Source organism: Paenibacillus selenitireducens, assembly GCF_002021565.1.
Taxonomy (GTDB): domain Bacteria; phylum Bacillota; class Bacilli; order Paenibacillales; family Paenibacillaceae; genus Paenibacillus_K; species Paenibacillus_K selenitireducens.
Map to the genome: position 1 here is coordinate 115,344 of NZ_MSZX01000003.1, position 115,343 is coordinate 230,686.

At 44.9% G+C, this 115,343-nt stretch carries 101 protein-coding genes and 1 riboswitch (2 of these 102 cut by a window edge); of the genes, 73 read left to right on the forward strand and 28 right to left on the reverse strand.

Annotated elements, in window-relative coordinates:
- Together BVG16_RS08330 and BVG16_RS08335 are read right to left on the reverse strand one after the other, a co-directional pair.
- Positions 1 to 1,530, reverse strand: partial view of a phosphodiester glycosidase family protein gene (locus BVG16_RS08330; RefSeq protein ID WP_078498096.1) — the 5' portion only. The gene continues 4,899 nt to the left of window position 1, outside the view; only the first 1,530 of its 6,429 coding nucleotides appear in the window; it begins with the start codon at positions 1,528 to 1,530; its stop codon lies beyond the left edge, outside the window.
- A gap of 139 nt (positions 1,531 to 1,669) precedes the next feature.
- Entirely contained in the window at positions 1,670 to 2,674 is a 1,005-nt protein-coding gene (locus BVG16_RS08335) for a response regulator transcription factor (RefSeq protein WP_078498097.1), read from the reverse strand.
- Positions 2,675 to 2,951: 277 nt separating this feature from the next.
- On the opposite strand from BVG16_RS08335, the gene BVG16_RS33080 reads away from it, so the two are divergent.
- Both BVG16_RS33080 and BVG16_RS33085 read left to right on the forward strand, forming a co-directional pair.
- Positions 2,952 to 3,320, forward strand: coding sequence for a MerR family transcriptional regulator (locus BVG16_RS33080; protein WP_198957438.1), 369 nt, complete (start codon positions 2,952 to 2,954; stop codon positions 3,318 to 3,320).
- A 77-nt stretch (positions 3,321 to 3,397) separates the two neighbouring features.
- Positions 3,398 to 3,607 (forward strand): hypothetical protein, encoded by a 210-nt coding sequence (locus BVG16_RS33085; protein WP_198957439.1) that lies wholly within the window; start codon positions 3,398 to 3,400, stop codon positions 3,605 to 3,607.
- Positions 3,608 to 3,704: 97 nt separating this feature from the next.
- Here BVG16_RS33085 and BVG16_RS08345 read toward each other — a convergent pair whose 3' ends face one another.
- On the reverse strand, positions 3,705 to 4,283 hold the full coding sequence (locus tag BVG16_RS08345; protein WP_078498098.1) for a TetR/AcrR family transcriptional regulator: 579 nt from the start codon (positions 4,281 to 4,283) through the stop codon (positions 3,705 to 3,707).
- 279 nt (positions 4,284 to 4,562) lie between these two features.
- Between BVG16_RS08345 and BVG16_RS08350 the strand changes: the two genes are divergently transcribed.
- Positions 4,563 to 5,756 (forward strand): MFS transporter, encoded by a 1,194-nt coding sequence (locus BVG16_RS08350; RefSeq protein ID WP_078498099.1) that lies wholly within the window; start codon positions 4,563 to 4,565, stop codon positions 5,754 to 5,756.
- A 12-nt stretch (positions 5,757 to 5,768) separates the two neighbouring features.
- Here BVG16_RS08350 and BVG16_RS08355 read toward each other — a convergent pair whose 3' ends face one another.
- Positions 5,769 to 6,857, reverse strand: a complete 1,089-nt coding sequence (locus BVG16_RS08355) for a low temperature requirement protein A (RefSeq protein ID WP_078498100.1) — start codon at positions 6,855 to 6,857, stop codon at positions 5,769 to 5,771.
- A gap of 244 nt (positions 6,858 to 7,101) precedes the next feature.
- On the opposite strand from BVG16_RS08355, the gene BVG16_RS08360 reads away from it, so the two are divergent.
- From BVG16_RS08360 to BVG16_RS08405, 10 genes are all read left to right on the forward strand, one after another.
- Positions 7,102 to 8,007 (forward strand): DMT family transporter, encoded by a 906-nt coding sequence (locus tag BVG16_RS08360; RefSeq protein ID WP_078498101.1) that lies wholly within the window; start codon positions 7,102 to 7,104, stop codon positions 8,005 to 8,007.
- A 124-nt stretch (positions 8,008 to 8,131) separates the two neighbouring features.
- A complete protein-coding gene (locus BVG16_RS08365) occupies positions 8,132 to 8,887 on the forward strand; it encodes a CPBP family intramembrane glutamic endopeptidase (protein WP_078498102.1) in 756 nt (251 codons plus the stop codon).
- Between the two features lie 221 nt (positions 8,888 to 9,108).
- The gene (locus tag BVG16_RS08370; protein ID WP_078498103.1) at positions 9,109 to 9,552 is read left to right on the forward strand and encodes an SRPBCC family protein; all 444 of its coding nucleotides are present in this window, start codon (positions 9,109 to 9,111) and stop codon (positions 9,550 to 9,552) included.
- A gap of 2 nt (positions 9,553 to 9,554) precedes the next feature.
- Positions 9,555 to 9,995, forward strand: coding sequence for an SRPBCC family protein (locus BVG16_RS08375; protein WP_078498104.1), 441 nt, complete (start codon positions 9,555 to 9,557; stop codon positions 9,993 to 9,995).
- A gap of 390 nt (positions 9,996 to 10,385) precedes the next feature.
- Complete coding sequence (locus tag BVG16_RS08380; protein ID WP_158081648.1) at positions 10,386 to 11,681, forward strand: GGDEF domain-containing response regulator; 1,296 nt, start codon at positions 10,386 to 10,388, stop codon at positions 11,679 to 11,681.
- Positions 11,678 to 12,751, forward strand: coding sequence for a HEAT repeat domain-containing protein (locus BVG16_RS08385; RefSeq protein WP_078498106.1), 1,074 nt, complete (start codon positions 11,678 to 11,680; stop codon positions 12,749 to 12,751). The genes BVG16_RS08380 and BVG16_RS08385 overlap by 4 nt, the downstream gene beginning before the upstream one ends.
- Positions 12,744 to 14,189, forward strand: coding sequence for a glycosyltransferase family 2 protein (locus tag BVG16_RS08390; RefSeq protein WP_078498107.1), 1,446 nt, complete (start codon positions 12,744 to 12,746; stop codon positions 14,187 to 14,189). Before BVG16_RS08385 ends, BVG16_RS08390 begins: the two co-directional genes overlap by 8 nt.
- A gap of 14 nt (positions 14,190 to 14,203) precedes the next feature.
- A complete protein-coding gene (locus tag BVG16_RS08395; RefSeq protein WP_078498108.1) occupies positions 14,204 to 17,557 on the forward strand; it encodes a hypothetical protein in 3,354 nt (1,117 codons plus the stop codon).
- A 488-nt stretch (positions 17,558 to 18,045) separates the two neighbouring features.
- Positions 18,046 to 19,542 (forward strand): malate:quinone oxidoreductase, encoded by a 1,497-nt coding sequence (locus BVG16_RS08400; protein ID WP_078498109.1) that lies wholly within the window; start codon positions 18,046 to 18,048, stop codon positions 19,540 to 19,542.
- A 167-nt stretch (positions 19,543 to 19,709) separates the two neighbouring features.
- Positions 19,710 to 20,294, forward strand: a complete 585-nt coding sequence (locus tag BVG16_RS08405; protein WP_078498110.1) for a Crp/Fnr family transcriptional regulator — start codon at positions 19,710 to 19,712, stop codon at positions 20,292 to 20,294.
- Positions 20,295 to 20,301: 7 nt separating this feature from the next.
- Here the strand turns inward: BVG16_RS08405 and BVG16_RS08410 are convergent, their stop codons facing one another.
- Positions 20,302 to 21,021 carry a DUF4386 domain-containing protein gene (locus tag BVG16_RS08410; RefSeq protein ID WP_078498111.1) on the reverse strand — a complete coding sequence of 240 codons (720 nt, stop codon included), beginning with the start codon at positions 21,019 to 21,021 and terminating at the stop codon, positions 20,302 to 20,304.
- Between the two features lie 106 nt (positions 21,022 to 21,127).
- On the opposite strand from BVG16_RS08410, the gene BVG16_RS08415 reads away from it, so the two are divergent.
- Complete coding sequence (locus BVG16_RS08415) at positions 21,128 to 22,207, forward strand: ankyrin repeat domain-containing protein (protein ID WP_078498112.1); 1,080 nt, start codon at positions 21,128 to 21,130, stop codon at positions 22,205 to 22,207.
- 17 nt (positions 22,208 to 22,224) lie between these two features.
- On the opposite strand, the gene BVG16_RS08420 is transcribed toward BVG16_RS08415, so the two are convergent.
- Positions 22,225 to 22,836 carry a TetR/AcrR family transcriptional regulator gene (locus BVG16_RS08420; protein WP_078498113.1) on the reverse strand — a complete coding sequence of 204 codons (612 nt, stop codon included), beginning with the start codon at positions 22,834 to 22,836 and terminating at the stop codon, positions 22,225 to 22,227.
- Between the two features lie 223 nt (positions 22,837 to 23,059).
- On the opposite strand from BVG16_RS08420, the gene BVG16_RS08425 reads away from it, so the two are divergent.
- Positions 23,060 to 24,556: a DHA2 family efflux MFS transporter permease subunit gene (locus tag BVG16_RS08425; RefSeq protein WP_078498489.1), complete on the forward strand. Its 1,497-nt coding sequence runs from the start codon at positions 23,060 to 23,062 to the stop codon at positions 24,554 to 24,556.
- Positions 24,557 to 24,622: 66 nt separating this feature from the next.
- On the opposite strand, the gene BVG16_RS08430 is transcribed toward BVG16_RS08425, so the two are convergent.
- Positions 24,623 to 24,997, reverse strand: a complete 375-nt coding sequence (locus BVG16_RS08430) for a MerR family transcriptional regulator (RefSeq protein ID WP_078498114.1) — start codon at positions 24,995 to 24,997, stop codon at positions 24,623 to 24,625.
- 95 nt (positions 24,998 to 25,092) lie between these two features.
- Here BVG16_RS08430 and BVG16_RS08435 point away from each other — a divergent pair, with 95 nt between their 5' ends.
- Together BVG16_RS08435 and BVG16_RS08440 are read left to right on the forward strand one after the other, a co-directional pair.
- Entirely contained in the window at positions 25,093 to 26,247 is a 1,155-nt protein-coding gene (locus BVG16_RS08435) for an MFS transporter (protein WP_078498115.1), read from the forward strand.
- Between the two features lie 89 nt (positions 26,248 to 26,336).
- A complete protein-coding gene (locus BVG16_RS08440; RefSeq protein ID WP_078498116.1) occupies positions 26,337 to 26,621 on the forward strand; it encodes an alpha/beta-type small acid-soluble spore protein in 285 nt (94 codons plus the stop codon).
- Between the two features lie 254 nt (positions 26,622 to 26,875).
- On the opposite strand, the gene BVG16_RS08445 is transcribed toward BVG16_RS08440, so the two are convergent.
- Positions 26,876 to 27,430, reverse strand: a complete 555-nt coding sequence (locus BVG16_RS08445) for an SMI1/KNR4 family protein (protein ID WP_408635311.1) — start codon at positions 27,428 to 27,430, stop codon at positions 26,876 to 26,878.
- A gap of 171 nt (positions 27,431 to 27,601) precedes the next feature.
- Here BVG16_RS08445 and BVG16_RS08450 point away from each other — a divergent pair, with 171 nt between their 5' ends.
- The 8 genes from BVG16_RS08450 to wsfD all read left to right on the forward strand — a co-directional run bounded on the left by BVG16_RS08450 (position 27,602) and on the right by wsfD (position 38,132).
- Positions 27,602 to 28,027 carry a DMT family transporter gene (locus BVG16_RS08450; RefSeq protein ID WP_078498117.1) on the forward strand — a complete coding sequence of 142 codons (426 nt, stop codon included), beginning with the start codon at positions 27,602 to 27,604 and terminating at the stop codon, positions 28,025 to 28,027.
- A 36-nt stretch (positions 28,028 to 28,063) separates the two neighbouring features.
- Positions 28,064 to 28,780 carry a Crp/Fnr family transcriptional regulator gene (locus tag BVG16_RS08455; protein WP_078498118.1) on the forward strand — a complete coding sequence of 239 codons (717 nt, stop codon included), beginning with the start codon at positions 28,064 to 28,066 and terminating at the stop codon, positions 28,778 to 28,780.
- Positions 28,777 to 29,244, forward strand: a complete 468-nt coding sequence (locus tag BVG16_RS08460) for a DMT family transporter (RefSeq protein ID WP_078498119.1) — start codon at positions 28,777 to 28,779, stop codon at positions 29,242 to 29,244. Before BVG16_RS08455 ends, BVG16_RS08460 begins: the two co-directional genes overlap by 4 nt.
- Before the next feature lie 145 nt (positions 29,245 to 29,389).
- Positions 29,390 to 33,484, forward strand: a complete 4,095-nt coding sequence (locus BVG16_RS08465; protein ID WP_233146936.1) for an S-layer homology domain-containing protein — start codon at positions 29,390 to 29,392, stop codon at positions 33,482 to 33,484.
- Between the two features lie 412 nt (positions 33,485 to 33,896).
- Positions 33,897 to 34,682, forward strand: a complete 786-nt coding sequence (locus tag BVG16_RS08470; RefSeq protein WP_198957440.1) for a hypothetical protein — start codon at positions 33,897 to 33,899, stop codon at positions 34,680 to 34,682.
- A 546-nt stretch (positions 34,683 to 35,228) separates the two neighbouring features.
- Positions 35,229 to 36,245: a glycosyltransferase family 2 protein gene (locus BVG16_RS08475; protein WP_078498121.1), complete on the forward strand. Its 1,017-nt coding sequence runs from the start codon at positions 35,229 to 35,231 to the stop codon at positions 36,243 to 36,245.
- On the forward strand, positions 36,235 to 36,696 hold the full coding sequence (locus BVG16_RS08480) for a GtrA family protein (RefSeq protein WP_158081650.1): 462 nt from the start codon (positions 36,235 to 36,237) through the stop codon (positions 36,694 to 36,696). Before BVG16_RS08475 ends, BVG16_RS08480 begins: the two co-directional genes overlap by 11 nt.
- Positions 36,693 to 38,132, forward strand: coding sequence for a glycan biosynthesis hexose transferase WsfD (gene wsfD, locus BVG16_RS08485; protein ID WP_078498123.1), 1,440 nt, complete (start codon positions 36,693 to 36,695; stop codon positions 38,130 to 38,132). Before BVG16_RS08480 ends, wsfD begins: the two co-directional genes overlap by 4 nt.
- Before the next feature lie 95 nt (positions 38,133 to 38,227).
- Here the strand turns inward: wsfD and BVG16_RS08490 are convergent, their stop codons facing one another.
- Together BVG16_RS08490 and BVG16_RS33675 are read right to left on the reverse strand one after the other, a co-directional pair.
- Complete coding sequence (locus tag BVG16_RS08490) at positions 38,228 to 39,529, reverse strand: MFS transporter (RefSeq protein ID WP_078498124.1); 1,302 nt, start codon at positions 39,527 to 39,529, stop codon at positions 38,228 to 38,230.
- Positions 39,530 to 39,614: 85 nt separating this feature from the next.
- Positions 39,615 to 40,772, reverse strand: coding sequence for a winged helix-turn-helix domain-containing protein (locus BVG16_RS33675; RefSeq protein ID WP_078498125.1), 1,158 nt, complete (start codon positions 40,770 to 40,772; stop codon positions 39,615 to 39,617).
- Between the two features lie 192 nt (positions 40,773 to 40,964).
- Between BVG16_RS33675 and BVG16_RS08500 the strand changes: the two genes are divergently transcribed.
- Complete coding sequence (locus BVG16_RS08500) at positions 40,965 to 42,440, forward strand: protein adenylyltransferase SelO (protein ID WP_078498126.1); 1,476 nt, start codon at positions 40,965 to 40,967, stop codon at positions 42,438 to 42,440.
- A gap of 162 nt (positions 42,441 to 42,602) precedes the next feature.
- Here BVG16_RS08500 and BVG16_RS08505 read toward each other — a convergent pair whose 3' ends face one another.
- A complete protein-coding gene (locus BVG16_RS08505) occupies positions 42,603 to 44,051 on the reverse strand; it encodes a DEAD/DEAH box helicase (protein WP_078498127.1) in 1,449 nt (482 codons plus the stop codon).
- A 177-nt stretch (positions 44,052 to 44,228) separates the two neighbouring features.
- The gene (locus tag BVG16_RS08510; protein ID WP_078498128.1) at positions 44,229 to 44,897 is read right to left on the reverse strand and encodes a DUF4097 family beta strand repeat-containing protein; all 669 of its coding nucleotides are present in this window, start codon (positions 44,895 to 44,897) and stop codon (positions 44,229 to 44,231) included.
- Positions 44,898 to 45,117: 220 nt separating this feature from the next.
- Here BVG16_RS08510 and BVG16_RS33090 point away from each other — a divergent pair, with 220 nt between their 5' ends.
- From BVG16_RS33090 to BVG16_RS08535, 6 genes are all read left to right on the forward strand, one after another.
- The gene (locus BVG16_RS33090) at positions 45,118 to 45,267 is read left to right on the forward strand and encodes a hypothetical protein (RefSeq protein ID WP_198957441.1); all 150 of its coding nucleotides are present in this window, start codon (positions 45,118 to 45,120) and stop codon (positions 45,265 to 45,267) included.
- Between the two features lie 30 nt (positions 45,268 to 45,297).
- Entirely contained in the window at positions 45,298 to 46,071 is a 774-nt protein-coding gene (locus BVG16_RS08515) for a MerR family transcriptional regulator (RefSeq protein ID WP_078498129.1), read from the forward strand.
- The gene (locus BVG16_RS08520) at positions 46,065 to 46,724 is read left to right on the forward strand and encodes a GAP family protein (RefSeq protein WP_408635322.1); all 660 of its coding nucleotides are present in this window, start codon (positions 46,065 to 46,067) and stop codon (positions 46,722 to 46,724) included. The genes BVG16_RS08515 and BVG16_RS08520 overlap by 7 nt, the downstream gene beginning before the upstream one ends.
- Before the next feature lie 90 nt (positions 46,725 to 46,814).
- Positions 46,815 to 47,528, forward strand: coding sequence for an ABC transporter ATP-binding protein (locus tag BVG16_RS08525; protein WP_078498130.1), 714 nt, complete (start codon positions 46,815 to 46,817; stop codon positions 47,526 to 47,528).
- Entirely contained in the window at positions 47,521 to 49,119 is a 1,599-nt protein-coding gene (locus tag BVG16_RS08530) for an ABC transporter permease (protein ID WP_078498131.1), read from the forward strand. Before BVG16_RS08525 ends, BVG16_RS08530 begins: the two co-directional genes overlap by 8 nt.
- A 187-nt stretch (positions 49,120 to 49,306) precedes the next feature.
- A complete protein-coding gene (locus BVG16_RS08535) occupies positions 49,307 to 49,750 on the forward strand; it encodes a hypothetical protein (RefSeq protein WP_144027330.1) in 444 nt (147 codons plus the stop codon).
- A gap of 207 nt (positions 49,751 to 49,957) precedes the next feature.
- Here BVG16_RS08535 and BVG16_RS08540 read toward each other — a convergent pair whose 3' ends face one another.
- Positions 49,958 to 51,322 (reverse strand): TrkH family potassium uptake protein, encoded by a 1,365-nt coding sequence (locus BVG16_RS08540; protein WP_078498493.1) that lies wholly within the window; start codon positions 51,320 to 51,322, stop codon positions 49,958 to 49,960.
- A gap of 145 nt (positions 51,323 to 51,467) precedes the next feature.
- Positions 51,468 to 51,617: riboswitch (cyclic di-AMP (ydaO/yuaA leader) on the reverse strand.
- A 403-nt stretch (positions 51,618 to 52,020) separates the two neighbouring features.
- Between BVG16_RS08540 and BVG16_RS08545 the strand changes: the two genes are divergently transcribed.
- From BVG16_RS08545 to BVG16_RS08565, 5 genes are all read left to right on the forward strand, one after another.
- Positions 52,021 to 53,028, forward strand: a complete 1,008-nt coding sequence (locus BVG16_RS08545; protein WP_078498133.1) for a LacI family DNA-binding transcriptional regulator — start codon at positions 52,021 to 52,023, stop codon at positions 53,026 to 53,028.
- A gap of 137 nt (positions 53,029 to 53,165) precedes the next feature.
- Positions 53,166 to 54,149 (forward strand): ABC transporter permease, encoded by a 984-nt coding sequence (locus BVG16_RS08550; RefSeq protein ID WP_408635312.1) that lies wholly within the window; start codon positions 53,166 to 53,168, stop codon positions 54,147 to 54,149.
- 14 nt (positions 54,150 to 54,163) lie between these two features.
- Positions 54,164 to 55,051: a carbohydrate ABC transporter permease gene (locus BVG16_RS08555; RefSeq protein WP_078498134.1), complete on the forward strand. Its 888-nt coding sequence runs from the start codon at positions 54,164 to 54,166 to the stop codon at positions 55,049 to 55,051.
- A gap of 120 nt (positions 55,052 to 55,171) precedes the next feature.
- Positions 55,172 to 56,809, forward strand: coding sequence for a type 2 periplasmic-binding domain-containing protein (locus BVG16_RS08560; RefSeq protein WP_078498135.1), 1,638 nt, complete (start codon positions 55,172 to 55,174; stop codon positions 56,807 to 56,809).
- A gap of 111 nt (positions 56,810 to 56,920) precedes the next feature.
- Complete coding sequence (locus tag BVG16_RS08565) at positions 56,921 to 58,264, forward strand: glycoside hydrolase family 30 protein (RefSeq protein ID WP_078498136.1); 1,344 nt, start codon at positions 56,921 to 56,923, stop codon at positions 58,262 to 58,264.
- A gap of 163 nt (positions 58,265 to 58,427) precedes the next feature.
- Here the strand turns inward: BVG16_RS08565 and BVG16_RS08570 are convergent, their stop codons facing one another.
- Complete coding sequence (locus BVG16_RS08570; RefSeq protein WP_233146937.1) at positions 58,428 to 61,595, reverse strand: hybrid sensor histidine kinase/response regulator; 3,168 nt, start codon at positions 61,593 to 61,595, stop codon at positions 58,428 to 58,430.
- Between the two features lie 87 nt (positions 61,596 to 61,682).
- Between BVG16_RS08570 and BVG16_RS08575 the strand changes: the two genes are divergently transcribed.
- From BVG16_RS08575 to BVG16_RS08585, 3 genes are all read left to right on the forward strand, one after another.
- On the forward strand, positions 61,683 to 62,273 hold the full coding sequence (locus BVG16_RS08575) for a TetR/AcrR family transcriptional regulator (protein WP_078498137.1): 591 nt from the start codon (positions 61,683 to 61,685) through the stop codon (positions 62,271 to 62,273).
- Between the two features lie 78 nt (positions 62,274 to 62,351).
- Positions 62,352 to 62,969, forward strand: a complete 618-nt coding sequence (locus tag BVG16_RS08580) for a DUF2306 domain-containing protein (protein ID WP_078498138.1) — start codon at positions 62,352 to 62,354, stop codon at positions 62,967 to 62,969.
- 91 nt (positions 62,970 to 63,060) lie between these two features.
- Positions 63,061 to 63,417, forward strand: a complete 357-nt coding sequence (locus tag BVG16_RS08585; protein WP_078498139.1) for a nucleotide excision repair endonuclease — start codon at positions 63,061 to 63,063, stop codon at positions 63,415 to 63,417.
- A gap of 111 nt (positions 63,418 to 63,528) precedes the next feature.
- On the opposite strand, the gene BVG16_RS08590 is transcribed toward BVG16_RS08585, so the two are convergent.
- A complete protein-coding gene (locus BVG16_RS08590; RefSeq protein WP_078498140.1) occupies positions 63,529 to 63,777 on the reverse strand; it encodes a hypothetical protein in 249 nt (82 codons plus the stop codon).
- A gap of 648 nt (positions 63,778 to 64,425) precedes the next feature.
- On the opposite strand from BVG16_RS08590, the gene BVG16_RS08595 reads away from it, so the two are divergent.
- The 11 genes from BVG16_RS08595 (at position 64,426) to BVG16_RS08645 (ending at position 76,739) form a co-directional block, all read left to right on the forward strand.
- On the forward strand, positions 64,426 to 65,070 hold the full coding sequence (locus BVG16_RS08595) for a TetR/AcrR family transcriptional regulator (protein ID WP_078498141.1): 645 nt from the start codon (positions 64,426 to 64,428) through the stop codon (positions 65,068 to 65,070).
- Between the two features lie 30 nt (positions 65,071 to 65,100).
- The gene (locus tag BVG16_RS08600) at positions 65,101 to 66,111 is read left to right on the forward strand and encodes an ABC transporter permease (RefSeq protein ID WP_078498142.1); all 1,011 of its coding nucleotides are present in this window, start codon (positions 65,101 to 65,103) and stop codon (positions 66,109 to 66,111) included.
- Positions 66,104 to 66,970 carry an ABC transporter permease gene (locus BVG16_RS08605; protein ID WP_078498143.1) on the forward strand — a complete coding sequence of 289 codons (867 nt, stop codon included), beginning with the start codon at positions 66,104 to 66,106 and terminating at the stop codon, positions 66,968 to 66,970. The genes BVG16_RS08600 and BVG16_RS08605 overlap by 8 nt, the downstream gene beginning before the upstream one ends.
- 35 nt (positions 66,971 to 67,005) lie before the next feature.
- Positions 67,006 to 68,619 carry an ABC transporter substrate-binding protein gene (locus BVG16_RS08610; RefSeq protein WP_078498144.1) on the forward strand — a complete coding sequence of 538 codons (1,614 nt, stop codon included), beginning with the start codon at positions 67,006 to 67,008 and terminating at the stop codon, positions 68,617 to 68,619.
- A 63-nt stretch (positions 68,620 to 68,682) separates the two neighbouring features.
- Entirely contained in the window at positions 68,683 to 69,672 is a 990-nt protein-coding gene (locus BVG16_RS08615; RefSeq protein WP_078498145.1) for an ABC transporter ATP-binding protein, read from the forward strand.
- A complete protein-coding gene (locus BVG16_RS08620) occupies positions 69,656 to 70,624 on the forward strand; it encodes an ABC transporter ATP-binding protein (protein WP_078498146.1) in 969 nt (322 codons plus the stop codon). The genes BVG16_RS08615 and BVG16_RS08620 overlap by 17 nt, the downstream gene beginning before the upstream one ends.
- Before the next feature lie 23 nt (positions 70,625 to 70,647).
- Positions 70,648 to 71,070: an OsmC family protein gene (locus BVG16_RS08625; protein WP_078498147.1), complete on the forward strand. Its 423-nt coding sequence runs from the start codon at positions 70,648 to 70,650 to the stop codon at positions 71,068 to 71,070.
- A 241-nt stretch (positions 71,071 to 71,311) separates the two neighbouring features.
- Positions 71,312 to 72,301, forward strand: a complete 990-nt coding sequence (locus tag BVG16_RS08630) for a sugar-binding protein (protein ID WP_078498148.1) — start codon at positions 71,312 to 71,314, stop codon at positions 72,299 to 72,301.
- Entirely contained in the window at positions 72,298 to 73,758 is a 1,461-nt protein-coding gene (locus tag BVG16_RS08635; RefSeq protein ID WP_078498149.1) for a sensor histidine kinase, read from the forward strand. Before BVG16_RS08630 ends, BVG16_RS08635 begins: the two co-directional genes overlap by 4 nt.
- Positions 73,733 to 75,100 carry a response regulator transcription factor gene (locus tag BVG16_RS08640; protein ID WP_198957442.1) on the forward strand — a complete coding sequence of 456 codons (1,368 nt, stop codon included), beginning with the start codon at positions 73,733 to 73,735 and terminating at the stop codon, positions 75,098 to 75,100. The genes BVG16_RS08635 and BVG16_RS08640 overlap by 26 nt, the downstream gene beginning before the upstream one ends.
- 295 nt (positions 75,101 to 75,395) lie before the next feature.
- Positions 75,396 to 76,739: a sugar porter family MFS transporter gene (locus BVG16_RS08645; RefSeq protein WP_233146990.1), complete on the forward strand. Its 1,344-nt coding sequence runs from the start codon at positions 75,396 to 75,398 to the stop codon at positions 76,737 to 76,739.
- Positions 76,740 to 76,791: 52 nt separating this feature from the next.
- Here BVG16_RS08645 and pgmB read toward each other — a convergent pair whose 3' ends face one another.
- Together pgmB and BVG16_RS08655 are read right to left on the reverse strand one after the other, a co-directional pair.
- On the reverse strand, positions 76,792 to 77,472 hold the full coding sequence (gene pgmB, locus BVG16_RS08650) for a beta-phosphoglucomutase (RefSeq protein WP_078498152.1): 681 nt from the start codon (positions 77,470 to 77,472) through the stop codon (positions 76,792 to 76,794).
- A gap of 24 nt (positions 77,473 to 77,496) precedes the next feature.
- A complete protein-coding gene (locus tag BVG16_RS08655; protein ID WP_078498153.1) occupies positions 77,497 to 79,785 on the reverse strand; it encodes a glycoside hydrolase family 65 protein in 2,289 nt (762 codons plus the stop codon).
- 112 nt (positions 79,786 to 79,897) lie between these two features.
- Here BVG16_RS08655 and BVG16_RS08660 point away from each other — a divergent pair, with 112 nt between their 5' ends.
- The 3 genes from BVG16_RS08660 (at position 79,898) to BVG16_RS08670 (ending at position 82,472) form a co-directional block, all read left to right on the forward strand.
- A complete protein-coding gene (locus tag BVG16_RS08660) occupies positions 79,898 to 80,635 on the forward strand; it encodes a helix-turn-helix transcriptional regulator (RefSeq protein ID WP_078498154.1) in 738 nt (245 codons plus the stop codon).
- A 159-nt stretch (positions 80,636 to 80,794) separates the two neighbouring features.
- A complete protein-coding gene (locus tag BVG16_RS08665; protein WP_078498155.1) occupies positions 80,795 to 81,418 on the forward strand; it encodes an RNA polymerase sigma factor in 624 nt (207 codons plus the stop codon).
- Positions 81,354 to 82,472 (forward strand): DUF4179 domain-containing protein, encoded by a 1,119-nt coding sequence (locus BVG16_RS08670; protein ID WP_078498156.1) that lies wholly within the window; start codon positions 81,354 to 81,356, stop codon positions 82,470 to 82,472. The genes BVG16_RS08665 and BVG16_RS08670 overlap by 65 nt, the downstream gene beginning before the upstream one ends.
- An 86-nt stretch (positions 82,473 to 82,558) precedes the next feature.
- Here the strand turns inward: BVG16_RS08670 and BVG16_RS08675 are convergent, their stop codons facing one another.
- Entirely contained in the window at positions 82,559 to 83,431 is an 873-nt protein-coding gene (locus BVG16_RS08675) for an AraC family transcriptional regulator (RefSeq protein ID WP_078498157.1), read from the reverse strand.
- A 527-nt stretch (positions 83,432 to 83,958) separates the two neighbouring features.
- Between BVG16_RS08675 and BVG16_RS08680 the strand changes: the two genes are divergently transcribed.
- From BVG16_RS08680 to BVG16_RS08705, 6 genes are all read left to right on the forward strand, one after another.
- A complete protein-coding gene (locus BVG16_RS08680; protein ID WP_078498158.1) occupies positions 83,959 to 84,849 on the forward strand; it encodes a carbohydrate ABC transporter permease in 891 nt (296 codons plus the stop codon).
- Between the two features lie 20 nt (positions 84,850 to 84,869).
- A complete protein-coding gene (locus tag BVG16_RS08685; protein WP_198957443.1) occupies positions 84,870 to 85,703 on the forward strand; it encodes a carbohydrate ABC transporter permease in 834 nt (277 codons plus the stop codon).
- A 69-nt stretch (positions 85,704 to 85,772) separates the two neighbouring features.
- The gene (locus BVG16_RS08690; RefSeq protein ID WP_158081651.1) at positions 85,773 to 87,035 is read left to right on the forward strand and encodes an ABC transporter substrate-binding protein; all 1,263 of its coding nucleotides are present in this window, start codon (positions 85,773 to 85,775) and stop codon (positions 87,033 to 87,035) included.
- 115 nt (positions 87,036 to 87,150) lie between these two features.
- On the forward strand, positions 87,151 to 90,123 hold the full coding sequence (locus BVG16_RS08695) for a hypothetical protein (RefSeq protein ID WP_078498161.1): 2,973 nt from the start codon (positions 87,151 to 87,153) through the stop codon (positions 90,121 to 90,123).
- A gap of 38 nt (positions 90,124 to 90,161) precedes the next feature.
- Positions 90,162 to 91,805: a hypothetical protein gene (locus BVG16_RS08700; protein WP_078498162.1), complete on the forward strand. Its 1,644-nt coding sequence runs from the start codon at positions 90,162 to 90,164 to the stop codon at positions 91,803 to 91,805.
- Between the two features lie 117 nt (positions 91,806 to 91,922).
- Positions 91,923 to 92,933, forward strand: a complete 1,011-nt coding sequence (locus BVG16_RS08705; protein ID WP_233146938.1) for a LacI family DNA-binding transcriptional regulator — start codon at positions 91,923 to 91,925, stop codon at positions 92,931 to 92,933.
- 99 nt (positions 92,934 to 93,032) lie between these two features.
- On the opposite strand, the gene BVG16_RS08710 is transcribed toward BVG16_RS08705, so the two are convergent.
- A complete protein-coding gene (locus BVG16_RS08710) occupies positions 93,033 to 94,022 on the reverse strand; it encodes a DMT family transporter (protein ID WP_078498164.1) in 990 nt (329 codons plus the stop codon).
- A 166-nt stretch (positions 94,023 to 94,188) separates the two neighbouring features.
- Here BVG16_RS08710 and BVG16_RS08715 point away from each other — a divergent pair, with 166 nt between their 5' ends.
- Together BVG16_RS08715 and BVG16_RS08720 are read left to right on the forward strand one after the other, a co-directional pair.
- Entirely contained in the window at positions 94,189 to 95,073 is an 885-nt protein-coding gene (locus tag BVG16_RS08715) for a LysR family transcriptional regulator (RefSeq protein WP_078498165.1), read from the forward strand.
- 179 nt (positions 95,074 to 95,252) lie between these two features.
- Positions 95,253 to 96,227, forward strand: a complete 975-nt coding sequence (locus BVG16_RS08720; RefSeq protein ID WP_078498166.1) for a MerR family transcriptional regulator — start codon at positions 95,253 to 95,255, stop codon at positions 96,225 to 96,227.
- Here the strand turns inward: BVG16_RS08720 and BVG16_RS08725 are convergent.
- The 3 genes from BVG16_RS08725 to BVG16_RS32750 all read right to left on the reverse strand — a co-directional run bounded on the left by BVG16_RS08725 (position 96,209) and on the right by BVG16_RS32750 (position 99,396).
- Positions 96,209 to 97,687: an alpha/beta hydrolase family protein gene (locus tag BVG16_RS08725; RefSeq protein ID WP_078498167.1), complete on the reverse strand. Its 1,479-nt coding sequence runs from the start codon at positions 97,685 to 97,687 to the stop codon at positions 96,209 to 96,211. The genes BVG16_RS08720 and BVG16_RS08725 overlap by 19 nt on opposite strands.
- 437 nt (positions 97,688 to 98,124) lie before the next feature.
- The gene (locus BVG16_RS08730) at positions 98,125 to 98,982 is read right to left on the reverse strand and encodes a class II fructose-bisphosphate aldolase (protein WP_078498168.1); all 858 of its coding nucleotides are present in this window, start codon (positions 98,980 to 98,982) and stop codon (positions 98,125 to 98,127) included.
- A gap of 258 nt (positions 98,983 to 99,240) precedes the next feature.
- Positions 99,241 to 99,396 carry a hypothetical protein gene (locus BVG16_RS32750; protein ID WP_158081652.1) on the reverse strand — a complete coding sequence of 52 codons (156 nt, stop codon included), beginning with the start codon at positions 99,394 to 99,396 and terminating at the stop codon, positions 99,241 to 99,243.
- A gap of 319 nt (positions 99,397 to 99,715) precedes the next feature.
- Between BVG16_RS32750 and BVG16_RS08735 the strand changes: the two genes are divergently transcribed.
- The 4 genes from BVG16_RS08735 to BVG16_RS08750 are packed head-to-tail and all read left to right on the forward strand — an operon-like array spanning position 99,716 to position 103,907.
- Positions 99,716 to 100,846 (forward strand): ROK family protein, encoded by a 1,131-nt coding sequence (locus BVG16_RS08735; protein ID WP_078498169.1) that lies wholly within the window; start codon positions 99,716 to 99,718, stop codon positions 100,844 to 100,846.
- Between the two features lie 20 nt (positions 100,847 to 100,866).
- A complete protein-coding gene (locus BVG16_RS08740; RefSeq protein ID WP_078498170.1) occupies positions 100,867 to 101,580 on the forward strand; it encodes a 6-phosphogluconolactonase in 714 nt (237 codons plus the stop codon).
- Positions 101,581 to 101,603: 23 nt separating this feature from the next.
- Positions 101,604 to 102,515, forward strand: coding sequence for an ROK family protein (locus BVG16_RS08745; protein ID WP_078498171.1), 912 nt, complete (start codon positions 101,604 to 101,606; stop codon positions 102,513 to 102,515).
- A 6-nt stretch (positions 102,516 to 102,521) separates the two neighbouring features.
- Positions 102,522 to 103,907 (forward strand): family 4 glycosyl hydrolase, encoded by a 1,386-nt coding sequence (locus BVG16_RS08750; RefSeq protein WP_078498172.1) that lies wholly within the window; start codon positions 102,522 to 102,524, stop codon positions 103,905 to 103,907.
- A gap of 126 nt (positions 103,908 to 104,033) precedes the next feature.
- Here the strand turns inward: BVG16_RS08750 and BVG16_RS08755 are convergent, their stop codons facing one another.
- Together BVG16_RS08755 and BVG16_RS08760 are read right to left on the reverse strand one after the other, a co-directional pair.
- A complete protein-coding gene (locus tag BVG16_RS08755; RefSeq protein WP_233146939.1) occupies positions 104,034 to 104,528 on the reverse strand; it encodes a GNAT family N-acetyltransferase in 495 nt (164 codons plus the stop codon).
- A 140-nt stretch (positions 104,529 to 104,668) separates the two neighbouring features.
- Positions 104,669 to 105,232, reverse strand: coding sequence for a hypothetical protein (locus BVG16_RS08760; RefSeq protein WP_078498174.1), 564 nt, complete (start codon positions 105,230 to 105,232; stop codon positions 104,669 to 104,671).
- Between the two features lie 159 nt (positions 105,233 to 105,391).
- Here BVG16_RS08760 and BVG16_RS08765 point away from each other — a divergent pair, with 159 nt between their 5' ends.
- Positions 105,392 to 105,988 carry a TetR/AcrR family transcriptional regulator gene (locus BVG16_RS08765; RefSeq protein ID WP_078498175.1) on the forward strand — a complete coding sequence of 199 codons (597 nt, stop codon included), beginning with the start codon at positions 105,392 to 105,394 and terminating at the stop codon, positions 105,986 to 105,988.
- Positions 105,989 to 106,114: 126 nt separating this feature from the next.
- On the forward strand, positions 106,115 to 106,522 hold the full coding sequence (locus BVG16_RS08770; protein ID WP_269845587.1) for a DUF5050 domain-containing protein: 408 nt from the start codon (positions 106,115 to 106,117) through the stop codon (positions 106,520 to 106,522).
- A 67-nt stretch (positions 106,523 to 106,589) separates the two neighbouring features.
- Here BVG16_RS08770 and BVG16_RS08775 read toward each other — a convergent pair whose 3' ends face one another.
- The gene (locus BVG16_RS08775) at positions 106,590 to 107,786 is read right to left on the reverse strand and encodes an MFS transporter (protein WP_078498496.1); all 1,197 of its coding nucleotides are present in this window, start codon (positions 107,784 to 107,786) and stop codon (positions 106,590 to 106,592) included.
- A 222-nt stretch (positions 107,787 to 108,008) separates the two neighbouring features.
- Between BVG16_RS08775 and BVG16_RS08780 the strand changes: the two genes are divergently transcribed.
- Complete coding sequence (locus tag BVG16_RS08780; protein ID WP_078498177.1) at positions 108,009 to 108,590, forward strand: TetR/AcrR family transcriptional regulator; 582 nt, start codon at positions 108,009 to 108,011, stop codon at positions 108,588 to 108,590.
- 217 nt (positions 108,591 to 108,807) lie between these two features.
- On the opposite strand, the gene BVG16_RS08785 is transcribed toward BVG16_RS08780, so the two are convergent.
- The gene (locus tag BVG16_RS08785) at positions 108,808 to 109,242 is read right to left on the reverse strand and encodes a MarR family winged helix-turn-helix transcriptional regulator (RefSeq protein WP_078498178.1); all 435 of its coding nucleotides are present in this window, start codon (positions 109,240 to 109,242) and stop codon (positions 108,808 to 108,810) included.
- A gap of 120 nt (positions 109,243 to 109,362) precedes the next feature.
- On the opposite strand from BVG16_RS08785, the gene BVG16_RS08790 reads away from it, so the two are divergent.
- The gene (locus BVG16_RS08790) at positions 109,363 to 109,950 is read left to right on the forward strand and encodes an NAD(P)H-dependent oxidoreductase (RefSeq protein WP_078498179.1); all 588 of its coding nucleotides are present in this window, start codon (positions 109,363 to 109,365) and stop codon (positions 109,948 to 109,950) included.
- A 71-nt stretch (positions 109,951 to 110,021) separates the two neighbouring features.
- On the opposite strand, the gene BVG16_RS08795 is transcribed toward BVG16_RS08790, so the two are convergent.
- The gene (locus BVG16_RS08795; RefSeq protein WP_078498180.1) at positions 110,022 to 111,212 is read right to left on the reverse strand and encodes a coenzyme F420-0:L-glutamate ligase; all 1,191 of its coding nucleotides are present in this window, start codon (positions 111,210 to 111,212) and stop codon (positions 110,022 to 110,024) included.
- Between the two features lie 233 nt (positions 111,213 to 111,445).
- Here BVG16_RS08795 and BVG16_RS08800 point away from each other — a divergent pair, with 233 nt between their 5' ends.
- Positions 111,446 to 112,900 carry an alpha/beta hydrolase gene (locus tag BVG16_RS08800; RefSeq protein ID WP_078498181.1) on the forward strand — a complete coding sequence of 485 codons (1,455 nt, stop codon included), beginning with the start codon at positions 111,446 to 111,448 and terminating at the stop codon, positions 112,898 to 112,900.
- Positions 112,901 to 112,966: 66 nt separating this feature from the next.
- Here BVG16_RS08800 and BVG16_RS08805 read toward each other — a convergent pair whose 3' ends face one another.
- Positions 112,967 to 113,911 carry a MerR family transcriptional regulator gene (locus tag BVG16_RS08805; RefSeq protein ID WP_233146941.1) on the reverse strand — a complete coding sequence of 315 codons (945 nt, stop codon included), beginning with the start codon at positions 113,909 to 113,911 and terminating at the stop codon, positions 112,967 to 112,969.
- A 200-nt stretch (positions 113,912 to 114,111) separates the two neighbouring features.
- On the opposite strand from BVG16_RS08805, the gene BVG16_RS08810 reads away from it, so the two are divergent.
- Both BVG16_RS08810 and BVG16_RS08815 read left to right on the forward strand, forming a co-directional pair.
- On the forward strand, positions 114,112 to 115,128 hold the full coding sequence (locus BVG16_RS08810; protein WP_158081653.1) for a response regulator: 1,017 nt from the start codon (positions 114,112 to 114,114) through the stop codon (positions 115,126 to 115,128).
- A 1-nt stretch (position 115,129) separates the two neighbouring features.
- Positions 115,130 to 115,343 carry the beginning of a sensor histidine kinase gene (locus tag BVG16_RS08815; RefSeq protein ID WP_078498183.1) on the forward strand. Its footprint extends 1,646 nt past the window's final position, so only the first 214 of its 1,860 coding nucleotides appear in the window; its start codon is at positions 115,130 to 115,132; its stop codon lies off the right edge, out of view.

Below are 115,343 nucleotides of genomic sequence, written 5' to 3' on the forward strand. Positions count from 1 at the left end.
AACGGATATCATGAATTTTTCACCTGAGGTGAAGGTTTTTACGGCGTCAGGGAATTTCAGCTCCGTCAACTCATCCACCACTTCCACCTGCCCTATGCCGTTCAATCCGTCTGCGGTCGCCGTAATCTCGGCTATCGCCGCCCGATTGCCGGCCGTAAATTTCCCTGCGTTATCGATCGTCCCGATTGGGGTATTCAGACGCCATCCCGGCGATCCGGTGATCGAAGCGGGATGACCGTTCGCATCCACGGCAGCCGCCCTGAACGCAACGGAAGAGCCGACCAGCACGCGCTCCAAGTTCGGCTGCACGACCAGCTTGGATGCAGCGCCTTCCGGCGCTTTGTTCACGAGCAGGAGTCCGTTCGCCGTCTTCCGCTCCGAGCCGTCGGAAGGCCGGTTCAGAATTTGCCGTTTCGTATCGCCTGGCAGCTTGGCTACGAACGTCGCAGAACCGCCGCCGTCCAAGCACAGCGCGTTCACGGCGCCCATATCCTTCATGATCTTGCCCAGATCGTCGTAAGACACGCCTTCGCTAAAACCCGGTGCTCGGCCGTCGATTTCGACCATGATGATCGAACCGTCAGCTTTGGTGCCGATTCCAACCCGCGGATACAAGGCTTTGTCCTCGTGAGTCTGCGCCACGCCGTCCTTCACCAGCATGAAGACGCCGCCCATCGCCATCTTGACGTCTTTCCATTCATCTTCCAGCTCGAAGCTGGCTGTAACCTCGTCGCCAATGTTCAGTCCGGCCAGCTCGGCCCGGTATTTGCCCGATGCGGACAACACGACTTGACCTGCCTTCAGAGGTGTATTTCCTTTACCTTTATGTATCTCGGCCACTTTGAGCTTCAAGCTCTTGCCGCTCTTCACTTCGCCTTCCAGCACGTCGAGTACAACCTCGTCACCGAGATCGTTCGTCATCGTCGAGGTATGGAAGGAAGAGGTGTACAGCATGAGCTCTTCGCTATTTTCCCGCATTCGATTCATGTGGGTGATCGGTACCGTCTTGCCCCCGATCGTAAGCGTCCGGGTCAGCTCCGGGCTCAAGCCGTAAATTGTCGTGCCATCGTTCTTCAGCCCGAAGGCAAGCCAACTCCATTTCTCCGGCGGACTGGTCAGAATCTCGCCGTCTCCCATGAACAACCCGAGTGGAACGCCGGTCGCCATATCATAAAAGTCGCCGTTGATGGCCGCAATGACCCGGTTCCCTGGGGCGTCGGCGTCGTCGGCCATTTTGGTGACACCCTGCATCCCGTATACTTTGCCATTTGTTTTGCCCGGCTGTAGGTCGAGCATCTTATTCTTCGGATCAAATTCGACAGAATGAATTTTCTCCAAACCCTGCGGCAGCTTCATCTCCTGCCAGGTGTACTTCGCACCCGGACTGAGCTCCATCTGGCGCGAATCCAGAACTTGTCCGTATTCCGCCTGGAGACTATCCGCCGCTAGAGCTTGTCCCAAAGGAGAGACCAAAGAGAACATGATAATAAGGTTGAGACATAAAGCGATTTTGCGAGTCTTTCGTTTCATCTAGTTAATTTCCTCCTTGCTAGATTCTAGTCGCCTAAATGACGTGTCCTAGTATAATATGCAAGGTCGGAAAAGTAATGAATCAATCTTTTAGTTTCTGAGCCAATTTTCTTCTTAACGAAATCTTTAAAACACGACCTCAAATTCCTAGTCTACTCCGGTATTCCCCCGGCGTCATATGTACGGCTTGCTTGAATACTCTATTGAAATATTGCAGGGTGTCATACCCCACTTCGCCGGCTACTTCGTAAATCTTCAGGTTGGACTGCAGCAACAGCTCCTTGGCCTTCTCGATCCGGACGCGGTTCAAATAATTGACGAACGAATAGCCCGTATATTTCTTGAACTGCACGCTGAAATAAGAGACGCTCATGCCGAAACGCCCGCAGACCTCAGCCAGCGTATGATCGCTCTGGTAGTTCTCCCGGATATAGTCGCAGGCCCGTTTCACGTTCAGCTTCACGCTGCTATCCGCTGGCGAGGCAGACTGGGCGATCCAGAATTCACCTAGCCTCTGAAAATAGGAGATAGCCTCACCCTCGCCCTCCCATAAGAAAGGCTCGTCGTATACAAGACCACGTTGCTTGAGAAAGTGATGCCATTTGGCACTTAGCAGGCGGAACAAGCCCAACCTCTCTCCCGGCTGGCCTTCCTCGAAGCTCTGCATGCTTCGGATCATCTCGGCGTGTCTCTGGATGAACTCGGCCGGCTGAAGAAGGTCCAGTCTCTCGAAGAACTGCTGTGCCAGTACGAACTCGCGATGCGCGCCGTGGAAGTATACCACCCGCTCTTCCGCCCGCTGCAGCGCACGCCTCAGCTCTTCGTTCTTCACCGGCTTGAGCAAATAATCGATGGCGCCTGCTTGCATGGACTGCCGGACATCGTCAAAGCACGTGCTGTCGCTCAGGATGATCGTGACTACGGGTATACGCTGTTCGTGCACATGGCTCACCAAAGCCAGTCCTTCAAGCCGGGGAAGCATAAGATCGGTCAGGAGAAGCGTGGGCCAGCCCTGCTCCATCAATCGTAAAGCTTCTTCCCGGTCACACGCCTCCCCGACGACAATATGCCCCAACGCTTGCACCATCTCTTTGATTCTCGCTCGTTTATCCGTATGAGGTTCCACAATATGTACATGAAGCATCGCTGTTGCCCTCCCCGTCCTCCGATTTGGAGTCCACTTGCTCGTATCAAACGTTTCTTCGGCTGAATGGTTCCGGGAAGTAAGCACCTTTACAAAACTTTAAAAAGGAACAGTCGGACAAGTGGGCTAAAATCACGGACTTTTGCTAAAGTAAGAGTACCTTCTACTGTTTTGTGGAAAGGGTTCAGCAATCCGTCGAATAAGAATTCACATATTAAGAATCCAGTTGACTTTGACGTCGTGTCGCACTTTAAGCTGTTCATTGAAAGGAGGAGCTATGGAGCTACTGACAATAAGCGAGGTTACAAAAAACTATCAGATCTCAACAAGAACACTCAGATATTATGAGCAAATCGGATTGCTTCAGAGCATGAAGAAGGAAGGTTACGCTTATCGCACCTATGATGAATGTTCGTTGAAAAGACTGGAACAGATTTTGATCTTACGAAAGCTGAGAATTCCATTGAAAGAAATCCAGAGAGTTTTGCAAAGTGAAGAGTCAAAAGTAGCACTAAACGTTTTTCAAGGAAAAATCCAAGAGCTATCGAATGAAATACTGGCATTGTCTGCAATTAAAACGGTATTAAATCAAGTTGCCTCTATACACCTATGTAGGTGGGTCACCGGAATACGACACAGGGAATGAACTACGGAAATTTATGATTCAAACGAATCTTAAAGAAATGAAGCCTGATTTGCGGCACTTTGGTTTTAATCATCCCAATGGGGAATTTTGAGGAATGGGGCTGGCTTACGGATTGGGTAAAATACAGTAATGAGTATGAACCGAATTGGGGCGATCCAGATTGTATGAATGGTTCAATGGAAGAACATTTAAATTACATCAATCAATATCACTTGAGCAATGAAGAAATCAATAAATGTGTGCAGTTGGATCTGTTGCTTCCGATAAAACCAAAGGTGAAAGAATAGTCAAACAATTTCTAGAGATACCCTGAAGAGGTATCTCTTTTTTATCAAAAACTTGCCGTTACAAACAACATTAGTTGAATGTTGCGACAAATGCGACTCAGGTAGAACGGATTCCTTCAAATGCGTTTTGTACCAAATGCTGCACATAGGGTTCATCCAACGTTTCGCCTGTCACAAGCAAACGATAGAAAATTGGCCCGTAAATGAGATCAATGCATATACCAATATCGAGGCCTTTTTTCAGTTCCCCGAGTTGAATCCCCTTCTCCAATAGACTCCTTGCCTCAAGTCGGCGGGGACGGAAAAATCGAGTCCGATAGGCCTCCGCCAATCCAGAATCAAACTGTCCTTCGCCTAATAACTCCGTAATAATGGTCCCTTCCCGACTTGTCAAAAACCGGGTTAAATTCGTGGCGTGAATGAGAATATCATTACATGCCGATCCCGTATCAGGCACGGGCAATCTGGCCGAGGCGGCATACAGGAAACCATCCATTACCACGGCAGCCTTGTTAGGCCACCATTTATAAATCGTAGCCTTGCTAACTTGGGCACGATCGGCGATTTTATCAACTGTGACGGCTTGAAAGCCATTTTCCAACAATAACTCATAGGATGCGGAAAGGATAGAGTTTTGCGCTTTTACATTACGCGGTCTGCCTCTTTTACCATTCATCGTAATCGTCACCTTTCGTCAGTACATATCTTAACCGATAAAAATAAACTATACGTTCAGTATACCAATTATGGATAAAAAATAAAATTGAAATCACCCATTTACAAAACTATACGTTCAGTATATTATTTTGTTATAAATTAATAAACTATACGTTCAGTATTTAAAAAAGAAGGAGGAACTAATATGAGGAGAAGGCTGCATGGAATTGTGATTGCTGTGAAGTAATGAGGTTATTTACTGTAGAAGATTATATTTCTATATAAGGAGTTGCTTAAAATGACTGTATTAAAAAAACAAACTATCGAAAAAAATATCCCGACATGGTTAACCCTACTTCTGGCTACCGCATGCGGTATCATTGTAGCTAATCTTTACTATGCGCAGCCCTTGGTTGGGGTAATCAGTTCTTCAATCGGGCTGTCCGCTAATATTTCTGGCCTTATCGTGACGTTAACGCAGATTGGTTATGTAGTAGGCTTGTTGTTTATCGTACCTATGGGAGATATCGTTGAAAATCGAAGGCTGATTGTCGTATCTTTACTCCTCACAGCGGTTGCCCTTGCAATCACGGCAGTGTCGAAACAAGCTGTGCCATTCTTAGCCGCTTCGTTTGTCATTGGTATAGGGTCGGTTGCTGCGCAAGTACTCGTACCTTTTGCGTCATACCTTGCATCCGAATCTTCACGGGGCCGTGTTGTCGGCAATGTCATGAGTGGTTTGTTGCTTGGAATCATGCTCTCGCGTCCTTTGTCGAGCCTGGTAGCTGACTTCTTTGGCTGGCATGCCGTATTCGCTTTGTCTGCCATAGCTGTTTTTATTTTGGCAATCGTACTGTTGAAGGTGTTGCCTGCAAGAAATCCCTCGACAGACACACGCTATACAGCTCTACTCGGTTCGATGTGGCACTTGCTGCGAACAACCCCGATCTTACGCCGTCGGGCTGCATATCATGCATGCGTGTTTGCGACTTTTAGCTTATTTTGGACAACAGTTCCATTACTGTTATCTAGCCCGATCTTTCATTTCTCCCAGAAAGACATTGCGTTGTTCGCGCTTGTCGGAGTTGCAGGTGCAGTAGCTGCGCCTGTGGCTGGACGGTTGGCCGACCGCGGCTGGACTAGACCCGCTACAGGGATTGCACTCGCTACTGTCGTCATTTCTATGTTGTTGCCGCTTATGATCCGTACTGGTTCATCCATCGGAATAGCTATTCTCGTCGTTTCAGCCATATTATTGGACGCCGGTGTATCCGCAAATCTTGTGCTTGGACAACGCGCGCTCTTCTCGCTGAGTCCAGAAATTCGTAGTCGTCTGAATGGGCTTTTCATGGCTATTTTCTTTTTTGGTGGTGCCATCGGATCGGCAATTGGGGGGTGGATATACGCTACGGGGGGATGGAGTGCCACGCTATGGATTGGAATAGCTTTCCCGATCGTTGCCTTACTTTATTTTGCAACAGAGAAGAAGTAGTTCTATGCGTCATCAAGTTGTTAATTTCGCATACGCGATAAAGAACACCATGATCTCTCCAATGATTGCATAATTAGGTACATGATAAATCAAGTCAAACGTTATAAAGCAACCCAATATTCCCAATAATACCGCCAAATGAAAGGGTCTTAAACGTAGATGTTTGTGTCTATATAGGTGGAAAACCAAAGAGGTAGACAAAAAATAAAGAAGTACGGATCCAAATACAAAAATCAACATGAATGGATAATTTAGTTTTTCTTGGTATAACAACTGGATTGAAGCGGCGATCATGCTCATGGATAAGTATATAAATAAGTGTCCGTAAATAATCGTTTGGCCAGCAGTTTGTATTTCCTTACTCACTTTGGTTTCAATATTATCGAAGTATTGCCACCATATTGCAATGACTAACAGACTTGTAAATGCGACAAACAAAATCGATGGCAAATCCCAATTACTGAACTGCATCACGGACAGAATGCTGATCACGGACTCACCTAAAAGAATGAGTGTAAATAAGGCAAAACGTTCAAATAAGTGAGGGGTATGTATTGGTGTTTTTACCAAGTGTCTTCGCCCGACTAGGGGAAGTATAATATCTACGGCAATTCCCATATACAAAATGACATACCGGATCCATGAGTCAAAGAAAAGCGAACAAGCAGATATCAATATCCCAATCAAAAAGTAGGTTCCCAAATAGGAAGCGGTCGATTGTTGATGAGCGGCTTTAGATTTATGCACCATCAGATATTGAATGGCGGTCAGTGCTCTCGAACCTATATATCCTACAAAGAAGGGAATATAGTATTGATCAAAATTAGGGGATAAGCTCGCTGTCATGATTAGAACAAAAAGGAGTTGAAGGATGATTAATATTCTATGTATAAAGATATCTTGACCGAATCTGTTTATAAAGAGCGTTTGTCCTACCCATCCCCACCAGATAGGGATAAAGATTAAAACAAATTTAACTAAATATTCAATGGGAATGACTCCATGGTCTGCATGTAATAAGACATGAGTTGCTTTTGAGACTGCTGCGACAAAAAGAATATCATAAAAAAGCTCCAACCAGGTGACCTTTTTCTCAACCATACCCTTTAAAATCCTCCCATTTGACGCATGTTTTCTAAAGAATAAACTAAATGAAGGCGCTGCTTCATCTGAATGATCAATTTATCATATCATTAGAGAGGAATTTCTGAAAAGAGCGGAAGTGAGGATGTGTCTGCTTGATCATTGTAGGATGAATTTCGGCTTGCAAAGTAATTCGATGGTCATTGAAAGATTCTCATGCTAGCATAGAGACAACATAAGAAATAAGAAAGTAGGAATAGTTGTGCCTCGATTACTCTATGCCGCATTAGTGATGTTAAGTCTTATTTGGGGAGGTTCGTTTTTCTTTATTAAGCAGTTGCTGCACGATTTCGGCCCGTGGACGATCGCATTCCTAAGGTCCAGCTTTGGCTTGGTTACCATTACAATAATCATGCTCGTACTAAGGAAGCCATTCGAATTACGAAAAATCCAGTGGTTCCCGATGGCCGTCATGGCTCTCGTCAATACGGCTGTCCCATGGGCAATTATCGGTTTCAGCGAAACTAGATTGTCCAGCAGCATAGCCTCGATTTTGAATGCTACAACGCCGCTATGGACAATCGTCGTCGGTGCGCTGGTCTTCAAGGCGACTACGAACCGGATGCAATGGATTGGCATGGGGGTGGCTTTTGTCGGGCTGGTTATTTTATTGGACATTAACCCGCATTCCATTGTGTCGGTCGATTTGATCGGGTTTATTTGCATGCTGGCAGCTACGTTATGCTATGCGTTCGGCTCCCAGTTGTCCAAGCGGCTCAAGGGCGTGTCCATGTATCAGACGACATTCGGCACGCTGCTCTGCGCCATGTTGGGAAGCGGGACCATGGCTTTTTCGGTCGAACCGGTTAACCTGTCGCGGTTGGCTTCGTTAACGAATATCGGGATGGTCATCGGACTGGGTGTATTTGGTTCGGGCATCGCTTATATTTTGTTTTATTTCATGGTTCAACGAGGAAGTCCCGAGTTCGCGACGATGGTGACTTATCTTGTTCCTGCAACAGCAATCATATGGGGGAGTACGCTGCTGAACGAACCCGTCCATTGGAGCTTATTCGCTGGGCTGGCCTTTATTTTGGGCGGCGTATTCGTATCGAGCAGGACAAGGATAAGTTCGAAGCTTTCTAATCAAGGGAAAACGGTCGGCTGAAATCAGTCGACCGTTTTTCATCTATTCACTTTAAGCTGCTGAGCGAATCGTTACGAGGTTTCTGATTAAGAGGTCATTCATCTAATTATCCGTGCTATGATATGAAAAAAGGATAATTGGGCAGGTGAAAAAAATTAATAAAAACATCATTTACTTTTCAACACTATTCATTTATTTGCTTACATTACTTGTACATATCGTCTTGCACAACATCGACAATGGTCGCAATTATTTAGGGCTTACGATGGTTATTCCACTTTTAATTGTTGTTTTTTATCAAAAAATATATAAGAAACAAAACATAATTCATACATTTGGTATTTCACGCCCAACGATAAAAACACTAGTTTTCTCCATACTATTTCCACTACTTCTAGGGCTATGCTTACATTTTTATTTAAGTATTCTGGATATCCAGTTCTTATTTAATCATGGAAATGAATTAGGATTTCTGCTTCTCATTGGTCTAACGATCGCTTCTTTATCTGCATTATTGGAGGAAATCGTTTGGCGTGGGAATTTTCATTATTATTTAAGACAAAAATATTCATTAACGCAAACAGCAGTGATTACGGCAACGATTTGGTCTATGTGGCATTTACCCATTGCACTCTTCTATAAAACCTATGATTTATGGATTGTGGGAATATTTACTTATGTTGCTATATTATTTATATTATCGATGATTTTGACGTATACAAGAGAGTATGGTCGTTCTGTAGTGTCAGCTGCGATTTTACATGGTATGTTTAATGTTTTTTATTTAACAGACGGGCTGCAAAATGAATGGGTTGTCGAGCGAATGGAATTGACTAAATTCATCTTATTGGCAATTGTGTTCGGCATGATGTGCCTTATTCATCGAAAAATTAAACGATAGGTGCATCATCGAAAAGAAGGCAGTCGAAGTAATCGCAAAATGCTTTTTACTATGCAAGTTCATAGTAGTAAGTAAATTACTACACCGAAAAAATTTCCGTGGCAGAGCGTCTCGATACGCTTGCACCTTACGTAACGTAAGGTTTTATAATAGAGCTACCGGTACATAGCTAGCCCGATGAAAATAGAGTTTGAGAAGCCGAAACCTAAGGAGGAAAATGAATGAACGAACGATTTGTTAAGCATGCGACCTTCGTCGTCGAGCGGACTTATGCCGCTTCGCCTGAGCGGGTTTACCAAGCCTGGGCTGATCCGATTGCCAAAGCCAAGTGGTTTTCGAAGCCGGAGATCTTCGACTTTCAGGTTGGCGGACGAGAGTACAGCAGCGGCGGACCGCCGGATGGGCCGATCTTTACCTTCGACGCCAACTACCAGGAGCTTGTTCCAGAGCAGCGCATTGTCTATACGTACACCCTGGATTCGAACAGCACACGTATCTCCGTCTCGATAACAACAGTCGAGCTGATCAAGGTGGAGGGCGGCACGAAACTGATTTTCACGGAGCAAGGCGCGTTCTTTGACGGACACGATACGCCGGAAGTACGGGAACACGGTACAAACGTCATGTTGGACGCACTGGGCAAGCTATTTGAAGGGGAGGTATGAACATGACAATAGGTGAAAACGAACTTATTGCTACGCGCGAGTACGATGTCCCGCGGGAGCTTGTGTTCCGGGCCTGGGCAACCCCCGATTTGTTAGCCCAATGGTGGGGGCCGCAAGGCTTCACGAATACATTTTACGAATGCGATTTGAGGCCGGGAGGCACGTGGAAGTTCACCATGCACGGACCGAATGGCGTGGATTATCCGAACCATAATGTCTTTGTTGAGATCGTGCCGCATGAGCGAATCGTGCTTGATCATCTATCCGGCCACAAATTTCGGGTAACGGCTACCTTCGATGACCTGGAAGGCCGCACCAAAGTTACTTTCCGTCAGACTTTCAAGGTAAAAGAGGCGTTTGAACAAGCTAAGCCGATCTGCATAGAAGCTAATGAACAGCAGCTAGACCGACTTGGCAAGGTGCTGGCGGAATTGGCCTACTAGCTTTGCAAAGTTATATATGCTTTTACCCGGAAGAACTGCCACTTATGTGATGAGTCTAAAATTGTCGCCGTTCACGATCCCTGTCGGGAATCGGACGGCGATTTTTATTGTCAATATTGATGCCCCGTTCTTTAGTGAATGAGTCCGTAGAGGTTTTCCTTCGTGTAAATGCCCTATTCCTCAATGCAAACAACCATTCTGATCGATAATAAATAAGTAGCTCGTAGGTTTAGTATTTCATTCACTATATATTTTATAATTATGTTGATCAGGTTTTGTGTAGATGAGTGTGTTAAAATACCATGTGGTCTACGAATCTAGGAATATAGACCTACCATGCGAATCGAATGTACCACAAATTATTGTAGAGATATGAAGGTGAACAAAATCATGAACGAAATGTTTACGGGAAAACGACCGCTTCTTTATTCGGTGAATGATATACAGGGAGAATTGATTCAAGAGCGACTGGGCATCGACTGCCACATATCTTATCTCAATTGGAATCCGATATCCGAGCTAGTTGCTCAGTTCGATCGAATGAATCCGGATTGTACGGTTATTTTCCTTGAACCGACAGCAAGTAGTAAAGCAAATCTGGCAGATTGGATGGATCTAAGGCAATATTGCGAAACCCGGTACATCCCCTTTGTTATCATAGGCGAAGCAGACCAAGAGCTCAAAAATGCATTGTTGGCCGATGCGGTTTTCTCCCACCCGGCAGATCCAACAGCACTACAATTGCATATCAAGAAACTCATTGAGAGAAGGCAGCGGATCCTAGATCAAATTTTCATCGATCCGGTAACCGGGGCGAATAATTATCGATATATGCAACGTGAAGTTCAACGACAGCTTCATGATATGAAACGATCCTATGAGACCTTTTCGATGGTCTATTTAGAGGTCGATCCAATACCATCGATAGACCATCATAGCAAAAGGGTTGTGACAAAAGGGTTTGTAGATTTTATTCAGGGCAACATTCGACCGATGGATTGTTTGGGACATCATGCTGAAGCAGGATTTGTCCTCATCTTGCCTAGAACCGTAAAAGAAGACGCTTTGAAATTAATGCGTCGGCTGACTGCGTTGTTCGCCAATGTGCCGATCGATACGCCGCAGGGGACGCAGTACGCTACTTTTTCGGCGAAAGTACGGGAATTTATCGATTCTAGTAACTCGTCGGATGCGTGCTTAGAGATCATGCCCTTCTCGAACGAGACGGACCCTACCGAACGAAAAGGGTTGGTACTGGACGGTAAGATGAACGACGAAAACGTTAAGACCCGCAAGCTGATGGTGGCGATTATTGATGATGACCGATTGATCCGCGAAATGTTAAAGCATCAATTAGCGGATATCGGGGAACACCTGTATGACGTCGAAGTGAAGGATTTTGCCGATGGAGAGGAATTTTTTAACGACCCATGGCATCGGCAAAATGAACGATATTTAGTTATTATCGATCGGATTATGCCGAAAATGGATGGACTGGAGATCTTGGGGAAAATTCGTACAGGTTACGACAGACGAAGATATGTATGCATCATGCTCACGAGTAAGGGAGCGGAAACAGACATCGCATTGGCTATTCAAAGGGGCGCCAACGATTATATAGTCAAGCCTTTTAGCTTAAAGGAGCTTCGTGCGCGAATTAATCGGCTTGTAGGTGGTCTGCAGTGACGTATGTTCTGGTCTTTCTTTTAACTGTCATCTCGCTGGGGTTGCTCCTGGCAGTTTACTTGTATTTGATATTCAGAAAATCGTTGAATCGATGGTACACGAATAAGAGAGAGCGCTGGCTGGAGACTCATTCCGATGACATAAAAACGTATATATATACCGGATCTGGATCTGAACACTTTGTTCCCGAGAAAAGGTATCAGTATGAAGCTTTGGAAGATATGTTTAGCGACCTCCTTAGCAGCGTCAAGTTCGAGAAAGACTTCGAACCGATCGGCGCTTTTGCGCAGCGATATTTTGTGCCGTGGTACCAAAAGCGGCTTCAATCGGGGTCATGGAGTGTCCGCATGAACACGTTGCATTTCATCAATCGCTTCAAAATCGAAGTGATGCAGCCCGACTTGATTCGCCACTTACGCAGTAAACGATGCACGCCGGAAGAAAAATTCGAAATTTTCCTCTTACTGGGGGAATTTGAATGCGATAATCTCATGGAGCTCATGAAGGGCGCAAAGGAACTTCCTGACTTTTGGTTGAACGAGCTGCTGTGCCGACTTGTCTCTCAGGATAACGTGGATACGTACGTGGATGACTTTTTCGATTATACCCCATCGTGGCAGGGAGCGATTCTCGAAGCTGTTCGGGACAAGCATCTGCGTTCGGAAAAGCTGCAACGGCTACTTGTGCAGCTCTTGGAATCGGAGCATGCCGAGCTTCGGGTCAAGGCGCTTAAGACGATTGCCTCGCTAGGCTATCTGTTCACCATTGATCCGTTTATCCAGTGGATGGATAACAATAGGGAGAACGGGATATGGGATCAACCGCAGACAGACGGGGAGAGGCTAATGGCCGCACGATTAATGGGAAGCATTCGTCACGATCGATTTATTCCTTATCTGAATGCGTTGATCGGAGATAGAGCATACGGGGTACGGAGGGAGGCAGCTAAATCGCTTCGAATATATCGACAGGGAAAGAGTATGTTAACCGTGCTGGCTTCCACCCATCCCGATGCTTTCGCCCGTTCCATTGCCCAAGAATGGATAGAAAGGAATCCTGAACATGAATGATCTTACGGAGATATTTCGAATGCTGCTCCTATTCCTTAATAAAGTTATTTTTGTTTATTTTATCGGTATTTGCGTCTTTTATTTGGTTATATTTCTTCTGTCGTACGGCCGGTTGAGAAGAGAGAAGGGACTGCATGGAATCGAGCCTTACAAAAGAATGAAGAGTTCTTCGTTCACTCCGCCGTTATCTATCATCGTACCGGCCTACAATGAAGAAGCGGGCGTTATCGGCACGATTTTGTCACTTATTACCGGCAGCGGAAAGCTGGATTACCCGCAGTTCGAAGTGATTGTCGTGAACGACGGATCGAAAGATCGGACGCTGGAAAAAGTGATCGAGCGGTTCCAGATGGTGCCGGTCAAAAATAAAGTACACCTAAAGCGCAATGGCATTGAGACCCGGCCGATTATTGAAATGTACCAATCGGAAGTTTATCCGCATTTGATCCTGATCGATAAGGAAAACGGCGGAAAGGCTGATGCCTTAAATGCCGGTATCAACCTGTCCCAATATCCTTACTTTGCATCCATTGATGGGGATACCGTCCTTGAACCGGATTCCTTCCTTAAAATTATGAAGCCAATTGTGGAGCATGCGGATGACGAAATCCTTGCTGCAGGAGGGAACGTGCTGATCGCGAATGGGAGCACTGTTGTGAAGGGGCGGGTGCAGGAGACGAAGCTTTCCCGGAAGCCTTTGGTCGTTATGCAGAGCATTGAGTATATGCGGGCTTTTTTAATGGGACGCATCGGATTAAGCCGGGGAAATATGCTGCTCGTTATTTCTGGCGCCTTCGGTGTTTTTAGAACGCAGCGAGTGATTCAAGCAGGCGGGTATAAGGTAGACACGGTCGGTGAAGATATGGAGTTGGTGGTACGGCTTCATCGGATGAATTTGGAGCAAAAGTGGGGAGCCAAAATTGAATACGTTGCCGATCCGATATGTTATACGGAGGCTCCCGAATCAATGAAATTTTTGTACAGACAGCGTACGCGTTGGCACCGGGGCTTATTTGAAAGCTTATGGACCCATCGTCGGATGATGTTTAATAGAAAGTATGGCCTCATCGGGATGGCTGCTATGCCGTTTTATTTTTTTGTCGAATTTCTCGGCCCATTTGTCGAATTTTTTGGCTATCTGACATTAATTATCGATCTAATGATGGATCGGGTTTTCATTCAATATGCACTGATGCTCTTCGCTTTAATGGTTGTGTACGGATCGTTTCTATCCATGGGGGCGGTGCTGTTTGAGGAGTGGCGGCTAGGTAAGTATCCGAAGATCTCGGAACTGAACAGGCTGTTATTCTTCGCTCTTTCGGAGGCTTTCTGGTATCGGCCGATGCTTACATTGTGGCGTGTGCGCGCCATGATGACCCTGCTGTTCGGACGAGCGCAAGGCTGGGGTGAGATGCAGCGCAAAGGGGTCTCAGACTAGAAGGAGGTGTAACGATGAAAAGATCCTGGATACACTGGGCGGTGCTGCTGTTCATAATCATCGCAGCGGCAGCCACGCCGATGGCGGTTTGGAAATGGAAGCCAAGCCAAGTCTTGAATGTGGCAGTATTGGATAAAACGGTTCCCGACGAGACGTTCCGGGAGCATAAGGGGCTGATGTGGCTTCTCAATTATTTCAAATATGTCAAAAATGATCGAACGGCTTATTCCGTCAGCAATGATTATTTCGGCTACGTTCCCGGGGCGGAAGGTTCCCATACCGTACGCGAGCTGAATCTATCCGATAATTATGATCTGCTCTACATAGCGGATACGTATGGCGTGTATAAAGATGATTTGAAGCATACGGCCATGCACGGCAACCGTTCAGATAAAATATACGGCGGATTGCAGACCTCTGATATCAAGCAGATCAAAAATGCGATCTATCAAGGAACCTCTTTGATCGCCGAATTTAACACCTTCGGCAGTCCGACCGATGCGGAAGCCAAAACCGCGCTGTATGAAATCATGGGGGTTCGCTGGTCGGGCTGGATCGGTCGATATTTCCCTGATTTAGCGGGGGGCGGGGAGCTGCCGGATTGGGCCAAGAGCAACTATGAGAAGCAAACCGGGCGAAAATGGACGTTTCAAGGCCCTGGATTTCTCTTCGTCAAGGATGATGACCAGGTAGCTGTACTGGAGGAAGGGAAAGATACCGGGAAGCAGGGCAATGTATTCACGTTGACAGAGAAGGGGAAAACCTTCGTCGGTACGTCGATCGAAACACGGTATAACTACTGGTTTGACATCATCGAGGCTGAGGATAACACAGATATTCTAGCTGATTACCATCTGGATTTGACGGAAGCGGGGGAGAAGAAGCTCAAGGCGCTGGGAATCCCTTCGGTATTTCCTGCGGTGATCAAGAATGCAACGAGCGTGTATACCTCGTATTACTTTGCCGGCGATTATGCAGATAGTAACGATGTACCTGCTTTCTACCAGGCATCCTGGCTGGACTTTGCGTTTCGCTTAATGGCATGGGATTCCGGCAAGAACCAGCAGGGCTTCTACTGGAAGGCGTACACGCCGCTCATGAAGCGGATTCTGGAGGATACGGCGCAGAAAAAGCAGCAGCCACAGGCCGCTCAAGACAATACCCATCCTATTACAGCGGGTGGTGTTACGATGCCAGCCAAAGTGGGCGGCGAATATTTGCAAATCTACCAAGACAACAGCTGGAAAGACGTGCTGATTAAAGGCGTCAACATGGGGATGGGGAAGCCCGGTAAATTCCCGGGGGAGACGGCCATTACGAGAGCGGAATATTTGCGTTGGTTCAAGTACATCGGCGAGATGAACGCGAATGCCATCCGTACGTATACCATCAATCCGCCTGCTTTTTATGAAGCACTTCTCGAGTACAACAGCAAAGCCTCGAAACCGCTCTATGTATTGCATGGAGTATGGATTAATGAAGAGAAGCTTGTCTCCTCCCAAGACGTGTACTCGAAAGAGCTTTGGGCGGAGTATGTCGAAGAAATGAAGCGGACCGTCGATATTATACACGGCCAGGCCGATCTGCCGGCCAAACCGGGACATGCTTCCGGGACGTATCGTGCCGATATTTCGAAGTACGTTCTAGGATGGATACTGGGCATCGAGTGGGATCCGGAGGTCGTTGTCGGGACGAATGACAAGCATCAGGGGATGCCGGATTTCAACGGGCGGTATTTCCGGACGGAGAACGCGTCTCCCTTCGAAGCATGGCTAGCCTCGACGATGGACGAGATCACCGTGTATGAAACGGAGCGTTATAAGTGGCAGCGGCCGATTAGCTTTACCAATTGGCCTACAACGGATATCATCAAGCACCCTTCCGAGCCGCATGAGAAAGAAGATATGGTGTCTGTGAATCCGAATGTGATTTGGGCCAAGCCTACGCTTCAGGCGGGGTATTTCGCCTCTTACCACGTGTATCCTTATTATCCGGATTTTATGAATTATGAGACGAAGTATACGGATTATGTCGATTTCCGCGGAGAAAAGAACAGCTACGCGGGTTACCTGCACGATCTGAAGAAGCTGCACCGCATGCCTGTGCTCATCGCCGAATTCGGCATCCCTGCATCGCGCGGCATGACGCATCGAAATGTACGGGGATGGAACCAGGGAGGGCACAACGAACAGGAGCAAGGGGAAAACAATGCGCACTTATTTACGGATATTACGAACGAGGGCATGGCAGGTGGCCTGATTTTCGCTTGGCAGGACGAATGGTTTAAGCGGACGTGGAATACGATGGATTTGGATAACCCCGACCGTCGGCCATTCTGGTCGAATATTCAGACGAGTGAGCAATATTTTGGGATCATGGCCTTTGAACCCGGGGAGCCAAAACAGGGACTGTATGTGGATGGGGATCCTAGCGATTGGACGAATGCGCACATTTCTCCGGTGCCGATGAAGGGTGCATCCGTTAAAGCTTTGGATAGCGATGATCCGCAGAGGGAAATCAAGCAAATATTCGTATCCCACGATGCGCGAAATGTATATTTCCGAATCGATTTCGGACAAGACGGCGGGCCGTTGGATTGGTCTAAGACAGGGGCAACCATATTGCTTGATACGATCCCGAATCAGGGACAGCACCGGATTCCCGGTGGCAGCGGCCTCACGACGGATGCCGGAATCGACTTTGCCATCGATTTAAAAGGCCCGAATCAATCGCGGATATGGGTCGATAGCTATTACGATTCAACGTATTACCAGTACGCCAATATGCTAAAGATGATGCCATGGCTGGATTATGCCAATCAGAAAGACAATGGAATTTTCCACAAAATGGAGCTTGTGTTGAACAGGGAGATGGATATTCCGAATGTTCGCGGTCGATCGCTGCATCTGCCTCTAGAAACCTATGAAACCGGGCAATTGCGCTATGGGAACGGGAATCCCGATAGCCAGAGCTTTGATTCTCTAACAGATGTGGCTTTTGATGAAAAAACGAACATCGTCGAGGTGCGGATTCCGTGGCAGCTGCTCAATGTGAAGGACCCGAGTACCCGCGAAATTATGAGTGATCTATGGCAAAAAGGTTTTCATGCAGCCGAGGAAACGCCAGGCATGAAGATTGCTGTGCTTACGTATCGCCCGGATTCGCAGCCAAACGAAGACGCTCCAGGGGGCAAGCATATTTCGTATGCGATGCCGGGCTTGACCGGTAAAGTGCTTCGATCCAAAGACATGTTCAACTATCAATGGGATAAATGGGAAACGATGGTGTATCATGAACGACTCAAACAGTCGTATTATATATTGCAGGATCTGTATGAGAGGATTGAAGTACCGAACCAAGAAAAGTGACAAGCTTTCTGGAATCTTGGTCAAGGGGCTATCATATCGCTTGTGGAAGATTTAATTAGAAGACCCTCCTCGAAAAATGATCGGGGAGGGCCTTGCTTATAAGTATTTTTACAGCAATATTCAAATTCAGTACTAACAATTGGATATTTTTATGATATGATATATGAATAGTCCTCACATTGAGGAAATCGTTTTTTGAATCTACAGTTCCTCCCCCTGAGGACATCTGTTTTTTACTCTCAGGTTGCTTTTTTGCTGTTAAGGCAAACCAAAGCCACTACCCTTGCAAGTACCTGGGTTAAGGCCTTGGTTTTTATGTATTCCTAGGATTTTATGTCATCACCTAAAATTTATCGGTTTTTAATAGCATGTAACTATCATATAATAGTAAGTAAATATCTTAATCAATTCATATATTAGTGAGAGCCTAAGCAGGTGAGAGCGCCTACATCATTTCTTTCAAATACTAGCGTGTAAGGACGGTAAACATGAGCGACAGACAAACCGAAACAGACGTTATTTTAATTGGTGCCGGAATCATGAGTGCGACTTTGGGAACTTTGCTGAAAGAATTAGTACCGGACTGGAAAATTACAGTGTTTGAGAAGTTGGCAAGTGCAGGAGAGGAAAGCTCTAACGAATGGAATAATGCAGGAACGGGGCATGCAGCACTGTGCGAGCTTAACTACTCAGACGAAAAACCGGACGGATCCATAGATATCAGCAAAGCTATAAATGTTAATGAACAGTTTCAAGTTTCAATGCAGTTTTGGTCTTATCTTGTAAACAGCAATCTGATTCGTAATCCGCAAGACTTTATTATGCCATTGCCTCATATGAGTATGGTACAAGGGGAACAAAATGTAACGTTTTTGAAAAAACGTTTTGAAGCGATGTCAGGCAATCCGCTGTTTCAAGGAATGGAATTTTCCGATGACCCGAAAAAACTGATGGAATGGATTCCGCTTATTATGAAAGACCGTACATCGAATGATCCTATTGCGGCCACAAAAATTGACTCTGGGACGGACGTCAACTTTGGCGCTTTAACGCGCATGTTGTTCGACCACTTAAAGAATAAAAACGTTGATATCCATTACAAGTATAGTGTTGATGATATTAAACGTACTAGCGATGGCTCGTGGGAATTGAAAGTATGGAATGATAGCGGTGAAGTCGAACGCCATACTGCAAAATTCGTCTTTATCGGCGGCGGGGGCGGAAGTCTTCCTTTACTTCAAAAATCCGGCATTCCTGAAGGAAAACATATTGGAGGATTCCCGATAAGTGGACTATTTATGGTGTGTAATAATCCGGAAGTTGTAGCACAGCATCATGCCAAAGTATACGGCAAGGCTAAGGTTGGTGCACCTCCAATGTCTGTTCCGCATCTTGACACCAGATTTATCGATAATAAAAAATCGCTGCTCTTTGGACCGTTTGCCGGTTTCTCACCAAAGTTCTTAAAAACCGGTTCCATGTTTGATTTGTTAGGTTCTGTAAAACCGAATAATGTGACAACGATGTTGGCGGCAGGTGCAAAAAATCTCTCATTGACGAAATACTTAATCCAGCAAGTGATGTTATCGAAAGAAAAGCGGATGGAAGAGTTGCGAGAGTTTATCCCGAGCGCCAAAAGCGAGGATTGGGGTTTGATGGTAGCAGGCCAGCGTGTGCAAATCATTAAAGATACGGCCGCCGGCAAAGGAACGCTTCAATTTGGTACAGAAGTGATCAGTGCCGAAGATGGCTCGATAGCTGCATTGCTAGGCGCATCTCCGGGTGCTTCTACCGCCGTACCCGTCATGCTTGAAGTCATAAAAAAATGCTTCCCTCAACATATCCAAGCGTGGGAGCCAAAAATAAAAGAAATGATTCCTACTTATGGCGTGTCCCTGTTGAAAAACCCGGAGCGTATCCGCGATATTCATGCTTCAACAGCGCAGACGCTTGGTCTAACCAATGAACTGCAACCCATCATGTAGAAAGTACAAAGAATACAAATGAGTTAAGCGGCCTTCATCCTAAATTTTATGGGACGGAGGCCTTTTCGCTTTGCCTGCAATCTTCGTAACAGCGTGGTGAACCTTATCATAAATCATGGTAAAGTGGAGAGTAGATAACGTGATCTACGCGATGAAAGGAACGAAACATGAAAGAAATATTGTTCAAGTACATGACGAGATTGACATCCCTGAACGAAGAAGAACAACAGGCTATTGTTGAAGATATCCTTATTGAGGAATACAAAAAAGGAACAGCTCTCCTTAGACAAGGGGATGTTCCTACGAAATGTTATTTCGTGTTGAAGGGATGCGTAAGGCAGTATTCGATTAATGAAGCGGGAAAAGAGGTCACATCCAATTTCTACACAGAAGAGCAAGCCATCACGATCTTCAATTCTCATAAACAAGATAAGTCATCCGAGTACACCTTTACGTGTCTTGAAGACTCGGTATTGGTCGTTGGCGATCTAGCGATCGAAGAGGACATGTATAACAAATATGATCAATTGGAATCCATGACACGCAAGATGATTGAGGAGAAGTTCGGTCAAGTACAAGATGAATATGCTGCTTTTATCGCTTCTACACCTAAAGAACGCTTCAGGTCACTATTACTGAACCGACCTCATTTAATCGATCGCGTCCCTCAACATCAATTGGCAAGTTATCTCGGAATTACCCCCGAGTCATTAAGCAGAATCAAGAAGCGAGTCCATACAGACAATCATTAAGCAGATGTCAGGCCGTTATAGGGACTTTCCCACCTTTGAACAGCAGCCATAACCCAAAACCCAATTCTCCTACAATCATTGGCACAGTAAATACAAATTTAAGTACGGTAATGACCCCATCGTATTGTGGGAGAAACGCGCTACATAGGTGATTGAGCATATAGCCTACACCAGCAATCACCAATAAGATACTAATGATTTTAGGTATGCCGTTTGATTTGATAGCCACATAGCCTACAATGAGCAAGTGCCCGCCGAAAACAATTAATCCAATCGACCATATAGATTCGAATGCTTCAAGAAATAGCATCATAAGTGATTGAGTTTGTTCGATTTTAAATGAGGATAAATCGTTTGTATGCCTCGAGAGAAGCAACACAAATATCAAGTTCAGTATGGCGATTCCCAATATAGCAGTATAGGTAAGACGGAACCACGCACCAAGCAATGAAAGGCTTTTATTAATTGGCTCGAGAAAAATATAGAAAGCCCACGCGACCACAATGTCACTAGTCAGGATGATGACCCAGCCCAAGATTTCAGCTTTGAAAAGCGTACTTGATGACATGATATGATGAAATGTGGCACTGGCATCTCCTTGTACCACAAGGCTTGCATGGACAAAGCCATACGAAAAAAATGAAGCAAGTGTCATGATGATAAGCGATATGCCCGCAATCAGAGCAGATTTTCGCTGATCCGTTCGTTGTATTCCTGTGTTAACCATCAAATAACCCCCTAGGTGTTTTGTGTTAATCTCATTGTAATAGGAGGGTAATAAAGGTTCATTGACTTAAATCAAGGGAAATTCGTATTTCAGGGGAGGGTAATGGATGATTATTCTAAAAGATATCGGGAGGTTCGAGACGCTCCCGGAAATCGCGATGCACATTTACAAGGGGAATATTCCGGCTTTGCAGGCTGCAATTGCAGCAGGCTGGGATATTGAAGAAGGCATCGTACTTAGCAGGCATACCACATTAAGCCCGTTGGATTTGGCATTAATATCGCAGAAGCTGGAGGTTGTTAAGCTGCTGGTAGAGCACGGCGTCAACCTGAATGTCCATCATAATCCGGCTTTTTTGCTAGCAGTACGTTATTGCAAGGAAGACACCGTTCGCTACATTACAGCGCAAGGTGCTAAGCTGGACAAGCTCAATCAAGTCGGGTCAGGCGCATATTCACAGGCCTACTATGGCAACAAAAACAATATCCCGCTCATTCATGAGCTGGGATTAGATATTAAGCTGCATGGTGGTGCTGTATTGCGCCAAGCCGTGTCGAATCATGACTTGAAGACGATCACTTATCTCCTCGAGCATGGGGTGGACATTAATTATAATAAACCGAATATGGTCTATCCTTATCAAGCGACTCCGTTAACCGTTGCAACGCGAATGGGTAATCTAGCTATGGTAAAATATTTGATTGAGCGCGGCGCGGACGCTACTTTAGCGGAAAAGGACGGCGAGCGGCCGTATACGATTGCGGTCAGCAATAAGGATACAGTCTTGGTTGACTATTTGAAATCGCTGGAGCCGGCCGAGTTTCATAATGTGGAGAACAAAAAGTATGAACTGAAAAAATATAAATTGACCGATGAACTGGTCCGCTTTCTTACTGGAGACAAGCTGCGCCTCGGGCTAGCGCAAAATGAATATGAAATCAGGTATATCGACTTTTTCACATTGACCGATACGATTGAGATGAAAGTCGGCCGGCAAAAGCTGCTGCGTCTGTCAGCCGATATCGATAATTACTCCGATCTGCAGCTCGTGTGGAATCCGAAGAAAAAAGGCCTGGTAGGCTGTTATGACATGGAGCATCAGGCTTATGCGGATTTATGCAGCTTTACAGAGTTCCTCGCGCAGCCTGAAATGTACCTCATTAAGTTCCTTGAGGGAGAGTTGTAAATGATTCCTGAATGAAATCATTCCGGGTCTACGAGCTGGTTCGTATTTTGATGTAAACGGAACAGCAGAGAAAGCTGCTTGGCGAGAAAAAGTGGCGTGTAAGGCATATCATTGCGAAGCCAGCAGACAATGGTACCGATGAAGGCGGAGGAACCGTACCAGATTGCAATATCTTTCGGAACGATCACAGCCGAAGAAGGTGAAGAATCGTCTCGGTTCTCGCTTCTGCTAGTGATAATATCAATGATCAGCTTCATAAGCCGATCTGTAAAGACCGGTATACGTTGTGAAGCGAGCAGCACCTTGTAAAATTTTGAATTTTCCGCGATATGCTCAAGTATTTTGACCAATATGGACCAATCCATATCTGTGGGATGAGGCTGACTCCGAATATCATTCAGGACAGCATGAATTTCATTAATCATGTCATCCGCCATCTTCTCAATCATGTCCGGAACATCCCGGTAATGGAGATAGAAGGTAACACGATTGATGGTAGCGCGTTCCGCAATGCGATTGACGGTTATTTTCTCAAGTTCAATCTCCTGAAGCAAATCGATAAATGCATCTCGAATCAATTGGCGCGTGCGAAGTACACGTCGATCTGTACGCGGTGATGTTGTTGACATGGGCCCTCATTTCCTTTCCCCTTCTTCATACGACAATTAAATCCTGTTTGTAGTATATTTTCAGAATAGACGACAGATTCTAATCATCTGTAAACTAATAGACATTTTTTGAAAATCTGTTGTTTGTGAAATATAAGAGAGATAACTATAATCTTTTACATTGAGTTTATTATACTACAAAGTGTTTATTAGGCTCACGATGAATTTGAAGGGATTGAGCATGATGAGTAATAATTTAGCCTTTGACAGCAGTTCCATTAAGAAAGGTCCCTTGCTGTTTGTTATGATTTTGGGGGCGTTCATCGCCGTTTTGAATCAGACTATTATGAGCGTCGCGCTGCCAGAGCTGATGGTCGACTTTAACATTGAAGCGTCTACCGCTCAATGGTTAACAACCGGATATATGTTGGTTAACGGGGTTCTTATTCCAATCACTGCATTTCTAATGCAACGGTTTACGACCCGTGAGCTTTTTCAGGCTTCCATGGTTATTTTTCTCGGTGGAACCATTGTTTCGGCAGTAGCACCTAACTTCGATATTTTGCTAACTGGCCGCCTATTTCAAGCCGCTGGTGCCGGTATTATCATGCCGCTGCTAATGAATGTCATTCTGACTATATTCCCTCCTAATAAGCGCGGAGCCGCTATGGGAATGGTTGGTTTTGCTATTATTTTTGCTCCTGCAATTGGGCCTACACTTGCCGGTTATATCATAGAGCATTTTTCCTGGCGTACGATGTTTTATGGGATGATTCCGATTGTCGTGATCGTTATTGTGGTTGCCTTTATTTTTCTGAAAAATGTGGCTGAACGATCCTATCCTAAAATTGATATTTTGGGTGTCATTCTCTCAACAATCGGATTCGGTACCCTTCTATACGGCTTCAGCAGTGCTGGAAGCAAAGGTTGGTCAAGCGCGGAAGTGGTTCTATCTCTTGTTACAGGTGTGGTCGCCTTGATTTTGTTTACATGGAGACAGCTGGTCTCGGAGAGCCCGCTTCTTGATCTAAGGGCGTTCAAATATAGCATGTTCTCCCTGACCACCGTTATTAATATTGCTGTAACAATGGTCATGTATGCGGATATGATGCTGCTTCCACTATATTTGCAGAATGCACGTGGATACACACCTCTGGAGTCTGGACTGCTGATGCTCCCTGGCGCGCTTCTTATGGGATTAATGATGCCGGTGACAGGAAAGCTGTTCGATCGGTTTGGAGCAAAGTGGTTGTCCATTATCGGGATGTCTATTACGGTCCTGACAACCATCGGTTTCGTCAATCTGACCGATTCCACCAGTTATACGTATTTAGTTCTGATGTCCACAGGACGACGCTTCGGGATGGCCATGTTCCTGATGCCAATCACTACGGCGGGTCTAAACCAATTGCCTGCAAGACTGAATGCGCATGGTACAGCCATTTCCAACACCATCAAGCAGGTGGCTGGTGCGATAGGCACTTCTTTGCTTGTCACGGTGATGACGAACCGTACCAAAACCCATCTTCAGGATATGGTCGCCGCAGGCGGCTTAGGGAATTCATCAAAGGAACATATCATGATGGAGGCGTCTATTCAAGGTATTAACGATGCGTATCTTGTCATTATTGGAATCGGAATTGTGGGTCTGTTGCTTTCTTTCTTCATTAAACGTACGGGGCAGGTCGAGGAAGCAGAAGAAGCCAAACTATTGAACCGAAAAATAGTTCGTGAAACATAGGAAGAGGACACCAACGACAAAGAGAAGGGCCCTTAGCAACCGGGCTCTTCTTTTTGTCATACATATTCAGTTGGTTTGTTCCTCCAATTTCGTATAGTGGGCGATTTTTTCATTAATCTTTGTTAGGTTATTCTCTAGTTCCCTGATTTGGTTAAGGACATTTTCTTGATGATTTTCTAATAACTCCCGTCGTAGAGTCACAGTAGAGTTTCCTTGGCGTCTTAGTTCTGAAAATTTCTTGATTTCACTTATGGGCATGTCCGTGTTACGCAACTTAATGAGAAAGTCGATACAAGAGATATCATCCATGGAATATTTACGGTAACCATTCGCATCTCTTTCAATCGCACTTAAGAGGCCGATTTTTTCATAATAACGTAGTGTATACGTGCTAAGACCTGTGATTGCGGATATATTTTGGATCGATAATGTTTTTTCCATAATTGAATTATAACATGCTTGCTTTAGAGTGCACTATAAGGAGTATGCTTGTTCCTACATTCGGTTTTATTAGATATTAGGAGGCAGGTAGTTCAATGAATATAGGGATTTTTGTATTAGCATTTGCAACATTTGTTGCGGGTACCGTGGAATTAATAATCGCAGGCATATTAAATATGATTGCTACAGATTTACAAGTTTCAGTAGGGACAGTCGGTCAGTTGGTTTCCGTTTTTTCATTTGTTTTCGCCTTTGGGGCTCCCATACTCATAGCTTTAACTTCCAAAGTGGAAAGACGTAGATTACTACTCATTGCTATGTTTACTTTCTTAGGGGGGAATATCTTATCTATAGTTAGCCCTAATTATACAACCTTATTAATTGCGAGGATTATTCTTGCAGCTAGTTGCTCGATTGTGGTTGTTGTTTCCGTTACAATGGCTGCTAAAACAGTTGCTGTTAAATTAAGAGGTCGTGCTATAGCCGTCATTTTTATGGGTTTAAGCGCTTCGTTAGTGTTAGGTGTCCCCTTAGGGACGATAATCGGTGGACATTTGGGTTGGAGGATGGCATTCGTATTGGTTTCCATTCTTAGTATCGTTGCTATTTTGGCCATTATGAAGTTTCTGCCTAACGTTCCACCACAACCATCCATCCCTTTACTTAAACAAATTGCTACATTAAAAAACAAAAAAATTGCATCTATCCAGCTTATATCTGCTTTGGAGTTAACAGGTCACTTTACAGTTTATACGTATTTCACTCCTTTTCTTAAAACTACAATGGATCTATCAACGAATATGATTAGCATGGTCTTACTGATATTTGGTATCGCTGGAATAATAGGAGGATGGATTGGTGGATGGGCATCAGATAAATTTGGAGGAGCTAAGGTTATACTCGTATTTCTCGTTTTATTTGCAACATCATTGTTCTTATTGCCTTATGCTACAGGATCAATGATAAGTTTATTGATTGTTGTCGCCCTTTATGGTGCGATGGTGTGGGCACTTAGTCCAGCAGTTCAGAATTATCTTGCAAAATCCGCCCCAGATTCGGCTGACATTCAATTAGGTTTAAACACTTCATTTTTACACCTTGGAGTAGCCTTGGGTTCTGGATTGGGTGGTTTACTTGTCGACCATTATCCTGTTACGACCAACACTTGGGTAGCTGGCATTATAGTTGTTCTAGCTCTTATTTCCGCCATTTATTCGGTAACGAATACTAAGGAACATAGTATGGCGTGACATGGATATAATCGGAATAAACCAATAAGGGTGGAAGTCCCCGTTTCTGGGCATGTTAGTTGGAAACAGGCCTAGGAGTGAGATAAGGAATGTCCAGAAGAAATAGGAAATACGCAGTGCCTGGTGTGAACCGAGGAATGCAGATGTTTAAAGCCGAAGTGATGAGACGTGAGGGTTATAACGTAAATCCAGATCGGCCAGATGATGTGAAATACGAAGTGGCCAAAGAACTCGGTGTGCCGCTGCAGCAGGGCGACAATGGCGATTTGAGCACGGGCTCAGCCGGTAAGGTTGGCGGTAAAATTGGCGGCTCCATGGTCCGTGAAATGATTCGTCTTGCTCAACAGCAGTTGGTAGACCGGGAGCGGGAGTAGCGGGCCGAATGTCTTTATTCGTGATAGCGATCTTCCCGCGGCTTGCTGAAAAAGTTAGGCTTTCCCGAAAATAGGGAAAGCCCCTTTTATTTGATCGAAATGATCTGTCCTTGTGTCATTGCAGCCAGTTCCTGCGGAGTTAATTCGAAGAGAGTCTGAATCGGTTCAACATGTCCTAGCGGGGCAACCCCACCGATGACAAACCCTGTGCGCTCGCGGACAAAATCGCCGTCCGCTTTGCCAAGCTTCGCCTCCTATTCGTTCAATTCATCGTCGATTGATGTCGTCCCCATGCATAGCTCTGCGAAAGAAGGAGCGACCTTCTTGCAGTCCTCATAGCCCAGATTACCGGAGTGGGTCGCTAGAATCGGGTATTCCCCATTTGTCATGTCATTCCGCATATCAAAGATATAATGATTCCCGCAGCCGTCCATGCCGAAAGAAACCGCTCCCTGCATATACTCCGGGAATTCGTAGGCTAGATTCATCGCCCTGATTTCAGACGAGCCGAAAAATTGAAAATACCGATCACCGTTACCGAACTCTCCACCATTCGAATACTGGAGGAATTGAATATAGCTGTCGGGCAGTTTCATCTGTGGCATAGCCCACCGAGAGGGATCGAAAGGCGTATATTGGCTATAGAGCGGATCGTTTACGGGAAAAGGATTCCGCTGCCGCTTCACGATTTCCGCGATCTCTTCCTCGGTTATCGGCATATTCCAGATGCTTAGGAAGCTCCGCAAGTCGTTTTGAGATAAGCCTTCCACTTTCATATATTGCTTGTCAAACACCGTATTCCATATCATAGAACTGATTCTCCTTTCACTAGAGCTATATAACCCACTATACCGTTCGTATCGGTTACCGTCCATGTGTATCTACTCTCGATATTATAAAAGAGGACATATGTCCTTTTCTGATTCTTCGACTCATTGTTAAATAAGAGAAAGCGTTGGAGATGAGGAGGGAAGCAGAAGATGAAGGGTTTTATATATGCATGTTTGGGAGGTGCTTTCCTGACATTGCAGGGTGTAGCCAATGCGGTCATTGGAGAGCATATCGGAACTTGGCAGGCTGCCACGATTACTCAGGGTACTGGCTTTGTAGCAGCAATACTGCTTGTTTGGCTGGTCGGCGACAGGTCATGGCGGAATCTCAAGCAGGTGAAGCTGGTATACCGGTTCGGCGGGGCTTTTGCAGCCTTCATCCTGTTCAGCAACATAACGGCGTTTCATCAGAATGGTGCGGCTTTGACCGTATCGGCTGTCTTAATTGCCCAAATCACTGTAACCTTAGTGATGGAGAAGATCGGCTGGTTCGGCTCAGCCCCGCTTCGTCTGCGGCCTTCTCAATGGACCGGCGTCGGGCTCATGGTTATTGGCATCCTATGTTTAACATTCTAAAGATTGTAATACCCAGCATGGGAGGAAACGTTTGTTATGAAAGAGATCATGGACATAGAAAAAATCAATCAATATCTCAACCAGTTTGGGTTGGAAGATGTATTCCCAGAACCATTAAGACAACGTCTGGCCTTATATCGTTTTGAACCGGAAGAAGCGCTTTGTTTGCAAGGCGAAGAACCTCAGTTTCTATTTTTGCTGGTACAAGGAAAGGTAAAAGTGTATACAACGTCAACGGAAGGAAAAACATTGCTGATCAGCTTTACAAATCCGCTCGGGATCATTGGGGAAATCGAATGTCTAAGGGATAGGGAGAATCTAAACACGGTGACGGCGGTGTCCCGGGTAGAGACGATCGGCGTCCATAAACGCTGGCTAACCCAGTATGGGTTGGAAGCATCGTTTTTGCGGTTTTTACTTGACATGGTGACTGAAAAATTTTACACGAAATCGATCTCGCTCAGTTCCAGTCTTCTATATCCGGTAGAGGTACGGCTCGCTAGTTATCTATTATCCGTCTCATATGGGGACGAGGGGGAGTCATTTTCAAGAGTAAGCATGTCGAATATGAAGGATACGGCGAACCTCATTGGAACGAGTTACCGGCATTTGAATCGGGTCCTTCAAAGCTTCTGTTCCGCAGGGTTGGTGGAGCGGAGAAAAGGGAAACTCGCTGTGATCGACAGGAAGGGGCTAACCGCTGTGGCTGGCCGGAATATTTACGAGCATGGCGAAAGGAGGAAGAAGATATGATCATGGGCATTGTGATGGCATTAGCAGCAGGTTCCCTGATAAGTGTTCAAACGATGTTTAATAACAAAGTTAACGAAGCTGTCAGCTCGCAGACGACGACAGCGCTGGTGTTGGGTATGGGATTCTTAGCCTCGTTCTGTATGGGATTGGTGTTCGAAGGAAAGGAATATTTTACTTTGGGGCCTATGAAACCATGGTTCTGGTTTAGCGGCTTGTTGGGGATTGGCGTCGTGACATGCGTGGTAAGGGGAGTGAAGCTGTTGGGACCCAGCAGCGCGATCTCAATCGTCATGGCATCTCAGCTGATCTGTGCTTTGTGGTGGGATTCCGTAGGCTGGTTCGGGTTGGAGAGAGTTCCTTTTACGCTTCAAAAAGCAATAGGGGCGATTGTTTTAATCGGTGGCCTGATTTTATTCAAGGCAAAGCCGAAAAGAGGACAAAAGTTTGAACGTGTTCCTCAATAAAGTAGTTGTTAAATCGAATTTACAACTTGGCTTAATACAAACCCCCTGTAACGATTGTAAATAAAATTTAATAAATTCCTTACAGGTATATCCTACCAACATATTGAATTAAATAATGCTATCAAATAAATGTTGGGGGATGAATATGTCCATTTTGTTTAAGAGATTGTTAAAAAGAAAACTGTTTTTTGTACTCACGCTTATATTGTTAAACCCGATTTTTGGATCATTAGCAATGGAGAGCTCTGTTGCACATGCAGAGGCAATTAATGATTCGGGTATTCAGCCGACGCAGACGGTGACGATGAGTTCTTCAGTGACGGATTGGGTTTACGATGCAAATGCAGGTTCGATCTATACCATTTCTAGTGCGGAGAATAAACTGATCTTTTTGAATGCACAGGATCTTTCGGTTGAAAAAGAGCTTTTTGTAGGTTCTAAGCCATTGGATATTGAGCAATACGATAATGAGTTGTATATCGCACTTTCAGGAGCATCCTTCATCCAAGTTGTCGACATACCCTCTGGATCTCTTGGCAGTATCTTCACAACGGTAGGTCAGCCGATAAGTCTTGCAGTAACGTTGGATTATATTTTCTATACTACTTCGGGGACTGGTTCGGAGTCTCTATACCAATTAGATCGTGCCACAGGCTTGAATACGAAAATCAATGCTGAGTATTTATCAGGTTCTGTACTCAGAGCAGATGAGAATAATCATTTATTATTCGTCGGCGAGACCGGTTCCTCAGGTTCCGATTTAATCGCAATTGATTATTTGACGAATCGAATCAGTAGCAAAAGCACCTACGCTGGCAATTACGGTTTCGGATTCCCATACCCGAAAATTATGTTCGATGGCACAGATGTTTTCTTCGGCGGGTCCAGAATGAATGGAAATAATCTTGCCGAAATTCACGGTGCGTACCCAAGGCTCGGAGATTATTCCTATTTAGATGCCAAATTACTAGATTTGAATGGACCTTATGTAGCAACCAGTCAAGGTATTTTCGACAAAGACCATTATCTCAAAATCGCTGATTTTCCGTATGAAGCGGGCAAAGCACTTATAGGAACGAATGGACGTGTATTCCTTCAGAAAGAATACGGAGAAGGCAATATAATTGAAGCTTATGATTTCGATTTGAGAGCATCGCTGCCTACTCTGATCTTTGAGCGCGGTATTGGGGACTCAATTACAAGCAACTACAAGATTGATAGCTGGACCACTAATGAAGCATCTCCTTTCATGTACTTGGTATCCTCTGAGACGAATGAACTGGCAGTCCTTCGCAAAGACGACCTTTCACTTGTCACCAAGCGTTATGTAGGATCCAAGCCGGTAAATTTGGTATTGAGAGATGGTAAGCTTTATATTGCACTAAGAGGTGAAACATATATTGGTGTTCTAGATACGAATGCAATAGAGTCTAGTATTCAGCGTATTCTAATCCCGTCGAACCCGAGTAAAGTCTTGCCTGCCGAAAAATATACATTTTATTGGGGACAGGATACTTTCTTTAACTTCCATGCTACAGATGGAACGACCGATCAACGTGTATTTCCATCTCATGCTGATACTCCAGGTCTTGGATCAGCGTACTACGATTCGTCTAACAATACACTGTATGCCGGAACGAATGGGGTCATCTATCAACTTAACGCTGATACGTTAAACGTAAATTCGAAGGAAACCGTACTGGATTTTTGGTCTTCTGGGAAGCTGGAGGTCGAAGGTGACAGCTTATACTTTAGTGGAAAGAGAATGTCTAAGAAAGCAGTGAGCATAATTTTGGGGACGTATCCAGAAGAGATTATTCATGCTTTTGATGATCTTGTATTTGGGCAAAAAACCATTTATGACAGGGACACATTTGTGAAGAAAGTAGATCTCCCATTTACAATAACGGATGCATATGTATCGAAAGATCAGACCATTTATCTTTCCACGGAAAAACAGATTCATAAATTTGCAGGCGTAGGCGCGATACGTGATTATTTTGACGCGCGTACGATGCCAAAGAACCTTGTTCTTGTTGATACAGGTTCGACTTCTGGTCAAATTTCGGGATATCTTCTGTTTGAACCAGCAGAGGATCGTGAACGTATTGTAAATTATTCTTTTAACTTCTTAGATGCAGATGGCAATAGATTAAGTACAGTCGCTGCTTCTTGGGATAAATATCTTGAAGATGGCCAAATGATGTATACTGTCCCTCAGACGGATATTCCGGCAAACGCGCAATACATCGCTGTCAATGCATTGTCGAGCGATCAATCTATACAGGGCTCGGCTAAAAGCTTGATTTGGGATGTACCAAAGTACTTTGCTAAAAACTTCATGTTTTCCGATCAAAGTACAGACCCTAAGTTTATTCAAGGAAAAGTGAGTTGGTCACCAGATGATGAGTATGCAGATGTAATCTACCAACTTTACTTTATAAATGAAGATGGTCTTGTAGGAGATTCAATCGCACAAGTTAATGGTGGAAAAACTTCGTATTCATACAATATTTCGAAAACTGCATTGCCGGACGGTGTGTTTGGCTTGGCACTGGTTCAAGAGAGAGAAAATTCACAAGCTCCAGTTTATCAGTATTTGATTTTTGACAATTTCATTACGCCTGATCTTCGTCTTAGCGATATAGTATTGGTTAAGAATTCATCGGATGATGCAATTACAATCAATAATATTCAAGCCGGTGATGTCATAAATGTTTATTCTAATAAGGGATTAATAGGATCCAGTGAAGTAAAGGCGGGGGCTACTTCGGTAACGATCAAGATTAAAAATTTAGGCAATCCTGGAGAACGGTTATTAATAACTAGAACCATGCCAGGTAAATTTGAAAGCGATGGAATAGCAGTGACGATTCCTCCGATTGTTGAAGGAGGAGGCAATAGCGGGGGTCCAGTGAATCCGGGACCGGTAGGCCCAGGACCTGTAAGCCCAGGACCAGGCCCTATATCGCCAGGGTCAGGTTCCGTAGCAGTACCGTCTAAAGGAAGCGACTCTTCCAGTTCGACAAAAGGACTTGAAGCAAAAATTGAAAAAGATAGCAGTGGTAAAGCAGTAGCGAAGATTGAGGTTCCAACCAATTATATTGAATCTGCGCTACAAAAAGAGGATTTCCAGAAAACAAAAACCATTTCGTTGGTTAGTGATAGCAAAGAATCAAGTATTGTTTTTCATGTATTGGTTGACGGTATTCAAAAAGTAATAAGTCAGTCGAGCGATGGAAAGATCGAAGTTTCTGTACCTTCAGGTTCTTGGATAATCAACGTACAATCGCTTCTTGATTCTATCGGTAAGGATAGTAGTAATCAGGCCATCGACATTACGCTTGAACAGGCAGATGATACATACACGAGCAATCTTGTGAAGAATCTGACGCAGGGCAGTCAACTTTTTGGAAAGCCAATGAGATTTGAAGTAACGGTTATGGGTGGTGGGAAAACAAAAGTACTTGATCATTTTTCACAATACGTGAATCATACGATCACGGTACAAACCGCAAACGTTCCGTTGGATGAATTAGCAGGGCTAATGTTTGATCCGATCTCAAACACATTTGTGCCTGTTCCGTCAAAATTTGAATATCGTAATGGCATGCTTGTTGCTTCTTTATACCATAAAGGAAATTCGGTATACGCTGTTGTAAGAAATAAGACGACATTTAAAGATATGCCATCCTCTTCTGCGTACTCAGAGAGTATACAGATGCTGGCGAACAGAACTATTATTAATGGCTTACCGGATGGTACTTTCAAACCAGACAGCAAGGTAACTCGAGCGGAGTTTGCTGCCATGTTGGGTAAAGCACTAGGCATAACAACGACTGCTTCTTCGAATGGGAAGACTATCTTTAAAGATGTACAGCAGAATAGCTGGTATTCGAATTACGTAAAAGCGGCTGTTGAAGCGGGCATTATTGCTGGGTATGAGGACGGCAGCTTCAAACCAAACCAAACAATCAGTCATCAAGAGATGGTGGCCATGCTTGTAAAGGCGGTGCATTATGCCGGCTATAATGCTCCAGCTTCAAGCGACCAAGGAAATAGCTTGCCCGGCTCCCCAGAGGTACCGGCGTGGGCTAAGTCTTATTACGATGAAGCGAAGAAGATAGATCTTATTGATCGTGCGAATGATCCGTTTCTTTTCAAGACGAATGCAGAAGCAACTAAGAAGGAATGTACCCTGCTTATTTACCGGGTAATAAACAATGTTCTGTTTCAGTAAGTGACTTACCTACCCTTATTTGACGGGGAATCGACTATATTAGGTTTGTTGCAATTTTTGATTCATAAGGCTCGAACAGCGCTTTTAAGAGGCTGTTACGAGCCTTTTTGATATTTATAAAAAGAAGAATGGTCACTTCTCAGGTAGTCCTAAACTGGAACTGTCCATGGAGTATAGAAACGAGCGAGGCTTGTAAAGGGATCTGCTGTTTCAGAAGCGTGGAAATGAACCCACGAATGCTTGCAATGGCTGACCGCCTGTAGCCGGACGTTTTTGAAGGGATCCTGTATGCTGTTTTGAGGCCATATAACGCAAACAAAATGTTAGGCTAACGCTTTTTTATCATAATCAAGTTAAGTGTCCAACCATTCATCACTATATCGACATATAGTTATTGAAAGGAGGGATTGACTTGTCTGATAAAGATAAAGAGTATTATAAAAAGATGTATCATTACTATAAAGAGAAATATAAGAGTTGCAAAGAAAGTCTTGAAGAATGTGAAGAATCGCACTGTAAACCCGGGCCTCCCGGCCCTCAGGGACCCCCAGGACCACAAGGACCTCCGGGGCAAAATGGACAGGATGGTCAGAATGGACAGAATGGACAGGCTGGTGAGCAAGGCCCACCGGGACCCGAAGGACCCCAAGGACCTCCAGGGCAAAATGGACAGGATGGTCAGAACGGACAGACTGGACAGACTGGCGAGCAAGGTCCACCGGGACCCGAAGGACCTCAAGGACCCTCAGGACCGACAATAACTCCAGCCTATGGATATGTCGTACGGAATAATACGGGTAATGTAGCGTACGTTGCGAACACGCCAGTTCAACTTGATGTATTTAATCCACTTGTTCTCAACGATGTAGTGATGGCGACTAATGGCTTGCAAGTACAAAGAACAGGGATATACCATGTGCAATTCGCGGTATCTACTGTACAATCTTCAAGTGGGAACAACCAATCTCTTGTTGATTTAAGGTTTTTCATAAATGGTAACGTTTCTTCCCAAACGCAATATCCAAGTAGAGTATCATTACAATTTACACAAAACGGCCAGAGTGTAAATCATACGATCACGCAACATTCCTCTGCACTCCTACAATTAAATACAGGAGACTTAGTTCAAATTGCACCGGTTTCCGCGGCAGCAAGTTCCTATACCACTGCGTATTTACAAGTAATCCAAATCATATAGTGGATCCAAAGGATCCGTTTCACCTTCAGGCATGTATACAATGAAAGAATAGTATATATGCCTTAAATTTTTTACATTTCCTGCTAACTCTTTCAATGAGTCGGACAAGGTTCTGCTCAATCTGGATGCCTTATATATAGAACATTTCGGGAGATCTATTTGAGACAATCAAATGGATCTCCTGTTTTTTCATGGACAGAGGCATGACCGCTTCCTCAAAATTGGGAAAAGTGCTATCAGTATTTAGCCAGTTATACGGAGAATATTTTCTTCTATCGTATAAACACTGTATTAATTTGCCGAAAAAGCGAAATGATGGGTACAAGGTATTCAGTTTATATAGTTGGCAACAGCAGCTTACTACCTCGCGCCAAAAATATGAGCGGGTAAAAAAGACTGAGACCGTTCTGGTCTCATCAAGTGGTGACGACGGAGGGCAAGGAATATGCCTACCGTTCTTTTAGAAGCACCTGAGGACTGGAGCCTTGGGTTTCTTGCAAACGTAGCTATTTTTTGAAAAGTTACAAAGATTAAGGTGGTTAGTTTATGGTACAACAAAGACCGACGCTGAGCATCGTCGTGCCATGTTATAATGAGGAACCTGTAATGGAAGAGACGATCCGTCAGCTTAGCGATGTGCTAAACGGATTAATCGGGGAGGAGCTGGTATCGGACAAAAGTTTTTTGCTCTTTGTCAATGACGGCAGCTCCGATCGTACCTGGGAAATGATCACCGAGCACCATGAACGGAATCCACTCGTGTACGGGCTTAAGCTAGCTGCGAATGTAGGCCATCAAAACGCCCTGCTAGGCGGTCTGATGCAGGCCAAGGAGCTGGCGGATTGCGTCATTTCAATCGATGCGGATCTGCAAGACGATGTGCGTGTTATTCGCGAATTTGTGCTGCGCTACTTGGAGGGAAATGAAATTGTATATGGCGTAAGGGAGTGCCGCAGTACGGATGCCTGGTTCAAGCGCAACTCGGCGCTAGCTTTCTATCGATTGATGAAATGGATGGGCCTTAGGGTGGTATATAACCATGCGGATTATCGCCTGATGAGCAAAAATGCCCTGGAGCAGCTGGCCAAGTTCAAGGAAGTGAATTTGTTCCTACGCGGGATGGTTCCACTGATCGGGCTTAAATCGACTACCGTAAAATATAACCGCTTGGAGCGCTTTGCTGGCGAATCCAAATATCCGCTGAAAAAGATGCTAGCTTTTGCCTTTGAAGGCATTACCTCGCTCAGCGTCGAACCGATCCGGCTGGTCACCGTATCCGGCTTTCTCTTCTTTGGTGTGAGCATACTTGCCGGAATTTATTCCGTGTTATCCAAATTGTCCGGAAATGTAGTTACTGGGTGGACTTCACTCATGCTCTCGCTCTGGTTTATCGGCGGAATGGTCCTGATTTCCCTCGGTCTGCTTGGCGAATATGTCGGCAAGATCTATAAGGAAGTAAAGCATAGACCCTTATACCTGATCGAGCAGGAGCTTTATTCCTTAACAGGCAGCCTCATGAAGGCTAAAGGTACGCCGCTGGAGAACGATGCACGTGAGCAATAGTGCGTTTCGGAGAGCTGCGGACAACGGCTTTGTCCGCTTTCTACTCGTAGGAATCGTCAATACGCTTATAGGTCTTACGGTCACATTTGTCTGCTTGAACGTCTTGGGGCTCCATTACTGGCTCTCTACGCTGCTCGGAAATGTTATTGGGGCCATGAACAGTTATTTGTTGAACAAAAGCTTTACTTTCCGATCCAAGGCGAGCGTGCGGGCCACACTCTGGAAGTTCATGACTGTTACGGCTGTATGCTATGTCATCGCCTATGGTTTGGCTTCTATCGTTGCTGAGCAGCTCCTCCCGCAGCTGATTCCCGCTGCAGGGATGCGCGTTCAAGATAACCTGGCGGCACTTGCAGGCAGCGGTCTGAATACGACCATGAACTACTTTGGACAGAAGTGGATTACATTCCGCCCTCAAACCGAAATAAGGGAAGTGTCGAACGAAAAATGAAAAGATTCCTTACCGCCGAATGGTTTGCTGTGCTGGCGGGCTTATGTATTGTCATCTATCTTTTGTTTGCCGGGCCGTTTATCGGCGTAGCGGACAACGGGGACTTTCTGCGGGTTATGGGAACCATTGGACTGAATTATGGAGTACCCGGAGAGTCTTATGAGGATCGTTTTTTCGGGTATGCTCATCAGTATTTTGCGTATGACCGGTTCTTTAGGGGCTTTTATGCGTCCACACAAATTATTCTGGTTGCAGTGGCACGCCTAATTGGACATGTTTTTCAACCGTCATTCTTTGATATTCGCGTGGTTGGGGCCTTGTTTTCTGTGCTTCTGCTCACGGCAACCTATATCATTGTTCGTCATAATAAATACAAATCGACGATCGTAGGCATCGTGCTTGCGATTTGCCTGCTGTTCGTATTCTACGACATCGGTTATGTCGTTTATTTTAATTCGCTGTTCGGCGAACCTGTCTCGCTTGTGTTCTTGCTGCTGTCAGTGGGCCTCGGCCTATGCTTGTTAAATCAGGCGGAGCCTTCCAAGAAGGTGTCCTGGCTCTACTTTATTTCGGTCTTTTTCCTGACCTGCTCCAAAATCCAGAACGCTCCGGTAGGCATCCTGTTCGCCATGCTTGGCTTTCGCTTCTTGACGCTCCGCCATGACCCCGACTGGCGCCGTTTAACGATCTGGCTGTCGGCGTCCATGGTTGTCATTTCGATTGGGATGTATATTGCAGCTCCAAAGGAACTGAAGAACATCAATATGTATCAGACCGTTTTCTACGGGGTTTTGGACGGCTCTCCCGATGTTAAGGAGGATCTTAAAGAACTCGGTTTACCTGAGCATCTGTCCGTGCTGGCCGGTTCTAACTATTTCCAGACGGATACGGTGATTAAGCAGAATGCGCTCTCCATGAAGGCGGATTTTTATGACCGGGTTTCGCACATGGATGTATTGCTGTTTTATTTTAAGCATCCGTCCCGGCTCATAGGCAAAATGGAATTTGCAGCGAACAACAGTATGAGTATTCGGCCATACTATCTGGGCAATTATTTGAAGCAGGAGAACAAACCGTCAGGTGCAGTGGCTTATAGCTACAGCGGCTGGAGTCAATTCAAAAATACGCATATGCCTAAATCATTGCTCTTTATAGCTCTGTTCTATGCCACCTATTATATTGTCGCTATGTTCGAATACATTCGCCGCCGGGACCGAGTCAGCCGGATTCGGACGGAATTGATGATGTTAATCGGCTTGGTTGGAATAGTTGGGTTTTTGTTGCCAATCTTGGGTGATGGTCAGGCGGACATAGGAAAACATCTATTCTTGTTTAATGTTTGCTTTGATATGATGCTTGTTGTATCCGTGATATGGTTGGTTTATCAGTTAGTACATCTGAAAATATTCCGATCTGGGGTAGTACCAGCGAAGTGAAGTGATACTTCGTCAGTACTGCCCTGCTTCAATCCGGAAGAAGCGCTTTGTTTGCAAGGCGAAGAACCTCAGTTTCTATTTTTGCTGGAAAGTGGCTAAAGGGATGCCTGCTTCAGAGAGCTATCACTATTCAACGCTTTCGACGCAGGCCACAGCACTTTCCCGAACAAAATACCCAGTAGACCGATCACGGCAATCACCATGCCGAAATTGAAGAAGGTACGCGCGGGACCTATACTTTGGACCAGAAGTCCCCCAAGCAGCGGAGCTCCAATCATTACGATTCCTAGGACCGTGTTCTGAATCCCGAATATACGGCCGGTCATATGCGGGGGTGTTTCTTTTTGCAGACAATAGTTGAATGTAACCATGAATATGCCGTTACCGATCCCCAGCACGAACCCCAGTATGAGCACAGGAAGCACGGAGACCCCAGCAGGGAGTAATCCCAATCCTCCAACGGATAGGCCGATCAGCGCATAACCACTTCCAAATTTCCAACCGTATCCCGTTGCACGGTTCATTTTGTTCATCGCGATAATGATGAGTATGGCACCTGCACCTGATGCTGCAACCATCCAGCCGAGCATAGATTCCTGATCCGGCGCAACGGCACGGAAGAGACTGGTGAACTGAAAGTCGATCATTTGGATGGCGAGCGCCCCGGTTAAACCGAACAGAAAGGTGACTAATAAGAGACGGCTGCGCAGGATGAAGCTCCAGCCCTCTTTCCACAGGGTACCTATCGGAACCCGCTGCTCTGGAGCGGCCACAGATGGAATCCCTCCTTCAACCGCACTTTTGCTGCCTCCTGCCTCCGTATTCTTGATGGTGAGCAGCAGCAGATAAGACCCAAACCTTAAGCAAGCGCATATTAAAATACACCACTGCGGCGATAGAAAGGATAGCGCGAATCCGCCTAATAAAGGACCGGCGATTTTGGAGCCTTGGTTCACGATTCCGTTGAGTGAGGTAGCCTGAAGCAGTTGATCCTCCCTGACGATTTTTCGTGTCAACGACTGCTGCGCGGGTACATTTAACGTAGAGATCGCTGCACGCAGCATAAGCAGAGGAAGCAGCCATAACATATTCGGAGCCAACAACACCAGCAAGGTCAAGACTGCTGTGAGCAGATCGCAAATACGCATCAGCTTCAGCTTGTTCAGCCGATCGGCTGCGACACCTGCAAATGAACCGAGCAGGATACTAGGCAGCGCGTTGGCGACTGGAATTAGGGCCAACATCAGCGGTCCGGCATGCCAGCGATACCCCACGATCACTTGGATGGCTAATGTGTCGAACCAGTCGCCAAAGGTTGCTGCGGCAAAGGCGCTATATACACGCATGTATACTTTATTACGAAGCAGGCTTGCTCCTGCTTGTTGTGAAGCTGTCATGAATCATTCCTCCAAATCACAGTAAGATCGTATAGAGCACGATATTACTGTAGCGGAGAAATGTCAGAGCATGATCAGAGCATGATCAGAAACGGTTCAACTCGTTCAGCATTGTAGCTTCTAACGTCCCTAATAGCTTTGTGATGCCAATCCGCTCCTGTTCTTCTTCAAAAATATCTGTGTATTTCTGCTGCAATTCTTTCTTCGGAGGGAACATGCCGCAGTAATGCGTAATCCGATGCAAGGCATACAGCCGTACCGGCACAAAGCCGGACCTTTCCAGCACTTGGAGCCCCTCGTCCAGCAGATTTTCTGCTTCACGCCATGCCTGACGCCGCAATACCCACAGTCCCTTGACCACCTTGTAACAGCCGATCTCACGCAGAAAAGGCTTGGTGGACAAAATCCCGGCTTCAATAGCTTCCGCCATCTTCTCCAGCTCGTGCTCCTCCGCCCCTGCAACAAGGTGCACAAACATCTCTATAATAGCTGTTTGCGGGATGAAATTCTCATAATCCGGTTCGGCGATCACCGTGTGAGTTAACTTCAAGCGTTCCAGTGCTTTATTAGGCTCTCCCGCCAACGCATAGAAATCAAGAATATTGAGAATCTCCATTTCTCTGTGCTGCGCGGGAGACAACAATCTCTTCTCAAGCACTTGCTCACAGAGTGCCAGCTTCTGTTTCGGGTCTCCCGCGAAAATATAGAACAGCAGCAGCCAATAGAAGCGTTCGTTCAGCGGAACCTCGTCCGTAGTCAGCAGCCATTCCAAATCTCCTTGTACAAAATGGACATAGACGGAGTAGAACGGATCCAGTTCAAATCCAAGCACATCCTGTTGGCGTGCAAGGGTCAACATTGAACGACCCTGGCCGTATGTGTGGTATTTCCCGAGTATATCCCGCATCGTCTCATGCAGCTCCGGATCCCGGGTGGTGGGGTTCGCTTCCCCTGCGGTTGTAGGACTCTGTACAGTCAGGCTATAGCCGAATCCTCGGACCGACTTCATCTCCAGATCTGCAAATGGTCGTAGCTTCTTACGCAGCCTATATATATGGTCATCCACCGTTCGCTCAACCGGATATTCCAGCGGCCACACGTTGTCGAGCAGCTGTTCCCGGCTGAATGTACGGCCTTTATTACGGTAGAGAAATTGTAAAAGAGCGAACTCCTTGGGCAGGAGCACGATCGTTATGCCTTCGGCAGACACTTTATATTCACTAGCGAGCAATTCCAGTTGCATTCAGGCAACCCTTCTTTCCCATGAATCAGCTTCATGATCTCAGTATACCAGCCAACCGGCCGATCTGAGGGAAGAATATGAAATCAAATTTCCGTCATTAATTTTCTCCGCAGGGCGCCATTCATAAACGGAAAGGGTATACTAAATTTGTGAGAAGCGGACATTAAAAGAAAGATAAGAAGGGGGATACGAATGGCAAAGGAAAAAGAAAGCATAGAAGCGGGATGGAATTTCGATAACAGTTATTCCCGTCTGCCCAAAATATTATATACCCACCTCAACCCAACTCCAGTAAGCGCGCCGAGTTTGATTGTTCTTAACGATCCGCTTGCGGCATCTCTAGGGCTGAACGTTCAGGCGCTGCAAAGCGAAGAGGGCGTATCTGTGTTTGCTGGGAACCGAGTTCCTGAGGGCGCTTCGCCGCTGGCACAAGCTTATGCTGGGCATCAATTCGGGCATTTCAACTTGCTGGGCGACGGTCGGGCACTGCTGATCAGCGAACAGATTACGCCTTCAGGCGAACGATATGATATCCAGCTCAAAGGTTCGGGTGCAACGCCGTATTCTCGTCGTGGTGACGGGCGAGCGGCACTTGGGCCGATGCTGCGCGAGTACATCATCAGCGAAGCTATGTACGCGCTTGGGATTCCGACGACCCGCAGCCTTGCGGTTGTGGCGACGGGTGAGACCATCATCCGCGAAACGCGTTTGCCGGGTGCCATTCTGACCCGTGTGGCTGCCAGTCATCTACGCGTAGGCACTTTTGAGTACGTTGCGCATTGGGGAACGGATGAGGACCTCCGAGATCTAGCGGATTATACCTTACAAAGACATTATCCGGGCGTGGACGATTCCGAGAATCGCTATCTTCGCCTGCTTCAGGAAGTGATCAAACGTCAAGCTGCGCTGATTGCCAAATGGCAGCTGGTGGGCTTTATTCACGGGGTGATGAATACCGACAATATGGCCATTAGCGGCGAGACGATTGATTATGGGCCTTGCGCTTTCATGAATGTGTACGACCCGGCAACGGTATTCAGTTCCATCGATAGGGAGGGCCGCTATGCCTATGGAAATCAGCCGAATATTGGCGCGTGGAATCTTGCGAGATTTGCCGAAACCCTATTGCCGCTCTTGCATGACGACGAAGAGCAGGCGATCCATCTAGCGCAGGATGAAATATCGAATTTTTCGGAGTTATATCGTCGTCAATGGCTGGAAGGAATGCGAGCGAAGCTAGGCATATTTAACGAAGAGCAGCAGGATGAATCCTTGATTGAAAGCCTCCTCGACATGATGCACAAGCATGGAGCCGATTATACCAACACATTCCTCGCATTAACGTTCGATCAGCAGGAGAAATCGGATCTGTACGGCAGCGATGAATTTGCCCAGTGGCATAAGAGATGGCGGGAGAGATTAAGCAGACAACAGGAGCCGAGATCTGCTTCGCATGCGTTGATGCGCAGCAGCAATCCTGCGGTGATTCCTCGGAATCATCGGGTCGAAGCCGCACTGGAAGCCGCGGTGAATCAAGAAGATTACAGCGTGATGGAGCAGCTGCTCGATGTGCTTAGAAATCCCTATGCGCACGCTCCCGAACAAGTCGAGTTCGCTGCCCTGCCTCCGCAATCCGATTGTACTTACCAGACCTTTTGCGGGACTTGATATCTCCAAAGGCTTTCCGAATAAGCCCGGCCGAGTGAACCGGGTGGCGATACATTTTGTTGTGATGAACGAATAAAGCATCTCCCGATATGCGAGAGATGCTTTATTTTTACGTATTCATTATTCGGTTAGGGGAATTTATAGTTAACACGTTACGTCATATCAACTTTTATTCCCTTTGCGCACCTTTAACAGCTTGCCTTTGACCGTCGTGTCTTTCATCATTTCAAGCACAAGCGGTCCTTTGCCATTCAGAATCTCCACATCTGTCACAAAATCGAGGATCGTAATAATCCCAATATCGTCTGCGGTTACCCCGTCAAGCTTCGCGATCGTCCCAACAAAGTCCACGGCTCTAAGCTTCTTCTTTTTGCCGCCATTGAAGTTAAGCTTCATAATCTGCTTGTTTAATTGCTCGCGTTTATCTTTTTTCAGTTCAGGCTTAATGTTTAGTTTCTGTTCGAAATCTTCTCGACGGCGATCAACTTCCTCTTCGGAGGGAGCTTGCATTTTCGGAATCGCAAATCCAATATATGCTTCAATATCGGCTAATCGCTTGCTATCCCTCGACGTGACGAGGGTAATCGCCTTCCCCGCATTGCCTGCACGTCCCGTACGCCCTGTACGATGAACATAGCTTTCCTTCTCAAGGGGAATATCGTAATTAATAACATGAGTAATGTTCGTGATATCGATACCCCTGGCAGCTACATCTGTCGCAATCAAGTAACGGAATTGTCCCCTTCGGAACGCATGCATGACCTCGAATCGCTCTTCCTGCTCCATCCCACCATGAATACGATCGCATGGGTAACCGAGATCAGCCATTGCTCTAAATAGTTTATCCACATGCTCCTGCGTACGACAGAACACAATACAGCTGTCAGGACTCTCAACAATGAGCAAATCTTGAAGCAGTGCCAGCTTGTCCGCCTCGGCTACTTGAATAAGAGCGTGTTCAATCGTGGCCGTCGTTATACCGCTCGCTTGAATCTCAATTTGGGCAGGATTGTCCATATATTTGTGTGCCAGATTAGCCACATCTTCAGGAAACGTAGCAGAGAATAACATGGTAACCCTGTCACGAGGCAGCGCTTGAATGATCGACTGAACTTGCTCAATAAAGCCCATATTCAGCATCTCATCCGCTTCATCAATAACGAGATAGGCCATCCGGTCTAGCGATAGCGTGCCGCGTTCAATATGGTCCAGTACACGCCCCGGTGTACCTACAACGATATGCGTTCTTTGCTTTAACTCGGCCTTTTGCATATGAAAAGGATGTTTCCCATACAGAGGCGTCGCCTTGATTCGCTTAAAGCGCCCAATATTCGTGATGTCTTCGTTGACCTGTAGTGCGAGTTCGCGGGTTGGCGTTAGGATTAATGCTTGCGGTTTATTCTCGTTCCAATCCACGAGCTCGCAGAGCGGGATCCCATACGCAGCTGTTTTGCCGCTGCCTGTTTGCGATTTGACAACAAGATCCTTTTTCTTAAGCGCAACTGGAATGACTTCCGTCTGAACCTCTGTTGGCGTCTCAAACCCCAAGCTATTCAGTGCTCTCATAATTTCTTCACTTAATTGATAATCTGTAAAATGCTTCTCGCTCATCTTTAACCTCTTCTACGCTATATTCGAAACCCTATATATACAGGCTTCCACTGTGCATCTATCGTATACTCATCTATTATACTTGAATCTCATTCGAATTATCGGCACTTTATACAAGGTTGCATGCCGAGGGTAGGTTTTTCGTCCAATCCGTAACTTAAAAAAGTGATCCATGTTTTATTTAATTGTTATATTTCCAGAAGTTGTTTGGAGTTGCACATGAAATGAGCCATCCCCCGTTTGTCCCTGTGTCTTTCTGTTACTTTGTTGATGATTATCCAAAGGAATAGCAACAGACCGTCTTCCACTACCCGATTTGAGAAGCCAGTTGATATCGGAGTCCTTGTCCTCTAGATTCAATAGAATGTTGCCACTCTTGGCTGAAACATTTATGTCACTATTTATTTTTAAATAGTCAAGCGCTACACTTCCGCTGGTCCCATTAATATCGAGTTTTTGTGTGTTCAAGTTTTTTATCTTCACGTTGCCGGAAGAACCGTTAATCGTTACTTTCCCCTCATAATGGGTCGGAATACGGATGGATAGCTGAGGCATTTTCCCGATATTTAATATGCGCCTGATATCACTCTTTAGCCGAATATTGATTTCTTGATTCCCCTCATCAATAACAATTCCCGGTCCATCATTATTCACGAGCAAGGAAGCTTCAAGATACTCGATATCTACTGATTCTACTTTTATTGTTGTGCTGCCATGGTCAATGTAGAGGTTATCTATTCCCTCAAGTGACACAGTTTGCCCATGATCATGATCATTTTCATGATAACTGCAAGCACTCAGAAAAAGCATACACACCAAAAGCAGACAAAAGTAATATTTATTCATTTCATCACCTCTTCGTTATTGTGGAAATGATTATATAAGATTACGTTGCGTCAATATCAAGTTGTTTTTTACCGACCTTTACGAAAAATAATATAACACTTGAAAGTGACGTTACGTCATTTTGTATAATAGAGCCAATGATAAGGCTCCTCATGAATATGGCCATTAGGTTGGTCAAATGGAGGGGGTGGAGAGATTTACGTCGAGGGGGGTGTTAGATATGAAACAAGGAGATATCATTATTTATGCATGTGTCATTATAGGAGCAGGGATTGGACTTATGCTGGATCAAGCATTTCCTGGTGTATTGGTCGGCCTAGGATTGGGTTATTTAATTAAACATGCTTTATATAAAAATAAAGAAAATTAATAGGATATCAATCGTTGGAGGTGCCTGTGCTTGATTCATATCAAAGAAATTGCAAAACAGACGAAGATCACGGTCAGAACACTACGGTACTATGATCAGATCGGATTATTGACAGCCTCTTCCAAAACAGAAGGGGGGCATCGCCTATATTCAGAAGAGGATTTGAAAAAACTTCAACAGATCCAATTTTTAAAAGGAATAGGTTACAGTTTGAAAGATATTGAAGATATGTTATCTGACCCTAAATGGAATTGGATGATAAGTATGAAAAGCCAGTTAGTTTATATCCTTGAAGAGCAAGAAAGACTAAAGAGCATAGAGTGTTCTCTGCGGGAATTGCTCAATGGCCTTACGGTCGAAGGTGGGGATAACTATCTTGCCATACAGAAGCTCATTCAGTTATCGAATCAGAATAAAAAAAGATTACTGACCTTCCGAGAGAACATGTTTAATGATAAGGAACTTGAGTTATGGGCAAAGCTTCCAAAAATGAGAGGAGAAGACCCTAATTCTCTGGAGTGGATTGCTCTGCTAGGTCAGATAAAACGACATATGAAGGGTGATCCTGCATCATCAAGAGTGCAAAACATAATACGGCGTATGATTGAAAAACAAATGGAAGATTTCGAAGATGGAGACGAGTTTATCAATAAGTTATGGGATTTAAGAAAGTCGCCAAGTCAATCTGAAAAGCTTGGACTTTATCCGATAGAAAAGGAAGTTCTTGATTTTATGGAGCGGGCATATGAAATTCACATTTCGTTCCTACAAGACTCTTCCATCGAGCAAGGAGGAAGATCGTGAGTCATGAATTACTTTTTATGGTAGGGGGATTAGCCTTATTAGATACACTTAGTCCTGCAACGTTAGGGGTAACGATATATTTGCTGTTAACTGAAAAAGAGCGATTAAGTTCACGCTTAATGATTTATTTAGTAACAGTTGCAGCATTTTATTTTGTAGTAGGTGTTGCTCTCATGCTAGGCCTGGATGTTCTACTGGCTGCTTTCTCTTCCATCTTTCAAAATCGGATCATGAGCTGGGTTATGTTGATTATTGGGGGGATTCTGTTTATAGCCAGCTTTTACTATCCTAAGAGTAAAAAATCGGATTTGCCAGGGCCGAAGTCACAAAGTAAGACATCCATGATTGCACTCGGTTTCACGACAGCATTGATTGAAGTGGGCACAGCATTTCCTTATTTTGCTGCGATTGGTCTTATGACTACCTCAAATTTAACAGTTTTTGAGTGGCTCCCGATTTTAGCTGGTTATAATTTTATTATGGTACTGCCGCCATTAATCTTGTTTACATTGCATCTATTATTAGGGCGAGTGATGCAAAGACCATTGGAAAGGCTGCGAATCAAACTTTCGAAGCATTCAGGATCGGCTATTTCGTGGATCATGTGTATCGTTGGGCTAATTTTGATTTTTAATAGTTTGGACTATTTGTAAAGCGTTGATACAGATTATACAAATGAACTTTCAGCATAGGCTATACGTACTATAGTTATTCTACTAGAAAAACGTATGGGGTGAAGGAAGATGCTCACAATAAAACATTTTTCCAAAAGCTATAAGGGTGGGAAAAAGGCAGTAAACGACTTGAATTTAGTGGTCGAGAAGGGTGATATTTACGGCTTTATCGGACATAACGGTGCAGGAAAAACAACGACGATCCGGTCCGTAGTTGGTGTCCTTGATTTTGAAGAAGGGGACATTGAAATTGACGGCATCTCGATTAAGAAAGACCCAGTTGCCTGCAAAACGGTTACTGCGTATATTCCTGATAATCCGGATCTATACGATCATCTTACTGGCATACAGTACCTGAATTTTATTGGCGATCTCTTTAGTGTATCCAAAGCAGATCGTGAGTCACTCATTAAAAAATACAGCGATGCTTTTCAGATTACAGCCAGTTTGGGTAATATGATTTCCTCGTATTCTCATGGCATGAAGCAGAAGCTCGCGATCATCTCTGCTCTCATTCATAAACCAAAGTTGTTAGTGCTGGACGAACCTTTTGTTGGGCTTGATCCCAAGGCTGCTCACGTGTTAAAGACGATCATGGCGGATCTGTGCAGCAATGGTAGTGCAATCTTCTTCTCAACCCATGTACTGGATGTGGCAGAAAAGCTCTGCAATAAGATTGCGATCATTAAAGCGGGCCAATTGATAACCCATGGCAAGACAGAAGAAGTAAAGGGTGACAAGAGTCTTGAAGATGTATTCCTGGGGTTGATAGACAATGATTAATATATGGAGATTAACGAAGATACAGTTGCTTTCTTCATTTGGCTTGAATAAAGCATTGCATACGCGCGATGTTAAGGAAAGACGCAAATTGCTTCTGCTGAGCATCGGTATTCTAATGGGTGTGGTCATGATTGCTGTGGCTTCTTTTGGATACAGCTTCATGGTGGCACAGACCTTTGAACAAATAGGCCGTATGGATCTGCTGCTTGCCATTATGATGGCTGCAGCTTCAATTATTGGGTTCTTTACGACGATCTATAAAGCAAGTGGCGTATTATTTGGCTTTAAAGACTACGATCTGGTCATGTCGCTGCCTATCAAAACAAGTCATGTTGTAGCGAGTCGTGTTCTTCAGCTCTATCTGCTGAATTTATTTTTTACGTTGATGGTGATGCTGCCAGCTGGTGCGGTTTATGCAATAAAAGTGAATCCGGAAGCGTTATATTATCTGTTTTTTCTTATGGCACTCTGGTTTATTCCGTTACTACCCATCATTGCTGCAAGCATTATTGGCGCACTGATTAGCTGGGTCTCCTCCCGTTTTAAAGCGAGTCGAATGATCAGCATCATATTAACCTTTGTCGTAATTATAGCAGTTATGATTGGTTCGTTTCGTATCAATGGAAACGAGCAGGTACTTACTGATATGAGTACACAACTGGCAGATATGATATTTAAGCTGTATCCTCTTGCGGCCATGTATGTAGATGCCGTTTGCTCGTATCAGATGGGTTCACTGCTATTATTCATCATGATTTCGGTGCTTACGTTTGTGCTGTTTGCCACTGTACTTGGCACAAGATATAAAGCGATTCATACAGGCTTAACGACCTCTCATGCAAGCAGCAAATATGTCATGAAGCCGCTGGCAGCATCATCGCCTTTTCGTGCACTGTATAAGAAAGAGCTGCGTCGATATATGAGTTCTTCCATCTATGTGCTGAATACGAGTGTTGGCATGGTTTTATTACTCGTGATGTCGATTGCTTTGTTGTTTATTAGCTCGGAGAAGCTTGGGCAGCTGATCGAAATCCCGCAATTGTCCAATTACCTGAGCAAACTGGCTCCATTGGTCGTTTCTTTGTTTATAACTTTAAGCTGCACAACGTCAAGTTCCATTTCTCTTGAAGGTAACAATGTATGGATACTAAAAAGCTCGCCCGTATCAAAACAAACCATACTGCTTAGCAAAGTTGCGGTGAATCTCACCATCACCATGCCAATCTCGATTGTCAGTTGTGTGATGCTCATGATATCGCTGCGCACGAGCTGGATGGAGAGCTTGCTGTTGCTTGTTATCCCATTGATATATGCCTGTTATTCAGCGTTGATGGGTGTTATTGTCAACATAAAACTTCCTAACCTAGAATGGACAAGCGAAGTTACGGTGGTCAAACAAAGTGCAGCAGTATTAGTGTCGATGCTCATAGGCTTCATCAGTCTAGTGATCCCATTTGGTATATCGCTTCTTCTATCCCATGTAAATGGCAATCTCATCTTATTAGGCATTGGAATAATTATAATGGCGGTATGCAGTGTGATGTATAGATACATCCAGACAAACGGGGAGCAGCTGTTTCGGGCTCTTTAACGAGTGGCGGCTGCTATACGATTAGTGATGAGAAACAATTTGACTTAACTTTTTTATGAGGGCACCCAATAGGCTAGATGTCAGATACTTGCAGAATTCTACCAAAATAATGTAGAAAAAACAATTAAAATATTGTTTAATAGAGTGTGTTGTTTAAAATACTAAATTTGGTAGGGAGAGCATGAAATTGGAAAGCAATAAAATGGTACTGCCTGTTCTAGGCGCATTGTTGACTGCGGTAGTTGGTGGAGCGGTGTGGGCGTTGATCGCAATACTGACGAATTACGAGATTGGTTTTGTGGCGTGGGGAATCGGCGGTTTGGCTGGTTATGCGGTTTATTATCTCACGAAAAAGAAAGTTAACGCAGCACATCAAGTTATAGCTGTAATAGCGAGCTTGATTGGAATATTACTCGGTAAATATTTCATATTCGGTTATTTCTATAATGATGGTCTCACTGGGATATTCGACAGCGAAGTTGTAACGTTGTTTCAAGAGAATTTCTCAGAGTTCTTCGGCGGCAAGGATATTATCTTTATCGTATTGGCAGTGGTAACAGCATGGCAGCTGCCAGCAAGGCTTGCTAGTAAAGCAGCTCCGACAGAGCCGACCATTAGCTCAGCTGAATAAATGATTCTCATATGGGCAATAAAGCTTAATTCGAGTCAAAAGGAAGAAAACATACTTAAGAATGACTAGCCATAAAGGCTATGAATATAACTTGAATTCTAAATAGGCTGAGAATCCGCATTTACAAGAATAGTCCCTACCTTGAAAAAGAGTAGGGACTATTTCTGATATGGGCATGCGGCGACTTATCGTCCTAATGTGACACAATTACCCCGTAATAACCCTCTCGACGGGATAATGGAACTTGGCATCCTTATTGTTGCCGCCAATGATATATAAGAAAGAAGTTAACCCGATTCTTCCGATGAACATCAAAACGATCAGAATACATTTCGCAAAAATGCTGAGTTCTGGGGTAATCCCCGTAGACAAGCCTACGGTACCGAAGGCAGAGCAAACCTCTAGGAAAATTTCAATCAGTTGAAGCTGCTTATCCGAAATACTGATCGCGACAACCGCCATACCACACATGATTACGGCCAATAGAGTAATGGCGAGTGATTTTATCACATCATCTTGATGCAGCTCACGTTTAAACACTTTGATCTCCCGTTTCCCTCTAGCAAAGTGAAAGATAAATAACATGTTCAATGCAAATGTTGTCGTCCGAATTCCCCCGCCTACCGAGTTCGGGGATCCTCCAATAAACATAAGTACCCCCATAACCAAGAGTGTCGGATGCGAGAATTCGGTAATATCCATGGTCGTAAGCCCGGCACTTCTCGTCGTTGCCGCTTGGAAGAACGCATAGAAAAAGCTCTCATGCCACGCCATACCCTTAAAATAATGCTGATATTCAAGTACAAAAATAAGAAAGGTTCCGATAAGAAGAAGAATTCCATACGTCAGCGTCGTTAATTTTGTAAATAAAGAGAAGCGGAAAGGGTGTTCCAGCTTCGCCTTTTTCCTGGACAAATACGCCTTCACTTCAATTAATACAGGGAACCCGATCGAGCCAAAAATGATTAGTAAAATGGTTAGCAGCTGCACGAAATAATCACCAGCAAAAGGCGTAAGAGACTTTCCGGTTATATCCATGCCAGCGTTGGTTGTCGCACTGACCGATGCAAACAGGCCTTGAAGGAACGCTTCCTGCCAAGTCGGGAAATACCTCAAGAAATGAAATCCGAAAATGATTCCCCCGATAAGCTCGGTCAAGAGGACAATCTTAAGAATTTCCTTTACTAATTGAACGAGTCCAGATAATGCGAACTGATTATTGTCCACCATAATCAGGCGGCGTTCACGCAATCCAATTTTCCGGCCCAATAGGATCCAGAAAAATGTGCTCATCGCCATAATGCCAATACCCCCGAATTGCAATACGAGCATAATGACAAAATACCCAAATACACTGAATGTTTCTGACACGTTAATTACACCCAAGCCTGTGTCACTTACGACACTGACAGCGGTGAAGACCGTATCAAAAAAAGACATGTTCACCCCAGGTTTATGCACTGCCGGGATACTAAATAATAAAATAGAAATGGTTACTGCGAGTAAATAATAGCCGGATATCACCTGGGCAGGCGACCTTTTCTCCAGCCAGTTTCGAGTTTTCTTAAACATAGATTTACATAGCCCTTTCATTCTGTTCATCATAAAACATAACGATAACCCATCCGTTGAAAAACAACAAAAAAAGCCTATGGAAGAGGTAACTTCCGTCGGCTTCGCAGGGATCATGAAATATACCCGTGTGCACACGAAATTTGTTGCCTCTCTCGATACGCTTACGAGGTTAGCTGACGGATTCGGGCGTGAGAGTCGCCCTACTCAGATTGAGATTCACCCCACGGAGCCATCATAGGCTGCGGTTGGTTCCCCCGTATCCCCATGTAGGGGATTTAAGCGATAAAGACGCATAGGTTAGCGTTTCAAGGTTCGATTTATCTTTTGCGATGGTTCAGAATAGAGTCTACCATACTCCTTGCTTTTTCTCTACAACCTTTCACGATTCAGAAGGGCTCAATCGATATCATTATCCTGCTTATTTCGATTGTTCGGAATCATAAAAGAAACGGTCGTTCCTTCCTTGGGCCTAATGATAATAGAAAGAGGACGTTTAACCCCTACATGGTGGCGATCAGATGTTAACCAATACGGATTGCTGAAGGTTCTGCGGATGAATGCAGGTGGAACATTTATGGATGGGCAGCAAATCCTCTGGTAAAATTTTATAAAAAAAACCATTGCAATGAAAACGCTTTTATGTTAATTTTATATCTATAAAAACGTTTTTATTCGTAAAGGAAGATTGAATCATTATGGAAAAAGTAACTATCAAAGACGTTGCCAGAGAGGCTGGAGTCTCCATTTCTACAGTTTCCAACGCGCTAAATGACGTAGATGTATTGAATCCGGAGACGAAATCACATGTTCTTAAGGTTGCAAAGCAATTAAATTATGTTCCAAACCTAAATGGTAAGCTCCTAAGGAACGGAAAAACCAAAATGCTGGGTTTTTTCACAACAAGTGTATCGGGTCCTTACTTCTATAAGCTGGTTGAGTCCATGTCTCGTGAATGTGATCGACTAGGGTACGGGCTAAATGTATTTGTTACAAAGGATAAACAAGTAATTATGAGCAATATTCTAGGTCGACGTGTAGATGGCGTCATTATATACGAAGAGCTGAGAGTAGATGAAGAAGAAATTGCAGCAATGGTGAAAGACAAGATCAAAGCTGTTTTTCTGGATCGGCCGCTTAAGAACGATACTATGGGAAGCGTTATCTTTGATTCCTTTGAAGCGGGTTACGAAGCAACCAAATATCTAATCAGTCTGGGACATAAGAAGATTGCATACATATCTGGTGTGGATGAGATGTATGACAGTGTTCAACGGAGAGAAGGATACTTGGCTGCCTTGCGTCAGTATCAGCTTCCGACGAAAGAAGAGTATATTATACAAGGGTATTTTGAGGAAGAGAGCACCTATAACGCTATAAAGTCCTTAGTTCACTTGAGTTCTGATAAAATGCCTGATGCTTTTTTAGCAGGGAATGATTTGAGCGCCATTGGGTGTATTCAAGCTTTGAAATCGCATGGATATGAAGTCCCGTTAGACATAAGCGTTATGGGGTTTGACGATATTGATATCGCGCAGTATTTCTCACCGCCATTAACGACGGTAAGAAATCAAATTGCCAGACAAGGCATTCTGGCCATTAATCACTTGGTTCGCATGATTCAGAAGAAGGAAAAGGGCGAAATGATGAAATTGGCGGGTGAACTGGTTGTAAGAGGTTCGAGTCAAGTAAAAATTGATCGGTAGGAGCAAACTCTAGGTTTGGAATCATGAATCTCCGATCATTTTTATAAAAAGCTGCTGTTTTGGGTGGTTTTTTTTTGCAAAAAATAAAAACGTTTTTATTGTTATGGGGATCATGATTTGGAGGGGAGAAGAAAAACGTGGATAAAACAGCCGTAGTGCCAGTAAACGGAAAGAGTCCAATGAGTACGAAGAAACCGATGGGACAGAGGGTCAAAGAGTTTGTGATTGATTACAAGAGACAATGGGAAATTCAGTCCATGGTCATCCCGGGAATTATTTTTATGATTATCTTCTGTTTTATTCCTATTTATGGATTGACGATTGCCTTTAAGAGCTACACCGTCATTGATACGCTCGATTCTGCACCTTGGGTGGGGCTTGAGAATTTCAGAATTATTTTATCGGACAAATATTTTTGGGACGCTGTAGTAAATACCTTGGGGATCAGCTTTCTGAAATTAGCCATAGGTTTTGTTATTCCGATTATTTTATCCATTATGATTTACGAATTAAGCGGTGGACGCTTTAAGAAGATTGTACAGACAATCTCTTATTTACCTCACTTTTTGTCCTGGATCGTTCTGGGCGGGATGTTGATCGCTTGGTTCTCCTCATCCGGTATGTTTAACGAGATTTTGCTCAGTTTGGGACTGATTTCGAAACCGGTAAATATTCTACTCGATGCGAACAAGTATTGGTGGATTGCTACGTTATCTGATATTTGGAAAGAAGCAGGTTGGGGAACGATTCTATACTTAGCCATCATGTCGAAGATTGATCCTACATATTATGAAGCTGCAAAAATAGATGGGGCCAGTCGGATGAGACAAATTTGGAATATTACACTACCTAACATGAAGCCAATTATCAGTTTAAATCTGATCCTGACTGTAAGCGGTTTATTGGGCTCGAATCTGGATCAAACCTTGGTATTGATGAATTCTCAGAACCGTGTCAAAGCAGAGGTTATTAACTCTTATGTGTATCGTATGGGTATGACGCAAGGTGACTTTTCTTACGCTACAGCAGTTGGTTTAGGTGTCTCCATCGTCTCAGTGATCTTACTGATTAGTGCCAACAAAGTATCCAGCAAATTAAATGATAATCAATCCGTTCTGTAGAAGGAGGCATTTCTGTGAATCGTACGGTAGCTAAAGAAGATCTGGATAGTCGGATTTTTAACGCTATAAATATTATCTTACTCTGTATCTGTACTGTAATTATTGTCGTTCCTTTATGGAATGTAGTCATATCCTCTTTAAGCTCGGGCAAGGCGCTTGCGGAAGGTGGATTCATCTTTTGGTCTCCTGAGTTCTCCTTGGAAAACTATCGTGCTGTATTTCAAGATGAGACCATCGGTCTAGCATTCGTAGTTTCGCTTGCCAAAACATTTATTGGGGTCATTACCCACGTATTCTTTTGTGCCATGATCGGTTATGGCTTGAGTAAGAAATACATACGTGGACGCAAGCTATATGTTGCCATGGGTGTAATCACCATGTTTTTCTCTGGTGGAATGATCCCTACGTATTTATTGATTAAATCACTCGGTCTATTAAACAGCTTCTGGGTTTATATTATTCCGGCCTTGTTCAGCTATTATGATGTAGTTATTCTAATGAACTTTTTCAGAAATGTACCGGATTCACTTGAAGAGTCAGCCAAAATCGATGGTGCAGGTGATTGGCGCATCTTCCTAAAAATATTTATCCCTCTTTCCATGCCTGCTATGGCCACCATTGCGTTGTTTAACGGGGTTGGGCAGTGGAACGACTTCATGACCACCAAATTATATATTACCGATCAATCGCTTTACCCGCTGCAGATGAAGCTCTATGAAATCATTGTTCAGTCGCAAACACAATCCATGCAAAATGTCGGTGGATCTGCGATTATCGAAACTACGACTAAAGGGGTTCAACTAGCAACAATTGTCATTACAACTCTGCCGATTGTTGTGATGTATCCAATATTACAGAGGTACTTTATTTCAGGCATGATGATGGGGGCGGTTAAAGAATAGAAAGATGGGAGGGTTCTTTATAGAAAGCGCTTGTGTACGAAGTAGTCATTCGGAAGTGTAGCTTGCACAATCAGATCTACACTTCCGTTACTTACAAAACTTTTTAGGGGGAAACAAGGGATGAACAAAGCATTTGGGAAAAAAGGACTCAAACTTTGTACTGCGCTTATGGCTGTAGTATTGGTGTTTACAGGTTGTGCATCAAAAAGTGGTTCTGATAACTCCAGTAAAGAATTAAGCTCCATTGAAGGCCGTTATACTATTGACCCAGAAACACCGGCTTGGAAGCTTGATAAAAAAGAAGAAACTACTGACCTCACATGGTATGTGAATGCGGATTGGTGGAACACAGATTTTGGTAAAGACCTTGTTACCAAAAAAATTAAAGAGGATTTAAACATCAACATTAAATTCATTACAGGGGACGACACGAAATTAAATACCATTTTTGCTGGTGGCGAAATGCCGGACTTGTTGACTATTTTTAATTCCAACTCTCCAGTGGTACAAAAAGCCGCTACATGGGCACTGCCTTTGAATGATCTGGCGGCTAAATATGATCCTTATTTCAATAAAGTTGCAGAAGAAGATACGATGAACTGGTTCCAGTTAGCAGACGGTAAGACTTATGGCTATCCTAACTATTCTAATACTCAGAACGATTTTGACAGCGGTAACATTCCTGCTAAAACGGCATTTGTTATCCGTAAGGATGTTTACGAAGCTATTGGAAAACCGACCATTGGAACTCCAGAAGAATTCAAGAACGTCATGCAACAAATCAAAAAGCAATTCCCAGGAATGATTCCTTTTGGTTTTAACTCTATTGGTGCAGGAACTGGTTCTTTGGGGGATGTACTACAGGACTTCATTGGAGTACCGATGGAAACCGAAAATGGTGAATTCTACAACCGTAACTTGGATGAGGATTACTTGACTTGGTTGAAAACGTTAAATGAAGTCTACAGAAATGGTGATATCAGTGATGACAGTTTTGCTGATGACGGTACGGCCTTTGAAGAAAAATTGAAATCCGGTAAATATGCAACCTTGCTGCTGGATGGAACACCTCAACAAAGTGGTAACCTGCAAATCTTTTTGACTGACAATCCAGGTAAGGAATATATCGCAATTGATGGACCACAAAGCACTGTTGGTCATGAGCCAAAGTTGAATCAATCAGGAATTACAGGCTGGATGATCAGCTACATTACTAAAAAGGCTAAGGACCCTGCTAAAGCCATTCAAATCTACACCTATTTGCTGAGTGAAGAAGGACAAAAGCTTATGAACTATGGTATTGAAGGAGAGACCTATAAAGTCAACGAAACTGGTAAAATTGAATTTTTGCCTGAAATCAAGGACCTTCAATTGAATAATGCCGATAAATTTAAAAAAGATTACCGGATGGGCGAATTTATGTTCTTCGGACATGACCGTGATAAAGCATTGAGTAATGACGCATTCGCTGAGTCTATTAAACAAATGCAAGAGTGGGGCAAAGGTAAGCTGAAACCACACTTTATTCTTGAAAACATCAACCCTGCTCAAGGAACGCCTGAAGCTCGTAGTCTAACCGCAATCGATACTACATGGAACACTACTCTTGTAAGTATGATTCGTTCCAAGGATGCAGCAACCTTCGATAGTAACTTAGCTGCTTACAAAGCATTCTTGAATGATAACAACTGGGATAAAATCGTAGAAGTTCGTACTGAAAAAATGAAAAATAACAAAGAAAAATTAGGTCTTAAATAAGTTAGATAATAGAATGCGGCCCCTTAAATGGGGCCTCTTCATAACCAATGAATATGAAGCTGCGCGAAGATCAATAGAGGATATAAATATAGAAACATGGAGGGAAACAACATGCCAGAACTGAAGATTTATAAGTCCACAGGAGAGAATGCATTGTTTATAGAGCAAACTCTAGAGCAATTGACTCCAATTGCTTCCGATGAGGCAATCACTACTGTAACCCTAGATGAGAGTCAAACCTTTCAGGAAATGGATGGCTTTGGGGCATCCTTTACGGACTCATCCGCTTATTTGATTAATCAAGTACTCGATAATGAACAGAAAGCGGAAGTTATGAGCAAGCTTTTTGATTCACAAGATGGAATTGGCCTATCTGTATTAAGAAATCCAATGGGAGCATCGGATTATGCTAGAGATATTTATAGCTATGACGATATGCCTGCAGAGGAAATCGATACGGAATTAACCCATTTCTCCATCGCACATGATGAAGCAGATATTATCCCTTTGTTACAAGAAGCTCTGGAAATTAATCCTCAGATCAAGCTGATGGCTTCACCTTGGAGTGCACCAGGTTGGATGAAGACTAGCGGATCGATGATTGCCGGAGAACTCAAACAAGAATATTACCAGGCCTATGCCGATTATTTTGTTCGATACATTCAAGCTTTTGAAAAACACGGTCTGCCAACGTATGCTGTAACACCGCAGAACGAGCCTCTTTTTGAACCAAAGCACTACCCTAGTATGTTAATGCTGCCTGAGGCGCAAAGAGATTTCATTAAAAATTATCTGAAGCCTAATTTCGTTAAGCACAATATCAATACAAAAATTCTCTGCTACGACCACAACTGGGATCGTCCGGATTATCCGCTAACGGTGCTCGATTATGCGAAAGATGAAGTAGACGGTGTAGCTTGGCACTGGTACGGCGGAAATGCGTCAGCACAATCGGAGGTTCTGAAGGCCTTTGCCGATAAAGAAGTGCATTTTACTGAAGGTTCTGGTGGAGAATGGATTCCGCCTTTTGAACAAGCCTTCTCGAATGTAATGAGAACAGGGATTGATATTCTCAGAAATCATAGTAAATCCTTTGTCTTATGGAATATGGCATTAGATGAGAAGAACGGTCCTACCGTACCGGGCTTTGGCAAAAGTACTTGTCGCGGAGTGGTGACGGTCAACCAAGAGACCAAAGAACTTACGTATACGTTGGACTACTATGCGCTGGCACATTTCAGCAAATTCATTCGTCCGAAGGCTGTGCGTATTGACGCGTCCACAAATCAAGAACTCATTCGTTCCGTAGCTTTTAAGAATACGGATAACTCCATTGCGGTAGTTTTGTTCAATGATAGTGAACAGGCTGAGAATGTGGCCGTAAACTTAAAAGGGAATGATCCTTTAACTTTCCGTCTAGAGTCTAAAAGTGCCTTATCTATTTTGAAAAAATAACTGAAATAAGTAGTGCCTGAAGTGCTCGAATCTTGATTCGAGCACTTTTTTTAACGATAACCCATCCGTTGAAAACAACAAAAAAAGCCTATGGAAGAGGTAACTTCCGTCGGCTTCGCAGGGATCATGAACTATACCCGTGTGCACACGAAATTTGAAGGGTTCAATCGATATCATTATCCTGCTTACTTCGATTGTTCGGAATCATAAAAGAAACGGTCGTTCCTTCATTGGGCCTACTGATAATAGATAAGCCTTGGCCGTACAATTGCGTTAATCGCCGATTCGTATTGGTCACCCCAATCCCGGTCTTGCCCTTCATGATCGGACTCAACAGCTGCATAACCTGTTCTTGTTCCATTCCCTTGCCGTCATCGCGCACTTCAATAAGCGTAAAGTTTCCCTGTCGAGCAATCCGAATATGAACGGTACCGCCTTTGAGCTGACGGAGCAGGCCGTGTTTGACAGCATTCTCGACCAGCGGCTGGATGGAGAGCGGAGGGAGGAGCAAGCGGATGCCAGGCTCCACTTCCCATTCGATCGATAACCTGTCCCCGAATCGTTCTTTCTCAATGTACAAGTAGGCTTCGACAAGCTCGAGTTCATGCGAAAGCTCGACGAGTTCCTCCGTATTGAGAAAGTCAAAGCTAATCCGTAGAAAGGATGCAAAAGCATCAACCAGTTTACGCATCTTTTCCGCGTCAATATCGCTTAGTGCCATAATGGAATTCAGCGCGTTGAATATAAAATGAGGATGAATCTGGGCCTGAAGATAGGCAGCTTCCATCCGCAAACGTTCATTGATGGATTTCTTCAGCGTGGTCAACGCCCGAATCCGGTATTGCAGCTCCAGCGCATCGACAGGCTTGGTGACATAATCGTTCGCTCCCGACAAGAATCCAGTGTAGATGTCAGCGGGCTGGCTGCGTGCGGTCAGCAGCAGAACCGGCAGCTCCGATACGGAATAATGCTCCCTTACTCTTTGCGTCAGCTCGTAGCCCGACATTTGCGGCATCATTACATCGGCGATCAGCAGATCCCACTGCCCGGTGCCCAGCAATTCCAACGCTTCGCGCGCTGAACGAGCTGTCGTGATGTTGTACGGCTCCGTCGAAAGAATGCCGACGAGTACATTCAAGTTGACGGGATCGTCATCGACCGCGAGAATGTTTACTTCCCCGCCATTCAACAGCGGCGCAGTAAGTACGGAGGCTGCCAATTCACCGGTGACGGTGTCAGGAAAAACCAATCCGGCAAGCCCAGCTTCGAAGTTGTCCGTCTGCACGTGGAGATCCGTTGGGTTTGGCGATAATGAGATATTCGACGAGTCAGCGAGCGGCAGCTCAAAGCTGAATACGGAGCCGTTGCCCTCTTCGGATCGAACAGTCAATGCACCGCCATGCAACTCTACCAACTGCTTGCATATGCTCAGCCCCAGTCCGATTCCTCTTCCATCGTGAATGCCATAAGACCCTTGCTCATAAGGGAGGAATATCCGCGCTTGCGTGTCCTCATTCATGCCGACTCCGGTGTCGGAGACATGGATGATGGCATATCCGCTCTGCGTCTCAGCGGATACGGAGATGGTTCCTTCTTCCGTGTATTTAAGGGCGTTATGCAATAAGTTATACAAAATTTGCACAAGTCTTTTCTCATCGGCCATGACCGACGGCATCGATTCCGCGATATCCATACGGAGTTGGACAGGCTTGCCTTCAACCATAAATTTAAGCATCGCGATGACGCCGGGAACGATCGATTGAATTTGTAGGCGTTCTTGCTGCAGCACGATGTGATGTTCCTGGAGCCGCGCGACATCGAGAAGATCGCCGAGCATATGCGACATGCGGCGGCTGATGGTGATGAGCAATTCCATATCTTTAAGGCTTCTCTCGTTCATCTGCTCTTTCTCTTTGGTTACGACGGTATACGCGATATTTATAATGCCGTGCAGCGGTGTTCGAAGCTCGTGCGACGTATTGGCGAGAAATTGGTCTTTCAGCTTGTCGGCTTTTTTTAACTGCTCGTTTAACTCGGTGTTTTCCTTCGAGTTACGGAAGAATTTCTTGAACCAGTACGTAGAAAATCCAATAATCGCTGCAATGATATCTATTGGATAATATACGATACTGACCTCTCGATAAGAATTCCATAAGCTCCAGAGCAAATTGGACATGATGCCTGCTGCGGATAGCAGCAAGAAGACGGCATCGATATCAGCTTGCTTCCTGAAGATCATGGTTCCGATGACATAAATAAACCAAACGAAAGGCAATAGATAGAAGAATGTAAATATTCTTAAATCAACCGATGCATTCACCAGTGAAACGGGGGCAACCAATAGAAATCCTGTATAAGCAACGAGCGCCACAGTAAATATCCGCAACCATCTGCTCTTTGGAGGAGTCGGAGAGAATTTTCTGAAAACCAGAAGAATAAAAAAAGTCTGCCATATCAGGGAGAGCAGCTTGATCTTCAGTGCCCACGTATAGTTGATCGGCAGCCATAACATGAGCACGTTATCATGACCGGCCATAACCGATATGCCAACCGCGAACGTGAGTAGTCCGACAATGAGCAAAGTCCTTTCTCGAGGATTAAATACGTAGAGAATAAGAGCATACAAACCGTGAATCAGCAAAGTAATAAATGAAACGAGTTGAAATCCGATCGAGTACCAACGCACGTAATCAATCGCGGCCTGAGAGCCAAAGCGAATCGAGTGTAGGATACCGCCGTTATAAGGGGCGTCGAAGTTAGCTGCCCGAATGAGCAATTCAATCTCTTGCGCACCTTTGACATCATAGGATGCGGTGTAAGAAACATTTTTGGGCGTATACTCCTTCTCGTTATCGGCAGGTTTACCGATGTCACCTTCACTTAATCCATTGATTTCTACTGCAGACGAGGCTTGCAATCCTCGAATCCAGAATGCGATGGGTTGTTCCAACGGATCGACTAGGATTCGGAGCCGGTACGTCCCGTAGCCATACGAGGAACCCCACCTATTGGTCTGCTCGCTGCTCCAGTCTCCAGGAACCTGAATAAGGCGGGATTGGTTTTCCGCCAAAGATATATCCTGATATGATATTAATTTTTCGGGGTAGAATTGCCACTCGCCGTCCAAAGGGATCGTTGAACGGTTCTCGAAGTCCCAGCCGCGCAAGTCGAGAACACCATGAACAGCCTGCGGGTGCTCCGATGTTGCAAATATTTCGGACCAAGCCCAGCGCAGGCCGAGGAGAATACTAAGAAATAATAGGATTATGGCAATATATTTAGGGGTGGTTGTATTTTTTATTCGCATCATACCAAGTGGTTCGACATCCATAGCGTGTAATCCTTTTATGACTCGTTGACTAGGCTATCTACGTATGTTAAGTTTTATTAAACACTGTTCAAATTGGGGGGTATTTACATGACACCTAGAAAAGCCGTTGAGCATGAGCTAAGCAGAGAGAGGATTCTTGAAGTTGCCAGGGAGCAGTTTGTGCAGCATGGCTATCGCGATGTATCTATGCGCGGCATTGCAAAAGAGCTGGGTTATTCACCAGGCTCGCTCTATTATCATTTTCGCGAGAAGGCTGATTTGTTTAGTGCGATGACGGCCGAGGATTTTAGCCAGTTGGATGGACTGCTCGAAGAAGCGGTTAGCACATCGCCAAACCCTGGACGCGACCGGCTTGAGTTGATCTTTTTATCTTTTATCCGATTTGGTCTTGAGAACAAACGGTCGTTCGAGCTGATGTTTTTGATTCAGGAACCGGGACTTGACTGCTACACAACGCAATCGAAGATGGGCAGCTATGAGAAATTTTTCATCGCAGTGAACGAATCGCTACAAGTGATCAACAACACAGACTTGGCAAAAAACGTTGAATTGATCTGGGTGCTGTTCTTGTCTCTTCATGGTTTTGTCAGCTTTTATATTCACAGCGATCAATCGTTTGATGACATTGCCAAGTTGGCCGACTTGCATATCCAGTTATTACTGCGTGGGCTGATGTAATTTTTTGAACATTAATTGAATAGTGTTTAATTAATGCGAAATGGTTCGGAAAATGTAACGAGGAGAGTGGGGTTTGCTATGGGAAAAAGGATCATTCGAGCACTCATATTTATTTTTGCATTTTCTATTACGGGATATGTGATTGTTCAGTATGGGGTACTTCGTGCTAGTGATGCGGGGCTCATCGCTTTCAAACTGCAAAAACCGAATTTTCACTTAACACCATGGGTGTATGTCTTATATGCACATATTGTGACGGCCATGTTAGCCCTGATCATTGGACCTTTTCAGATTTTCCTGAAGCCATCGAAGGCAAGGATACGTCAACACAGACTGTTGGGTTATGTATATATAATCTCTGTTACAGTAAGTGGGATTGTGAGTCTATATTTATCTCTTTTTGCTACAGGTGGTTGGATCGCTGGGCTTGGCTTCATGGGGTTAGATGGATTGTGGGTAGCAACCACCTGGATCGCCTTGCGTAAAATTATGCGCAAAGACATACAGGCTCATAAAGCATGGATGCTCCGCAGCTACGCGCTTACTTTTGCGGCTGTAACCCTTAGAATCTGGTTAGCTCCACTTGTCCTGCTTTTTGGTGATTTCGAGGCTGGATATAGGGTTGTAGCTTGGTTTTGCTGGGTTCCTAACCTGCTTGTCATTGAAGCAGTGATTCGTAAGAAAGCTTCATTGTAGCAATATGATGAGCAGCATTTATTCGCCAATAGTATTGATTTGATGTTTTGTGATAGGATATAGACGGATACAAGAAAGGAAGTGCATGAAAATGATTAACATAACGATTCCGAAGCCGGATGTAACGATTTTCAAACAGGATAATCCCCAGATGAGCCACATTTACGGCTTTACTGATTTTCACCTGATAACGAGGGAAACGGGTGGCTTCTTTATGTTCTACAACGAGAAGGATGAGCTGCTTTTTGTGGGCAAGGCAAGGAAGCTTAGACCTCGAATCAAAAAACATTTTGAGGACACGGTATCTGTCGTCAAAAATCATCGCGATGAAATCACGAAAATTGAGGTTTTTGTCAATGAAGATGCTGTGGAGCGGGAAATTTACGAAACCTATCTCATCAATACGTTGCGAGCGAAGTACAATGTAGACAAAGTATTATTCAGATAAATACATGCACGAACACGAAAAACGATAAGCGCAGTCAGGAGGACTAGACTTATTGTTTTTTTGCTATTTTCCCCTCCGCATTGCTACGAACGATTCTTCTCTCTAAATCGCTTAACCTTGCAAAGAATGGTCTAGTGATTTGGGAAGTAACTTGATATGGAATATTTCTTTGTTTGACCCACAAATTGAAATTTCTACATCGTAGGTCTCAATGGCTTCTCTAACGTCAGTACGAAGTTGGATAATCTCTGCTAACGTATCTTCATTCATTTCAATGTTATGATGCTGTTCAATATAAGCTTTGACATCAGATAAAGCTAATAGATGTTCTTTGGGCAACTGTAGTAATGATTTTGTCATGGTTCCTCATCCTATACACATATTGGTTTAAAACAGACACTTTACATACAATACTTAACACATATTTAAGCGGTGAACTGTTTGCATTAATGGCCATTCTCTTCTTCATCATTTACCTTCCTGGAGTTATATTCTCTATTTTATACTGGCGCGATACAAAGGAAAGTTTGTTCCGCTGTTTGTTAGCAGGTTTGTTTATTCCAGTCTATAACACATTGCAATTGCCGGCGGTAGTGTTTGCTACGGTTAGACAGATGTTTGGAAATAAGGGCTGGGTAAAGACAGACCGAGTTTAGAAAGCGTTGAATCAGGCTTGTGGAATCGTAGTTTTAAGCTGTACAACGTCTAGTTTTATTTCTCTTGAAGGCAATCATTTATGGATATTCAAAAGCTCACCTGTGTCAAATCAAACCAAAATTGCTCTTCCAACCTAGAGTGGACAAGCAAAGTTACGATGATCAAACAAAGTGCCCCGGTATTCGTGTCCATGCTCACGGGGCTCACGGGCTTCATTGATAAAGACACCGTCTCCTAACGAACTTGGAAGTACGATTGTCCTTTCGGATGGGGACCGTTTCATGTGTTGACAAATTCCAACTAAACCGATAAGATATGAAATTAATTGACTGGACAGTCAATCTGGAAGGAATGATCATCATTACACGTAAAGATCAGGTGGTTACCCGACGCGATTGGAGAAGGTCGCAGTTATTGGAAATCGCGGTGGAGCGTTTTGCCAAATACGGATACCAGAACACGAAAATCTCGGATATCGTGAATCAGGCTGGAGTAGCTCAAGGGACGTTCTACTGGTATTTCAAGAGCAAAGAAATGATTGCGCTAGAAATTATCCAATCAGGAAGAGAACGATTGCTTGAAGTCATTAGGAAAGGCTATCGCAGTGAAGGCGGTTCCGTTCAGGATATGGTTCAGGGCTCTCAGCGACTGTTGGCCGACATCTTCAGATTTGCACAAGAAAATAAAGATTTTATGGAACTGTTGCTGAGAGGTACTGGAGAAGAAGAAGCGATTCGTAATGCATTTCGGGATACGCGCATCGAGATGGAAGAAGCATTCAGAAGCAATATCGAGCGCGCTGTAGAACTAGGGATGCTGCCTGCATCTTTGGATTTAGATATGCGAGCGGCACTGCTAATGAGTCTTATTGAAGGGACTGTAGCAAGGTGGTTGTTCGGGCCTAATCCTTCCAACTCGAAATTGAATGAGCGATCGGTTGAAGAAATGGCCGCGGAGACGGTCCGTTTTGAATTTTTTGGATTGTTAGGAATATGAGAATTGTACATATAAGGAGGATGATGTGAGTTGTTAGCTTACGTGTTAAGACGTATAGCCATGATGGTTCCCAGCATTGCCGGAATTATCATGATCACGTTCATCTTGACAAGGGTGTTGCCGGGAGATCCTGCCTTAATGATTACCGGAGAACAGGCTCTTCCGGAGTTCGTGGATAAGGTTCGAGAGCAATATGGGTTTAATCAGCCATTGCTAGTCCAGTTGTGGGAGTATCTTAAGCAATTAGCCAGAGGAGATCTGGGATTCGCATGGCACACGGGACATGCTGTGGCTTCAGATTTTGTATCGCGGTTTCCCGCAACAATAGAGCTTACGCTGGTGAGTATGGTTATTGCTTTGATCGTAGCCATACCGCTCGGTATTGTTGCGGCGTCTAGACAAAACTCTATATTTGACCATTTCGCCCGCGTTCTCTCGTTTATTGGTTCTTCGGTTCCGATCTTCTGGCTTGGGTTGCTGCTCATTGGGTTATTTTATTCGAAGCTTGGTTGGCTACCCGCCCCTATGGGTCGCATTAGCGACAATATTAATCCCCCGACGCATATTACGGGCTTATATGTGTTAGACAGCCTGCTTAGTTGGGATATGGTTGCGCTGAAGGATTCTCTGCGTCATCTGTTGTTGCCTGCATTATGTTTGAGTATGGGTACAATGGCAATCGTGACGAAAATGATCCGAGCGAGCATGCTTGAGGTCATCCGGCAGGACTTCATGAGGACAGCAAGAGCAAAAGGGCTATCCGAGCGAGCCGTCATATATAAGCACGGTCTTATCAATGCCTTAATACCTACTTTGACAGTAATCGGTCTTCAATTTGGAGCCCTGCTCGGTGGAGCTGTTATTACGGAAACGATCTTTGTATGGCCGGGAATCGGCAATTACGTAACGGAATCGATTCTCTCTGCAGATTATGCACCCATTCAAGCTATGACGCTCATCAGCGCGGTGTTGTACGGATGTATTAATCTCATCGTTGAACTGTTGTATGGGGTACTGGATCCTCGGGTGAGATATGAATAGGGCTGTGTGGCACCCCATCCATGCCTTCTTGGGGAAATTACTACAAAGGCGGCTGGTGTTCGTTGGTTTGGTTCTTGTTCTGATATGGGTTGTGCTGGCATTGCTGGCCCCTTGGCTTGCGCCTTATGGACCTGACGCGATACATACGGAAGACAAGCTGCTGCCACCGAATGCAGCGTATTGGTTCGGTACCGATAATTTTGGCAGGGACATCTTTAGTCGTATTCTCTACGGAGCGCGGGTTACGGTATGGACAGGCATGGTATCGATTGGCATCGCATGCGCCGTCGGTATTCCGCTCGGAGCTATAGCTGGTTATTTCGGAGGGAAAGTCGGAAACTTCATTATGCGAGTGATGGATACGCTGCTGGCATTTCCATCCCTTATCTTGGCTATGGCGCTTGCAGCGTCCATAGGTCCTGGACTCTTCGGGGCGCTGCTTGCGGTCGGGATTGTCGCCATTCCGGAATTTGCGCGATTGATGTATGGTCAGACTGTCGTGATTAAGGAAAAGGAATTTATTGAAGCCAGCAGAGCTATAGGTGTTCGGCATAAATCTATTCTTTTCCACCACATCCTGCCGAACGCGGTTGCTCCTTTGATCGTGCAAATTACGCTTGGGCTAGGTTCTGCCGTCTTGATCACATCGAGTCTTAGCTTCCTCGGTCTAGGCGTAAAGCCTCCGACTGCTGAATGGGGAGCGATGATTTCCTACGGACGGAACTATATCATTTCGGGCGAATGGTGGATGACGGTTTTTCCTGGCCTCGCTATCGCTACAACGATATTCGGTTTTATTTTGCTCGGGGATGGATTGCGCGACGCTCTTGATCCGCATGGTCGAACCTCGAAGAAGTAAATAGATAACCTATTCTTATATTGGGAGTGGAAAATATGAAATCCAAAAAGATTCTCGTCTTCATTTCGACGTTATTAGTCATTATGCTTCTATCCGCTTGCGCCAAGAGCTCGAATTCACAAGAAAGCGCAACCTCCTCGGGTGAGCCGCAAGTTTCTACGACGGCTTCCGCTAAATCTTCTGCGGGATCAACAATTACGATTGCTTATTCCCAAGGCGCCGGACAAACGATGGACCCGCATGATGCGGGCGATTTGACCTCCGCCTCCTACGCTTTCGCCTTGTATGATCAACTTGTAACGAGCGGAACGGAAGAGAAGGACGGCAAGACGGTAGGCCGTACCGATAAAATTGTTCCTTCCCTAGCGGAATCGTGGAAAATTTCCGATGATTTAACGACGTACACGTTCGTCCTTCATGATGGGGTGAAATTCCAAAGCGGCAATGCTGTTAATGCGGATGCAGTCGTGTATTCGTTCGAGCGGGCCAAGGACAAAGGTGAAAGTGGAAGTCTCTATACACTGGCCAACATTAAATCGGTAACTAAAATTGATGATAAGACGGTGGAGTTTAAGCTTGGCGCTCCGAATCACTTATTCTTGAAGTACTTGGCGACTTTTTCCTTCTCGATCGTCGATCCTTCCGTTGCCAAGAGCAATCCGGACGATTATTTGACGCAGCACTCCGCAGGCTCAGGCGCATTTATCCTGGAGAAGTGGGATCCGGCTACCGAAGCGGTTTTTGTTGCGAACAAGAACTATTGGAAAGGTGCTCCTAAGGTTGATAAAGTCGTTATTAAATATGTAGCTGAAGCTTCAAACCGTGAATTGTTCCTCGATAAAGGAGATGTTGACGTAGCTCTCGATATTCCGGCGAAGGACGTAGAGAGCCTGTCGAAGAAGGATAACCTGACGATTAGCTCGCAGTCTTCGAATCGAATTGTTTACCTTGGAATGAATGCCAAATACAAGCCGTTCGACCAGTTGAAAGTAAGGCAGGCCATTAACTATATGATCGATCAACAAAAGCTGATCAAGGATGTTGCCTATAATCAAGCTTCTCCACTGAAAAGCTCAATCTCCAGCAAATCACCGGCCTTTACGTCAGAAGGCTATGAATACAAATACGATTTGGATAAAGCCAAAACCCTTCTGAAGGAAGCCGGTTATGAGAAGGGCTTTACCTTTGATCTTACGGTCAACTCCTCTACGCAAGATTATGAAGACATTGCGGTGCTGCTCAAAGCGGAGCTTGAGAAGATCGGAGTAACACTAAATATTAATAAAGTGGCGCCTGCGCAGTACCGCGAGCTTATTAACAAGAAATCAGCGGCAGCGTATTTAGGCAAATATACTTCGTTAGTAAATGACCCTTCGTACCACTACGGATTTCTTCTGGACAGCAAAGGCGCCTCAAACTATACGGGCTACTCAAGTAAGGTTGTCGACGACTTGTTGGCAAAAGCTAATGTAGAGCCGGATGAAGCCAAACGGACTGAACTGTACAAACAAGTTCAGAAGCAGATTACGGCAGACTCACCGTGGGCTTACCTCTATGAGAGCAATTTGATTGCCGGATTTAACAAGGATGTACAAGGGTATATCTTCTACCCGGACGAAATCATTCGTTTCAGCTCGTTGTACAAATAAGATGAAGACCCCCGAGAGGCTTCGGGGGTCTTGCCTACTTTTATCTCTTCACAGGAGGCGGTTATGACGAAGCTTTTGGAGATTGATCATTTGTCTATCGAGTTCGCGAGTCCTACGGGACCGATTCAGGTGGTAAGCAGCATTAGTCTGGATCTTGAACCGGGACAAACGCATGGCATTGTAGGGGAATCGGGCAGCGGGAAAAGTGTGACTTCTTTGTCTATCATGCGATTGCTGCCTAAAGATCAGGCTAGGGTTGTGGAAGGGGATATACGTCTGCAAGGGCAGAGCCTTCTTGGGATGTCCGAATCGCAGATGCAGAAAGTTCGCGGCAATCGGATCGCTTTCATCTTTCAGGAGCCAATGACCGCCTTGAATCCAGTATTCAAGATAGGTCGACAAGTCCGGGAAGCGATTCGCCAGCATTCGAAGAAGAGTAAGAGAGCGGCTCAGAAGGAGGCCATTGCTCTGTTAAGTGAAGTAGGAATTTCTTCACCGGAGCAAATTGTGAATGTCTATCCGCACCAACTCTCCGGGGGTATGCGCCAGCGGGTGATGATTGCCATGGCCATCGCCTCCAATCCGGAAATTCTGATCGCGGATGAACCGACGACGGCACTAGACGTTACGATTCAGGCTCAAATTCTAGATCTGATGAAGAAGCTTCAGAAGGAACGGGGAATGGCGATGATCCTGATTACTCACGACCTGGGCGTTGTGGCTGAAGTTTGTGACGTTGTGTCCGTTATGTATGCCGGTCAGATCGTTGAGCAGGGAGATGTTAAGACGCTGTTTAGGGAGCCTAAACACCCTTATACGGTCGGCTTGCTGAATTCAATTCCTCAATTCTCCGGGAAGGAGAAACGCTTGCAAGCGATCTCCGGACAAGTTCCGCATCCTGCGGAATATCCTGCCGGATGCCGCATTGCCGCACGATGTCCGTCTAGAATGGATATGTGTGACAATATAGAGCCCACCCTGTACGAATTGGATCACGGTCACAGATGCAAATGCCACTTGTATAGGGGGGATGAGAATGTTACCTATTCTTGAGGTGAAGGATTTAAAAAAACATTATCCCGTGAAGAAGGGGATATTCGGCCGTACGAACGGTATGGCCAAAGCACTGGACGGCATTTCCCTTACGATTTGCAAGGGGGAAACGTTCGCGATTGTAGGGGAATCCGGTTCCGGAAAAACAACACTCGGTAAAACTGTGCTGCGCTTAATAGAGCCTACGTCCGGAAGTATCATTTTCGATGGCGTAGACATAACACAGCTTGGCGCTGAATCGATGAGGCAGCTTAAAACCGACATGCAGATGGTGTATCAAGATCCATACGGTTCGCTGGATCCCAAATGGACCGTTGGCCGCACTTTGGAGGAGCCGTTACGCACACATTATAGCTTGTCCGCTCAGGTCATCACGGAAAGAATCCATCGCATCTTGGAAGTCGTAGGATTGACACCGCAGCATGCCCTTCGGTATCCCTATGAATTGTCGGGGGGACAGCGTCAACGAGTCGGTATTGCGCGCGCGCTCATTCTAGAGCCCAAATTCATCGTGTTCGATGAGCCGGTATCGGCACTGGATGTATCTATTCAAGCGCAAGTCCTGACACTATTAGAGGATTTGCAGAGCCGTTTGTCACTCACGTATTTATTCGTTTCTCACGATTTGTCAGTCGTTCGTTATATTAGCAATCAAGTAGGTGTTATGTATTTAGGAAAAATGATGGAGGTAGGGCCTACGGAGGCGTTGTTCTCCGATCCGCTTCATCCGTATACCCAAGCGCTGATCTCAGCTATTCCCGAGCCGAACCCCGACAAAAGAAGCGAGAGAATCGTGCTTTCGGGAGAAGTTCCGAGTCCGCGTAATCCGCCTTCTGGGTGCGTATTTCATACTCGCTGTCCGAAGGCGATGCCGCAATGCGCAAGCATTCAGCCAGAATGGCTCCAGATTAGCGAGAATCGGTATACCGCATGTCATTTATATACTAATTAAAGGAAAGAAAGTAGGTTTTCATCATGCAAGTTACAACAAAATGGCAAGGAAAAAAGCATTTTCAGTCAACAGGGCCGTCCGGCTATCTAATGAATATGGACGCAACACCAGCTTGGGGAGGAGAGGGGAAAGGTGCTTCACCCGTCGAGCTGCTATTGGCGAGTTTGGCGGGATGCATTGGAATTGACGTAACGATGATTCTGGAAAAGTTCCTGCCGTCGATCGAGCAGATTGAAATCGTTGCTGATGGAGTCCGTAAAGAAGAAGCCCCTAAAGGTTTTGCCTCCATTGAGCTCATCTTTAAGGTGGATGGCGACATTCCGGATTACCGAATTTGGAAAGCGATCCAATTGGGCACCGAAAAATATTGCTCTGTATCCGATTCCTTGAATGCCGTTATCACGCACAGACTTATTCTTAACGGCGTAGAAATGCACAAAGAATAACACAGCAGAATAACACAGCTAATTCTGGCCCTCACCTTCATAATAAGGTGAGGGCTATTTTGGCTGCGCCCACCCTCCTTTCCTCCTCATGAAGAAGCCACACAAAAATATAGAGGACTTCAGAAGGGATACCCCCTTATATTTCCAAACCTTTGATCGAATACTAAAGGGAATTTCCGTTTCTCCTTCAGCCTTTGTATAATTAAAGTCTAGATTTACCTAAAAATTTTGGAGGTACTCCATGTTCAATAAAAACTGGACTATCGGGCTATTCGGCATACTTCTTGTTTTCTCTTATTTCCTATTCCAGTTTGTATCTCCCACCCTGAAGATCAACCATCTGGTTCGGGAAATGGATCAGAGCAGCGTTGTGAATACATCGATGAAACACGTTGTGCTTATCGCTCAAGAGCTAGACAATCCATTCTGGAGAATGGTAGAAAAGGGTGCCAAAGAAGCCGCGGTGCAGCGGGGGATCGCGATTGATTACATGGGTCCAATTCGTATTAATCCTTCCGAACAAACCAAGCTTCTGGAAAAGTCGATTGCGGCGAAGCCGGATGCCATTCTCGTGCAGGGGATCAAGGATCCGCAATACGCTCAACTGATCAACAAGGCCATCGATCAAGGGATTCCTGTGATCACCGTAGATGCGGATGAGCCAGAGAGCCAGCGGCTTGCTTACGTGGGAACAGATAACAGGGAAGCGGGCAAACGCATGGGAGAGCTTGTGATAAAAGATGCTGCCGAGAGAGGCCATATCGGTGTCATTATAGGAAGTGAACTGGCAGACAATCAACAGCTGAGGTTGGAAGGATTCCGTTCCAGGATGTCCAAGATGCCGGGTTATGAGATCGTTGCCGTCCGCTCATCGAATATTTCACGGATTCAAGCTGCGAGGCAGACAGAAGCCTTGTTGAAGCAATACCCGCGTATTCAGACGATGGTGGGATTTAGCTCTTTAGATGCCGCAGGCATTGTTGAAGGACTGAAAGCGGCGAATAGAGCCGATGTAAGCGTGTTCGGATTTGATGATTTGGAGGTTACGAGGCAGGGTATCGCGGATGGCGTCATTACAGCCTCTGTGGTTCAGCAGCCCCAAGAGATTGGTGCCCAATCCGTCGAATTGTTAGATGCGTTTTTCAAGGGAGATTCTTTTGCGGTTCAGCACGTTATATCAACGAATATTCTGGATCAAAATCACTTGAAATCAAAGGTGAGCAGCCCATGAATATACGTAAAATGCTGTTTATTGTGATTCCGTCCCTTTTTATTGTGAGTAACGCAGTCGCGTTCTTCATTTTTCAGAGCGGCATAACGGTCCAGAAAAGTTATAATGTCATGCTGGATCGGGTATTATTATACAAGCAAATTACGGGACAAACACAGGACAATCTCCGGGCGCTGAATGTTTACTTAACCGATCGAAGCGAGATCAGCCGGAACGAATTTATACATCAGCGAACTGAGCTGGATCTTCTGCGGAAAAGCCTGTCTACCCAAGACACCCTTCCATCTACAGATCTTACCGTTCGCAGCTATCGCCATATGATCGACACCTTTACCGAGCAAGAAGGGAATGTCATGCAGGCTTTAAGCCGTGCAGACTCTTTAGCGTATGCGGCGTTCTATGAAGAGGCGGAGCAGACAGCCGTGTTCATTCAGGACGAGGGACATCATCTCATTGATTTGGAACTGAGTTATTATCAGCCCTTCTACCGGCAAATTCTTACCCATACCAAAGTGATGAATTATTGGGGAGTCGCCGTCTTTATCCTGAATACGCTGATCAGTGTTCTATTTGCTTATTGGATTTCCTTGGGTATAACGAGGCCGATTAAGCAGTTGACGAAAACTGCACAGCAAATATCGGATGGCAATTTACAAGCCCCCTCCCCGCAGATGAGCCAACATCATGAGTTTGGGATATTATCCAAGGCATTTGAGCGCATGCAAGACAACCTGCAAGAACTTATTGAGAAAGAGAAAGAAAGCTTGGAGAAGGACAGGCTGGTCAAAGCATTGGAGCTAGAAGTGCTGCAGAATCAGATGAATCCCCATTTTCTCTTTAATTCCTTGAATGTGCTATCCAAGCTTGCTTTGCTCGAGGGCGCTGAGAAAACAAGCGATCTGACGGTCACCATGTCGAATCTTCTTCGGTATAATCTTCGCAAGTTAGATCGTCCAGTAACGCTCAAGGATGAGGTGGAGCATGCCAAAGAATACTTTACGATCCAACAGGCCCGCTTTCGCGATCGCATTCAGTTCATAACGGATATTGATGAGAGAGGACTGGGCGTATTGGTTCCGACCCTAACCCTTCAGCCCTTATTGGAAAATGGTTTTGTCCATGGCATGGAGGGAATGGAAGAAGGAGCTGAGATTAAGCTTATGATTACATGCGGCCCTGGGGAAGTCCAGGTTTCGATATCGGACAATGGAATCGGGATGAGCGAAGAGGTCCGTCAATCGCTGCTCCATTTCGAATCCGAGCCGACGGTTGCACAACATAAGGGACAATCCACGGGGTTAGGGACGCGCAATGTGTTCAGACGACTTGAATTATTTTATGGAAAAAAAGATCTCATCGACATCTACAGCGAGCCGGGCCGGGGGACAACGGTTCTGATTCGGCTTCCTGTTGCAGAAAAGGAGGGTGAAGATGTACCGCTTATTGATCGCAGATGATGAAGCCCTAGAGCGAGAAGGCATCGAATGGATCGTTACCCGAATGATGCCGAATACCTTTGAGATTGTGCATGCGGAGAATGGCCGGATTGCGATTCAAAAGGCTTATGAATTTCGTCCGCATATCATTCTGATGGATATCAAGATGCCAGGAATTCAAGGCCTAGAAGCGTTAAAGGAAATCCAAGCTCATCATCCACAGGTCAAAATGATTCTGGTTACGGCCTATGAATATTTTGAATACGCCAAAGAGGCTCTTTCCATGGGGGTTAAGGAGTATTTGGTCAAACCGGCGAAACGCGATCATATCGTCGAACTTCTGCAGCGTCTGATTGCTGAGATTGATCAGGATCGAAAACAGCGTGATGAAGCGTTCGCGATGAGGGATAAATTGTTCCAATTGCTCCCGCTGGCGGAGACGGAAATGGCGTTAGTCTTCATGACCGATCAAGTGAATGAGACGGAAGTGGGACAGCTTGCAGATATTCTTGAGCTCTCCATAGCTAAAGGGTGCGCGATTGTGCTCGCCTTCCGGGAAATGGGACATCCACCCCAAAAGGAATTAAGCATAGAAAAGAAAAAGATTTACGAAACGGTAAAAAACGCTGCAAAAGCATATATCAAGGATAGGGTCGGTTATGTAGTTAGTTCCATGGTTCATTGGCATATGGTCATTTTCCTGCTGGAGAAGGATTCCATTAGGGACGAGGTCTTACGAGAAGAAGCTCTTGGCCTGGGCAAGAAGCTGGTGGAGGATCTTTTCGAACATCGCGGTATCGACGCAACGGTAGGCATCGGCACCGTCCGAATGGATATCGAGGGCATCCGAAGATCCTATTTTGAAGGTGTATTTGCATCCACGTATCATAAAGAATGGGGTAGTTTATGTCATTTTGAGGATCTCACCATTCCTTCCGAGGAAGAAACAGAGGGAACTGACGATCCATCGACTACAGACTATTTCGCTGAGCGTACGTACGTGGAATTGGCAATTAAGGGGATTCGCGAAGAACGAGAACAGCGCACATGGAGCGTCATCGATCATGCCATCACGTTCATTCAAGAAAAATTCCGCGAAGAGCTTTCTCTTGAAGAGGTGGCAGAGCATGTCCATTTAAATCCGCATTATTTCAGTAAAGTATTCAAGCAAGAAACCGGGGAAACCTATATCGATTATGTCACAAGGCTGCGAATTGATGAGGCCAAAGAATTGATAAAAGACGGTCAACTCAGCTTAAAGGAAGTCTGTTATTTGGTGGGATATAAGGATCCTAATTATTTCAGCCGAGTGTTTAAGAAGGTCGAAGGGGTATCACCTACGGAATATCGCAATCAACTTTAAATCAGGAGGTCCATGCAGATGTGCATGGACTTTTTTGTTTTTGGGGGACACTAATATGCTAGTCCGTGGTCTTAAATTCGAGCGAGATAGGCTGGGATCAATATTGTGCTTGTAATCAACAAATAAGTGAAGGCAATTGGCTCCTGAACGGCACAAAACACATGATATAATGGGCTCTCAATAGATCGATATGCCATGTGTTTGAAGATAAAAGACCCGTATGCAGGTACGGAAAAGTCAGAAAGGATAATCGTTTGTGAGCACAAATTATCATAATGAAGACCAACAAGTAAGCATGAAATTTGTAACCCTCGTTTCCATGGTTGCTGCTTTGGGAGGATTATTATTTGGATTCGATACCGCAGTCGTATCGGGTGCCATTGGTTTTATGAAAGAACACTTCGCCTTAAATGAGGTACAAGTGGGGTGGGCTGTATCCAGCTTGATCATCGGCTGCATTGTAGGAGCTGCTAGCGCTGGTGTACTTGGCGACCGATTCGGCCGCAAAAAAGTGCTGATCGTGGCTGCGATCCTCTTTATTATCGGTTCCATTGGTTCCGCTATCCCAGATACGTTCACAGGTTATATTATTGCCCGGATGATCGGCGGGCTCGGGATTGGGATTACCTCGACACTATGTCCGCTGTATAATGCGGAGATCGCGCCTGCCAAGTATCGAGGCCGGCTGGTAGCGTTGAATCAGTTCGCAACCGTGACGGGGATCTTCCTTACCTATTTCGTCAATCTGGGTATTGCTGGGTACGGGGATAACGCGTGGGACATTGCGATGGGTTGGCGTTGGATGTTCGGCTTCGGGGTTGTTCCCGGCGTGCTGTTCTTGGTGTTGTTGTTCTTCGTGCCTGAGAGTCCGAGATGGTTAATTAAGCAGGGAAAGGCAGCAGAATCGCTGCCGATTCTACTTAAGATCCACGGCGAGGAACTGGCAAAACAGGAAGTACTGGACATTAAGAAATCATTCGCACAGGAAAGCGGATCGATTCGTCAATTGTTCAGCCCTACGTTGCGAATAGCTCTAATCGTGGGCGTTGGACTCGCGATCCTTCAACAAGTTACGGGTATTAACGCCGTGATGTACTATGCACCGGAAATCTTTAAGGAAACGGGTGCAGGCACGAACGCTGCGCTGGTACAGACCATCCTGGTTGGATTGATTAATTTCTTGTTTACCATTCTTGCCATTTGGCTGATCGACAAAGTGGGGCGTAAAGTTCTATTGCTCGTGGGATCGGCTTCCATGGCCTTGAGTCTGGCGGTGATCGGTGCTGCCTTTCATATGGGACATACTTCAGGGCCTTTGGTGCTCATCTTTATTTTGATATATGTAGCCTCCTTTGCCATATCGCTTGGGCCCGTTGTGTGGGTCATTATGTCCGAAATATTCCCGAATCGTATTCGCGGAAAAGCGACAGCGATTGCTGCTATGGCGTTATGGGCAGCGGATTATATCGTATCGCAGACCTTTCCTCCGATGCTTGCTTCTGCAGGACCGGCGATTACCTTCTGGATCTTCGGTTTTATGTCCGTGATTACGTTCCTATTCACTTGGCGGCTTGTACCTGAGACCAAGGGGAAATCACTGGAGGAAATTGAATCGTTGTTGTCTTCGACAAAAGCTTAATAGAATAAATGACAAAGATGCCGGAATCATGATTCCGGCATCTTTTGTCATTTTAGCTATTTGCGATAAACAATCCTTCAATCTTGGCATAATCAAGCTCCGACGTACTAGATAACACCAGATCGGCCTGCGGAAAAGCCTCTTTGGCGCCGATAGCAACGGCGAACATGCCTGCGGCTTTAATCGCTTGTACACCAGCCGCTGCGTCTTCCACGCCTACACAGTGGCTTGGCTCTACGCCAAGCAGTTCTGCTGCTGTCGAGAATACCTCCGGGTCCGGCTTCGTGTTCTTGATTTTGGCCGCATCCACAATAATATCGAACGCATTCGTTAATCCAAGACTGTTCATGACGGTGAATGCATTTTTACTTGCCGAAGCAATGGCCGTCTTGATTCCGCGTCGTTGGAGTTCGGCCGTAAATTCGGCAACACCTGGCAAGATGTCCGACGGTGTAATTGATTCGATCAACGATTGATAAAGCTTATTTTTCCGATCAGCTAATTCTTCCATTTCTTTATCCGTAAATTGGACAGGAGTGTCCGCTTGACTAAGCAGCAGCTTTAACGAGTCCATCCGCGATACACCTTTGAGATTTTCGTTAAACGCTCTGGTAAAATGGATGTCCAGCTCGTCAGCAATAGCTTTCCAAGCCAAGTAATGGTGTTCGGCTGTATCTGTAATGACGCCATCCAGATCAAAGATGACAGCTTGAATAGTCGACGTTGTTATCATGGCGAATCTCCCTTAATCTCTATATTATTTGCGTTCCAACGATTTCTGCACAGGCTGATCCACCTTCAGGTTTGCTTGTTTGTCATACATAAGAATCGTGAGCTCTTCTCCCTCAAGAAGTTCAAGCTGAATCCCGTCTTTATCTATTTGGATCTGCATCAAACGTCCGCGATATCGTATGCGGAAGGCGTAACGTTCCCAGCTTGCGGGGATGGTTGGAGCGAGCGACAGCCCCGATTCTTTCAGCCTCATGCCGGCGAAGCCATAGACGATGGCCATCCAAGTGCCGCCCATATTCGCAAGGTGCAAGCCATCCTTCGTATTTCCGTGGGTATTATCGAGGTCAAGACGTGCTGTCTCGGTGAAGTAATTATACGCTTTATCCAGATACCCCACTTTAGATGCCATGATGCTGAAAATACATGACGAAAGGGATGAATCATGCGTCGTAATTCCCTCGTAATAATCATACGAACGGCGGATGGTTTCGATGTCCTGTTCATCTTCAAGCAGAAAATGAGCCAATACGGTATCGGCCTGCTTGCAGACTTGATAACGGTAAATCGTCAATGGATGATAGTGCAGCAGAAGCGGATAGTTTTCCTTCGGCGTCTTGTCAAAATCCCATACGGCTTTCCGAAGGAACGAATCGTCCTGTGGATTAATGCCATGCTCTTCGTCATAAGGAAGAAGCATCGCATTTGCTGCTTGCTGCCAGCTCTCCACCTCTTCCTGACTCACCTGAAGACGATGGCAAAGCGCTGCCAAGCCTGATGCATCATAGGCTTTTAGAATTTCATAGCTTCTTGCTGCCCATTTTAGGTTATGCTTGGCCATGACATTTGTATAATAGTTGTTATTTACACAGCATGTATATTCATCAGGACCGGTCACCTCGTCAATGTGAAATGCTCCTTTATAATAATGGCCGATATCGATCCATAAGCGAGCCGTTTCGAACAACACTTCCGCACCGAATTGCATCAGGAAGTCGCGATCTTCTACTGCCAAATAATACTGAATATAGCTGTACGCAATATCTCCGCTAATGTGGTACTGGGCGGTACCTGACGGGAAGAAGGAGGAGCATTCCGTACCGGAGATGGTACGCCAAGGGAATAATGCGCCTTGGGCATGTCCCATTTCTCTGGCCCGCTCTTTTGCTTGTTCCAGCGTTGAGTATCTGTACACCAGCAATTGTTTTGCCATTTCAGGCTGTGTCATCAAGAAAACCGGGAACATATAGATTTCCGTATCCCAGAAATAATGCCCCTCATAACCTTCTCCAGATAAGCCTTTAGCAGATATATTGCTGTATTTGTCTCGGCCTGCAGACTGCAGAAGCTGGTACAGATTAAAGCGAATCCCTTCCTGCAGGGATGTATCGTTTTCGATGATGATATCGGATGATTTCCAGAACCCGTCCATATACGCTTTTTGGAGCACAGCCAGCTCTTCAAAGCCCATTCCTAGAAGCTGCTCATGCAGCTTAAATCCTTGGTCGAGCGGATTCTCGCCATGTCGCAAGGTATCGGTGTATACATTCCATTTCGTGAAGCTAATCGGTTCATCGAGCGTGGAAATGTACGTGAATACCGCCTTGTTCGCATCTGTTTCCATGTGCACTTGTGGTCTGCCGCTATATTGATGCCGAGTTACACAAGCCATGCGAAGATTTGAAACCGTCGTTTCATTCATAACATAGGCATACTCTTCCTTAGCTCCGCATGCTCTAACGGACAGCAGCTTGGCGTGTCCCGATGCGACACGAGGGTCATTGGAAGCTGTGTAGTTGCTGACGTCACCGTTAACTGTAGAGACGATCTTCACCGGTCCGGCAAAATTGACCCCTTCAACGCGGACGTCAATCGCGAATAACTCCCTGTGTTCAAAGGAGATCAATCTTCGGAACGCGATCTTGATCTCTTTACCGAGGGGTGATCGCCAATGTACAAGTCTCTCCGCATATCCCTTGTCCAAATGCAAGTGGCGTTCATACGAAACGACCATGCCTTCGAACAGACTGAACGTTTCTTCCTCCTCGCCGATATACAACCGGATGCTTTGGGCGTCGATCCCATTCACAAGCTTTTGCTGCGTGCTCGGAAACGCATTTAGCTTCTCACCGTAAGGGATGCTGATCACATCATGAAACGCGTTTACATACGTTCCGCGAATACTATTCATTCCTTCCGCGTAACCCTCTTCAAAATTCCCTCGAACGCCCAAGTAACCGTTCCCAAGAGCGAATATGCTTTCCTGCGTTAATAGTGCTTCTGCCGTCAGCCCATCATTCGAAATATTCCAGGTCATGATTGATTCTCCTCTCATATCTGCTATGAGTTGAATTTTAGTAGGACTGCGCCTAGAATGATATTAATCAATTTAGATATTTATTAAAATTTTTAGGTATAGGTGATGCCAAATGAGTACAAGCACCCATCCGAGCACACAACAGCATTTGCTGTCGTCCCGATTACAGTATCTTGAACAAAGTTTTATACATCCTGCATTCGATTATGAAACCGAGCTGCTAGAAGCGATCCGATTCGGCAATGCGGCCAAAGCGATGTCCATGCTGTGTAAAATTAACGAGATGGAAGGCGCGACACTCGCTTCTCATCCGCTGCGCTCTAAGAAGAACGCGCTGATCGCCTCCTGTACGTTGTTCACAAGAGCCATTATTAAAGGGGACGTCGATCCAGAGACCGCCTTTCAATTGAGCGATGTTGTTATATTGGAAATCGAAAAGATAGAAAATATTGAGCGATTAGCGTCCTTCGAATACGAAATGCTGCTGCAATTCATCGGTATGGTCAAAAGGAAAACAGAAACCTTAAACTACAGTCATATCGTGAAAATGGCGATCTACTATTTAAGCGAGCATATCTCTCAGGATTTATCGCTTAAGCAGATTGCCCAGCATATCCGTGTTCATCCCAGTTATATTTCGGATCGTTTCAGGAAAGAAACCGGCGTAACCATAACCGAGTTTATCAATCGTAAAAGAATCGAAGAATCCAAGCATTTTCTGCTCTATACCAATACTTCCATTTCGGAAATTGCGTTCTTGTTTAAGTTTTGCAATCAGAGCTACTATACGCATTTGTTCAAACAATATACCGACCAAACGCCCAGACAGTTCCGTAGGAACGGGCATTAGGTAGCTGTCCCTCCGGCAGAGCATCAATCACAATGAAGAACGGGGCATCCGCGGATGGCTCTTTTTCTGCTGCAGACATTTTTTCTATTTCAGCAACTCCTGTCACAAAACGGTAGGTACCGGTTGTTATATAGGCATAGAAACAAAGGAGGTGAGCCTGTGAAGCCAACCATCCCCGGGGAAGTGGAAGAGAAGAGCTATGAGATTGAAGCGGTCATTGACCGTGTCAAAGCAGGAGACAAGCAGGCGTATGCATCGATCATTCGTCAGTTTGAACGGCAAATGTATACTTACTGCTACTATATTCTGAAAAACCATGAAGAAACCGAAGATGCTGTCCAGGAAGTTTTTATTCGGGCATACGAGAATCTTCATCGATATAGCAGGCAGGCGACCTTCTCAGCATGGCTGTATAAAATGGCCTATAACCACATGATGAATATCAAGAAGAAGCAAGGACGCTGGTTGAAGTTGGTCCATCAGGTTCAGGAACAGCAGCCTAAAATCGAAATTTCGCCTCAAGAGTCTGTCATTGAGGAAATGTTGACTTATCTCACACCGGAAGAGCGGCATATATTGCTGCTCAAGGCGGTTGAACAATACAGCTTTGACGAGATCGGCGACATTATGGGCATCAAGCCGGCAACGATTCGCAAGAAATACGAACGGCTGCGCCGTAAGCTTTTGGAGTACAAGCCTAATCAAGGAGGGACCGCACATGGTACATTTGCCAAATCAAACGGAGTCGAAAGAAATGGATACGATCGAGCAATGGATTCGTAATTCGGAAATGCCAAGAGCAAGTATGAGCCATCAAATCATGGATAAGATTGGGGATCGAACGATGCGTAAAAAACCAAAATCAAGTGTTGTAAGAAAAACAGCCGTGGCGGTATCGGCTGCAGCCGTGCTAGGCGTAGGTGTGATCGGTATGGGGTTTGTATCCCCTGCGATGGCAGCTACCTTGAAGCAAATCCCGGTCATTGGCAGTGTGTTCTCGGGAATCAGTGAAGAGAGATTGCAGACGGCGATAGATCAAGGAATTGCGACCAGCCCGAACCTGAGTGTGACGCATGATGGCGTGACCTTGAAAGTAACGGAGCTGTTGTATGACGGAACCCGCCTAACCTTTGCCATAGAGCGCGAGGGAGTAGAAATGGCTTCCGTGCTGGCTCCATATCAGGGGGATGACGGTGTCAAAGGATATATTAAGATGCCGACGCTATTGGCCGATGGCAAGGAAATCAAATATACCGAAGGATCCTTCGCTGAAGTCCCGAGCAAAGGCAATACCGTTCAACTTGATTTTTCGAAGGGGATGTCGCTCCCGGATCAATTCGAGCTGACCATTCAAGCCGAGGTGACACAAATCCAGGAGCCGTTCGAATTCAAGATACCTGTGAAAATTGAGAATCATACACTCGTCTTGAAGCCGAACGCCACCGAAACGGACGGGAAATTTAGTTATACCGTGAAGCAGCTGGAGATCACCCCGGTTTCCACTCGACTGATTTTGGATAGCACGGGTGTTGTTCCTGAAACGCCAGAGCAATCGGGAGAGTATAGTGCATCGATGATGTACTATGATATCGTGGATGACCAAGGGAATAGGATTGACCAGAACAGAGTTGATTTCTTCCAGAGCAAGCCGAAGACCGAGTATCATGTAGATCAGTTATATTCGGGTTTCAAGGCGACGCCTAAGTCCATTACGATTAAACCTTATACCGTTACCGTGAAAACCTCTGATTGGAGTGTCATCGGCGCGAGTAACGGGGTACTAGGTGATAAAACATATCTTAAAGATCTGGAGCTAACCATTCCGGTTCAGCCTTAATCGCAGCACTGCTCTATCTGTCATATACGTTGTGAATACAATAAAAGAGAAGCCCTTTCTTAAAGGAGGGGCTTCTTTTGCTTTTATTACTTTTTTAAGATCGGTATCCATATTTCACTTTTAAAAGTGGGTGAGGTTATATCTTTATTCTCATTCCACAGGATTTCCGGGCCTTCTATTTGTTCATAGTTCGACGTTGGGAACCATTCGGCATAAATCCGTCCCCATACATTTTGCAGCGTATCAGGAAAGGGTCCGATGGCTTCGAATACAGCCCATGTTGAGGCGGGAACCTCTAGCTGCGTCAGGTTGTCTGGACAATCTTTAGTTGTTGCTGCGCCAATATAGTGATCAAGCTCCCCTTTTTCCTCCATCCTGCCCTCTGAAAAATTCGTGGATGCACTAAGCAGTCCTGTAGGCTCGACATTAGAAAGCTTTTTCAGTTTATGGATCGTTTCTTCGTCTAAACTTCCCCACATCGAAGCAATTTCCGGGTTCACGCCGTTGAAAATGATAGGAATTCTTTTCTTGATACCCACAATGCGAAATGCCTCTTTCTCTTCAATTCGGTAGTTCATTTCACTTCCTCCTTTAATGGATAACTGGAAGGTCATGGGGGGATAAGCTTTCAGTGAATGGCTATGATTTCGGGCTTCTGAAGGTGTTTTACCATGCATTTGATGAAAAGCTCTTGCAAAGGAATCGGGTGAGTTGTACCCGTATTTCATCGCAATATCAATGACTTTTATACCGCTGCCATGAAGTTCAAATGCGGCAAGCGTAAGGCGTCTGCGACGGATGTATTCCGATAGCGTAATTCCTGCGAGGAAAGAAAACATCCTTTTAAAATAATACTCGGAGCAGAAGGCCCGCCGTGCTACTTCTTTGAAGTCGATCTCATTCGTAAGATTTTCTTCGATATACTTTATCGCTCCATTCATGTTCTTAAGCAAATCCATGGGTATGACCTCCTCATCCATAGAATAGCAGGAGTCGAATGTAACCATCCGACATTTCGTGCACAATCATGCAGGGTTTATAGGCATTGTCACGCTTCTCCTCAAGGCAGAGAATACACGTGCAGATGCATACTTTACTATACAACCACGGCAGGACTTTTTGTTGACTGATCGTTGAAAAATCCTGCGAGGAGCCTTCCTCAATTCGCGAATCAAATTACATAATAATTTTGTAACGTTACAAAATTTGAATGAATCAAATTCGATTTCTACTAAAACAATTGGATTATCATGTATTTTTTATAAATATAAGTTTAAAAACCCCGTAATGCTTATTAATAATCATGACAAAATAAATTTATTACATTATTTTGTTAAAAATAATGTTGACAAGAAGGATTAATCATATTAAGTTAAGGTTGTTGGTAATTGCTGGACAAGCAAAACCACTGGCTAGAAGAGTCTATTTCATTCAAAAAAATTTTATTCAAATTGGAAGCGTTTGCTTCCCAAAAGGAGGAAAGCTGATGCGCTTAAAACAAAACATGGGGTATGTCTATATTATGCCTTGGATTCTCGGTTTTTTTATTTTTACCGTAGCCCCGCTGGGGTTCGCTTTTTATATCGGATTGACGGAATGGGATACGTTCACAAGTCCTACGTTCGTTGGTTTGGATAATTACACCGCACTATTTAAAGATGAAAATTTCTTGAAAGCGCTTTGGGTTACGATCCGCTTTGCGGTCATATCCGTGCCGCTTGGAATCGCAACTTCGCTGCTGATCGCCTGTCTGGTCAACAGTAAGGTTAGAGGTGTCAGCTTTTTTAGGACTGCACTTTATTTGCCAGCCGTTGTATCCGGCGTTTCGATCTCCTTACTCTGGAAATGGATTTTGGACAAAGATTTCGGGTTGATCAATCTGGTGTTATCTAAATTTGGAATTGAGCCTCTCGGGTGGTTGTCCGATCCCCATCTCGTGTTGCCGTCTTATCTCATGATGGTCGTATGGGGAGCGGGAGGAGGCATGCTTACATATTTAGCGGGGCTGCAGGACATCCCAAGCCATTTGTATGAAGCTGCGGAAATTGACGGGGCGAATATGTTCCAGAAATTCAAAACGGTTACGTTACCGATGCTTTCTCCGGTCATTTTCTACAACCTTGTTATGGGTATCGTTGGCGCTATGCGTAAATTCAGCGATGCATATATCATTGGCGGTGCGGGAAATGAGGGTAGATTTTACATGGTGTATCTGTATGAGAACGCCTTCAATTATCTCAAGATGGGTTATGCCACGGCCATGGGATGGATCTTATTCGTCATTATTCTCGTCTTGACTTTAATCGTATTCAAATTCTCTTCGGCTTGGGTGTTTTATTCGTCTGAAGTCAACAAGAAAACAAAGAAAGGAAAGTGAGCGCTATGTTTGGGAGCAAGATGAAGCAGAAGAGAATACGCCGCAATATCTTTCTATATTTATTCTTGGTGCTGTTTTCATTGACAACGTTATTCCCGCTGCTGTGGATGGTTTCCACTTCGTTGAAATCAGGAGATATTATTTTTGAAATGCCTCCGAGATTTTTGCCTGACGGATTTCACGGGGAAAATTATACGCGGGCCATTGAGGAAATCAATTTTTTCGTACTTTTTAAGAACACGGCTGTAATCACGTTTTTTCATCTGCTTAGTAACGTGTTCGTGTCCGCGATTGTTGCTTATGGATTTGCCAGGTTCGATTTTCGTTGGAAAAACTTCTGGTTTTTACTGATGCTCTCTACCATTATGATTCCAGGAGAAGTCACAATGATCCCTGTTTTTATCGCCTTCAGCGAGCTGGGCTGGTCCAATTCGATTAAGCCGTTGGTTATTCCCGGTTTTTTTGGCGGCGCGCCGGTGTTTATTTTTCTACTAAGACAGTTCTTTCTTGCGATCCCCAGAGAATTGGAAGAGTCTGCGGTCGTGGACGGGGCCAACAGCTTTAAAATATTTTATAAAATTTTCATTCCGCTTTCCGTTCCGGCATTAATCACGATTGGAATCTTCTCTTTCCAAGGTAGCTGGAATGACCTGATGGGCCCGTTGATTTATTTAAACGATACCGATAAATTTACGCTAACGCTCGGATTGTCCATGTTCAAAGGCATGATGAAAGTGGAATGGGGGCCGCTCATGGCAGGTTCCATTCTTGCGCTGCTTCCTGTCCTTATCGTGTTCTTCTTGGCTCAGAAGCATTTCGTCGAGGGGGTGAAACTCAGCGGCATCAAAGGATAATGTGAATGAATGGGATTCGGCAAGTTTTTCAAAGGTAAATAACGATATGAACGTATGGGGGATGTAAACATGAAACGTTGGAAAAATTCGATTTCCTTATTGTTGATTTTTACGATGGTTATGATGCTTGTGAGTGCATGCGGGAGCAAATCTTCCACAGAAGAGAAAGGTGCGAGCGAATCGGCAAAAACTACGGATTCCGCCAAGACGGGTGAGAAGGTTAAATTGAAGGTTGCGACTTGGGCCGGTGCGGTGGAGCTTAAAGAATTTGAAGATCTCATTTCCAAATTGAATGCAGCGTCGAGCGAATACACGATTGAAGTACAGAGCATTCCGGCCGACTATTATCAGAAGCTGCAGGCCATGATCGCTGGGAAGCAGGCGCCGGACTTCATGTGGTTGTCTCAAGAGTATGTGGCGCAGTACGCTAAATTAGGGGCTATCGCTCCGCTGGATCAAGAATTGGCTAAATTGGATTTTAAAAAGGACGATTACTTTGCAGGTGCGCTGAATGTAGGGATGTATAAAGATGAAATCTACGCGCTGCCATGGATTTCTCAGCCATACGTGCTGTATTACAACCAAGATATGTTTGAACAAGCAGGGATTGAATTGCCAAATGAAAACTGGACATGGGATAACTTTATTGAAACGGGTAAAAAGCTGACGAAAGACGGACGATGGGGTGGGCTTATTAACAATATGCCGTTGCCGATGTTCTTGTGGTCTTATGGCGGCGATGTATTTGATAAGGACGGTAACATTACGTTGAATTCCGCCGATTCGATGAAAGGGTTGGAAATGTATCAAAAAATTGCGAAATCGGGCATTACGCCGGAAAGAGCACAAGCGGATTCCATGGGCGGTGCCGATATGTTCAAAACGGGTAAAGTGGCCATGTTCGTAGGCGGTGCCGGAGACGATTTCGAGAAGACGGCTAAATTTAAAGTCGGGATGACACTTGCGCCAAAAGGTACAAACACGGTCACGTTCAGTTGGATCGGGGTGACGGCGATGTCAAAAACGACGAAAAATCCGGACATTGCTGCCAAAGCGCTGCAGGACATGACCAAAGCCATCCATGGTTGGAAGGTTGTTGCGCCTACAAAATCGGGATTTGATGCGATTTCCACGATTCGTCCCGACAAAACTTATGCGGTAGACACCATTCGGAAAGCTTCTGAAATTGCGAGAGGCTTCAATAACCAGCCTAAGCAGGCAGAAATTGACGGAGTCATCTGGGAGAAGCTGATTCAACCCCTTGAGCAAGGCGAAGACATCAGCAAGGCTGTCGACACAACCATATCCAAATTTAATGAAATCATCAAATAGTCATTTCGTTCATCATTACTGATCATACAACATTCCGATAAGCACCGACTTTACGAAGGCGGTGCTTATTATTCATACACCAGTAAGTCTGAAGGAAAGGGTGTAACGATAATCCATGTTAAAAAAAACGATGGTGCTCCTGCTCCTGGTTGCCGCCATTCCGGTAGGGGGCCTTGCACCGACAGTGGAAGCCTCTTCGCAGGAACAAACGCAAAATGCATCACAGCCCGTACAAAAGCGAATACATAAAGTACAAAGCATGCCTAATATGCCGCAGCCTTACTTGATGAAAGATTGGAAGGAACTCACCCGTTCTTACGACCGGTTTGTGTTCGATTTTACGAAGCAGGGTGAACATTTGCCGGTCGGATGGTGGGATCGAACGCATGATAACATGAATGAAGAAACCTTCGGGCTCATGTCCTATGTCGGCAAGTTTTCCCAAGGAGGAGACGGCAGCCAGGAAGCGATCAATATGATGGCCGCTGTATTGGGGGCAACGCTTGCAGGTATCGACAAAAGTAATCAGGATGGCCATAACTACGTGAAGATGCTGCAAACCTTCTATAATAAGGATAACGGTGAAAATATAATTTTGAATAATACGAATACCGTAAGCGGACAATCGTTCTGGTATGAGCTTTTGCCCCACGTTCTGTTCTACGGGCTCACTTCCTATTACCCCGAAGTAGATCAGATGGAAGAAATCATGCGGACAACCGCGGATCAATGGCATGATGCCGCTTACGAGCTTGGCGGGAAATATAACCGGGCCAATTTTGATTATACGGCATTTAACTTTCACAAAATGGAGCCATTCATAAACGACAAGTGGACCGAACCGGATGCTGCGGCAGGGGTGGCCGTATTGGAATATTGGGCTTATGCGAAATTCAAAGACCCAAAATATTTGCAGGCGGCAGAGTGGAGTATGGATTTCCTGCAGCGTCAGGAAGAAAATCCGATGTATGAAGTTTTAACTTATTTCGCCCCTTATATGGCTGCACGCATGAATGCCGAGGCGGGAGGGAATTACGACGTTCATAAAATGATCAATTGGATATTTGACGGAGGAAGCGTAGCAAGAAACGGATGGGGAGTCATGACGGAGAAGTGGGGGGATTACGACGTTCAGGGTTTGATGGGCAGCCTTACCGATAATGGCGGTTATGCGTTCGCCATGAATACATTCGCCGCTGCTGGCGCTCTGGCTCCGGTGGTGCGATACGATCCCCGCTATGCGCATGACATTGGAAAATGGATGCTGAATACCGCGAACAATGCCCGGCTGTTCTATGCGGACAGCATTCCCGAAGATCTCCAATCCGGTGTCGCATGGAAAGGGGATCCCGAACATGTGATTCCTTATGAAGGATTGCGAAAAACGTACAAAGGAAAAACTCCCTTCGCTAGCGGCGATCCGACGGTTTATTATTGGGGGAATACCGATTTTTCTTTATACAGCGGCTCTTATGTCGGATTTCTCGGCGGCTTGATTCAGGAAACGAACGTGGATGGCATTCTGCGCATCGACACCTTAAAAACGGATTATTTCCACGATCAATCTTATCCGACGTATTTATATTATAATCCGCATGAGTCAGCGAAAAGCGTGGAAGTGACCGGTTTAGGCAGCACCGAAGTCGATTTGTACGATACGGTAACTGGCCAAACCGTAGCCCGAAACGTCAAGGGGAATGCGATGGTCTCCATCCCTGCCGATCAGGCAGCGGTTATTGTCGTGCTGCCTGCCGGAATGAAAATGACGATGAAAGATCATAACATTTGGGTCGACGGTGTATATGTGGCACCTGAAGCGAAGCCTGTCATCAATTTGCTTTCACTGCAGCAAAAGCAGCTTGTACAAGGTGTTCTGCCTCTAAATATCGAGGCCTTGGGGCCGGAGGAAGACGCTGTCAAGAAAGTAAGCCTTACTTTTGCGGGGCAAGAGATCTATAGCGGTAAGGTTCCGCCGCAGAACCTGACTTTGGATACCACAAAATATTCGAACGGATTTCACGATTTAGAAGCTTCTGTAACCACAAAAAACGGCTTGCAGGATACGACCGAACTTCAATTATTTGTCAGTAACAAGGGGGGAGCCTCCATTCTGTCAGCGGACGCGGAACAGCTTGCGGCTTGGCAACCTATCGGGGTGATGCCGGGTGGGGCGAAAGCTGTAGACGGAACAGCTGTGATCACCGAGAACAATCCGGATGGTGGATATGGGGGAATCAGCAGCGCTACCTTTAAGCTTGATTTCAACCGCAAGCCACTCGCTGTCGTGGATGTGAATTCGGTTAGTTCAAATTGGGCGCTGCAGGTGCATGTCCAAGGAGAGCCTTGGGGGTTGTATATCAAACAAGACGGCCCGGAGACGGGACATTTTGTTATTGATGTGATGAAGGCCATGCGAAGCCGGCACCCTGACCTTGCATATATTGGCGAGCAGGATGTGGAGCTCTGGCTCGTTGCTGCCGGAGCTGAAGGGGCACAGGCGACTGTCGAGCGGCTCGATCTGTTCTATCAGGATGAGACGATGGTACAGCCGGAGGATTGGCTAGGGAAAAATAAAGCCGCCGATCTGCTGGATTGGACGCCCATAGGATCGATGACGGGAAGTGTTGTCGTGGATGGAGATCAGGCAATGATTCGCGAAGAGAATCTATTAAATCGCGGCGGGATTGCTTCCCCGAAGCTTTTGATTGATATGGACAAAAACCCGTTCGTTACGCTGGACGTCACCGAAGTAACGAATGAATGGTCGCTGCTAATTTATTTGGAGGGAGCGTCCGAGCCTTACACTATTCAACCGCCTACATCGAAGATAGGCGAACAATCCTATGATGTGCGGCAAATCATCGAGGAAGCTCATCCCGGGCTTGAGCTTGGCGGTGTACAGAAGATGCAGCTGTGGCTTGTCGCCGAAGGGGATGATAAAGCGACGGTGACCCTCAAGAATTTTGCGCTTCATTATCCGTCAACGGCAGGATGGACGATGGCAATAACGGCAGCCGCCATCGTTGTTGGTGCTGCTGCGCTCCTATTTGGTATTCTATTCAAAAAACGCAGAAGAGCAGGATTATGACGTAAGATTTCATATCCAAATCGGAAAGGGGAAAATTCATGAATATGATTCGTAAAGTTGGAGAGATGCCCAATATTCCAAGTCCGTTCCTTATGAGAGATTGGAATCAAGTCGCTCAGCACTACGATGCATTGGTGTTTGATTTTGAGGCCAAAGGAGATTTCTTGCCGTTTATATGGTGGGATCGCTCCCGTAGCAATGAAAAACGCGATACGTTTGGATTACCTTCCTATGTTGGCATGGATCGAGGAGAGTCCGGACATGAGGCCATCAATTGTGTTGCTGCGCTTCTAGGGGCGACACTGGTTGGTAGGGATAAGAGCAACCAAAATAGTGTGAATTGGGTCTCCATGTGTGAAAACTACTACAACACCGACAACGGGGAATTTCTGTTCTTGAATTCGACAAGGGCAGAATCCGGCAGGAGCTTCTGGTATGAAATTTATCCGCATGTGCTGCTGTATTCCCTTTCTTTTTATTATCCGGGATTAGGCAGGTTGGATGAAATCATGCACAAAACGGCCGACAGATGGTACGAGGCGTGTTATGAACTTGGAGGCAAAAACGGCATACCGGATTTCAATCATTTATCTTACAATTTTCAAACGAAGAAACCTGTCGATAACGGGAAATGGGTAGAGCCTGAAGCTGCCGCGGGAATTGCTTGGTTGGAGTATATGGCCTATTCGAAGTGGAAAGATCCGAAGCATTTAACAGCGGCTGATTGGTGCATGAGCTTTCTCGAACAGAGCGCCAACAATCCGTTTTATGAAATATTGCTGCCTTATGGTGCATATATCGCAGCAAGGATGAATGCGGAACTTGGCAGAGATTATGATGTACAGAAATTGATCAATTGGTGTTTTGACGGAGACAGCCATTGCAGAAAAGGTTGGGGAGTCATTTCCGAACGATGGGGTGACTATGATTGCCATGGTTTATGTGGAAGTTTGACGGATTGGGGCCAGCGTTGGGATCTGGGGCCGAACCCATTATTCGATGAATACAAGGAAGATTCCAGCGGCTACGCCTTTGCAGCCAATACGTTTTCATTGGCCGCCGCTTTCATTCCCCTCGTGCGTTATGATACCCGGTTTGCCAAGGATATCGGAAAATGGATGTTGAATGCAGCCAATAACGCCAGGCTTTTTTATCCCGATGCTTTGCCAAAACAACAGCAATCCTGTGCATTTTATAGAAGTGATCCGAATCATGTCATCGCGTATGAGGGCTTGAGAAAGAAATGGGACGACCAAAGCCCGTACATGACAGGAGATGGCATTCGCTATAGCTGGGGATGTATTGATTTAGGTTTGTACGGCTCTTCTCACGTCGGGATTTTTGGCGGTATCATCTCGCAAACGAATGACCCTTGTATTTTGCAGCTGGATTGTCTAAAAACGGATTACTTCCGTGATGAGGCTTATCCGACGTATCTGTACTACAATCCGTACGACCTAGAGAAGACCGTTCTTATCGATGTAGGCCAGGGCTTGACGGATATTTATGATGCGGTTTCCCACGTGTATATACAAAAAGGGGCGAGAGGAGAGACATCGCTTACGCTACCACCGGATTCTGCTGTTGTTGTTGTTCTATCTCCTGCAGAAGGAAGCGTGCGCAATCAAGGCGTCAAACGGTTGGTGAACGATGTGGTTGTAGATTACAATACGACAATGTAATTTAACGGGGGTAACTCATCTCATTGGATAGAACCTAATGTTATAGTACAATCCAGATGTTGGATTTTCCAAAAAAGATGTGAGGAGGGCCCGATTATTATCAAACATAAAGTAACGATGCAGCATATTGCCGATACATTAAATATATCAAAAAACTCCGTTTCCCAAGCGCTGTCAGGGAAAGGCGGCGTAAGCGAGGAAACTCGAAAATTAATTGCAGAGACCGCTTTTCAAATGGGATATATTTATCCGCAAGGTCGCGTCAATAAAATGAATGATCGGACCGGATGCATTGGGCTGATTGCTTCGGATTATGCTTTTGCACAGAAAAACTTTTTCGGCGAAATCTATTTGGAAATTGAACAAGAGGTTGCGAAGAGAGGGATGAATCTACGGATTCAATCCATTCATCAAGAAGCGATTGACCGTTTGAGTCTCCCGCGGTTTCTAGAAGATCAGCAGATCGAGGGAATATTGATTTTGTCCCATCTCAGTACGGAATATATCAATACCGTCATAAAAACCGGTATTCCAACCGTGCTTATCGATCATCATCATCCGAACATTCAAGCGGATTGTATTCTGACGAACAACCGGTTCGGGGCTTACGATGCCGTTCAACATTTGATGGATCTCGGTCATCGGGAGATCGGATTCGCCGGAAATATCCGTTATTCTCCAAGCTATTATGAAAGGCTGGAAGGGTACAGGATGGCGTTGGAAGATCATCATTTGGAACTGAATCCCGATTTTATCATCAAAGACGCAAAGGAAGAAATGGATGCCGTGCTCCGTCAATTATCAAGAATGAAGCAGCAGCCGACCGCCTGGTTCTGCGTTAACGATGCCCTCGGGTTTCTGTTCAATTCAGGACTCCAGCAGTTTGGTATGAAAGTACCGGAAGAAGTGTCGGTCTGCAGCTTCGATAATGGACAGCTTTCACGTATGGCTACCCCTACAACGACGAGCATTGAGGTCAATTTGAAGTTTTATGGTATCAAAGCAGTGGAACAATTATTTTGGAGAATCGAGCATAGAGGTCAGCCTTTTATGGAAATTTTATTGCCTACGACCTTAATTCAAAGAGAGTCTACGGGAGTATGTAATCGGGTAGGGCAGCTTGTATAAGCGGCGGCAGTAAGTTCTTGTCTTGAAGCTATAACGGGTAATATAAAAGCTAAAGGTGACCCGATTGAGATTGATGAGGTCACCTTTTATTTATCATTTCTATTGAGCAGCCCTCATTCTCTCTTCTTTAGGGATGTTTGCAGCAGGAACAGCTTTTTTGTCATGAACGCGTAGGGTTTTCCTTTGGTACGCATTGTTCCGTATTAAGGCAAAGATAATGAGCAGCGTCCCGAAAAATTCATAACTGCTGATTTGGTAGCCTTGAAAAGCCATAATCACGAATGTAGTAATCGGAACAAAATTAATGAATAATATGCCGTTAATCGGCGATAACAACTTGATCCCAGAATTCCAGCAGAGCAAGGCCGCTAGCCCTGGCAATAAGATCATGAAGGACATTTCATATTTGATCGAAAGTATCGTGTCCAAGGTAGGAACAGGAAGCAAATGAAAGGCAGAGGCAAGCGCAACGATAACGAAAGACACCGCACTTCCTAGCAAGCAGGTTAGCGTTGAATAGCGCAGGATCGACCAATCTCTAAACCGGCTTCCCCCCATCGAATACACTACCCATCCCAAAACTCCCACAAAAACCAGAAGTAAAGGAACAAGATGTTGCCCAGCCATCATGAAAAAGGCCAATTTCCCGTTGGTGATCACGAGTAATGCACCGGCAAGCGCAATACCTACACTCGTGAGCGTGTATTTATTCGGCGCTTTTTTGGTTGTGATCCATAGGACCATAATGGATATCATCGGCATGAGGACTTCCATAATGGAGGCGGCGATTGTTCCCGATTCCCCCATGAGATGCTGTCCAAGGAAGACGCCCATGTTATAGACCGTAAATGCCATCGTTCCCAAGAACAATAATGTCTTTCCCCGTCCCTCTAAGCGAAATGAAGCTTTTCCCTCTTTCATCCACAGTAACACACTGAGAAGGACGGCAACGACGAAATAACGGATAAATGAAAAATAGAATGGATCAATTTGCTGCAATGCTATGTGTGCAACGGGAAACATCGCTCCCCACGACATACTTGCAATGAGGCACAGTATGGAACCTATGACGATTTGTTTTTTTAGCATTGGTTTTTGTCTCTCTCCCTAGTAAGTATCTGCCAACTTTTTGTTCATCACTCATCATAGGAGAGTAAAGGTCGATAGTAAAATGATTGAAAATAAAGTTTATCATCATTTATAATGATATCTAACAAAAGTCATAGACATACGGGAGAGCAGAGGCGAGGTAACATTGGAGTTTAATGATTTGAAAATATTTCAGACGGTTGCTACACATGGAAGTATCAGTAAAGCCGCATTGGAGCTCAACTATGTTCAATCCAATGTGACAGCACGAATAAAGCTGCTGGAGAAAGAGCTTCGGACGCCATTGTTCTATCGGCATAAACGAGGGATGATTTTAAACCCGGAAGGCAAGCGGTTGTTGGAACATGCGAGGCAGATCCTATCGGGAATGGATGAAATGATACGCACCTTTGAAGATACGTCGAACCCCTCCGGTGTCCTCGAAATCGGCATTGTGGAGACGGTGAACGCCCTCCCAGACATTTTATCCGCTTACTATAACAAGTACCCCCAAGTGGAATTATCCTTAAAAGCCGGGGTTACTGATCGTTTGTTGCAAGACGTCATTGATATGAAGCTGGACGGAGCTTTCGTATCAGGTCCTATCCGACATCCCTTAATCGAACAGGTGGAGGTTATTCAGGAAAAGCTCGTACTTGTCACCAAAGGGGAGACCTTTTCAATAGAGGAAATAACAAAAAGACCTTTACTGCTATACAATAAAGGCTGCGGATATCGCGAAAGACTGGAAAGCTGGATGAAGTCGGAGGGGATTGTCCCGAAACAGATCATGGAGTTCGGAACGTTCGGGACGATTATTGGCAGCGTAGCTGCGGGAATCGGAATCACGATTATTCCGGAATCATCCATTACCGATCTGGTGGTGAGTGGCACCGTGTTTTGTCATAACGTACCTGAACCGTACCATGAAATTACGACGATTTTCATTCGGCGCAAAGATTCCTATATCACGAGCACATTACAATGCTTTATGGATGAAATTGTGGCTCGAACGAGACTGGAACATGAACCGTTGCCAGAAAGCCGTTGATGCCGGTCTCTAAGACATTGATGCGTAATGTGAAAATAGGACCCGACTCATCTGCAACACGAGCAGAAGGGCCGGGTCCTTAACATTGCGCGATGTTCGTCTTATAAATTGAAAATCGTCATTCTTTTCGGTACAATCAATTCCAAACATCGTATGATTCCAACCGAAGGGGCGATCACTTGCGTAAAGATACCAAAACCATCGGCGAGGTGGCCAAGCTGCTGGGCACAACCGTTAAAACCGTCCGTTATTATGACGACATCGCTCTATTGAAACCATCGAGCCACAGCGAAGGCGGACACCGGTTATATACTCCTGAAGATATTTCCCGTCTGCGGCTGATCACAACGCTGCGCTATCTGGACTTCGGCATTGACGAGATCCGCCAAGTAATGGCCGGAGAGATTCAGATTACTACAGCACTCGACTGGCAGATTGAAGCGCTTGAGACCCAGGTCAGTACTCTGACCAATATGATTTCGATTCTGGGCCAAGCCAAAGAGCATGATTCAACAGGCACTTCCCTGCATTATATGAATGAGTTGGTCGACTCTTTGTCCATGAATGCCGATAAGCGAAACCGGTTCATCTCCAGCAAAATAGAAGAAATACAGGCGCTCGGCCAATTGCCGGCCGAATGGCAGGATACCTTTTTATATTTGTTCAATAAATATATTATCAATGAAGTCAAAGTGACGGCTGGGCAGACCGTAGCTTGGAACGAACTGCAAGCGCTTATGAACGAATCGCAGTACCTGGAGGATCTTGTCCGTTACGAACTGCCCTTTTTCAATATGGTCAGGCACCCCCGCGTTCCCGCTGCGGCCTGGATCAGAACGTTGGAGAACATCCGGGTCCGGGTGGAAGCGGCCCTGCAACAAAGATTATCAGCAGACAGTGCTGTTGTACAGACGATTGTTGAAGATTTTGTGATGATGTATGCGAGTCCGGAGCAGTTCGGCGATAAAGCCGCCTTTTTCCGCCAATATGCTCAATCCATGCTTCATGCTCCTACCGAACGGATGGAACGCTTCAATAAACTGTGCCTGCTCCTCAATCCCAAATGGGACGTCGTTGTAAGAGGCAACGCCTTGCTGATGCAAGGATTGCAATGGAAACTCAGGCAGGAGGACGCTCACTCCGCTCCTTGTTGAAGGGTATACTCTGGATGGTCTCCAAGGTTGCGGTCCAAATATTGCAAGGGCTGCCCTTTTAGATAATGGTCAAAAAAATCAAGCGTGTACTCGTTAATTAGCTCATGCGTTCCGCGCACGTCCACCCCTTCCATCCATTCAAACAAGGGAGTGAGCAGATACAGGTCCGAGAAACTCATATGTTTGCTGTGCTTAAAAGTCATCCAATAATTCCCGCTGGCGGTTACCGGCTCATACCGGGCAAACAGCTCATCATAGTAGGCTGCAATCTCTTCCCTGTCCGTCCCTAGCGCGGCAATCTCTGCATCACCGGTGTGGTCCACCCCTTTTAACGTGTCATCGGCACTCATGAGCAGAAAAGGCTTCTTCAAGCCGTCTGCAGGAATCCGCTTTTCACCGTAAAGCACACCATCCATATCAATACCCGCTTGAATTCTGGAATCGTCCAGCAGCATTTGCACCGTCGTGGCTCCCCCAAAGGAATGGCCGAACATGCCCATATGTTCAAGATCGATCCGGCCGGTAAACAGACCGCCAGGGTCATTTGCAGACAATGCCTCGATTTGGTCAAGCACAAACTTCGCATCTTCCACCCAGACTTGATTGCGCTCGTCCATAAAAGAATACTTCATTTGTTCATAGCCCGTCTTGCCTTCCGAATCAAACTTCGCCACATGCTGGTCCGGAAATACGGATGCCACACTGCTATAGGCATGTTCAATCCCTACGACAATATAGCCGTGGCTTGCCAATTGCTCGACTTGAAACGTGTTCTGATTCTTGTAGCCCATAAATCCATGCGAGAACAAAAGCACAGGATATTTAGATTCCGTATCCGCCAGCCCGGCATTCGCAATAGCATGGGTGTTGACCAGTTTCAACCCTGAGAATAAAAACTCCGGCAGCTGCAATAATTCATGCAGTCCTTCTACATACGGAGCAGGATCAGATAAATATGGCGCCGCTTTCCCAGTAGCCTCCGAACTTGCCGGATACCAGATTTGAACCATTAATTCGCGGGAATCACCGGACGCTTCAGTAAACTTTTCTTCCCGTGCAGAATCGGTCCAATGGTAGGTCACTGTTCCTATCGCGTAGGGGCCTGTGGGTTCCGCCAAAGAAAATACAGGGAACAGGAGCGGCAGAACAATGGCCACGGCAGCATAAACCGCCGCAACTCCCCCAAGGAGTACTGTCTTCCATCGCCGCCGCGGCTTGCTTGATGGCCTTGCTGCGGATCGGAAGAAAAGTCTTGCTCCTCCCGCAATCGCCCATAGTGTGATCAGATACACCGGAATCATCGGCCAACGCAACCCTTCCACGAATGCATGGACAAGCAGCAAAACAGCAGAAATGCCGCCGCCTATCAGCCACCCTCGCTGTGATTTGGGACGCCCTAGGGTTAACCGCCCCATCAACAATACATTAAATAAGACAAGCCCGATTTCAATTAATCTCATGATCTATAATCCTCCTTGGATTTCTCTTCTGGCTGCCGACCTGATTCCAAGTATAAAACCTCCTGTTAGAGGAGAATCAACACCTATTTATTCGATGAATGAGGAACCCGCACAAGCAGCGGGCCATCTTCTGAGTAATATGGAGTGAAAGTTAGTTCTCTCTCTCTACTTTCTAAGAGTAGAACTGAGGTGTTTGAAAGAGTAATTAAAGAAATCAGATATAGACCTTTCTCGATTGGGGCGTCGTATCATTTCCTGTTCGTGCGGAACATCCTAATATGGGGAATGGTAAAATGATTTGGAAAACTTATTATTGCTTTACTACTCAAGTGATGTTAAATCAAGTCATGCTCGGAAATGAACATAAAAAAACGACCTTACCTAGATTAACGCTCTAGAGAAGGTCGTTTTTATTATCGCAAGGCTTGTCCTAAGTACTAAGCTCTGTTCGAAGAACCGAACTCACGGATTTTACCAACAACTGTTGCTTTGATTGCGTCACGTCCAGGAACCAAGAATTTACGTGGATCGAATGCTTCGCTGTCTGCTGCAAGAACTTCACGAACTTTTTTCGTGAACTCGATTTGGTTCTCTGTGTTCACGTTGATTTTTGCAGTACCCAAGGAGATAGATTTTTTGATTTGATCTGTTGGGATACCTGTTCCGCCATGAAGAACCAATGGAAGTTGAGTTGATTTGCAGATCTCTTCCATTTCTTTGAATCCAAGGTTTGGTTCGCCTTTGTAAGGACCATGAACAGAACCAAGGGCTGGAGCTAGGCAATCAATACCTGTAAGTTTAACAAGCTCAGCACATTCTGCTGGGTTAGCATAGATAACGCCGTCAGCGACAACATCATCCTCTTGACCTCCAACTGTACCAAGCTCAGCTTCTACAGACACGCCTTTGCTGTGTGCATAATCAACAACTTTTTTCGTTGTTTCAACGTTCTCTGCAAATGGGTGATGCGAAGCATCGATCATAACAGATGTGAAGCCAGCATCGATCGCTGCTTTACATTTGTCGAAGCTTGAACCATGGTCCAAGTGAATTGCAACAGGAACTGTGATTTTCATCTCTTCGATTAGTGCCGCAACCATAGCAGTTACAACTTTGAATCCGCCCATATGACGAGCTGCGCCTTCAGATACACCAAGGATAACTGGAGATTTCTCTTCTTCTGCTGCAGCTAAAATCGCTTGCGTCCACTCCAGGTTGTTGATGTTAAATTGGCCAACCGCATAGCCTTCTTTTAGTGCTTTGATTAACATCTCTTTCATTGATACTAATGCCATGATAAATCCTCCTAGTATGGTTCTTTTTACTGTTAGGGTTTCTTGTCGTTGGTGCGTGATAACAAGAAATGCAGCCGTTAGCAATACTCTCCGCTACAGAATAACAGTATGTCGGTTTAGTTAATATAAATTAACTCACGCATGACAATTATTATTTTACCATAAATATGATTTAATTCCTCTGGAAAATGTGAACGGAATACATTTGAATTTGATCCCATGGTTTATGGGATGGTCTATCTATTGAATTGTGTTCTGTTATTGGTCTGAAATGACCTCAAGCTCGGTACGCAGTACACGCTGTGAGTCGCCGCCAACAAGAATGGCGAAACGTCCTGGCTCAACGACACGCTTCAATTCGCGCGTCACCATTGCAAGCTGATCTTGCCCAATATCGAATTCGACATTGATCATGCTATCTCTCCGATATTCGTAACTTTGACCGATACCCAGCAGTTGTCAGTAGGCCGCATAGAAGAGCAGCTAATATCTAGATTAGTGTATGCAAAGCGGGTATAGCTTAATCCGAATCCGAAAGGGTACTGTGGTAAATGATCCATTTCAACATACCGATGTCCCCGATTCATCCCTTACGAGCACAAGCAAAAATAATTGTGATAGGCGGCATTTGAGTGCTTGACATGTATACAAGCAGGTATATAATGAATGTATTATCCAAATTATTTAAGTTTATTTATTAATTTAATTAAATAGATCGTGAGTGGGTGAATTCATGAAGTCTTTTTTACCGAATGATATTAAAGATGAGAATAGAAAAATAATTTTTGATATTTTATTGCAAAATCCTGAATTGGCAAAAGTCGAGGTCACAGAAAAAACTTCAATGAGCTTTGTTACGGTAAGCAAGATCGTTACCTTTTTTGAACAAATCGGGATATTGACAGCCACTGGTGAAAGTCGGGAAGGATCTGGCGGCCTAGGAAGAAAAAGAACCGTATATAGATTTAATGAAAATAGTTATTCAACAATCGGAATACAGATTATAGGCAACACGATCACGGCTTTACTTATCAATTTATATAGCAAGATCATAGATTCGTATTCCATTGAAACCGATATCCCGTTTTATAGTGATGAGTTTACTTCAATTTTTAAAGAGATTGTGATGCAGCTGAAGGAAAAAGCGAAGGAAATAAATAGTGTTGTCCTCGGTATAGGCGTTGGCGTTGATGGAGCGATCAATACAAGGAAGAAAACGATCCGAATGAGAACCCAGCATAACATGGAAAACGACTTTAATTACGAAGCGATTATTGAGAATCTGAAAGGTGAAGTGAACCTGCCCATTCTTCTGGAGAACGATGTGAACGCTGCGACAGTGGCGGAGTTTCGGAATCTGGAAAATATGGATCAAGCACCGACGAGTCTCGTTCATATTGCTGCAGGTGATGGGGTTGGGGGCGGCTTGATCATTAATAAAGAGCTGCACCGAGGCGTTCATGCAAGCGCGGGAGAGCTGGAGTATATGTGCTTCGATTCGGAATATAAGAGAACGCCGTCATCCGTCGGGTGGCTGGAGAGCAGATTAGGCATTAAGTACTTGTTAAGTACGTATGACTTGAATTCTGCTGAAGACACCGAAGCTTGCATCGATTATATCGCTAAGCATCTCGCTTTAACGATTACGAATGTGATTAGCATATTGGATATCGATCAGATCATTATTAGCGGTAAGACCATAGCGCTGTTTCCGGAACGTATATTGAATCGTACCAAAAGTTATGTTGAGCAATACACGGAGTGGACTCCTACGATTTCAGCGAGTGATTCCCATCAATCAACAGCAATTGGAGCAGCGATACTCATTCTTCAGCAAGAGATGATACATGTCATTTCTGCATAAAATCTAAGGATGTGAACAAGATGCTAAAAATTTTTGATAGTGAAGAGGAAGTAGCTAATGAGATTGCTAGAGAGATGAAAGATCATTTGTTAAACGATGAACATCCGGTGTTCTGCCTGGCCTCAGGAAGTACGCCGCATAAAAGTTATCTGAAATTTGCGAGCGATGCAGAGATTTATTCGAGGATCAAGAAGCTCAACATCGTAAGCTTAGATGAATGGGTTGGAATTGACAGAGACTCCGAGGGTAGTTGCTATCAGATGTTGAATCAGGATCTTTTCTCGCTCGTATCGCTCGACGACAGCCAAATTGAGTTCTTCAATGGAACATCGCCAGATCTGAAGCAGGAGTGTATACGAATTGATCGCTTTATCGAACAACATCCCATAACATTCAGTTTAATGGGCGTAGGCATGAATGGACATATCGGATTAAATGAACCGGGCTGCCCGGTATTAAATCATAGCAGTGTAGTGGAGTTATCGGAAACAACAAGGACAGTCGCCCAGAAATACTTCCATCAACAGACAGAATTAGTGCAAGGAATAACATTAGGTTTAGAGCAGATTGCCAATAGTAAAAGAGTTGTTGTAGCCATTACCGGAGAGAGAAAAGCTGAAATAGTAAGAGAAATATTCTCAAATAAGGAAGCGCTACTGCCTGCTCAGGAATTGCTCGGTTATAAGCATATTGATTTCTATTTGGATTTAGAGGCTGCAAAATATATTAGATAGTATCAAAGATTAGGAGTACAAACATGAGTAATTTTGTGATTGGTGTAGACATTGGAGGTACAAATATTCGAGTTGGATTGGTTAACGGGAATCTTGAGTTGGATCGGAAGGAGACGGCGTTAACGAGCAGTTTCCAACATGTTGATGAGATCTTTAAAGCTGTACAAGCAATGATCGAGAAAGTAGACCATGAACGACAGGCCAATAAGATAGGCATTGTATTGCCTGTCCCCTGGAGCGATCAAACCGAAGTTATCCGTGATGCAACCAACATCCCTTGTCTGGAGAATGTCAATATAGGAATAATCAAGTCTTATTTTCCGGAGTATGATGTTTTTTTCGAGAATGATGTGAATGTCATCACACTACTTGAATCGGATCATGGAGCAGCCCAAGCATATCATCATTCGATATATATAACGGTTAGCTCCGGAATTGGAAGCGGAATCATTCTGGATAAAAAGCTTATCCATGGTGCCCATGGGTATGCCGGCGAGATTGGAAGCATGATTATTTCCGATAGTAAGAAAAATCATTCAACGTTATACAATGGTACGCTAGAATCTCTTTGCAGCGGAAAAGCCTTGGAAGAGGACAGTAAGAGCTTATATGGCAGCCATGCGACGGCGAGTTTACTGTTTGAACAGTATCATCTGAAAGATAAACAAGCAATGGCGGTAATTGATTCATGGATCGAGTACTTTTCCAATGCCATTGTTTCTTTGATGCAAACGATAGATCCGGATATTTTTGTTGTCGGGGGAGCGGTTATTCATCACAACCAATGGCTAATTGATAGCGTAATTGAAAGCGCTAAAAAGAAGGTGCTCCCGCATTTAAGCGACAATGTCAAAATCGTGGTTTCACACTTTGGCCCCGATGCTGGAATTATTGGAGCCGGATATAACGTATACAAAAAAGATAAAGGAGAATGAGGAACAATGAAAAAATTGAAAGTTGCGTTGGTTGGAGCAGGCAGTGTTTCTTTTGCATTAGGTGCACTTAATGATATGGTGCTGTCAGAACGTTTGAAGACGCAAGTTGATCTTGAGATTGTCCTTATGGATATTGTAGAAGAGAATGTGAAAAGAACCCACAAGTATGCAACCGAAATGTTCACTGCATTTTCTCACCCTGCGAAGATCTGGGAAACTACGAATTTGCAAGACGCATTAACAGGGGCTGACTTTGTTATCGTGGCTATTGAAGTGGAGAGATATTTCTACTGGTCCCAAGACTTCCATATTCCACGCCGTTACGGCAGCAAACAGATTTATGGTGAGAATGGCGGCCCGGGATCTATGTTCCACACCCTAAGAAATTTAGGCCCGATGCTGGAAATTGCGAAGACAATGGAAAAAGTATGTCCGAATGCTTGGCTCATCAATTACACAAATCCAGAGGCTAAATTGGTAGAAGCTATTTCTAAATTAACTTCGATTAAAGTGGTAGGCTTGTGTCATGGTCTGGATATGGGAATCGATCAGCTGGCAGAATTTTTGGAGATGGATAAAAGCGAAATCGGCATTGAAGGCGGCGGCCTGAACCACTTCGGCTTCTTCACGAAAATTTGGAACAAGAAGACTGGAGAAGATCTATATCCTCTATTCCATGAAAAGGAAAAGCAAGCGAATCGTATGGCGCATTTTGATCATATTGCATTATCCAGAACGATGTACCGCACATATGGATATTATCCTTATCCAGGAACGAATCATTGCGGCGAGTATATATCCTATGCGGAAGATTTCTATGCAGGATTATCTTTACAGTATCGCTATGATCCAATAAGAGAAAAGCTATGGGAGAAAAATTCAAGAATTCCTGAATTCGTGTATTGTGCTAGCGGTAATAATCTGGATAAGGGTTTATTCACAGAAACAATGACACAAGAGCTCTGGACAGAACAGGCTTATATTTTCGATAAGGAAAAGGTTCATTGCAGCAATGAATATGCTATTCCAATTATCGAATCGATCTTCTTCGACGATGAAATTCAGCTAAACGCGGTTAATATGCAGAATAATGGCGCTATAAAAGGGCTGCCAGATGATATGGTTGTTGAAACACAAGCGATTGTTAACAAAAGTGGAATTGTATTTAAACCAATGACGGTTGAACTGCCAACGGCCATTATTGGAACGATTCATATTCAAGGCACGATCCATAAACTGCTGTTAGAAGCGTATGTAGAAAAGTCGAAAACAAAATTGTTGCAAGCTATTCTGCTTGATCCTCAAGCTCCTACTTATTATCAAGCTTGTGCGATGATCGACGAAATGTGTGAATTGCAGAAGAAGATACTGCCAGAACTAGAGTGGAAATAAGATACTCGATCGAAAATTTCAAGCTTGATGGATAAAGCAAGTGATAAAGATGAAAAAACGACCTTACCTAGATTAATCTCTAGAAAAGGTCCTTTTTTTTAGATGCTTATCCTAAGAACTAACAATTTAAGTGATATTTTTTGGATGGAACATGCAATACACAGGTAAATCGTTGATTTGAGTTTCGCTGCATAAAGTAAATCCAAATCTCTGATACAAATGGACATTTTCTTTATTTTCCGTATCCAGAGCGACTCCATGCGATTTTTGGTCTGTATGTACCGTATTTAACAGATGCTGAAGCAAGGCTTTGCCAATTCCTTTTCCCTGCGCTTCCGGTGTAACTCCAATCATAATGAGGTAGTGATGCGTTAATGAGGGAGCCGCAGATCTTGTGACTCGCATATAGGAATTAAGGAGATTCAAGGCTGTTCTGGATATTTGAAAAAATAATGGAACCAACCTCAGGATTAAGAATAATAATCCTTTCACATTAAGTTTACTTGCTTGTGGCTTCTCAACGATGTAGGTGCCAAGCAACCTTTCATTTTCAAAAACTCCCCACACCTCTTCATGGAGCAGAAAGCTTTTATCAAACATAAAAGAAACAAAAGCTGCCACACGCCTTCTTGCTCTACGGTCTAGTTGCGAATCCCCAAATAAATGCAGGAATAGAGGATCCCGGGCAAATGCCCTGCTCATGAGAGGTACGAATAAGGGCTTATCTGACTTTGTTAGCTTGGATACGCGATACGAAGTACTCATGCTTCTTCACCGGTGTTGGCAATACCATAATGATCCACGGCGAAGCTAAATAACACTTTAAGCAAAAATAATAAGCAGATGGCCAGCATATAGGGCTGTATATTTGGCAGCAGCGGCATACCACCCAGGCCAACAGACAAGAGGATCCCTGCCACGAAGCGTTGTGAAGCCTTTCCGATCAGCGCATTCACGATCAATGCTCCTGCAATCGTATATGCCCACACGCCTATCGAATACCAAATATTCGTATTTAATAAAAGCGCAACAACTACGATATGAAAGTGTATCGCAATGAAAACGATTCGATTCGTTTTTCGGGACGCATAAAAGTTGCTGGTTGAAGCAGTAAAATTGGCTACACACCCGGAAAATATATCGAAAATCAATAATAATGCCAGCACGCTGCGCCACAACGGTAAATGGTCCGTAAGATCAGGAAATATCAAATATAATGCAGTGGTTAGCAGTCCGCCAAAAAGAAGTATGGACAGCATGGACCCGATAGACTGTTTTTCGCCAAAAATATCATGCAAAAATGAAGGAATCCGTATTTGCATCATTTTTATTACACTCCCATCATTAATTTATAGTTATGTACTTAATTGCTATAATAACTACAAAACAATTATATATATGAAAAATCGAAAACACAATAGATTTGTACTGATTTTATTGAATTACTCTAAAACTTAAGCTACACTACAAGTGAGGTGAGCAAGATGAACGGCTACGAACGACGTAAACAGAAAAAAATCGAGCAGATATACAGTGTTTCATTTCAATTATTTTCTAAATTTGGTTTTCAGAAGGTCAGTGTGAACAAGATCGCTCATAAGGCGAAGGTTTCCCCAGCAACGATTTATAACTACTTTGGAACAAAAGAACAGCTCTACACGGATATGCTCATGAATTGGATGGACAAGCAGTTAGAGCAATATGAGCGTATTCTAGATTCAGAGCTTTCTTTTCCTGAGAAGACCAAGGAAATCATGCTGTTGGAGGCCCAAAATTTAAAAATCTTATCGGATGAATTTCCTAAAGTGCCTTCCTCTGAGTTGGGTGGGTTGGTGCAAATGATGGAAAGCTATAACGAGCAGAAGGCCATGCCATTTTTTGCGAAGTTTGTCGCGATTGGGAAGCAAGAGGGGTATATTCATCGAGATCAAACAGACGAGGTAACGATGCTGTACTTCACGATGTACAAGAATGAGCTGGGTCGGTATTGGAAAGAGGCGGATCAAGATCATAAAACTCGGAGTATGGATCAATTGATGCAGTTGTTCTTTTATGGGTTGGTCGGACGGGTGGAGAAGTAGGGGACATCACAAATCGGATTCGCATTTCGAGTTACTTGTTCCACAATACAAGCTTATAACATTTCCCAGCTTAGATGCGTCTAACTAAAAGGAAGCATTGACCAACCAGAGAGAGAGGAAGATAAGATCTATTATATCGATGCCGCTTCAGGTACATTAAAGATGCTCGATACCGCTTCAGGTGCTGTCAAGACGATCGTGAACCAAAAAGTACTGGACGTGCGTCTACATCAAGGCAGCTTCTATTATACGGTGAATGCCAAAGCTATCGATTATCAAGCGGGTGTGTTATATGAATACAAGATTGCAACCGGGCAGAACAAAAAACGTTCGGAACATTCCGTTAGCACTTACTACGTTGGAGGTGCAGGGGCTTATTACACGGCTGATGGCTATGAACCGGGTCTTTATCGCATGAATTCGGATGGTAGCTCTACACGTCTTGCAGCAGACAATATTCGGAACATGATCGTGGCAGAGAATGGCGTAGCGTACACTTTGACGTACGAGAGCGGCATCTATACGGTGAAGTAAGCAGGTATGACAGATCAGCCTCAATGACAGTCAAATGTCAGAGAGGCTTTTTTAACTGTCTTCTTCATCATGAAAGGCGACGGGTCAATGACCAGAATAGAAGAGCCACAGCACTGACTGTAGCACCTAACAGGCATACGCCGTCCCAGCCAAAGGAATCATAGATCATGGTAGACGCGATGGACCCGGTGGCGCTGCCAATGGAATAGAACATCATGTACCCGGCTGTAAGCCTACTGCGTGCCTCGGGGCGTACCGTAAAGATCATGCTCTGGTTGGTGACATGTACGGCTTGCACGGCTAGGTCAAGCAGGATGATACCCACGATTAATGCGAGCAGTGAATGCGGTGTATAATGTATGGGCAACCAGGATGCAAGTAACAGAATTAACGCCACGCCGGTGGTTCTTTGCCCTAAACCTCGATCAGCAAGACGACCAGCTCGTGCTGCGGCTAATGCCCCGGCAGCACCAGCGAGGCCGAACGCCCCAATCGCAGAATGCGAAAGAGAAAGCGGCGGAGCACTGAGCGGCAGCACGAGCGAAGTCCATAGGATGCTAAAAGCCGTAAAGATCATCAGAGCTAGTGCTGCACGGATGCGTAGGATTCGTTCCTGCAAGAACAACGTGAACATAGAGCGAAGCAACTGTGGGTAAGATAACGATTCTCTTTCGGGTTTATCATGAGGCAGCACCCGGAACAATGCACTTGCCATAATGAACGTCAATACCGCAGAGACCAAATAAACTGAACGCCAACCGGCTAAATCCGTTAATACGCCAGCGAAAGATCGCGCAAGTAGAATACCAATGACGATGCCGCTTGTCACGGATCCGACGACACGCCCACGCTCAGCCGGGGCAGCCAACGTTGCCGCGAATGCAACGAGCGTCTGTGTTACGACGGCGAGCAGTCCAACCGCAGAGATGCCGATGAACAATACCGTACTGGAAGAGGCCGTACCCACCACAATCAGTGCCAACACGGATAAAAGCATCTGGCCAGCAATGAGCCATCGTCGATTCAAAAGATCGCCGAGCGGCACGAGCAGGAACAGTCCCAGCGCATAACAAACTTGCGTGATCGTAATAACAATTCCTACGGATGAATGCGTAATGCCGAACTCTTTCGAGATCGAATCCAGCAAGGGTTGTGCGTAATAGATGTTGGCGACAGCCAAACCGCAGGCGATTGCAAATAAGAACGCCACACTGCGAGACATGGAAGATGCGGGCACGGATCTTGGTGTTGTCATGACTTTCATTTCTTCAACATACTTCCCCAAAGATAACGCCTCCTTAAATTTTCGATGGTCCATTCCGATAAATAACGTACTGATCGGTATATAATACTGCTCGACAAATATACCCTCGAAAATTATGAATTGTCAAGGGGTCGTTGTGGATGAGTTTTAACCGTATTGACATTATAATCTTCTGATCATAAAATAATAACATACCGTTCGATAAGAAAAGAGGTAGTTATGATGGCTCGACAACGCGAATTTGATGAGGAAAAGGCATTGGATGCAGCGATGCACGTATTTTGGGAAAAGGGGTTCGAGGCTACCTCTTTAAGTGATTTAACATCGAGAATGGGCATTCAGCGGCCAAGCATTTACGCAGCTTTTGGAGATAAAAAAGGCTTATTTGAAGCTGCGCTGCGAAAATATACAAGTTCCCATGCAGCCTATGTTCGCGCTAATCTTCAAACCAATTCATCGGTTAAAGAGGCATTCCGTGCCTTTTTTGAACATATGGTGGAAAAAGAATATGAAAATAGTCCAAGCTGGGGATGCTTCTGCATTAATTCGATGGTGGAGCTTTCACCTCATGATGAGAAATTTGAAATCCTAACCAGAGAGCATCAGATGTATCTTTCGGTCATCTTTCAGGAGACGATTGAACGAGGTTTGCGCTCGGGTGAGCTTGATGCCGGAATTAACGCAAAGGGCTTGGCACAGACATTAGTGGTGTCGTTAATAGGACTTACTGTCATCATGAAATCTCGTCCGGAACGCTCCTTTGTTGATAATTCCGTGAAAGGAACGCTTTCATTGCTGGGGTAGGTTCAGAGCGCAAACTTATCCGGTACAGCCTGAATCAGAGCACTGCTCTATTAGCCAAATATATTGAAAATACAAAAAGAGAAGCCTCTTGCTTAAGAGAGGGGCTTCTCTTTTCTCTTGTTGTCGAGAAATTTGCTGCGGACGGTTTTTACGGTGGTTCCGGTCATTTTAGCAACTTCACCAATGGCATATGTTTTGTCCAAATCTTTACACCCTCTTACTCCCCTTGAAATACTTTGGTTTGAAGCACATCCAGTGCCCGTTCGATGTCTTCCAGTTCTTCTGCGGAAACATGCTTGATCCGTTCCAGAAAACGCCCGCCTATACGTTGAAAAGCCACGTCCATCATGGTCTGTCCTGCTTCGGAGAGCCGGATTAATTGCTTGCGTCGATCTTCTGCAACGTCAAATTTTTCACATAGATTTTTTTCGGTTAATTTCTTAAGCTCTCGGCTCGTATTCGGCATGGAAATATGCATACAGTCGCTAATTTGGCTTAGGGTAACGGGCTGGCTGACTGCGATATACTCCAGAATGCTATATTGTACGGGCGTAATGTCGTCCGGCTTGATATCCTTGGTTAATTCATGCGTCACTTCATGCAAGGCCGTTGTAAAGGTCACGAATTTTTGAAATAGCGCTGCTCTGTCCATAACAATCACCTCTTATTGAAACAATAACAAACTAATTATCAACATACAATTATCATTTGACAACTAAAAAGAGGGTGTGATACCATTTGGTTATCAAATGATAAGTAATGGGGTGGAGCAATGAACGTTTTGACGATTTATACGCATCCGAATCATCGGAGTCTAAGTTATGCATTTTTGCAGAAAGTCATCCTAGGGAGCAGCGAGAACGCGCATATCACGGAGGTCCAGGTGCTTGATTTATATGAAGAGGGCTTTGATCCGGTTCTGGTCTTTAACGAGAACAAACGGAGAAGGGATATGCATATCGATCCTAAGCTAGAGAAGTATCGTGAACAAATCCGTTGGGCGGACAAGATCGTGTTCGTGTATCCGATTTGGTGGGGGCGGCCTCCCGCGATGCTATTGGGGTATATCGACCAGATGTTTGCATCGAATTTTGCCTATCGAGACAATGGTGGTCTGCTACCAGAGGGGCTGCTGAAAGGGAAATCCGCGGTTTGTATATCCACCATGAAAGGGCCTGCCCTCTATCCTTTATATTGGTTGGGTAATGCACATAAAATTCTCATGAGAAAAGCGCTGCTTCAATACGTGGGCATCCGCAAAGTAAAGTTTTTCGAATTTGGGAGCATGGAGAGTCCGAAAGGCAGACACGAGAAGAAATTGAATCAGGTTTATCAGTATTTTAAAGCGATAGCCCAATAACACGCATCGAACAGAAAAAAGCAATGCTCATCACGAACATTGCTTTTATGGGCATCAACCCATCGATTGACTTATTTGGTGTAGTTATCAAAATATCCTTGAATAAAGATAATCGGCGTACCTTTATCCCCGCTGCCTGAAGTTAAATCGGACAGAGAACCAATCAGATCCGTAAGTCTTCGCGGCGTTGTTCCTTGCGATTCCATCGAACCTACAAGATCGGATTCTTTATGATCAATGAATTGGGCGATGGCTTGTTGAAGTTCTTCGCCTCTTAAATCCGCAAAGTTGTTATCCGCCAAATACTTCAATTTGATTTCATTCGGCGTGCCGTTCAGGCCGGAAGTATAAGCCGGGGATACGACTGGATCCGCCAGCTCCCAGATTTGACCTACTGGGTCTTTAAATGCGCCATCTCCGTAGATCATCACTTCAACCTGTTTGCCTGTCTTCTCTTGAAGCATACGTTGGATATTATCTACGACAGGTTGGCAGTTACGCGGGAATAGCTTTACGGTATTTTCCGTTGCTTTGTTGGATCCGAGTAAACCGTAAGCCTCATTACAACCGCTGCCATCTATGGATTCCGACAAGATGTTGTCAAGGCTATAAATTTTGTCTCCGCCATTCGCTTTTAAGATTTTCTTCGTTCTGAATCGGGTGTGAATATCGCAAGTGAGCACATTTTTCGTGTAATCCAAAATGGTTTTGGGATTATTGGAGAAGAGGACTTCACATTCAACACCGTACTCTTCAATCAACGATTTATAGTAATCAATATAATCGACACCCGTAAACGGATGTTTGTTATGTCCGAAATAACCGCGGAATTGCTCTTCTGTGAGTACGTCCGTCCAAGGATTCACGCCTTTTTCATCCAGCATGTCGATGTCTACCAAGTGATTGCCCACTTCATCCGAGGGGTAGCTGAGCATGAGGACGATTTTCTTAGCGCCCTTTGCAATACCGCGTAGACAGATGGCGAACCGATTCCGGCTTAAGATCGGGAAGATCACGCCAAGTGTTTCATCACCGAATTTTGCACGAATATCTGTTGCTATATGATCGATCGTTGCATAATTGCCTTGAGCCCGAGCAACGATGGATTCCGTTACCGTCACAATATCTTTGTCATGGAGATGAAACCCCTCGACTTCTGCTGCTTTTAGCACACTATCTACGACGATCTCTTCTATATTGTCCCCTTGGTTGATGATCGGGCAACGAAGACCTCTAACAACTGTTCCAACTACTCTTTCCAATATTATCGCTCCTTATCACAAAATACTCCATAATATCTCCTTTAACTATACAGCGATTCAGAGCCATAAGTAAAATTAATATAGATAATAGTAAACATAAACAGTGTTAATATAAGCTTCTTAATTGCTCCTTTTTGAAACTGAAAAAATAGGTGTTGAATGTCCCGTTAGGGGAGGTTTTATACTTTGGTTCAGCAAGCAGCTGGAACAGAAAAAGAGGAGGTTTTATCGTTATGAGGTCTTTAGAAATAGTGTCTACAATCTTGAATATTCTATTACTGGGTTGGTTGATATTCGCTAAGAACAAATCGCAGCGAGGACTGATCATGGGTACCGGAATTTCAGCCCTATTCGTGCTGCTTCATGGACTCATTGAAGGGTTGCGGTGGCAGATGATTCCGGTCTATGGGATGACGCTGGTCCCCGTCGTTATCTTCGCAGTAAGACATTTTTCCAAACCGAAGGAAGTAAAAAAGAAAGTATCCCGATTAAGGTTGATTCTAATTACGACGCTGGCCGTCCTATATTCATTCATCGCCGTGGCTCTGCCTCTCCTGCTGCCGGTATTTACGTTTGAAAAGCCGACGGGCCCCTACAAAATAGGCACGGTATCCTATGCTTGGAAAGATGATCAACGAGAGGAACTCCATACGCCCGAACCCGGCGACAAGCGTGAATTGATGATACAGATATGGTATCCGGCGAGTTCAACGGCCAAGGGAAAGAAAGCACCTTATGTTTCTCACCCCGATGTTTTTGCAGATGGATATAGCAAAGCGTTGCATATGCCTAAGCTATTATTTACAAGCATTGGGTTTGCCAAAACGCACGCGATCGAGGCGGCAGAGTTATCCGATCAGGAATCCACCTATCCCGTGCTCATTTTTTCGCATTCGTTAAACGGGACGAAGAACCAAAACACGTTTGAGGTCGAACAATTAGCCAGTCATGGTTATATCGTTGTAGGTATTGATCATACCTACCGTAGTACGATATCGGTGTTCCCTGATGGCCGTGCCGTACAATTTGTTCCCCAAGAAAGCAATACAATCGACTATCTAGATCAAATAAACGAAGAATGGGTGGAAGATGCGAAGTTTGTGCTCGATCAAGTCGAGAAGCTCGCCAAGAACGATCCAGACCATCGTTTTACGGATCGCATGGATTTGGAGCGTATCGGCATGTTTGGTCATTCCTTCGGTGGGGCAACAACGACGCAAATGTTAATGACGGATTCCAGAATTAAAGCCGCGATCAATATGGACGGCGGACTCTACGGCAAACTTCGGATTCCGGCAGACGGATTGAAGAAGCCATTCCTGATGATGAGTGCAGATGACACGCTATCGGGTACAGAGCATATGAGCGATGCGTATATTGCTTCTCAGGGTACGACACGAGCGGAGTTAACCCAGTTTTTTGAGGACACTTTTGCTCGGCAAACGTCAGTAGCCATGGGCGGCAACTACTGGATGAAAATTAAAAACATGAAACATATGGGTTTTTCCGACATGTATTTAATTTCACCGTTGTTCGAAAAGTCGGAGGGCGTGGATGTACACCGTGTCCATCAGTTGATTAACGATTACTCGCTGGATTTCTTTGACCATTATTTAAAGCAAGAGCCGTTAAAATTGTTAGACCAAAATATCGGTGACCATCCTGGATTTTCATTACAGAAAGGTTGATACCGAACTTCAAATGATGTTGCATGAGAAGTTGAGGGCGATGAGCCCTCGACTTTTCGTATTGGCTTACAGCTGTTTCAGCTTCCACTGTATGCCTTGAAGCAGTAACTCGTTTCCTTTAGCGAACAAGCGGTATTTGGGGCTCAAGATGGAACATAGCGTATTGAACCGTTCGATTCGTTCTGTTCTAGGATGCTGCGAATATGCGGCAAAGTAGCGGAAAAAATCCGCTTGGTTGGCCGATTGCCCGGAACTTGCATACAGCATGGCCGTATCCTCGACAATGGCTTGTACGAAGGGACTATCGGCAGAGCGTTTGTGCTCCAAAGCCGTATTTAATCGTTCGTGAATTTCCTCGAGCTTCTTGACCCATCTTGCAGCATCATAATGAGGTTGATGAACCATGTTGAAAAATAGAAACTCATCGTTCTTAAGGTCCGATATAAACTGAGGGTCGTTCATGAGTTCCTGCAATTCATGCCAAGCGACCGTTTGTTTGGCGGATATTTTGACTTGATTGATAATATGTTTGTTAAAGTTATAAAGAAATGATCTTCTCCATTCCGCCGGAATCCCATCCAGAAATTTGGATTCTTCCACTTTATCAAGGATAAATTGATTGCGCTTCTCGGTATTGATGGCCCGTGTGGTCACCAGGTCATAGATATAATGCAAGGAATCCTCTTCATGCTCCTTCGCTTGCCGCAAAATCGATAGCATATCCGCGAGTGTGCTCATCTGTGTCTCGATGGATTCAATCTGCCAGTCGAGTGCTTTCCCCAGCGGTATTTCTCCAGAGATCATCTGTTTAATCTCATCGATCCCAAAATCCAAATATCGCAGGGTTGTAATCAGCTCTAAGCGCCATAGATCTGTCGATGTGTACAGCCGATGTCCGCCCTCGGTATATCCTGTGGGTCTAAGCAATCCGATCGTGTCATAGTAACGGACGGTTTTGATGGTGGTTCCGGTCATTTTCGCGGCTTCCCCAATGGAATATGTCTTGTCCAAATGATTACACCCCCTATTTGCATTATACTAGTTAGTCCATTCATTTTTAGAGGAATGTTCATTTCTGTACTTATTCGGGCTGTATTTCTGGGATTGACAGAATTATGCATTGTTTGTTTTGATGTAAATTACACAGGGCTTATCCTAGCCGGGATGCAATGAAACGTACGGGAATTATAGAAATGAAGGGGGTAGTCAAGTTGTATCATATTGTGGTAGCCGAAGACGAGCATTGGCTTCGCAGCGAATTGACGGAGATGATTGAGCGGATCGGCGGCGGTTTTACTGTAATAGGGGAAGCTGTCGACGGTGAGGATGCCTGGAACATGCTGCATGAGTTATGGCCGTCTATTTTGATAACGGATATTCGAATGCCTCGTAAGGATGGGATGGAGCTGCTGCGTAATATGGACGACGCAGGTTTACCGATTGTCTCCATCATTATTAGCGGATATGACGAGTTTGACTATGCCCGCCAGGCCGTTCGATACGGCGTGTCGGAATATTTGCTGAAGCCGGTGATGCAGGACGAACTGAAGGAAGCACTCCTGAAATCAAGAGATCGATTGGAGCTTTTCAAAGAGCTGAACGGATGCTTCAAATTCATTAACGCCTTTATGGAACGTTTGCCGCAATCGGCTGCAAAAGAACGAAATACGGAGCTCAACACGGTGATTCAAGAAATATGGAGGGCGCAAACGGTCTTTCCGAAGTCGCGAAAATCTGCTCTGACGGCGTTCGAAGGCAAGCTGACAGCGTTGATACTGGGAATGGACGCAGATTACATACCGTCGGAATCACCCGATTGGAACAATAAGGAGGCTGTCACAGGATACTTTCGAGCGATGCTGGAGGTATGGTCTTTCAAGTCGCGTGCTGTTTCCGGCCAGGAAGTACGACAGGTGATCCGCAAAGCTTGCGAATATATCGAAAACCATTATATGCAACCGCTTACATTGGTGAAGGTAGCCGGGCAAGCCAACTTAAGCCCATCCTATTTCGGCCATTTGTTCAAGCAATTTACGGGCCAGTCCTTTATCGGTTATCTGAACGGGGTCCGCATTCGAAAAGCGAAGGTGTTATTGATGGAAGAAGACATCAAGGTGTATGAAGCGGCGGAAATGGTGGGATTTATATCGCTTCCTCATTTTAACCGAATGTTCAAGACGATTGCAGGCATGACGCCAAACGACTATCGCAAAGGAATGGGATTCTGACTTGAAAATACACTATTTGCATTCGATCAAATCCAGAATGACGGTTGGTTTTCTGGCCGTCAATCTGATGTCTCTCGCCCTTGCTCTTTCGATCGCCAGTCACCTGTTCAACAATGTGGCCGCCAATGACTTCATGCGCTTATCGGGCGATGTTGCTTCGAGATTTAATTACGACATGGATTCCTATATCGAACGATTGATGGAGTCCACGGCTG

Excerpts from the sequence above, each read along its gene's own strand:
- BVG16_RS08445 (WP_408635311.1), bottom strand. The coding sequence starts at position 27,430 with ATGATATGGAATACGGTGTTTGACAAGCAATATATGAAAGTGGAAGGC.
- BVG16_RS08475 (WP_078498121.1), top strand. The coding sequence starts at position 35,229 with ATGGTACAACAAAGACCGACGCTGAGCATCGTCGTGCCATGTTATAAT.
- wsfD (WP_078498123.1), top strand. The coding sequence starts at position 36,693 with ATGAAAAGATTCCTTACCGCCGAATGGTTTGCTGTGCTGGCGGGCTTA.
- BVG16_RS08615 (WP_078498145.1), top strand. The coding sequence starts at position 68,683 with ATGACGAAGCTTTTGGAGATTGATCATTTGTCTATCGAGTTCGCGAGT.
- BVG16_RS08525 (WP_078498130.1), top strand. The coding sequence starts at position 46,815 with ATGCTCACAATAAAACATTTTTCCAAAAGCTATAAGGGTGGGAAAAAG.
- BVG16_RS08595 (WP_078498141.1), top strand. The coding sequence starts at position 64,426 with ATGATCATCATTACACGTAAAGATCAGGTGGTTACCCGACGCGATTGG.
- BVG16_RS08585 (WP_078498139.1), top strand. The coding sequence starts at position 63,061 with ATGATTAACATAACGATTCCGAAGCCGGATGTAACGATTTTCAAACAG.
- BVG16_RS08540 (WP_078498493.1), bottom strand. The coding sequence starts at position 51,322 with ATGTTTAAGAAAACTCGAAACTGGCTGGAGAAAAGGTCGCCTGCCCAG.
- BVG16_RS08685 (WP_198957443.1), top strand. The coding sequence starts at position 84,870 with ATGAAGCAGAAGAGAATACGCCGCAATATCTTTCTATATTTATTCTTG.
- BVG16_RS08430 (WP_078498114.1), bottom strand. The coding sequence starts at position 24,997 with ATGGAAAAAACATTATCGATCCAAAATATATCCGCAATCACAGGTCTT.
- BVG16_RS08695 (WP_078498161.1), top strand. The coding sequence starts at position 87,151 with ATGTTAAAAAAAACGATGGTGCTCCTGCTCCTGGTTGCCGCCATTCCG.
- BVG16_RS08625 (WP_078498147.1), top strand. The coding sequence starts at position 70,648 with ATGCAAGTTACAACAAAATGGCAAGGAAAAAAGCATTTTCAGTCAACA.
- BVG16_RS08380 (WP_158081648.1), top strand. The coding sequence starts at position 10,386 with ATGAACGAAATGTTTACGGGAAAACGACCGCTTCTTTATTCGGTGAAT.
- BVG16_RS08605 (WP_078498143.1), top strand. The coding sequence starts at position 66,104 with ATGAATAGGGCTGTGTGGCACCCCATCCATGCCTTCTTGGGGAAATTA.
- BVG16_RS08500 (WP_078498126.1), top strand. The coding sequence starts at position 40,965 with ATGGCAAAGGAAAAAGAAAGCATAGAAGCGGGATGGAATTTCGATAAC.
- BVG16_RS08690 (WP_158081651.1), top strand. The coding sequence starts at position 85,773 with ATGAAACGTTGGAAAAATTCGATTTCCTTATTGTTGATTTTTACGATG.
- BVG16_RS08410 (WP_078498111.1), bottom strand. The coding sequence starts at position 21,021 with ATGGTTAACACAGGAATACAACGAACGGATCAGCGAAAATCTGCTCTG.
- BVG16_RS08705 (WP_233146938.1), top strand. The coding sequence starts at position 91,923 with ATGCAGCATATTGCCGATACATTAAATATATCAAAAAACTCCGTTTCC.
- BVG16_RS08460 (WP_078498119.1), top strand. The coding sequence starts at position 28,777 with ATGATCATGGGCATTGTGATGGCATTAGCAGCAGGTTCCCTGATAAGT.
- BVG16_RS08560 (WP_078498135.1), top strand. The coding sequence starts at position 55,172 with ATGAACAAAGCATTTGGGAAAAAAGGACTCAAACTTTGTACTGCGCTT.
- BVG16_RS08780 (WP_078498177.1), top strand. The coding sequence starts at position 108,009 with ATGGCTCGACAACGCGAATTTGATGAGGAAAAGGCATTGGATGCAGCG.
- BVG16_RS08745 (WP_078498171.1), top strand. The coding sequence starts at position 101,604 with ATGAGTAATTTTGTGATTGGTGTAGACATTGGAGGTACAAATATTCGA.
- BVG16_RS08640 (WP_198957442.1), top strand. The coding sequence starts at position 73,733 with ATGTACCGCTTATTGATCGCAGATGATGAAGCCCTAGAGCGAGAAGGC.
- BVG16_RS08370 (WP_078498103.1), top strand. The coding sequence starts at position 9,109 with ATGAACGAACGATTTGTTAAGCATGCGACCTTCGTCGTCGAGCGGACT.
- BVG16_RS08565 (WP_078498136.1), top strand. The coding sequence starts at position 56,921 with ATGCCAGAACTGAAGATTTATAAGTCCACAGGAGAGAATGCATTGTTT.
- BVG16_RS08730 (WP_078498168.1), bottom strand. The coding sequence starts at position 98,982 with ATGGCATTAGTATCAATGAAAGAGATGTTAATCAAAGCACTAAAAGAA.
- BVG16_RS08420 (WP_078498113.1), bottom strand. The coding sequence starts at position 22,836 with ATGTCAACAACATCACCGCGTACAGATCGACGTGTACTTCGCACGCGC.
- BVG16_RS08645 (WP_233146990.1), top strand. The coding sequence starts at position 75,396 with ATGAAATTTGTAACCCTCGTTTCCATGGTTGCTGCTTTGGGAGGATTA.
- BVG16_RS08735 (WP_078498169.1), top strand. The coding sequence starts at position 99,716 with ATGAAGTCTTTTTTACCGAATGATATTAAAGATGAGAATAGAAAAATA.
- BVG16_RS33090 (WP_198957441.1), top strand. The coding sequence starts at position 45,118 with ATGAAACAAGGAGATATCATTATTTATGCATGTGTCATTATAGGAGCA.
- BVG16_RS08335 (WP_078498097.1), bottom strand. The coding sequence starts at position 2,674 with ATGCTTCATGTACATATTGTGGAACCTCATACGGATAAACGAGCGAGA.
- BVG16_RS08580 (WP_078498138.1), top strand. The coding sequence starts at position 62,352 with ATGGGAAAAAGGATCATTCGAGCACTCATATTTATTTTTGCATTTTCT.
- BVG16_RS08375 (WP_078498104.1), top strand. The coding sequence starts at position 9,555 with ATGACAATAGGTGAAAACGAACTTATTGCTACGCGCGAGTACGATGTC.
- BVG16_RS08620 (WP_078498146.1), top strand. The coding sequence starts at position 69,656 with ATGTTACCTATTCTTGAGGTGAAGGATTTAAAAAAACATTATCCCGTG.
- BVG16_RS08390 (WP_078498107.1), top strand. The coding sequence starts at position 12,744 with ATGAATGATCTTACGGAGATATTTCGAATGCTGCTCCTATTCCTTAAT.
- BVG16_RS08740 (WP_078498170.1), top strand. The coding sequence starts at position 100,867 with ATGCTAAAAATTTTTGATAGTGAAGAGGAAGTAGCTAATGAGATTGCT.
- BVG16_RS08610 (WP_078498144.1), top strand. The coding sequence starts at position 67,006 with ATGAAATCCAAAAAGATTCTCGTCTTCATTTCGACGTTATTAGTCATT.
- BVG16_RS08395 (WP_078498108.1), top strand. The coding sequence starts at position 14,204 with ATGAAAAGATCCTGGATACACTGGGCGGTGCTGCTGTTCATAATCATC.
- BVG16_RS08680 (WP_078498158.1), top strand. The coding sequence starts at position 83,959 with ATGCGCTTAAAACAAAACATGGGGTATGTCTATATTATGCCTTGGATT.
- BVG16_RS33675 (WP_078498125.1), bottom strand. The coding sequence starts at position 40,772 with ATGCAACTGGAATTGCTCGCTAGTGAATATAAAGTGTCTGCCGAAGGC.
- BVG16_RS08570 (WP_233146937.1), bottom strand. The coding sequence starts at position 61,595 with ATGGATGTCGAACCACTTGGTATGATGCGAATAAAAAATACAACCACC.
- BVG16_RS08510 (WP_078498128.1), bottom strand. The coding sequence starts at position 44,897 with ATGAATAAATATTACTTTTGTCTGCTTTTGGTGTGTATGCTTTTTCTG.
- BVG16_RS08545 (WP_078498133.1), top strand. The coding sequence starts at position 52,021 with ATGGAAAAAGTAACTATCAAAGACGTTGCCAGAGAGGCTGGAGTCTCC.
- BVG16_RS08670 (WP_078498156.1), top strand. The coding sequence starts at position 81,354 with ATGGTACATTTGCCAAATCAAACGGAGTCGAAAGAAATGGATACGATC.
- BVG16_RS08425 (WP_078498489.1), top strand. The coding sequence starts at position 23,060 with ATGAGTAATAATTTAGCCTTTGACAGCAGTTCCATTAAGAAAGGTCCC.
- BVG16_RS08450 (WP_078498117.1), top strand. The coding sequence starts at position 27,602 with ATGAAGGGTTTTATATATGCATGTTTGGGAGGTGCTTTCCTGACATTG.
- BVG16_RS08775 (WP_078498496.1), bottom strand. The coding sequence starts at position 107,786 with ATGAAAGTCATGACAACACCAAGATCCGTGCCCGCATCTTCCATGTCT.
- BVG16_RS08415 (WP_078498112.1), top strand. The coding sequence starts at position 21,128 with ATGATTATTCTAAAAGATATCGGGAGGTTCGAGACGCTCCCGGAAATC.
- pgmB (WP_078498152.1), bottom strand. The coding sequence starts at position 77,472 with ATGATAACAACGTCGACTATTCAAGCTGTCATCTTTGATCTGGATGGC.
- BVG16_RS33080 (WP_198957438.1), top strand. The coding sequence starts at position 2,952 with ATGGAGCTACTGACAATAAGCGAGGTTACAAAAAACTATCAGATCTCA.
- BVG16_RS08440 (WP_078498116.1), top strand. The coding sequence starts at position 26,337 with ATGTCCAGAAGAAATAGGAAATACGCAGTGCCTGGTGTGAACCGAGGA.
- BVG16_RS08700 (WP_078498162.1), top strand. The coding sequence starts at position 90,162 with ATGAATATGATTCGTAAAGTTGGAGAGATGCCCAATATTCCAAGTCCG.
- BVG16_RS08455 (WP_078498118.1), top strand. The coding sequence starts at position 28,064 with ATGAAAGAGATCATGGACATAGAAAAAATCAATCAATATCTCAACCAG.
- BVG16_RS08575 (WP_078498137.1), top strand. The coding sequence starts at position 61,683 with ATGACACCTAGAAAAGCCGTTGAGCATGAGCTAAGCAGAGAGAGGATT.
- BVG16_RS08355 (WP_078498100.1), bottom strand. The coding sequence starts at position 6,857 with ATGGTTGAGAAAAAGGTCACCTGGTTGGAGCTTTTTTATGATATTCTT.
- BVG16_RS08785 (WP_078498178.1), bottom strand. The coding sequence starts at position 109,242 with ATGGACAGAGCAGCGCTATTTCAAAAATTCGTGACCTTTACAACGGCC.
- BVG16_RS08790 (WP_078498179.1), top strand. The coding sequence starts at position 109,363 with ATGAACGTTTTGACGATTTATACGCATCCGAATCATCGGAGTCTAAGT.
- BVG16_RS08490 (WP_078498124.1), bottom strand. The coding sequence starts at position 39,529 with ATGACAGCTTCACAACAAGCAGGAGCAAGCCTGCTTCGTAATAAAGTA.
- BVG16_RS33085 (WP_198957439.1), top strand. The coding sequence starts at position 3,398 with ATGGGGAATTTTGAGGAATGGGGCTGGCTTACGGATTGGGTAAAATAC.
- BVG16_RS08465 (WP_233146936.1), top strand. The coding sequence starts at position 29,390 with ATGTCCATTTTGTTTAAGAGATTGTTAAAAAGAAAACTGTTTTTTGTA.
- BVG16_RS08530 (WP_078498131.1), top strand. The coding sequence starts at position 47,521 with ATGATTAATATATGGAGATTAACGAAGATACAGTTGCTTTCTTCATTT.
- BVG16_RS08590 (WP_078498140.1), bottom strand. The coding sequence starts at position 63,777 with ATGACAAAATCATTACTACAGTTGCCCAAAGAACATCTATTAGCTTTA.
- BVG16_RS08350 (WP_078498099.1), top strand. The coding sequence starts at position 4,563 with ATGACTGTATTAAAAAAACAAACTATCGAAAAAAATATCCCGACATGG.
- BVG16_RS32750 (WP_158081652.1), bottom strand. The coding sequence starts at position 99,396 with ATGATCAATGTCGAATTCGATATTGGGCAAGATCAGCTTGCAATGGTG.
- BVG16_RS08760 (WP_078498174.1), bottom strand. The coding sequence starts at position 105,232 with ATGATGCAAATACGGATTCCTTCATTTTTGCATGATATTTTTGGCGAA.
- BVG16_RS08345 (WP_078498098.1), bottom strand. The coding sequence starts at position 4,283 with ATGAATGGTAAAAGAGGCAGACCGCGTAATGTAAAAGCGCAAAACTCT.
- BVG16_RS08435 (WP_078498115.1), top strand. The coding sequence starts at position 25,093 with ATGAATATAGGGATTTTTGTATTAGCATTTGCAACATTTGTTGCGGGT.
- BVG16_RS08675 (WP_078498157.1), bottom strand. The coding sequence starts at position 83,431 with ATGGATTTGCTTAAGAACATGAATGGAGCGATAAAGTATATCGAAGAA.
- BVG16_RS08400 (WP_078498109.1), top strand. The coding sequence starts at position 18,046 with ATGAGCGACAGACAAACCGAAACAGACGTTATTTTAATTGGTGCCGGA.
- BVG16_RS08750 (WP_078498172.1), top strand. The coding sequence starts at position 102,522 with ATGAAAAAATTGAAAGTTGCGTTGGTTGGAGCAGGCAGTGTTTCTTTT.
- BVG16_RS08405 (WP_078498110.1), top strand. The coding sequence starts at position 19,710 with ATGAAAGAAATATTGTTCAAGTACATGACGAGATTGACATCCCTGAAC.
- BVG16_RS08505 (WP_078498127.1), bottom strand. The coding sequence starts at position 44,051 with ATGAGCGAGAAGCATTTTACAGATTATCAATTAAGTGAAGAAATTATG.
- BVG16_RS08630 (WP_078498148.1), top strand. The coding sequence starts at position 71,312 with ATGTTCAATAAAAACTGGACTATCGGGCTATTCGGCATACTTCTTGTT.
- BVG16_RS08710 (WP_078498164.1), bottom strand. The coding sequence starts at position 94,022 with ATGCTAAAAAAACAAATCGTCATAGGTTCCATACTGTGCCTCATTGCA.
- BVG16_RS08765 (WP_078498175.1), top strand. The coding sequence starts at position 105,392 with ATGAACGGCTACGAACGACGTAAACAGAAAAAAATCGAGCAGATATAC.
- BVG16_RS08660 (WP_078498154.1), top strand. The coding sequence starts at position 79,898 with ATGAGTACAAGCACCCATCCGAGCACACAACAGCATTTGCTGTCGTCC.
- BVG16_RS08725 (WP_078498167.1), bottom strand. The coding sequence starts at position 97,687 with ATGAGATTAATTGAAATCGGGCTTGTCTTATTTAATGTATTGTTGATG.
- BVG16_RS08635 (WP_078498149.1), top strand. The coding sequence starts at position 72,298 with ATGAATATACGTAAAATGCTGTTTATTGTGATTCCGTCCCTTTTTATT.
- BVG16_RS08655 (WP_078498153.1), bottom strand. The coding sequence starts at position 79,785 with ATGACCTGGAATATTTCGAATGATGGGCTGACGGCAGAAGCACTATTA.
- BVG16_RS08800 (WP_078498181.1), top strand. The coding sequence starts at position 111,446 with ATGAGGTCTTTAGAAATAGTGTCTACAATCTTGAATATTCTATTACTG.